We start from the raw sequence: 105,552 nt of genomic DNA on the forward strand, positions 1-105,552 counted from the left end.
ACTCCGCTCGACTTGCATGTATTAGGCACGCCGCCAGCGTTCGTCCTGAGCCAGGATCAAACTCTCCATAAAAGTGGCCGAAGCCATTTTCAGGATGTGCTTGTTAGCTCATCGCTGACTTACATTTAAACCTGTTTGACAGGTCGCTCATTGTTCAGTTTTCAAGGAACAAGTTCTTTTCTCGTATCGCCCATGTCTCAGCGGCGACTTGATTAATATATCACATCCGGTCATTCAATTGCAAGCTTTTTTTTGAAATCTTTTTTCTTGCTTGCTTGCCAACCGTTAGGCTGTTTTCGTGTAACCCGGAGGCGGTAATAAAGAATTTATCACATGCCCAATATGTCCGTCAAGCATTTTTTTGAAATCAAAAAACGCATGCTTGACGCATGCGCGAAACGGTTAATGGTACCGGAGCTCCAGCATTTCCATGTCGCCTGCCGTTGGCATGTAGGCAACTTCGCGCACGTAGCCGCGCATGACGAGTTTTTGAAGCAGCAGCGATAAATCCATGTGCAGATCCGCGAGCATCGGATGAAGCTGCAGCTCCATTACGCTCCAAGGTTCCTCGCGGCTTTCCAATATGGTAAAAAGCAGCCCGCACGAGGATTTCATTTTGCTCATCACGGAAAATTCGCAGGCGAGCAAGACGAGCTGCACCCGTTTCTCCAAGGATTCCGGCGATATGGTCAGCTCTTCGTACAATTTATAAATCCCGGGATTGAAACGGCGCATTTGGCGCCAGACCGCAAGCTCGGGATGCACGCCTTCTTCTATAAAGGCGATATGCGCCCAATGATTGAGCGCTGCCAGCACGTTGCTGTACGCATCAAGCAAGTTGTTGTCTTGAAGGTCTTGCTTCGCCTGCAAGTAAGTCCTTATGAATCCGGCAAACTCGACCAATTCCTTCTGGCTGCGCAGCGCCGAAGGAAACGAAAGCAGGCTGTCACGCAAATTCGCTAAATAATCATCCCGGTCCAACAGGATTTCCCCCCGAGCAAGCCATTGTATAATGCTCCGGTTCTCGCCGCCGGTCGTCCATTGCTCCAAAGTATCTGGCGTGACCGTCCGAATTTGCACGCGTTCCCCGTCATAGCTGATATGTTCCGTTCCTTCGGCGGCATCCTCGCGTTCGGTCACGATGAGAATAAGCAGATCCAATCCGTCGATCAGCGGATTGTAGGCAAAAGGGTTATCGATTGCCGCTAGGCTGATGAGCCCTTCGCGTTGTCCATAGGCGTCTTTGAAATGCGATTTAATGTGCTCCACGTCTATCCCCCGTATAGCTTCATGCTTTCGTTTAAGCTATAATGATTTCGCAGTTATATAATTCCTTGTTCGACAATGTCCGCCCGTTTTCCTGCCTAAAGTCTTAGAAACAACTGGGAAGTGTCAGAAAGGATTGAAATCATGTTCGGAAAATCGAGTAAAATTAATGAGTTTCGGCTTTGGGGCTTACTCTTCACCCTGTTCGGAATGGGTCTAATGATATTGGGCACGGCCGGAATCGTATTTTGGGGACAAGCCGGCAAAGTATTCGCAGCCATCTTCATGGTCATCGGGATGATCGCCATGCTGCTCAGCGTCGGCGTCTATTTCTGGGCAGGCATGCTCTCGACCAGCGCCACGATCCTTGTATGCCCGGAGTGCAACCGGCACACGAAAATACTCGGCAAAACCGACCGCTGCATGTACTGCAAAACAAAATTGACGCTCGACCCCAATCAAGCGACCGATCTGGACGATACCGAACCGGCGACGGAAGAAGTCGGACAGCCTCAAACTTGACGAACCTCATCAAAAAACGCCTTGCGTGCGGAAGTTTCCGCATGCAAGGCGTTTTTTGCTATCCCTTTATGGAAGCTGGGTCAAGGATTGATGAATGATGCCCCAAATGTCGTCGGATTGGAACTGGCGCTGCCAGGTAGCCGCTCCGGCCAGGTGGTACTTTTTCACTAATGCGATTCTTGCTTTGACCGACAAGGAGTCTTCGATCCAGATGCGCTGCAATGCGCCGTCCTGCGTATACTCCACGTACCGCTGTCCGGAGTTCGCGTCGTACACGGGTTTCAACCCGCGCTGCTTGATAAGGTTCTGCACGGCTTCCATGCCAAGCGTCTTGGACGTCACCACGATCTTGCCGTCCTTGTCCTTCTTCTCCGTCCACTGCCTGGTGTAGAGCGGCATCCCAAGCACGAGCTTGCCCGGAGGAACGTTATCCTCGATCAATATCTTCTTGACCGATTGCTCGGTCCAGGGCAGGGATGCGACGGAGCCCGATACCGGGCTGGCGGCCCAATGTTCGTCGTACGCCATGACCATCATGTAGTCGACGACTTTCCCTAGCGCCTCGCGATCGAAGTACAAAGACCACATCTCGCTGTTGGACTTCGGCGTTACGTCGATCGACACGACCACGCCCATCTCATGCATGTACGGCGTTAATTCCCGGACGAACTGCACGAGATTCGCTTTATCTGCCGTGTAGATGTTTTCAAAATCAAGGTTGATGCCCTGGAGCTTGTACATTTGGGCAAACGCGGCCATTTGCTGAATCATCTTTAATCGGGTCGCCGCGCTTGCGAGCGCCTTGGTGGTCCGGTCGGGTTCGAAGCCGTTGCTGAACGATGCCCATACCTGCATATTCTGTTGATGCGCCCAATTAACATAAGCCATGTCGGCCTTGCTTTTGACGTTGCCGCTGCCGTCCAGAAGCTCGAACCAGGTTGGCGATACGACGTTCACGCCGGCCAGGTCGCCGATGGAAGCCGGGTTCGGCGTCTTGGTATAAACGGCCTCCCACGTCAGGTTGATTTTGGAGCCGACCGCTTTCCAAGCGGGGTATACGGGCTCGTCCTTTAACGGCTTGATTTGTTCGACTTGCGTCAGGGCAATAGACGATTTATCGGCGTAGCCCACGATGCCGTCCGAGCTTTGCACCAAATACCAGTCGTCCTTCTCGCCCCAGATCCTGACTTCTTTCGTCCCCGCCACGCGCTCGTATATCGGTTCTTTAATCGACGGACCGCGCCGAACCGTCATCTCCCCTTTCGGCTTGGCGCCGAGCTGGACCGCATCGCCGGCAGCCAGAACCGTGACGATATTCTGCGCCGCATCGTACTCGACATGAATGCCGAATAGCGTTTCGAGCGGTTCCACGGGTATATACGCCACTTTGTTGACCACCTCGGCCGCGATTCGCAGCTCGTATGGTTGTTTGTTCAGCTTGGCCGTCAACGTATTCGTCTGCATCCGCAATACCTTGTTCGCCGTCGTCAATACGATGGAGCCCGTCTTGCTTTCATAATAAACTTCTTCCTTCAAGCCAAGCCGGTCCTGCACGAACGAAATCGGAATCCGAACCTGCTCTCCGTCGATCAATGCGCCATTCGGAATGACTTCTCCATGGTAAAGCAGCGGATGCTCTTCTCCGTAATCGGGCTTAATGACCGTGTTGTTAGGCGTCAACCGCTGCCAGCCAAGCCATATGACGATGATCATGGCCGCCAGCCCGCTTGCAACGACAAGCCATTTCAGCCCGCCGCCGTTCCGGCGTCTGGACCGATACCGTACCGTTTCCACGTTGCAAAACGACTCCTTTCAAATATAAACGAAGGTTTCCCGCAAATAAAAAACGCGCATGATGACGTACTTGCTCATCCCTTGCGCGTTCGTTCGATTCATGAATCGGCCTTCTGCTGCCGGTTAGTTCGCCTTGTGTCGCGACGAACAGCCCGCGCATTGCCCGTAGATCTCCATGCGATGGCCTTCCACCGTAAATCCCGTTTCCTGGGAAGCCGCGATTTCCACTTCCGTCAACGGCGGGTAGTCGAAATCGACGATCGTGCCGCAGGTTCGGCAAATCGCATGGTAATGCTCGGACATATCGGCATCGAATCGGCTGGAATCGTCCCCGTAGGTCAATTCCTTGATCAATCCCGCTTCAACGAAAAGCCGCAAATTATTGTATATGGTCGCCACGCTCATGCTCGGGAACGAAGGAGAGAGCGATTTGTAAATTTCGTCTGCAGTCGGATGAGTCAAGGAATGCATGAGAAAACTTAGAATAGCATGACGCTGCGGGGTCATACGGACGCCGGTACTTTTCAATTGTTCCAAAGCCTGTTCCACGGTCGCACCCATGCCCAACACGTCCTTTCCGCGATAGTTTAGAACCATTGTACGTGGATCGTTTTCAATTTGTCAATGAAAGCGGAAATCCTTTTATGGCTTGTAACGATTTACCTCGATGCTGCTGTTGGCGTCAATGTTGATGCGATACGTACCGTCGCCGATGCTCCCGCGAATCGTTTTCTTATTGACGTTGAGCGGCAAATCGCTGGTTATATCGCCGAATGTCACGGAACCGTTAACGGAATAGTTGCCGAATTCGGGTATCCGGACATGAATTTCGCCGATGGAGCTGTCAATGTCCCAGTCTCCGCCCACGACGCTGCAGGTCACGTTAATGTCGCCGTTCAACGTATCCGCCCTTATTGCACCCAGGGCTTCCTTAATGCCGATTTGGCCGTTCTTGGTATCCGTGTCGACGTCGCCCGAGACTCGTTGCAGATCTATGCTGCCGCTCAACGTCGATCCATCGAAGCTGCCGGTAATGTCCGAAGCTTTCATATCGCCGTTATACGCGTTCAGCTTCGCGTCTCCGTCCAATGATGTCGCGGTAATGCTGCCGTTCTTGGTCTCGGCATCCACGCGACCCTGAATCCGGTTAACGGTGATCTCGCCCGACGTCACCTTGATGGTCAAGCCTCCGTGAAGCATCAAATCCGCGACATCGACGGAGCCGTTGACGGTCCCGACGTAAAGCTCGCCAGCAGGAGGTTTTACATTAGTATACGAATTATTCGCCCCCGAAGTTTCAGGCTCCCCTGTCTCCCCGCCGCTCGTCGTATTCGTGGATGAATCGATTGCGTCGACGGATTGATTCTCGGAAAGGTCGTCATTGGGAACCGGAGGATGAAACTTCGTCCCGAACGAGGAATCGGCCGGAATCGTGACTATCATATTCATACGCGGCTTTCGTTCCCCGTTAGTACCGTACGGGCGGCCGACCGCTTTAATTTCGACTTTGGCGCCGCCGTTCACTTCCACCGTCGACTTCTCGGCCGTATTGTCCGCCTCGGCTTTATCCGCCGAGTCCACCCACATCACGGTCTCGACGACGATCTCGTCCACATCGCCCTGCTTCACGCTTACGCTGCCGTTCGCGTTGTCGATCGCAATGCTCGTCGTTTCCGGCAGCAAGGGCTGATGTATCGCGTCTTTGTCGTAACGAAAGCCTTTCTCTTCGCCGAACCCGCTCGTTCCCGTCAGATTTACCTTGAATTCGTCCAGCCACTTGAATGGCATGGCGGCGTACTGCGTAACGGCGAATGCCGTAATCGCGACGATGGCTGCCAGGAAAGCGCCGCCGACGTCAAAGGAAGGCCGTCCGGAGGTTCTTCGGTAGACGAGGCTGACCACGACGATTTCGATGCCGAGCAGCACGAATGCGGCCGGCCACCATTGACCCAGCAGGCCGATGTCGTTCCGGCCCCGAATCTGATCCCACAGCAGCAGACCGCCTACCGCGATCAACACGGCTGCCGCCGTAAAACGCCCCATTTTGAACATGGCCTTCTTCCTCCTTAACGACAGAATCATGAGCCCCAGAGCAAGCAGCAGCAAGCTTGGCGCATAAGTCCCGAACGATGCGATGGGCAGGGAGAAGTCCAAGGACTTCTGCACGAGAATCATGAGCATGCAAGCCAACGCGATCGCGGAGATTCCCTGCAACACGACCGCCAGTCCCGTTCCGTTCGCTTCCGCCGGCGTCTCCCCGTCCAGCATGTCTCTACGGATCTTCGATGCCAGCTGCAGCGCGCCAAAGACGCTGTAAAACCAAAAGCAAGGCACGCCTAAGCCCAGGAAAATGATAAACAAGGCGAATCGCCCGCCGCCTTCATCCGCCAAGCGGATCATCGCCGCGATATCGGTCAGCGTCCCGAGCAGCAGGAGCAGCCCCGCCGCAGGCTTGCCCAGGAGCATATGCCCGCCTCCGGGAACCAGAAAAGCAAGCAGAGGCGCCAGGGTCGTCTTGGTTTTCGAGTTATTGCGCATGGGCGGCCTCCTAACGGGAACAGTCATTTATCCATATTGTAACATATTCCGAAAGCAGCAAAGAGGCATGGCCGCTTGCGGGCGGACATGCCTCTTCTGCATGGAACGAAACTTATTGGTTGAGGCGCGCGAGCAGCAGCTTGTTGACCAGCGCCGGGTTCGCTTTGCCTTTCGTTTCTTTCATGACTTGGCCGACCAGGAAGCCGATGGCCTTCTCTTTGCCGGCTTTGAAATCCTCGACGGATTGCGGGTTCGCGCTTACGATCCGATCGACGACTTCGGCGATCGCGCCTTCGTCGCTGATCTGGACGAGCCCCTGTTCTTCGACGATTTGCTGCGGACGCTTGCCGGTCTCCAGCATTTCCTTGAAGACGGTCTTGGCGATCTTGCTGCTGATCGTGCCTTTCTCCATGAGACCGATCATCTCGCCGAGGCCTTGGCCCGTAAGCTTGATGCTTTCGAGATCCAGGCCGCCTGCGTTCAGATAGCCGAGCAGATCGCCCATGATCCAGTTCGACACCGACTTGGCGTCCTTCGTGTACTGCAGGCTTTCCTCGAAGAAATCCGCCAGCTTCTTGGACGCGGTAATGACTTCCGCATCGTAAGAAGGCAACCCGAAGTCGGCCGTGTACCGGGCTTTGCGCGCATCCGGAAGCTCCGGAATGGACGCGCGGACGCGGGCTTTCCACTCGTCGTCGATGTGGATCTGCACGAGGTCCGGGTCCGGGAAGTAGCGATAGTCATGCGCTTCTTCCTTGCTGCGCATCGTGAACGTCTTGCCCTGCGTCTCGTCCCAACGCCGCGTCTCCTGCACGACCTTGCCGCCGCCGTCGAGAATGTCGGCCTGCCGCATCTCTTCGTATTCCAAACCGCGCTGAACGCCGCGGAAGGAGTTCATGTTCTTCAGCTCCGCGCGTGTGCCGAACTGCTCTTGGCCGTAAGGACGAATGCTGATATTGGCGTCGCAGCGCAGCGAGCCTTCTTCCATCTTCACGTCCGACACTTCGCAGTACAGCATGATGGCTTTGAGCTTCTCCAAGTACGCCTTCGCTTCCTCGGGGGTACGGATATCCGGTTCGGACACGATCTCCACGAGCGGCGTTCCGACGCGGTTGAAATCGACCAGGGAGCCGAAGCCGCCGTCGATATGCGTGAGCTTGCCGGCATCTTCCTCCAAGTGAAGACGCGTGATCCCGATGCGCTTCGTCTGACCGTTCACCTCGATGTCGATCCAGCCATGCTCGCCGACGGGCTTGTCGAATTGGGAGATTTGATAGGCCTTGGGCGAATCGGGGTAGAAATAGTTTTTCCGGTCGAACTTGCTGATGTCCGCGATCTGGCAGTTGAGCGCCATCGCCGCTTTCATCGCGTATTCGAGCGCTTGGCGGTTCAAAACCGGCAGCACGCCGGGATGTCCGAGACAGACCGGACATGTATGGGAGTTCGGCGGCGCGCCGAAGGACGTGGAGCATCCGCAGAAGATCTTGCTCTTCGTGTGGAGCTCGACGTGCACTTCCAGCCCGACGACCGTTTCGTATTTATTCGGTTCAAACATGGTTTCGCCCTCCTGCTTCTAGCCGTCCGCTACAGCTGCGGACGCTGTTTATGATGCTCGGTATGCTGCTCGTACGCATGCGCGGCGCGCAGCACCGTTCGCTCGTCGAACGCCTTGCCGATGATTTGCAGGCCGATCGGAAGACCGTCCGCGAAACCGCACGGCACGCTGATCGCGGGCACTCCCGCCAAGCTTACCGGAATCGTGCAAATATCGTTCAAATACATCGTCAGCGGGTCGCCGACCTGCTCGCCGATCGGGAATGCCGTCGTCGGCGCCGTCGGTCCGACGATCAGATCGAAGTCCTTGAACACGTTGTCGAAATCCTGCTTGATCAGCGTGCGCACTTTCTGAGCCTTCAAATAATAAGCGTCGTAATAGCCAGAGCTGAGCGCGTAGGTGCCGAGCATGATGCGGCGCTTCACTTCTTGGCCGAAGCCTTGGCTGCGCGACTTGCGGTACAAGTCGAGCAGGTTGTCCGGATTGTCCGCGCGCACGCCGTAACGGACGCCGTCGAATCGGGCCAGGTTCGAAGAGGCTTCCGACGAAGCCAGCAGGTAATACGTCGCAACCGCGTATTCCGTATGCGGCAGGGACACTTCTTCCCAGGTCGCGCCGAGGCTCTCGAATTGCTTGAGGGCGGCGACAACCGCCTCTTTCACTTTCGGGTCGATGCCTTGTCCCAAGTATTCCTTCGGCACGCCGATGCGCAGCCCTTTCACGTCGCCGCTGAGCGCGCTGACATAATCGGGAATCTCCACGTTCGCCGACGTGGAGTCGTTGCCGTCGTATCCGGCGATCGCCTGCAGCACGTAAGCCGAGTCTTCCACGTTCTTCGTCAGCGGACCGATCTGGTCGAGCGAAGAGGCAAATGCCACGAGGCCGTAGCGGGATACGAGGCCGTAAGTCGGCTTGAGGCCGACGATGCCGCAGTATGCCGCCGGTTGGCGGATGGAGCCGCCGGTATCGGAGCCCAGTGCGAAATAGACTTGTCCCGCCGCGACGGAAGCCGCAGAACCGCCGCTCGAGCCGCCTGGCACGTAATCCGTGTTCCACGGGTTGCGCGTCGGATGGAAGCTGGAGTTCTCGTTGGAACCGCCCATCGCGAACTCGTCCATGTTCAGCTTGCCGATGGTGACCGACTGCGCGGCCTTCAGCTTCTTCGTAACCGTCGCGTCGTAGATCGGGTCGTAGTTGCGCAGGAATTGGCTGGCGCAGGTCGTGAGCAAGCCTTCCGTCACGATATTATCCTTGATCCCGGCCGGCAGGCCGAACAGGATGCCCTGTTCCCCGCCCCCGGCGATCGCCCGGTCCAGCTCGGCAGCCGCGGCGCGGGCGCCCTCCTCGTTCAAGGTCAAGAACGCTTGAATGGATGCATCCGTGGCGGCAATGCGCGAATAGGAAGCGTCCACCAGATCGGCGACCGACAGTTCTTTCGTTCTCAATTGATTATGTATTTCCTGCAGGCGTAAATCGAAAAGTGCCAACAGCCGTTCCTCCCTTCGTATCCTTGCAAATCGAATTTATTCCAGTACGGCCGGCACCTTGAACTGGCCGTCTTCATCGTCGGGCGCATTGCGCAGCGCGGTCTCGTTGGCAACCGACTCGCGGATCGCGTCTTCGCGCATGACGTTGCGCACCGGCAGCACGTGGGTAGTCGGTTCAACGTCGTCGGTTTGCAGCTCGTTCAGCTTCTCCGCGTATTTCAAGATCGCGTTCAGTTGTCCGGCGAATTGCTCCTTCTCCTGCTCGGAGAGCTCCAGCCGGGCCAGGTTGGCCACATGCTCAACATCCTTGATCGAAATGCTCATCTCTCGTGTCCCGTCCTTTCCAACCAAATTGCACACATTCTACCTATTATAACGCAAGGCTTGAATCAAACTCAATGCAAATGCGCAGGGGCGCGCCCGGACCGCTGACGCGAGATTCGACCGCCGCTTATGCCTATCGCCGTTCGATAAGAAAGAAATAACCTGCCGGAACATCCGGCAGGTTACCGATAAAACGTCATTCGGCTGCAAAACGATCGTTCATCGAAGGCGCTGCGGCTGCGCGATTATCAAGGAAATTCCGGACCTCCCAGATAGCCGGGGAATCCCGGGCCGCCCGGAAATCCCGAGCCTTCATCTGCCGCAATGTCGATCGAGACGACCTCGGAGCGTTGATCGCCGTCTACGATGACGCCATACACGCGCGTGGTCGCGACCGGGCTCAAACCATAAAGCGCCGCGTCCGGAGAAGCGGGCGACAGGTCGACTCTCATCCCGCGGTTAACGACATCGTCCGGCAGCGGAACGTTCGCGCCCGAACCGGCATCCGTCGACGTCAGATAGTAGAACGCATAACCGTTCAGGCCTCCGGTATAAATCGGCGTCAATTTGCCGTTATGAAAGCCGCCCTCATAGCCGGTAAAGGCGGTCAAGGTCGCATCGGTCCGATAGAACGAGTAGACGATGAACTCGCCGTCGCCCGTCTCGTTCGATCCGATCGCATAAAGAAGATACGTCGTATCCGCGGACAATCCGTCGACCGTGAACTCGGCGGTAACATCGACGACGGAAACATGGCCGTATTTGAACGCCTGCCCGTTATCGCCGTCCGTATGCGCCTTGATTTGACTTGGCAAATAAGGACGCGCGTCCGTCGATCTCACCAGCACGTAATCGAGGGAATCCGCGTGCTCGGGCCGTGAAGCGGACCGCGATGGAACCGCCGTTCAATTGCCTGAAAGTCCCATCCGATTGAATCGTCAGCGTCGGCTGCCGCGAGACCGGCGCCCCCTCCACGGTCGTGAAGGTGCGGCTTGCGACTTGAGAAAGAACGCTGCCGTCGCTGCCGACCAGGTAAATCGTGTATTTCGTGCTTGCTTGCAGCCCATTGACATGGAAATCCGTCACCGTATCCGATCCGGAATCGGGAAGCGTAATCGTAGCGCTGCCCGATTGGACGGAATCGGAGAGCGAGACGGGCAGCATAATGTCCTCGGGCGCTTACCGTCCGAGCTTCGCCCGGAACGACGGCATAGTAGATGCTGTTCGTGATCTCGGCAAGGTTGGAATGGACGGTAAAATCGATGCCGTCGGACGTAACGCTCGCATCGGCGATTTCGATCCATACCGAGGCCGCGGGCGGGTTCGGGTTCGACGTCGAGTTCGGATTCGACGGCGGATTCGATGCCGGCTGCTGCGGAGTCGGCTGCACCGGCAGCCGGTCACGGTAACCGGAATCGGCTTGCCGGCCTCGTTCTTGATCTCGTTGCCGTACAAGGACTTCAGACCGGTAACTTCGATCGCAGGCGCCTTGGACTTATCCAGGTCGAAGCCTTCATGGATGGTAATGACGATCGTGCGGCTTGGCGATTTCGAGCGTATGGGGCGGTTTCGTAAGATCCGGTCAGCAGCAGGTCGCGCGTCGCGTTCGTTTTGCCTCCGAACGTGCCGTTATCGCCGTTGGAGAGCAGTTTCAACTGCAGCGCGGCCGCGACATACCCTTTCGCCCAATCCGATACGGAATTGTCTTGGAACGACGTACTCGGCTTGACGTCGGCTTCTTTCCCCAATACCCGGATCAGAAACGTCGCCAGCTGCTCCTTCGTGACTTTGCCGGCCGGGTTAAACGTCCCCCTCCATAACCGTCTGTAATACCGGCGTTCTTGAGCGCCTCGATATACGGGAGCGCATAACCGTTCGCGGGGTCGCTTGCCTTCACGTCGACAAAGCTTGACGCTTTCAAATCCTCGTTCACGTTCAGTCCGGTAATCAAAGCCGGGACTTTGGCGAATTGAGCCCGATTCATCTCTTCTTTCAATCCGAACGTGCTGTCCGATACGCCGTCGAAGATGCCCGCGTTGATCAGCGCGTCGAATTTGGCTATCGTGGCCGCGTCCAGGTCCTCCAAATCGGCAAATTCGGCGGAGGTTTTCGGATCCGCGTTCGCCCCGGTGGCAAGCGACGTGCCGGAAGTCAATCCCAGCAACAGCGCCACCGTCCATTTCACTGTTCTCATCTACAATCCCCCCTCTTTAGTGGATGGCATCATGATGCAGTCGAAAAGCTGTCATTTCTAAATATCTGTTCCAAGCAAACGCGACTAAAGACCCAAAACCAAATTCCAGCCCGAATCGTCTGCCAATATGAAGAAAAATTTCATGCGAAGCTAAGGGAAGGCTTACGCAAAATTAAGCTTGCTTTAAGGTTGGCTGTCCATACTTGGGCATGTAGGCAGATTCACCCATTAAATGACGGAGGTAACGAGCATGAAAATGAACAAAACGATGAAAGCTTTGACCGTCGCGGCGGCGCTCGCGGTCATGATCCCTCTCAGCGCATATGCGGCAGCGAACACGACGACCCCGGCGGCGACGGACGGCGCGAACGCTTCGAGCGGCACGGTCACGATTCATAAAGGCAAGGCGCTCGCGCCGAAAGACGGGCAGGCAGGCTTCCGCGGCGGAATCATCGGCCAAGAGGTGCTCGATCTGCTGAAGCTCGACGCTAAAACGCTGAAGGGAAAACTGGCCGCGGGCAAAACGCTCGCGCAAGTCGCCGAGGAGCAAGGCGTGTCCCGGGACGACCTGAAGAAAGCGATGACGGCGGCCTTCGACAAACGGCAAGCGGAGCAAAAGCAACAGTTCGCCGACAACCTCGATAAAACGCTCGACGGGCAACTGCCGCTCGACCGTCCCAAAGGCATGGCCGGCGGCAAAGGGTTCGGGGTCGGCATCGGGAAGCTCGATTTGACGGCATCCGCAAAACTGCTCGGTCTGAGCGAAGCGGATCTGAAGAAAGAGCTGGAATCGGGCAAATCGCTCGCCGACGTCGCCAAAGAAAAAGGCGTGGACGCCCAGACGCTGATCGACGCGCAGAAAAAATCCATCGTGGACGGACTGACCGCCGCGGTGAAAGCCGGCAAATTGACGCAGGAACAAGCGGATAAAGCGATTGCGAACGCCGGTGTCATCGCGGAGAAATTCGTGAACGGCACGCATCCGAAGGACGGTCGCTTCCCGCGGATGCATAAGGGCGGGAAACACGCGGCAGACGGCCAAGCGGCCGGAGATGCTGCAGACACCGAAGCCTCTTCGGAAGCTGGACAATCTACCGGCGCTTAGTCGACTCCGCTTCATCACGGCACGGCAATAAGCCGTTCTATTGCGGAGCGAAATCCGCAATGGTCGACATGCACCTCTGCGGCGTTTAAGCCGATAGACGCTGCCGGTCAAACCAAAAAGCCTCCCGCTCGATTGCCGAGCGGGAGGCTTCTTGAAGCGTGCATAAATGAATCGTATGCAGACCATGAAAACGCAAATTAAATCATAAGGGGAACGCCTAACCGTTCCGCGAGCGACGCCGAATCAAATCCACGCTTTCAATCGCACTTGGCGCATGAAATCTTCGCGCGTCTGCGGCTCGCCCCCGCCGTTGTCCGCTTCCTCGGTTTCCTGCTCCCCGTTCATCACCCGGTGGAACAGCTCCGCATTATGCGTGGCAAGCGCAAAATCGATCAGCGCTTCCCGTTCCAGCTTGTCGACCTCCAGCTTGATCAGCACTTCTTCCAGCTCGATGTCCTCTGCCGGCACGTAGAAATTCCGGTTCGCTTTCGGTACACGGATCACGTAATCGAACGCATTGTCCGCATTCCGGTCGTACGCGATAATATAGCCATACTCCCCGACGGGGAGGCTTTGTTCGAAGGTATCCGACATAATCACGATGCGTTGCCCTAATTTATACACAATTGTCAACTCCTGTCATCCATTAGCCGTTTTCTATTACTCTATCCTACTAAAAAACAGGATGGAAGTCCAATAGAGAGAAAGGCAGCGATGCTTCGGATTCAGGACGGCGCCGCAGCGCGAACACGGCGGCTTCCGGCGCCCGCGGCCATTCCTGCCGCTTCAAGGCGGCATGCGCTTGTGGTCATTGCCTAAAAAAGAAAAAAACGGCCGTTTCCTCCGGAAGAAGGAAACGAACCGTCGCTTGCGGGAAATCGCTTAGATCGTCGTGGCGCCGAACCCGCCGTCCACCCGGATCAGCGAACCTGTTACGTAACCGGAAGCGGCTTCCGAAGCCAGCCACACGACCGCGCCCTGAAGCTCCTTCGGGTCGCCGAAGCGTCCCATCGGCGTATGGCCCATGATGCTGGCCACCCGCTCCGGGGAGAGGATCGCGCGGTTCTGCTCCGCCGGGAAAAAACCCGGTACGATGCCGTTCACCCGGATGCCGTGCGGCGCGAATTCTTTGGCCAAGTACTGCGTCATGCTGTTGACGGCGTGCTTGGACGCCGAATACGCGAACACGCGCGAAAGCGGCGGACCCGAGGACACGGAGCTGATCGTGATGATGCTGCCGCCCCGTCCGGCGTCGATCATCGCCTGGCCGAACACTTGGCACGCCAGCATGACGCTCTTCGCGTTGACGTCCATGATCGTGTCCCATTCCGCTTCCGTGATGTCGAAGAACGGCGTGGCGCTGTTCGTGCCCGCCGTATGCAGCAGAATATCGCTCCGGCCGTTGGGCGCCCACGCGTTGATCTCGCCGGCGACCCGGAGAAGATCCGTTTTGGATACGGCATCCGCTTGAAAAACCGCCGCTCGGCCCGACGCGAGCAGATGCGCGAGCTTCGCTTCGGCTTTCTCCGGATTGCGCACGACGAGCGCCGCATGGGCGCCATGGTCGATCAGCGCCTCCGCCATGACGCTGCCGAGCGTGCTGCCCGCGCCGATGACGACCGCGGTGCGGCCCGTTAAATCGAATAAATTGCTGCCCATAGTTAGAATGTCGCCTCCACGCTGCGAAATGGGATGAACCGGCATCGCCCTTGACGGCGCGCCGTACGCCGAATGCGGCTGGCCGAACGTTTCAAACCGGGCTTCTGCCTTCGGCCGTCAGCCGCAGCATCCGCTTCCGGTACGCTTCCGGGCTTTCGCCGACGGTCATCTTGAACAACCGGCTGAAATGCGGCAGCTGATGAAAGCCCACGGCGCGGCACACGTCGGATACCGATTGGCGCGGCTCCAGCCGGAACATCATTTTGGCTTGATTGATTCGCCGGTTGTATAAATATTTGAACACGGTCGTGCCGGTGACGTCTTTGAACAAATTCGAGAGATACGGCTTCGTCAGGTGCAGCGCGCCGGCAATGTCGTCCAGCGTGATCTCCTCGACGTAGTGGTCTTCGAGGTAAGTGATGACGCTTTGCACATGCTGCTCCTTCAAGGAACGGTGAGCCCGCTCGTTCACGGGCGCGCTGCACCAATCGCGGATCAGATGCAGCAGTTCGATCACCCGAAGGACGAAACGGTCGTAGGCCGTACGGATGCCCGCTTCGTTGGTTCGCATGTACAGCCGGTTCATCTCGGCGAGCAGCGTTTCCAATTCGTCCTGATCCGCCGGACTGAGCGACAGGCGGATGTTGCGCAAATCCTCGAACGGCTTCAGCAGCATCGCCGCCGCGTCGTTCTGGAGAATGCGGTGCACGTAAGCCGGATCCATGTGGATAATCGTGCGGACGTACGGCTTCTCCGGAGACGGGTTGGGGCAATGCAGCGTCATGCCATGCATCAGGATCAAATCGCCCGGCTGCAGCGTCATCAGCTTGTCGCCGATGAGGTAATTGCACTCGCCCTCCTGAAAATAATACATTTCATAGAAAGCGTGCGAGTGGAATTGCGCCCCGGGCATGGGCAAGTCGTTGCGGTACATGAGTTCGATCGGCTGCTGCCATTGCATCGTGAGCGGCATTTCCGAGCCCTCCAATTGGATTCCCGAATCGTCGGGGTAAGCTGCTCCGCTCATTGTACCATGCCGCTCCCTTCCCGGCCCATATCCGCTTACAGCCGGACCGCCATATGTTGCGCCGCGATGCACAATTCCGCCGCCTTGAAGGCATGCGCCTGCGTCATCGCGATTTCCGTGCGGTTCAGGCAATCCAGAATCAGCTCGCCGAAGAACGGGAAGCCGACCTGCCCGCCGACGGACAGATGATGCTCGCCCTCGTGGTTGACCAAGTAGACGTGGTCGCCGCCTTTGTCGCGGGCGATGTCGATGTATTTGCGCAGCTCGATGAACCCGTCCGTGCCGAGAATGATCGTCCGGCCGTCGCCCCAAGTGCCGAGCCCGTTCGGCGTCAGCCAGTCGACGCGGAAATAATTGGTCGCGCCGTTATCCCCGATCAGCGTCGCATCGCCGAAATCCTCGAGCTCCGGCACGTCCGGGTTGTTGTAATTCGCTACTTTACTGCTTGCGACCGCGGCGTCCTTGCAGCCGGCAAAAAACAGAAACTGCTCGATCTGATGGCTGCCGATATCCGTGAGGATGCCGCCGTACTGCGCCTTCCGAAAAAACCAATCCGGACGGGACGGCTTGTTCAAGCGATGCGGCCCGGTGCCGATCAGCTGCACGACGCGGCCGATGGCGCCTTCTTGGATGAGTCGTCCGGCGTAGATCGCGCTCTCCACGTGCAGCCGCTCGCTGTAATAGACCATATACTTGCGTCCCGTCGCCTCCGTCACGGACCGCGCTTCCTCCAGCTGTTCCAACGTCGTGAACGGCGTTTTGTCGGTGAAATAATCTTTGCCGTGCTTCATGACGGTCACGCCGAGCGGCCCTCTGTCGGAGGGGATCGCCGCCGCCGCGACCAGCTTGACCTCGGGATCTTCCAGAATCGCTTCCGGCGAAGCCGCGGCGGTCGCCTGCGGGTAGGTCTTGAGGAATTGTTCGACCTTCGCGGGATCGGGATCGTACACCCATTTCAGCGTCGCGCCCGCTTCGATCAATCCGTTCGCCATCCCGTAGATGTGACCATGATCCAGCGCCATCGCCGCGAAGACGAAGTCGCCCGGGCCAACTACGGCAGCCGGCTTCACGAGGGATACCGGCGCGTAGTTCATGCCGTCGTTTCGATTGACCGCCGCCATCAGCGCTTCGCCTCGACCGGCTGGGCCCGCTTGAATTTGGACGTCGCGATCCGCTTGTTCAGCTCGGCTTCGTGCAGCGCCTCGTCCAGCGGCAGGTCGACCCAATCGTCCAACCAGGTGGACAGGTGCATCGCGTTGGAGAGCGTCAGGCCGTGAATGCCCTCTTCGCCCGGCGCGGCCAGCGGCGTGCCGAGCAGCACGGCGTCCGTGAAGTTCTGGAGAATGCCCGCATGCTCCGGGCTCGGGCCGGAAGCCGGCAGCTCGATCTTCCATACCTCCGGAGAGGCGAACGATTCTTTGTTGCGCGCGTTGAATTCGGCTTCGTCCTCGCGGAGGCGGTACAGCGTCATGCGTTCTTCTTCGATGACGATTTTGCCGCGGCTGCCGGACACCTCCAGGCGGTTCGTGCCGGGCGCGTCGGACGTCGACGTGATGAAGACCGCCGTCGCTCCGTTCGCGTATTCCGCATAGGCCGTTACGTCGTTCTCGACCTCGATGTCGCGGTGCTTGCCGAACTGGCAGAAGGCGCGCATGCGCGTCGGCATCATGCCCGTCGTCCACTGCCACAGGTCCAGCTGATGCGGGCATTGGTTGATCAGGACGCCGCCGCCTTCGCCCGCCCAGGTCGCGCGCCATGTGCCGGAATCATAGTACGCCTGCGTCCGGTACCAATTCGTGATGATCCAGTTGATGCGCCGCACTTCGCCGATTTCGCCCGACGCGATCAGCTCGCGCAGCTTCTTGTAGAGCGGGTTCATGCGCTGGTTGTACACGATTCCGAACTTGCGCCCGCTGGCCGCCGCCGCGTCGTTCATTTCGCGTACCTGCTTGGCGTAGACGCCCGCCGGTTTCTCGATCAGCACATGCATGCCTTTGGCGAACGCCGCGATGGCTTCCGACGGATGGCCGTAATGCGGCGTCGCCACGATAACGGCATCCACCAGTCCGGAATCGATCATCGCGTCCGCGTTCTCGAACACGGCGACGCTGCCGCCGAAATGCTCCTTCGCCCAATCGCGCTTGCTCTCGAATTCGTCGCAAACCGCGGTTAAAACCGCGCCATTGATCTTGCCGGAGGTTAGGATCGAAGCGTGACCCGAACCCATGTTGCCAATCCCGATAATCCCGTATCTCACCTGGCTCATTGCATTTCCTCCATCCATCGGTTCATTTGTTCGGCGTAGGTTCGGAGAATGGCGCGCGTGTCGAACGTGCCGCTGAAGTCCTCAACGCCGAACCAGCCGTCGTAGCCCACCGCTTTCAAGTCGCGAAGCACCTGCTTCCACGGAACGACGCCGTTCGCGATCGGCGCCCAAGCGCTCTTCCATTCCACCGGCTCCAGGTGATTCGCCGTCCCGTCCGGGGAAACGGACCGCCAGCCGGCATTCTTCACGTGGACGTGGGCCAAATACGGACCCAGCAGCTCCATGCCCATCCGGTAATTCTCGAAGCCTTCGTGCACCATATTGCCCGGATCGTAGAGCACCCCGACCGCGTCCGGATGGAACGGGGACACGAGACGGTGCGCCAGCGACGCGCTCGGCGCGATCGTGGCGTGGTGCGTCTCGACCAATGCTTTCAGGCCGTATTCGATCGCCAGCCGCTCCACTTCTTGCAGATAGCGGGTCGCTTGCGCGAACAGCTCGTTGTACGGCGTGCTTCTGTCATAGCCGGGAACGCCGACGCGGACCATCGAGGCGCCGAGACGTTTCGCCAGCCGCATGACTTGTTCGGTTCCCTCGACGTCGCCGCAGCTCAAGTAAGGCGTGACCGCGATGGTCCTGCGATCATGTTCGCGGGCCGCCCGGCTAAAGCGGCCGATCTCCGCTTCGCCGGCATTCGGCGAAATCGTGCAGCGGTTATGGCCCCAAAACGAAGGCTGCTCGGCGAGAAGCTCGGCCGGCGTGTCCTTGCAGCGCCACTCCAATCCCGCTATGCCCGCGTCCGCCGCGGCTTGGCAAAGCTCTTCCGGCGTCAGATCCGGCGCGGCCACGGTAAATATCGATAATTTCGGCATGGTCTCCCCGTTCAGCTCCTTGTCTTGGATAATGCTTCCCAAATCCCGTTCAAATACGCGGCGCCGAGCGCCCGGTCGAACAGCCCGTAGCCCGGTCGGCCTTGCTCGCCCCAGATCATTCTGCCGTGATCCGGGCGAAGCGGACCTTCGAATCCGGTCGCGTGCAGCGCTTCGAGCACGCGCGTCATATCGATGGAGCCGTCCGAGGACAGATGCGCCGATTCCTGGAACGAACGCGGCCCCGTCCGCAATATGTTCCGCGTATGCGCGAAATGCAGCTTGCCGAGCGAGCCGAAGTGGCGAATGATCGCCATCAGGTCGTTCGCCTCGTTCGCGCCGAGCGAACCGGAGCAGAACGTGATGCCGTTCGCGGGACTCTCGACTTGCTCCGTGAGGCGGCGCAGCTGCGCCATGCTGCTGACGATGCGCGGCAATCCGAAGATCGGCCATGGCGGATCGTCGGGATGAATCGCCATGACGACGCCGGCTTCCTCCGCGACGGGAATAATGCGCTCCAGGAAGTAAGCGAGATTATCGAACAGCACGTCTTCCGTCACGTCCGCATAGGCCGCGATCAGCTGCCCCATCTCGTCCTTCGTGTAGCTGGCATCCCAGCCCGGAAGGGACAAATCGCCGTTTACCGGATCCATGCGGGAAATCGTCTCGTTCTCGAAGGTAAGCGCCGTCGAGCCGTCGGGCAGCACATGCGCCAAATTCGAGCGCGTCCAATCGAAGACCGGCATGAAGTTGTAGCATATGACGGGAACGCCGGCCGCGCCCAACCTGCGAATGGTTTGACTGTAATTATCAATCAAACGGTCGCGCGATGGACGTCCCAGCTTGATGTCCTCGTGCACGGGAACGCTCTCGACCACGGCGAGGCGAAGCCCTGCCGATTCGATCGTTTCTTTCAGCGCCAGAATGGACGGCATCGGCCAAGCTTCGCCGACGGGCACGTCGTACAGGGCGGTGACGATACCGTAAATCCCAGGTATTTGGCGGATATTTTGCAGCGTGACGGGATCGTCTTGACCGAACCACCGGAACGTCATTTTCATGCGGGCAGCACCTCTTATATCGATATTGTGAAGGCTTTCATTTCCAGGCAACAACCAAGGTCAGACTCATTGTAGCATAGCCTTGCCGGAATGCATTCGACTCCCGCCATGAGATTAACCACAGTTAAATGAATAGAAAGATTCGGTTGTTTGAATCAAGACGGCCCGCTCTGACGACGAAGAGCCGTCCTCGAATCGTTGCGATTCGGCGGACGGCCTGTTTGCTGCGGCAGCAGCGCGCTTGCAGATATAACGCAGCTCCGGCGCCGGGCATTGGCACATAAAGCCCCGGTTTCGTGCCTAGAGGACGATGAGCCCTTCCGGCGACTTCGTTAATGCGCGGCAGCCGTCGTCCGTGATCAGATAGCTGTTCTCGATGCCGACGACGCCGCGGCCCGGGAACGTAAACTTCGGTTCGACGGCGAGCACCATGCCCGGTTCCAGCGGATTGCCGAATCCGCGGGCTAAAACGGGCCATTCGTCGACCTCGAGTCCGATGCCGTGCCCGAGGAATTTGACCTGATCGCTGCCGAAGCCCATAAAGTGGTCGGCCAAGCCGGCATGCGCGGCGTCTTTCAGCGAAGCCGCGTAGATCGCGTCGCATGCCGTGCCGGGCCGCATCAACCGTTCGGCATGCCGGACGATGCGCTCCGAATGGGCATAGGCGTCCGCCAGGTCGTTCGCGAGGCTGCCGATAACGGCCGTCCGCGTCTGGTCGATGACGTAGCCGTCGATGCAGCAGCCGATGTCGATCAAGATCGGTTCGTCGCGCCGAATCGTCCGCCGGCTGGTGCTCTGCGGAGCTGCCGGGCCGAGGCCTAGCCCGCCGGCCGGTCCGTCGAATGCGCTCGGCACGGCAGCTGCTGCGCCCGATCCCAGCATGCCGGTCATGATTTCCATATTATAGCTACGGGTCCGCATGAGACCGATATGTCCGCGGATACGCATCTCGTATTCGAGACGGGCCATCAGCTCCAGCTCGGATACGCCTTCCTTCAGCACGGGAAGCGACGCCTCCAGAGCTTCCGCCACGACCTGCGCGGCCGCTTCGATCCGGCCGACCTCCCAAGGCGACTTGATCGTCCGCATGCCGCGCACCAACGAAGATCCGTCGGTTAACGCGGTTCCTGCAACGCCGCCCGAGACCGCTTCGGCCAATCTTGCGTACGTCGTGGCCGGCAGGACGTCCATCTCCGTGGCGATGTTCACCGCGCTGACGGTGCCGCTGCCTCCGCCGAATACGGCCGGATGATCGCTTGCCAGCTGCGCGCGGAAACCGCGCAACGACGTCAGCGCGGTTACCGCGATCGCCGACTCCCGTCTCGCCCGCTCCAGGCTGCGTCTTACATAGAATACAGGTTCGCCGGCAGCGGGAACGAACGCGTATCCCGCCTGCATCGAGCCCGTGAAATAATAAAGGTCCACATGCTGCGTCACGAGAAAGGCGTCGATGCCCGCCTCCAGCATTCGAGCTTGCAGCCTGCCTATCCGCGCCGATACTTCTTCGCTCGCAATCGTTCCGATTTCCATGTCCCGCACCGCTATCGCTCCTCGCTTCTGGTTCTGCTTCCCCATTACAACAAATGGCGGCGGGCCCGTCAACCAAGACGGCCGATACTTCCCGTTCCGTCCAAACGCGTTCCGAACACCTTGGAAGAAGCCGAGCTCCGAAGCTCCATTGAGAAAGTCCTTGTCAACCCGCACGAGACTATGTATTATCGATAAAGTTGCGCAATTACGGTTAATTGGAGGCTACCAGCACGATGATGAAACAACGGGAAATCGACATTCGCGAAAGGCCGCCCCTCGGTCAGAGCTTGATGCTCAGCATCCAGCATTTGTTCGCCATGTTCGGCTCGACGGTGCTCGTGCCGAACCTGCTCGGCGTCGATCCGGCGATCTGCCTGCTGATGAACGGGATCGGCACGCTGCTCTATTTAGGGATCGTCAAAGGAAAAATACCCGCTTATCTCGGTTCAAGCTTCGCCTTTATCGCTCCCGCCGGCGCCGTGATCGGCAATCACGCCGCGCATGCCGACGGCTATGCCGCGGCGCTCGGCGGCTTTATCGCAGCTGGCGTCGTATTCACCGTGATCGCCTTGATCATCCAGGCGGCAGGGACCGGTTGGATCCATGTTCTGTTCCCGCCGGCCGCGATGGGCGCGATCGTAGCCGTCATCGGGCTCGAGCTCATTCCCGTCGCCGCCGGCATGGCCGGCTGGATCAAGTCTCCAAGCGCGGCGGCCGCGGACGCGTGGACGCCCGATTCGTCCGCGATCACGATCTCGATCGTTACCCTGCTCGTTACCGTGCTCGGTTCCGTGCTGTTTCGCGGCTTCATGCGCATCATTCCTATCCTGGTCGGCATCGTCTGCGGCTACCTGCTCGCTTATTTCATGGGCTATACCTCGTTTGATGCCGTAGCGGACAGCGGATGGTTCGCAGCGCCGACCTTCACGCTGCCGACCTTCGAATGGGCGGCGATTCTGACGATCGTGCCCGCGTCGCTCGTCGTCATCGCCGAGCACATCGGCCACCTGATCGTAACCGGCAATATCGTGCAGAAGGATCTGTCCAAAGACCCCGGGCTGCATCGTTCCCTGCTGGGCAACGGCGTATCCACCATCATCTCGGGCTTTCTCGGCTCCACGCCGAACACGACGTACGGCGAAAACATCGGCGTGCTCGCCATCACCCGCGTCTACTCGACCTTCGTGATCGGCGGCGCCGCGGTCTTCGCCGTGCTGCTGTCGTTTCTCGGCAAATTCTCGGCGTTAATCTCCGGGATTCCGCAGCCGGTCATGGGCGGCGTCTCGCTGCTCTTGTTCGGCGTCATCGCCGCCTCCGGTCTTCGCATGCTCGTGGAATCGAAGATCGATTACGGCAAACCGACGAATCTGTACCTGACGACCGTCGTGCTCGTAACCGGCTTGAGCGGCGCCAAGATCACGATCGGCGACTTCTCCTTGTCGGGAATGGCACTCGCGACGGTGACCGCGATCGTGCTCAGCTTGCTGTTCAAATTGTTCGAAATCACGCGAATGTCCAACGATACGGAAGCTTCCGGACATTGATGCATTCCTCATCCTCCCGCAACAGATCGAAAGGCCGAGCGGTTCATCCGCCGGCCTTTTTCCATGCGCTTCGATGACGGCGGTCAATTCGACGTCAATTCCGCCGTCCCTTTGATCGTCCACTCGATCGGTTCGATGACGGCGAACGCGCGCGGGTACACCATTCTGGCGATGAGCACGACGCCAGGACGATGCAGCGTCACCTCATAATCGTACGCGTCGTTCCGGTACGTGTACGGAAAAGCACGGTCATCATTTATGACCTGAAAATCGACGATTTCCACCCGTTCCTTCCAATACGTCCCCGGCAGCGGTCGCCCGTCCTCGTCGAGCTGCAAATTGCGCTGCAAATACAAGCCCGCCTCCGCGCGGGCGGCCGATGCGTCGATATGCAGCCTTCCGTCTCCCAACGCGGCAGCATCGACCTGCTGGGCGGCGGCATGGGCAGCCCGGTTGACGGCATGCTTGCCTTGAAACAAAGCCGCCACGGCCATCTCCTCGTCCGTTTGCAGCGCATGCAGCAGCATCCAAACGACGGCCATCAGCATCACGAGCACAAGCTTGTACATGGTCGCGAGTTCCTTTCATGTGGCGCAATAAAACACCTGATCCTGCCGACTCGGCTAATCCGGCACGAATTCGCTCATCTTCGTGCCTGCCGCCTGCAATCTATCCTCGGCCGATGGCGGCTCCACGCCGATCAACCGGTCGATGTTGAAAAGTCCTTCGACGGGATAACTCGCCGTTACGGACAGCGGCGCTCCCCGCGGCAGCGGCTGGGCCGGATTCATCGCGTCCGCCCCGTTATCCGAGGTGACCTCGAACTCGATCGACTCGGGCTTCAGGCCGAAGGAGGCCAATCGCCGCTTCGCTTCCTGCAGCATCGCGGCGTCGATGTAGCCGTAATCGCCGCTCGCCCCCACTTCCAGCAGATAGTCCACTTCTTGCTGAAGAACGGCTTGCCGCACGATGAGCACATGTTTGTAAATCGGACTGAACAAGAACCAGCACATCATCGCGGCAAGCAGCACGAACACGAGCAGGCTCTTCACGGGCTCATCCTCCGAATGCCGTCGCTCATATGGCCGCCGGACCGCTCCAGCTGCCGGTTCATCCCGTCGTCGCCGCCCGTCACTTCGCTATACACCATGATGGCGACGATAATGAGCAGCAGCGTCATGAGCAGGGAACGCATCGCGTCGCCTCCTTTGTAAAATGCGGTTAGGCTTAAGGGGTAAGCAGCGTGCTGATCCTCGTGTTGGCGGAATCTCCTTGCGATTGGATTTGCGCCTTCGTTCCCGTCGTATCCTTGGCGACGATGGCATTGAACAGCAGAATGACGACGACCAGCATCATCACGGTAATCAAAATGTTGCGCATGCGCGATCACCTCCTTAATTGAGTGATTGAAACAGTTTTTGTCCTTCCCGAACCCAAGGAAAGATAAAAATCTGAAACGTGTACAGAATGGGAATGCCGGCCAGCACGAACAAAAAATACGACGTCGATTCCTTCCGGCTGTCCTTGGCGAGCTCCAGCTTCTCTTTGTAGTCCTGGATGCGCTCGCGAAGCAGCTCGTAATACTGTTCGCTCTCATGCAGGCGAAGCGAATCGACGGTCTCGACGAAGCTCAGCCCTTCTTCCGTGCCGAGCCGCAGCTTGAGCCGCCGCAGCGCTCCCTCCGCATCGTGATACCATTCGCCGAGCAACGTCTGCATATCGTTCCGCATGGTGCGGGTAAACGGCAGGCAGCGCATCAGCTTCGTATGAATGTGAAGCGACGAGCCCGCCAAATAGAGCAACTGATTGCTGACGGTATAAATCTCCTTGGTCATCCGTTCCGCGCGCGCCCTGCGAATCGCTTCCAGCCATGGCTGATCCCAGAGCAGCAGCAGAACAAGCACGGCAAGGACCAGCGGCGGCGCGAAAGCCGGCAAAGCGGCGAGATGAAGCTTCATGATTCCGTAGGCCACCGCGGTCCAAACCGGCGTTCCCGCGAGGATGATTCTGCGGAGCAGCAGGTAGACCGCCGCGTCGCCCGTGAAGCCGCAGCCGGCCAGCAGCCGCTCGCGCTCCTTGAAGACGGCGGAGCTCCGGTTCAGCCTCGCCGCGCGAAGCCAGCGCTCGCTTACCGAATGCGTCCGCCATTTCAATAACGCCAAATGGGCAAATCGCGGACGCTTGAACGAAACGGCTTTAAGCAGCGAGACGACAAGCACGATGCCGAGCGCATACTGAACGGCGAGCGCCGCCCACATCAGGGCGATGCCGAGTTCGTTGTTCATCGGAGGCAGGCTCCTTTCACATTTTTTTACGGGAAAGCCAGAGTCCCATGACGAACGATAAGAAGATCATGACCGCGGCGTTCAGCAGCATGTTCCGCCCCCCGGGATCAAGCACGTAATACTTGTAGGCATTTTCAGGATTGTAGTGGAAATTAATGCCCACGAACAGCAGCAGAAACAGGATCGGCGAGAAATTGGCCAGACGGATCTCCAGCAGCTTGTTGCGATCCTGCTGATTGGTTCTGCGCGCCTTGCGCATATCCGTGATCAGATCCTTCAAGTTCGCGGCGATCGGATGCCCCTCCGCCAAGCCCGCCCGCACGATATTGATAAAATAATCGGCCCATACGTGGCCGAGCGAAGCCGCGAATATGCGCAGGCTCGCCTCGTCGTCCCCGCGCACGGAGATGTTCCGGTATAATTGTTCGAATACCGCCTGCATGGGGCCGAGCATCCGCTTCTCCTCGACCGTGCGCTGCAGCGCCGTGCGAATCTGCCTGCCGCCGCTGACGAGGCAGCATTGGTAGAACAGTTCGATGGCCGGAAGGAAATCGATGCGCGTCTTCATCTGGCGATGCACCTGCATCGTTCGGAGCAGCAAATACGGAAGCGCCCCGAGAACGCCGCCCAGCAGCAGCAGCCCCTTCGCGCTCCGGAAAAACATCGCGCCGAACGCCGCGCCTACCAGAAACAGCATCAGGCTGAGCACGACGACCGAGCCCGGCCGCAGGCTAAATTGGAGCGACTCCAGCAGCTCCGACAAATGGCGGTACGCCCGGTCGAACCGCTGCAGGTACCTGGACAGCCGCTCCTCGAACCGCTGCTCCTTGCGGTAGCTGAGCCTGCCGATTACCTGCTGGCGCTGCAGCCATAAATCCAGCAGGCTGCGCACGGCGACGAACAGCGTGCAGAACAAGGCCGCGGCGAACGTATACAAACCAAGCTGCATCATGTAGCGCTCCACGCTCCGTTCTCCCGTGAGCCGGAGGCGGCAGCTCCGCCGGTGCTTAACCGGCCTTCAAGGCCAAGCTCCGGCCAGGCAGCCATCCCTTCCGGCCGCGCGCCGCCGTCGAGCCTGGCTAATGCCGCCGCGGAAGGCAGGCAGGGATACCGCCAATCCCCTGCTTCTTCATCGAATGTCGCCCATTCCTTCACGGCCGGCCCCCCGTTCTCCCAGCTGATCTCCGCCAGACGGACCAAGCGGCGCCTGCCTCCGATAAAGCGCATCTCGATGCCGATTTCCGTGACGTATTCGGCGATCCGCTTCGTCAACCGCTCCGGATTCAACCCTCGGCCATCCTGCATGCACATGTCCGCGATGGCCTCCGGCACGTCCTCCAGCGTATTGGCATGCAGCGTCGTCATGCTCCCCGCATGTCCGCGGGTACAGGCACGGACGTAGATATTCGCATCCTCGTCCCTTATCTCGGCATGAATAATTCGCTGCGGGGACTGCCGGAGCGCCAGCTTGAACGCCTGTACCGAACGATGCAGCGGGTCTTCCTCGTCCACCTCGTACTCGATGACGTTCTTCGCCGGAAAATCCCGCTGCAGCATCAGCTCGTGCCGGCTTTCGATCGTGACCAGGCGCTCCTCGTCCGGCATTTCGCCGATCAGCGCCTTGATCAGGTTCGTCTTCCCGGAGTTGGTCGGACCGATGATGACGACATTGAACCGGGCATGCAGTACCGCCAGCAGCATCATTCGGAGTCTGTCGCTGATCGTGCCGTAAGCGGACTCGCTCAGCTGCGCCAGCCGGAACCGGCGCACCGTGTAGAAGCGCAGCGTAAGCGTCGGCTTCGCCGTAAAGCCGAACCCCGTCATCGTGACCCGCGTCCCGTCGCGGAGCATGACCTCCGCCCACCGTTTGCGCGGATTGATGCGATCGTTGTTGTACAGCACGAGATTCTGCTGAATCCGCTCCACCTCGCGGAGGGATTCGAACGCATAGGCGGACGGAAGCGCGACGCCGTCCCTTACCTCGAATACCGCCGTCCCCACGACTTGGATCTCCTCCAGCCCCTCGCGCTTGCGCAGCACGAGCTCGAGCACGTTCATCCCGATAACCTCGGCAAACAACGCTTCCGCCAACGTCGCGTAAGGATGGCGGTAGTCCGGAAGCTCGTGGATGCGCTGACGCAGCAGCCGGTCGGCGATCACCGCCAGAATCCGCTCCCGGTCGCCGGCATAACCCAATACGGCGCGATTCAAGCATTCGTTGTATTCCCGCCGTTCTTCCTCCGTCTCGCCCCGCGGCTGGGCCAGATAGGTCCTGACGTCCTCCGCCAGATGGCGGAAATCCCTCAGCGGATCCGCGCTCATCGCGGACAGCGGCGCGTCATGCCGCTCTTCCTCCGCCCACAGCTTGGCCGAATAGGCCGCCGGCGAGAAACGTCCTTCTTTCTTCATTACGAGCTCACCCCGCCGCGATGCGTCAGCAGCTTCTTGTACCAGGGCTGCATGACGAGATTCCGCTGACGCTTCAGACCGTAGGCTTCCGCGATCGCCTTGGCCGGCCCCCGCATCGCTTTCTTCCCGCGCTCGTCGTCCGCCAGCCATTCGTCCAGCGTTCCGCTGTCCAGCTGGTTCAACAACGGCTCGGTCAAAGCGAGCTCGCCCAAAAGCGGCACGCCGAGCTCATTGCAAATGTCTTTCACGTGAAATCCTCCCTTGCCCCAAGGCGGTTGAATGACAAGTCCTTGAAACGATGCCGCCGGTATGCCGTAGAGCGGCGAAAGCTGCTTTACCCAGCGCTGCCCGTCCTCCTGAAAGTGGGACAACGCGCCGGTCGTGACGACGATGCGCATGTCGGCCCGCCGCAAGGCGCACAGCGTCGCGGCATTATCCCAGTAAGCGCCGACGTCGGCCACGACGATGTCGAAGGTCTGCGACGCGACCGCGAACAGGTGATCGATTTCCTCCGTGGCGTAAAATTCCGCTTGATCGCGCAGCATGTTGCCGAACAGCACGTGCACGCCGGGCAGCCTGCGGGAACGGTGCACCGAGCGAAGCAGCTTCTCCGGATACAGCGACTGCGTGGCCAGCTCCGGCCGCAGCGAATCCAGCGTCGCGGCCGGCTCGTCGACGCCGAGGTACCGGTGCGTCTTCGCGCTCTTCAGATTGAGGCAAAGAAAGCCGACGGAGCCTCCGCTCTCCTCCGCGATCCGGCAGGCGGCGGCGAAAGCGGCCGCCGACGTTCCGATATTCGGCGTCGTGCCGACGAACGCGATCATCGGCGCTCCCTCCGCGGCGGACTCGTCGGTCCGGCTCATGGCGTTCCCTCCTCCGGCGAAGCGCCGACGTCAAGCGATTCCGGGGAGTACGCGATCACGACCTTGCTTTTGCCGCCCTTGCAGAGCGAATCCAGCTGCAGCCACTGCTCCTCCGTCAGGTTCAGGTTGATGTAGTCGATCATGCCGTTGGCATCGCGCCTGGACGCGTACATCGCTTCTTTATCTCCGTTCGCCATCGACTTCAAGCTGGAATCGTTCATATCGTCGATCTCCACGTTGCCCGCCGTCTTGACGGAAGCGACGGTGACGGGTTCCCGGAATAGCCGCTCCGATTGAACGGAATCCCCGGACGCGTACACCGTCACTTTATCGCCGGCCCGAATGCCGTTCGACACCGAGAGGACATAATCGCGCGGAATGCCGAACGTCGATTGGCTGTCGGTCGGCAGCAAGCGGAACTTATCGACCTTCCACCGAAGCAGCGGTTCGTCCGCGCCTAGCGGCACGACGACCTCCATGCCGTTCAGCTCGTCACGGCTTACCGCCATGCTCTCGGAATACGACGCTTTGGCGATCGGCTTCATGCCCAGCATATCCGGCGTCAACCGTTCGCCCGCGGAGACGAATCGCACGGGAACGACCACGTCGACCGTCTCCTGGAACTTCACCTGCCGCAGCTGCAGCACGTAGACGCCGTATACGAGCAGGGCCGAGAGCAGCGCGGCCGTCACGGAAATCAGGATATTTCGTTTTCTGTTCATGCCATCCCTCCGCTGCAATCATTCACATGAGACAAAAAAAAGAACGCACGCCGGGCAATGTGCCCAAGCTTGCGTTCTTCGCATAGCGGTTGCTATTGATCTGCTCATATAATGTTGACCTCATGATAGCAGACATTATTTTAGCTGTCTACAAGAAAATGTCATTTTCTGTCGTCAGATTCTGACCTCCGCCCGAATCTGCGCGTCCCCGGCGCGCCTCAGCTGCTTGCTGTATTCGACGAGGCCGATCCGGCAGCCGGCGCCGATCGTCACATGCGCGCCCCGCACCACGTCGGCCGTCGTATTCTCCAAGTAGACGTGCTCCCCTTCGATCAGCTCGGCCGTCAGCGTCACATCCCCCGGTCCGGAAAACAGCTGCTTCAGCCCGCCCCACTTGCTCTGCCTGACCCGGATTCGTCTGCCGCCGATTTCCTTTGCCCTGCAGGGACCCCATGTCCGGATATCCACTTCGGCGGCATGCAGCAGCCCGTGAATATGAAAACCGCCGCTGGAATCGAAGCGCTCGGCCTCGCATTCGCCATGCGCGTCGAGCTGTCCCCTGACCCGAATCGTACGGGCGCGTAGGCTGCCCGAAATATTCAACTGGCCTAAAATATCGACTTGGTTGCCCGTCAAATCGCCATGAACGACGGCTTCCCCGATTTGCCGGTAATGCCCGATTTTCAGGGCGCCCGTAACGTCGATCGTGCCCATGCTGCGCATGGAATCGCTCTCCAGCGGTCCGAAGATCTGCGCCTCGCCCATGATCCGCACGTGATGAAAGCTGCCGCCATGCGTGGAACCGCTCCCGGTGATTCTGATGTTGCGTTTCATCGTCGCATGCATGCCGATTCCTCCTTACATTTGGATTTGGTAGCTCGAGCGTACCTGCGCCTGCGGATGCACGACCAATTCCGCGCCGTATTCCACGCGGTCGATCTCGCAGCCGGGTCCGATGACGACGGTCCTCCCGCGGACGGTTTCCGCCGACGTCTCCTCGAGGTCGACGATATCCGCTTCGATGACGCGGGCGCGCGCATGCGCCTGCCAGCCGTCCGGGAGCAGCGACTCGATCAGGCGTCTTACCCCGCCTTTGCCCGCATGCTTCACCGTAATGCGTTCCGCTTTGATGCCCTCCGCCTGAAGCGGCCCTTCCAGCATCATCTCGATTTGCTCGCCCGTCAGCCAACCGTCGACGATGAGGGCGCCTCTTGCCTTGCTCTGCTTGATCTCGCAATGCCCTTTCACCCTCACGTAGCCGTTCATCGCGAAGCGATCGACCCGCAGCGGCCCGTTGACGGTGACCTGTCCTTCCAGGTAGGCGTCCCTTGCCTGCACGCCGCCGTGACAGGTCAGCTTGCCGTTGACGTCCAGCCGTTCCTCCGCGCGGATGCCGCCCGCCGTCGTCATGCCGCTCGCTTCGAAGCCGAAGCAGTCGATCGGACCGTTGATTTTGCAGACGCCTTCCATTTTCACATTGTAATATTCTCCGCCGGCAGCATTGCCGATGCCCGCGATTTGCAGATCGGGCCGACTTGTCGTTCTCATGGCGCATTCCTCCGATATTGGCGTTCTTATGACTCCATTATGCGCTTCGTGCGCAGGGGAGGACAGCGGCGGGAGAAGGAACTTGCGCTCCTCCCCCAGACGGATGGAACCGCGCGCCAGTGCCGGCAATCGGCAAATGAACACAAAAAAGAGCCCCCGCAAGGGCTCGAGTGCCGTTCATTTCGCAGTAGGAGCTTAAAAATCGATAAGACCGACGCTGATCTGGAGCGCTTCGTCCACCTTGCGCATCGTTTCGTCGTCGAGGTGCGTGATTTTGTCGGTGAGCCGCTGCTTATCGATCGTCCGGATTTGCTCGAGCAGCAGCACGGAATCCCGGTCGAACCCGTGGGACGCCGCATCGATCTCGACATGCGTCGGCAGCTTCGCCTTCTGGATCTGGGCCGTGATGGCCGCCACGATGACGGTCGGGCTGAAACGGTTGCCGATATCATTTTGAATAACCAAAACAGGACGCACGCCGCCCTGCTCGGAACCTACGACAGGTGACAAATCCGCAAAAAACACATCGCCGCGTTTAACGATCAAGCTTACACCCCGCTTACGAGTCGGCCGAGCGTGTCGCCGGCATCTTCCTCCGCTTGAAAAGCTTCCGAAGCCATTACCAGGTTAATCTTGGCCATCTCCAGATAGCCCCGCTGCATTGAATCCCGAATCTGACGCTTCTTCCGTTCAATCAAGTACAGTTTCATAGCCTGACGAATAAATTCGCTTCGGTTCGAGTTTTCTTTGGCGACGATTCCGTCGACTTCCTCCAGCAAATGATCCGGTAAACTGATCATAATCCTTTTGGTATTTTGCAAATTGGCCACCGAACTCGCACCTCCAAAACATTTCCAGCAAGGTGAAACGGCCGTCACCGTCCTTAAGAAGGCGAAACGCGTTTCATCCCGGAGAAACATAAGCCTGCTGCATATAGGTAAAAAAGGCTTATATTTCAAAAAACAGTAACAGTATGTCATTGTTTGGTCCGTATTATACACCCTCATATGTATGCAACCCGTATATCAAGTATGCTGCATCCACGTGTAACCTACGAAGGCCCCAAACCGTATTGGCTAACTTACATTATTCGCGCTTAGACGATAAAATCCTCTTGCGCCAATCAAATCTTGCGCATGAAATTTATTCCTTCGCGCGCAGCAGCGGATTCGACTCCGCCGCGATCTCCCCGCCGCGCTTATAGACGCGCGGCACCCGGGCCGCGATCATGCAGGTCACTTCGTAGTTGAGCGTGTCGAGCTTCGCCGCCACCTCTTCCGCCGTCACCACGTCATCGCCTTGCGCGCCGATCAGCACGACTTCCTCGCCGTTCGCGACCGGAACTCCGTCCGATACCGGATCGAGCGCGATCATGCACTGGTCCATGCAAATCGTGCCGAGCACGGGCACGCGCCGCCCGCGAATCAGCACTTCCGCTTTGCCCGTCAGCATGCGGCTGTACCCGTCGGCATACCCGACCGGCAGCGTCCCGATCGACTCCTTGCCCGCGGTGACATACCGCGAGCCGTAGCTGATGCCCCAGCCCGGCGGAGCTTCCTTCACCATCACGACCTCCGTCTTCAGCGTCATGACCGGCTTCAGCGCGATCCGGCTGTTGTTCACTTCCGTGGACGGATACAAGCCGTACATGCTGATGCCGAGTCGCAGCATGCCGCCGCCCATCTCCGGCGTATCGATGCCCGCCGCGCTGTTCGCCGCGTGAATGATCGGGATTATTAACCCCTCGGCCTTCAACCGTTCGACAACGTTCCCGAACCGTTCGTGCTGCAGCCGCGTATAGCTCTTGTCCGCTTCGTCGGCCCGCGCGTAATGCGTGAACAAGCCTTCCACGTGCAGATTCGGAACCTGCATCGCCGAGCGGATGAACGGAATCGCGTCGTCCGGCAACCGGCCGAGGCGCCCCATGCCCGTGTCGATCTTCACGTGAACGGCAAGCTTCTTGCCGTTAACGGGCAGCGCCGCAGCCGCTTCGAGGACATCGTCGCGGAACAGCGCGATCGCGATATCCGCGTCGCGCGCGATATCCAACCCTTCCGGCGGCACGTAGCCCAGCACCAGAATTTTCGCTTTCACGCCGGCCTGCCTGAGTTGAAGCGCTTCATCCAGGAAGGCGACGCCGAGGAAATCGACGCCGCAGCGTTCCGCTTCCCGCGCCACTTCGACGGCGCCATGGCCGTACGCGTTGGCCTTCACGGATGCCATGAGCAGCATGCCCTCCGGAATGGCCGCGCGAAAAGCCAACAAATTATGCTGCAATGCATCCAGCGATATCTCGGCCCGAGTCGGGCGATAATAACCAGCCGTTGTCAACTTGCCCCACCTTCATTTCCAAAAAAGTAAACGCCCCCCAGCGAAGATGGGCAGGCGTTTATCTCAAAATCCAAGCATGCATCAGTTTCACCTTATCGGACGCGCTTGCATTTCTCCGGAATGAAACGGGCCGCGCCGCCAAAATCGGGCAGTGCGGACCGATTCACCTTGTTTACCCCATAAATTCTATGTTAACCGTTCGCGCAAGGGGTTGTCAATGAATTGACGTTCGATCGCGGCGGGCAAGTGTTGGAAATCCGGCGTTCCAGCCGTTATTTGGACATCTCGCCCTGGACGGACTGCGCGACCTTGATCATCTCCGGTTCGGGCATATTGCCGCTCGTGATCCGGAACTCGGTACCCTCGTAGGTCCACGTGAGCGTCTTCTGCTCGTCGCCGCTGAGCAACCCGTACGTGAAGCCTAAGTCTTTCAGTTCGCCCTTCACCGCGGATACGGCGACGTCCTTCGGCTGCGTCTCGATCAACGTATAGTCGTAGGTGCCGGAGTAGCGGATCATGATGCCCGGGTTGCCGCCGAAGACGATGTTTTGGTTATCCACCTCCGACACGCCGTCCGGGAAATATGTCGGATCCATGCCCGTGAAGGTGCCTTCGGCATGGTCGGCAGGCGCCATCGCGCCGTCCGAATCCTCGTTTGCCGCGTTCTCGTTCGAGGCATCGTTGCCGCCGTTATTCGCGTTCGTAGCAGCATTTTTGTCCGGATTGTCGGCATTCGCGTTGGTGTCGTCCGAATTTCCGCTCGTGGCTTCGTAATCCGGATTATTGGCGTTGGCTCCGTTGTCCGGCGACGCGGATGCGTTGTCGCTGCCGGCGTTCGCGTTGTCGTTCGCGGCGTTCGCATTGCCGTTGTCCGGATCCGCCATCGTCGGCTGATCGCCGCCAGCGGCCGGGGTTCCCATGTTCTTCTGCGTATCGAAGACGCTCTTCTCGAGCTTGGAGCCGAATTTGAAGGAATCGAACTTGACGGATACCATGACCGCGTTGTTGGCGTCGCTGACCTCCACTTTGTTCGGCGCGTAGTCGGATTTGTTCAACCAAATTTTTTGCCGGGCCAAGGAGCCGTTCTGGTAATTCGCCATGACGTCGAACACGTATGCGTCGTTGTCGACCGCGAACTGGCGGGAGTTGTCCAGCAGGATGCTTTGCACGAGCGTCTGGTACAGATACACTTGGCCTTGGTTGGCCGGCCAGTCGCTTTGGAAGCGGAACACCTTGTTCAACCGCGGCGTGAGCACGAACACCCCTTCGTCGTTGCGGAGCACGATCTGGGTGATGTCCTTCTTGGCGTTCGTGAGCGCGATGCGGTAGTACGACGGCTTCTGGTAGGAAACTTCCACTTGGTACTCGAGCGGCTGCTGGCCCGTAAACAACGTCATGGTGCCTTTGCCCGTATAGCTGTCCAGACCGCTTAACGTTTTGTCCAAATCCTTGACAACCGATTCCGCGTCCTTAGTCCCGCAGCCTGCGAGCACCGCCGTGAGGCATAGCAAGATCGCTGCAATGAAACTGAATCGACGACGCATGAGATCAACCCCTCATCACAATTTTTAAACGTATCCGGAGGTGTACGGAGCCGGGTGCGGATATCGCGCACGGGCCGCGTACGGGGACAAGAGCCGTTTACGCTTGACTTGTACAATGTTTATGAGGGGACTTGGCCGAATATGCAGACAAGTTGCGGCTTGGACGATTTAGCTTCGGATACGGGCGTTCCACGCTCGGGCATGGCCTGTTATGCTAAGAGGAGCAGTCACACTACCAGAAGGAGCGTGTCGTTCCCGATGTACGACTTCATTGAAACGTTCAGATCCGATTTAGAGACTTATTCGCCGGACAGGCTGAAGCGCATCGCCAAACCGGGCAGCTGGTCGCTCGGGCAGCTGATGGACCATATCGTCGCCGTCGCGGACGAGTATTTGGGCCACGTCGCGACTTGCGCCAGGACGACGGAGCCGCAGACTTCCGGCAAAACGGAAGCCGGGGAAGACGTGTTTCGGCGCCGCGCGTTTCCGCCTATTCGCATCGCACTGCCGGATACGCCGGAATTTACGCCGAGCAACGACCGCAGCAAGGAAGAGCTGCTGGCCGAATTGGATCGCATCGAGCGCGAGATGGCGGCTTGGGAACCGCGGCTTGACGCGATCGATCCGGAGATGAAAGTGCGGCATGGCGGCTTCGGGTGGCTGAACGCCCGCGAATGGTTCGACATGATCGGGTTCCATACGCGGCATCATTTCAGGCAGAAAGCCGAACTGGAAGCATGGACCGCACCGCCGGGCGCCTAGAAAAAAAGCCTCCTTGCCCGCGCGCGCCGCGTGGTCAAGGAGGCTTTTTTCAAACTTCGTGGCCGCGCGGCCGTTCCGCGCGAAGTCCGGCCCTTCAGGTACCGGCTTCCACGGAAGAGGCGGACGCGGGCAGATGCGTCACGACGACCTGATAGGTCGTGACTTTGCTGCTGATGATCGGTCCTTTCCCGGCTGCGCCCGGACCGGGAGCAGGTCCGCCATGGCCGCCGCCGTGAGCGGGCTCCGCGGCTGCCGCATGCGTGCTTGCCCCATGCGCCGCCTGTTCTCCCCTGCCTTCCGCCCCTTCGCCCCGGCGGGAATGCGCGTGGCGGAAGGAATCGCTGTTCGTCCACGCTTGGAACGCTTCTTCGCTCTCCCAAGCCGTGCACACCCGCACTTCTTCCGTCTCTTCCGTCAATGAGGCGTGCAGCACGTCCATGCGAACGAAGCCCGGGAACGTATGCACGCTCTTCGGCGAGCGGAATCTGTCCAAGATCGCCTCCGCGGCGCCGGCCCTGATTTCAAAACGGTTCTCTACAATAATCATCGTCGATAGCCTCCTTTGGTGCTTACCTGCTAAGCGCTCTCCGCCGCGCTTCCGCGTTTGGCGATGCCGCACGGCAAATAAACCGGTACGCCGTCATCGTAATATACTTTCGCCTCAATGCCAAATACGTCGCGGAAGAAGTCGGCGCGAAACAGTTCGGAAGGACTGCCCTCCCGCACGATCGCGCCCTGCTTCATCGCCACGATGCGGTCGCAGTAGCGCGCGGCCTGATTCAAGTCGTGGAGCACCATCACGACCGTAATGCCTTGATCGCGGTTCAGGCCGCGGATGAGCTCCATCAATTCCAGCTGATGCGCGATATCGAGATACGTCGTCGGCTCGTCGAGCAGCAGCAGCTTGGGCGTCTGCGCCATGCACATGGCGAGCCACGCGCGCTGCCGCTCGCCGCCGGAGAGCTCCTGGAGGAGACGATGCTGAAGCGGATCCATGCTTGTGACCCGCAGCGCCCAATCGACCACGTCCTCATGCTTGCCCCGGCATTCCTCGTACCATTTCAGATGGGGATTGCGCCCTCTGCGAACGAGCTCGCGCACCGTGATATCCGTTACCGGCTCCTGCGTCTGCGTCAGCATGGTCATCTGCCGGGCGATCGCCTTGCCGTCCAAGCCGGCCATGTCCCGGCCGTCCATCTCGACGGCTCCGCCATGCGGCGCCGCCAACCTGGACAACATCCGGAGCACGGTCGATTTGCCCGATCCGTTAGGTCCGACGATGCCCAGCCATTCGCCGGCGGCCACCTCGAGGTTGAAACCGTTCACGATGGAGGCTTCACGTCCGTAGCCGTACTTGAGATCCGAAGCCGTCAATGCCGGAATCGCCGTCATCGCTTGATCCCCCTTCGCAGCAAGTAGAGAAAGAACGGCGCGCCTAGCAGCGCCAGCAGAATGCCGACGGGGAACTCGATCGGGTCGAACCAGCTGCGCGCGGCCGTGTCCGCCGCAATGACGAGCGCCCCGCCGCCGATCGCGGAGACCGGCAGGAAAATCCGATAGTCGTTGCCGACGAGCAGCCTTACGATGTGCGGCACCACCAAGCCGACGAAGCCGACCATCCCGACGATGCTGATCGCGGCGCCCGCAAGGAACGTCGACAGCAGAATGATCAGCAGCCTCCCGGCCTCGACCCGCCCGCCAAGCAGCTTCGCGGCATCGTCGCCCAGCACGAGCAGATTCGCCGTCTTGATCAGAAACGCGGAAGCGAGCAGTCCGACGACCGTATACGGAAGCAGCGTGTCGAAATGCGGCCAGCTTCTGCCGTTCAAGCTTCCGGACATCCACGGCAGCACGGACTGCACCTTCTCGCTGTTCAGAATCATGAGCGCGGTCATCCCCGCGCCGAGCAGCGAGTTGACGGCGACGCCGGCCAGTATGAGCCGAAGCGGCGAAGCGCCGTCCTTCCAAGCGAGCGCGTAAACGACCGCGGCAGCCGCCAATGCGCCGAGAAACGCGGAGATCGGCAGGTACGCGATATGCTCCGGAAACAAAATCATGATGACGACCGCCGCAAGGCCGCCGCCGGAAGAAACGCCGATAATGCCGGGATCGGCAAGCGGGTTGCGAAACACGCCCTGCAGGAACGCGCCGGCGACCGCCAGGCAGATGCCCGCCAAGAGGCCGGTCAAGACGCGAGGTAGCCGCAAATTCCAGACGATCTGCCTCGCTTCCGAATCGGAAGCATGCAGCAGCGACGTCCATACTTCCCGCGCCGGAATGGAGATTGCGCCGGACATCAAGCCTACGAGCATCGCGGCCAGCAGCAGGGCGACCATGCCGATCAGCACCGCGACCCTGCGGGCATGGCGAGAGAGCGCGGCTTGCTGCGCTCTCCCTTTGCCAGTAACGAGTGTCGCCATCGATTTACTTGACCTGCAGCAGCAGGCTGTTGATCGTCCGGATCGCCTGCGGTGCCCGGATGCCCGGGTTCGCCGCGAACAGATCGGAAGGCAGCACCTCGAAACGGTCGTTCTTCACGGCGGACAAGCTCTTCCAAGCCGGGTTGCTCTCGAACTGTTTCTTGAAGCTTTCTTTCACTTCCGCGGCATCGCCGTGGGTGATGAACAGGATCAGATCCGGGTTGGCCGCGACGATGCGCTCCAAGCTAAGATCCGCGTATTGCGGCATGGTGTCGATGCCCTTGAAGCCCGACGCGACGTTCTTGCCGCCGGCCAGCTCCAGGAAGTTGCCCGGGTAGCTCGTAGGCAGCGCGACGACGAAGCTGCCGGGAGCGCCGTATACGATCAGCGTCTTCGGCTGCGCGCTCGGCTTCTTGAGCGACGCGACGTCGGCGTTCATCTTGGCGATCAGCTGCTCGGCTTTCGTCTCTTGGCCGAGAATGCGGCCGTACAAGCGAACGGAGGCTTGAATTTCGGTAAACGTATTATGCGAATTGAACATGACCTGAGGACCGAGCTTCTCGATCGTCGCTTGCTGGGTTTTGAGCGCCGGGCTCGCGATGACGAGGTCCGCTTTCAACGTCGCCAGCTTCTCGAATTCGATGCCGTGGGTGCTCCCGACCTCGGGCACGGATGCGGCGGCCGGCGGATAGACCGCGCCGAGCGCGGTCGAACGGCCGACGACCTTGCTGCCGAGCGCGTAGATGATTTCCGTGTCGGACGAGGAAAGCGTCACGATCCGTTTCGGTTTTTTCTTGAGCGCGAACGGACCCGTGCTCGTGTTCACCGTCAGCGTGCTGCTGATAGCCACCGTCGCGGATGGCTTGCTGTAAGACACCCATTTGCCGAAGGCTTCGGAAACGAGCCGCAGCGGCACGTAGGTTTTGCCGTTCACGATGACCGGAGCGGCCTCGAGCGTTTGGGCGTCCCCGTCTATGTAGGCCGTGCGCGAGCCGACCGTCAGCTTGACGGACACGCCGCCTTGCGTCGCGGATACCGCTTTGCTCGCGGCATCCCAGCTTGCTTTGCCCCCGAGCGCGGCGACGATGCCGCCGTAGGGAACGAGCGTGCGCCCGCTCACGATCGTCGGAGCGGCGTCCAGCGACACGCTTTTGCCGTCCAGCGTTACTTTGATCGGCGCGCTCGCCGCGCTTGCCGTATAACCCAAGCTGGCAGCCGGCGCCGCTAGCACCGCGGCCGCCAACAGCCCTTTAGATAAACCTTTCCACAACACAATACCAGCCCCCTGAACGATAATGAGAATCAATATCAATTAGTACATGCACAATCTTAATCGATAATGATTCTCATTGTCAATAATGAAATTGGTAAAAAGATCCGCAGCCTTTTTCGTCCTCGTCGGTCCAAGGAAATCCGTCGCCAGCGAACGTGCCTGCGCTGTAGATCATCCTTCATATAAATGCATAATTATAAATTGACTTCTGCATATTCGGCGTATATCATGAATATTAATATCACTATTACGAATAATTATTCATATCTGCGAGGTGCTCGATTTGAACCATTTTCTATCGCTGCAAGAACTGAACCGAGACGAACTGACGACGATTATCCAGACCGGCATCGCCATCAAACAACATCCCGAGCGCTACGCGAACGCTTGCGACCGCAAGGGCGTCTTGATGCTTTTCCAGAAGACGTCGACCCGGACGAATCTCTCGTTCCAATCCGGCATCAACCAGATGGGCGGCTATGCAGTGCCGATGGATTGGAATGCCAGCAACTTCAGCATTTCGCCGATTCGGTACGAAGCCCGTTACGTGTCGCGCAACATCGATTTCATCGTCGCCCGCCTGAAGAAGCATTCCGACCTGCAGGAACTGGCCGCATACGCGACCGTTCCGGTCATTAACGGCTGCTGCGAACGCTACCATCCTTGCCAGGCGCTGGCGGACCTCATGACGATCTACGAGGTGTCCGGCACCTTCGCGAACATCACGGTCACCTATGTCGGCATTCTGAACAACGTGGCAAACTCCTTGATCGCGGGCTGCCTGACGCTCGGCATTCGCCTGCTGCTCGTCGCCCCGATCGTGAACGAAGCGTCGTGGGACGGCGAGCTGATGGACCGCGCCATCGGAAGCGGCTTCGTCGAGCGCATGGATTCGCTGCCCGAAGCGGTCGCCCAATCGGACTACGTCTATACGGACACGTGGATCGACATGGAGCATTTCCATAGCGCGGACTATCAAGCGGTCAAAGACTTCCGCATGAAAACGATGCTCCCGTACCAACTGAGCAGACGCGCGCTGAACGGCAGCGCGCCTTACATCATGCACGACATGCCCATTCATCCCGGCTTCGAGATCGAGGAAGAATTGATCGAATCCGCGAGCTCGGTCATCTACCAGCAGGCGGAGAACCGGATGCACGCGCAGAAGGCGCTGCTGCTCCATTTATTGGCGCAATAACGGGCGGGCGGCGGTTCGGAAGAACGCCATTTGTTCGTCGCCCGCTTCATGCCGGAGATCGTCGGCGGCAGCCTCCTCGCGAATGATCGAGCGCGCGCGAACCGCCCTTGACGCGCCCTCGGTTTGCCGCTATAGTATTCCTAACCATTACCAATAAACGATATTTCCAAGGCAATGAACGGAAAGAGTAATTGCAAGCTTCGATGGTCCAAGCGAGCCGGCGGTCGGTGAGAGGTCCGGTACGATCGAACGCAATGAATGGCTCCGTTCGCTTCGATCCGAACGCCGGTCCGCGGACCGGCCAGTAGGCGTCGACGGCAAGTCCCTCCGTTATCCAGGGGACGCATGTTAGTCGTTTTGACATGTGCGAGTCGCGACCTTAGCTGTCGAATTCGGGTGGTACCGCGGAGTCCAACACTTCGTCCCTTTTGGGGATGGAGTGTTTTTTGTTCGGTCTGCAGCCCACCATTCGAGGAGGTTAGACGTATGAAAAGAGTCCTATCGGGCATCAAACCTAGCGGGGAACTCAACATCGGAGGCTACGGCGGCGCGCTGCATCGATTCGCGAGCATGCAGGAGGACTACGAGTGTTATTTCTTCGTGCCGGATCTGCACGCGATCACCGTGCCGCAGGATCCGCGCCGATTGTTTCAACGGTCCAAGGAAATCGCCGCGTACTACGTCGCCGCCGGCGTCGATCCCGCGAAGGCGACGATCTTCGTCCAATCGCATGTCGCCGCGCATGCCGAGCTGAACTGGCTGCTCGAGACGCAGGCGCATTTCGGCGAACTCGCCCGCATGACGCAGTTCAAGGACAAGTCGCACGGGAAGGACGCCGTCAGCTCGGCGCTGTTCACCTATCCGGTGCTGATGGCCGCCGACATCCTGCTCTATCGGGCGACGCACGTGCCGGTCGGCGACGATCAGAAGCAGCATCTGGAGCTGACGCGGGACCTCGCCGAACGGTTCAACCACCGGTTCGCGCCGGTGTTCGCGCTGCCCGAGCCGATCATCCCGGAGATCGGCTCCCGCATCATGGGTCTCGACGATCCGTCCAAGAAGATGAGCAAGAGCAATCCGAACCGGAACAGCTGCGTGCTGCTGCAGGACGATCCGGACGTCGTCCGGAGGAAACTCGCCAAAGCGGTCACCGACTCCGAAGGCGTCGTTCGGTACGACTGGGAGCGGAAGCCGGAGGTCAGCAACCTGATCGAAATCTATGCGGTCTTCTCCGGGGACGACGTCGCGGCGATCGAGCGGCGCTTCGAGGGCGTCGGCTACGGCCAGTTCAAGCGCGAGCTCGCCGAAGCGGTCATCGCCAAATTAGAGCCGATCCAACGCCGGTTCCGCGAGCTGGTCGATTCGGAAGAGCTTGTCGGGATCTTGAAGGACGGCGCGGCGAAGGCGGCGGAAACCGCGAACGATACGCTCTTGAAAGCCAAACGGGCGTTGGGGCTGTTCACGATCGGCTAAACCTCCTCGCGCAGCTCGCAGCTTGGCCGGAACGTCCGCCTCCGGCATCCGCGCCGCTTGCCCGAAGCGATCCGCGCGGCGTACGGCGGACACCATCCTGGGTGCAATCCTTTCGTTTCGCTGACTATAATTGTCAGTCGAACTTTGATAGGATGAAAGAAATCCATGAAGACAGGATGTGTGCAGATGAGCAATTTCGGCCTTTCCGGCAAAATGATCGCGCAGCCCGGCAAACGGGACGAACTGGCGGCGATTCTGATGGAGGCGGCGTCCGGCATGGATGCCGTCGCGGACTGCCAGATCTATATCGTCGGCGTGCTGCCCGAGGAACCGGACGCGATCTGGATTACCGAGGTTTGGGACAATGCCGAGGCGCACCAAGCCTCGCTCGCGCTGGAAGTGACGCAGGCGATGATCCGCCGCGCCAAGCCGCTCATCGCCGGCTTCGAGCAGCAGGTAAAGCATGTGCCGCTCGGCGGCAAAGGGATGACCGCGCGCTAACCGCGATCGGCGTCCGTCCTCCCCCTGTCCACCCGCCGGCTTAGAAGACGAAGAACCGCCCTGCTTCCGAATTCGGAGGCAGGGCGGTTTGAATTTAAGCGCCGCTAATCTTGAAGTGCCGCTAGCCGTTTACCTCCCACGGCCGGTTAAACATTGATCTGCGTTCGCCGCAGAACAAGCGGAATTTGGTCAGCAGCTTGGACATCCATTCCGGGGCGGACGATTCGTCCATCCCCTCCATGCTGCGCAGGATTCGCGCGAAAGAGTAAAGTCGGTCGAAGCGCCGAAACTTCGCAAACGCCGATTCCGCGTCCGCATCGACCGGCCGAACCGACTCGTAGCCGGCGAGGAAGGCGCGCATGATCCGCTTTGACTCGGGCGCCGAGAAATCCTCGAGGTCGCCCAGCGCCGAGCCGCCGCGTACCAATGCATCATCGCATCGTCGAAGTCGATGGCGCTGAACCCGGCCTCCCCGCCCCGGTCGAATACGTTGTCCGGCTGAAAGTCGAAATGAATCAAGCCGGCCAGCCGCCCGTCCTGCGGCAGCGTCTCCAGCCAAGCCTGCACCCGGTCGCATTCGAGAAGCGCCGCTTCCTCCTCCGGATGCCGCTCCAACACGCCGCGCGTCCAGTCCAGCACGTCTCGCCAGCTCCAGCGGACCGGCGAGTCCGCATCCGGCACGTAGCGCGCCGAAAGCTCGTGCAGCCTGGCAAGCGATCGGCCCCAGCTGGCGCAATGCGCGTCCGTCATCCGGTCCAGCGGCACATGAACGCCTTCCGCTTCTTCGAACGCGACGCCGTAATAGTTGCCGCCCGTATCGTCCTCGATCGTTTCGATCCATTGCCCGTCCGCGGACATCACCGGCGCCGCGACGGGATACCCGTTCGCCGCCAAGTATCGGACGTAGTCAAGCTCGGCTTCGATCTGCGGCTTCGAATGGTCGCTCGCATGAATAAACCGCAAAAACCGACTTCGGCCCTCGCAAGCGAATGCATATACAAAATTGCTGCTTGCCCGCCAGTAACGGAGCGAGCCCTCGTCATGCTCCCATCTCGTCATAAGCTTCCGCGCAGGGCGATCGTCTTGCAGCCCCCGCAGCATATTGGTCAACTTCATCATGCGATGCTTAACCTCCCGCGGCTTGTCCGGCGAGAGGTCCGTCCCGTTATCGGATCGTCCGACCTCTCACCGGCATCTGGATTTGCGTGTACTTAGACAAACATCATCACTCCTTCGCGTGGAATTGGTCGTCACGGACATCGGCGCTTGTCGCGCGGACGCTTGCGGCGCCAGGACAAAGTATACCGGCATTTAGAAGCTGCGGCCAATGAAAAAACGCAGCCCCGACGAATCGACGCCCATCGGCGGCTGCGCATTCTACTTGCTGCCCGCAGCCGGAAGCAGCCTGCGCAGCGCCGCGGTGATGTCCTCGCTCCTCCCGGGCTCCATATGAAACTGCGCCGGCGTATTCTGGAACAAGACGATGGACCATGCCTCGTCCCGCTTCACCGCCGTCAGCGCGTGCTGCGCGTTCAGCTTCGGATCGATGTCCTCCGCCCCGTCCGGAACGAGGCCGGAATAAGCGCGCAGGATTGCCGCATCCGGCGCGACCAGCTTGACGGACTTGACGATTGCATAATAGGCGGGCGTCTTGTGATGGGCGAATATCGGCGCCAGGTGCGCGGCCACGCCATGCCGCCCGGAAGCCTCGCTCCCGTCGAAGCCGATCAGCTCGCAATCCTCCGCGAACGGCGCCGCCATTCCTTCCGCGCTGCGCTCGTTCCAGCCGGCCAGCATCGTTTGATACAGGCCGATAACCCCGATTTCATCCGGCTGCAGCAAATCGTCATGCGCGCCGCGCAGTTCCGCATAATGTTGTAAGATGTAAGTTAATTTCGAGGACGACATTCGCATTCACTCCCGTACGTTGGATTTTGTGTTACGCTGTCAGTACTGATTCTAGCAAGGGGAGCCGATTATGCCAAATGATGCTTTACCTCGTCCGCGGGGCGAGAAGCCGCGCCGGATCCTGTTTACCGGCGGCGGATCGGCGGGTCACGTCACCGTCAATCTGGCGCTGATTCCCATGCTGCAGTCCCAAGGCTGGAACGCCGTCTACATGGGCTCCGGCGGCGGCATCGAGAAACAGCTGATCGCCAGGCTGGACGACGTCGACTATTACCCCATCTCGACGGGCAAGCTTCGCCGCTACCTCGATCTGCAGAACGTGAAGGATCCGTTCCGCGTCGCGAAAGGCGTCTTCCAGGCGTTCCGGTTGATCCGGAAGCTGCGTCCGGACGTCGTATTCTCCAAAGGCGGGTTCGTCTCCGTGCCGGTCGTGCTCGGCGCTTGGCTGAACCGCGTGCCCGTCATTATCCACGAATCCGATCTGACGCCCGGGCTGGCGAACCGCATCGCGAATCCGTTCGCGCGCAAGGTCTGCGTGACCTTCGGCGAGACCGTCGAGCATATCAAAGGGGGCAAAGCGGTCCACGTCGGGCCGATCGTCCGCCGCGAATTGCTTCGCGGCAGCGCCCTCAAGGGATTGCAGTGGAGCAAGCTGCTGCCGGGCAAGCCCGTGGTGCTCGTCATGGGGGGCAGCTTGGGGTCGCGGCGCATCAATGAGGCGGTGCGGCGCAACCTGCCGGAGCTGACCAAGGCGTACCAGCTCATCCATCTCTGCGGCAAAGGCGAGCTGGACGCGACATGCGACGGCGTTCGGGGCTACCGGCAATACGAGTACGTGCACGAGGAGCTGCCCGATCTCCTCGCCTGTTCGGAGCTCGTGATCTCGCGCGCGGGCTCCAACTCGATCTTCGAGTTTCTGACCCTGCGCAAGCCGATGCTGCTCGTTCCGCTGTCGAAAGGAGCCAGCCGCGGGGATCAGATCCTGAATGCGGAATCGTTCCGCAAAGCCGGCTACTGCGAGGTGCTGCAGGAAGAGGAATTGACGGACGAAGCTTTCCTCGGCGCGCTTGCCCGCCTGTACGCGGACCGGGAAATCATTCGAAGCCGCATGCGGCAGAATGAATTCAAAGATCCCGCTGGCAGCATCGCCGCGCTGATTCAAGAAGCCAGCCGGAAATAAGGCGCCGCTTACGGATAACGCCGAATCCGCCGCATGCGAACGGCGAGGACGGCGTTATTCGCGCGCGGATTCCCGGTCGACTGCCGCTTGATCCAACGTAAACGAACCGGGATGCTGCGGCCTTTCCGGCGGACAAGCACTGGTTGTTCATGATGAACTTCGCCTGTCCGGACGAGCTCCGCACAAGCGTAAGTCGGATGAATCGCGCTCGGCAGCCCGTATCCTTCGCGAGACCGAAGGCTATCGCCGCCGGCGCATCCCTTCCATTTGCCCCGTTGACTGGAAATAGAACCCGTTTACACCATCGCGCATAATGTGGTAATGTGATAGCAAGAGGCGCTTTATTGCGTAGAAGCGTTTAAGTGCGAAATTCATGCGGGGAGTGTTTCACATGGCAGACTTGGCCGAATTGAGAGCGAACATCGACGAGATCGACCGGCAAATGATCACGCTGCTGGCCGAGCGGTTCAAATACACCGAAGAGGTCGGCATCTATAAAGACCAGCACGGGCTAAGCGCCCAGGATCCGTCCCGCGAAGCGCAGCAGTTCCAGAAGCTCGCGCTGTATGCCGAGCAAAGCGGACTGAATCCGAGGTACGCCGAGCAAATCTACCGGCATATCATGGACCTTGTCATCTCCCGGCATCAGGAGCTGAAGACGGTTCAGAAGTAATTGCGATTCATACTTGGGATTCATGCTTTCATGCTCGCAATACGTAATCTTCACCATCATCTCGCTGTCCGAACAGGGCAAAAAGGGCCGTTTTCGAAGCTTGTCGGCTGCGGAAACGGCCTTTGTGCGTCCAAACGGCCGCGCGGAATTGTTGAAACCGCTGTCATGTAGTATCCTATTCGCGAGTCCGATCATTCGGGAACACGCTCCGTTCCCCGCAAGGAGCATGAGCCAAGCATGAAAATGACCATCACCTACGAGCATGACGTGCCGATCAACGCCTTTCAATGGACGCCCAAAACGTACCGGCAGCCGCTCCATGCCCATGCCAGCCTGGAGATGGGTCTTTGCTTGTCGGGCACGGGGACGTTCTATTTCGGCCGCAAGCAGTACCAGGTGCGGCAGGGAGACCTGTTCCTGGTCAACAACGAGGAGCTCCATATCGCCCAGTCGGATCCGGGCGATCCGAGCCGCTACCTCTTCCTGAATTTCGACAGCTCGCTGCTGATGGCGGAGGATCCCGCCCTGCTGCTGCCGTTCTCTTACCGTTCGGCGAATTTCGATAATCTGATACCCGCGGATTCGCCGCTTGCCGCCGCCGCCGCCGAATGGATGCAGACGGTCGAACGGGAGCTGATTGGCGGCGAGCCTGGCTATAAAGCGATGGCCAAAAGCGCCCTCATCCAGCTGTGCGGCCTGCTGCTGCGGCATTATCACGGCAGACTCAGCGCCTCGCGGCAGCTCTCGATGAAGCAGTCGGCGAACCAGACCAAAGCGCTGGCGCAGCTGGTGGAGCAGCGCTACCGCGACCCGATCAGCCTGCGGGATGTCGCGGACGAGCTCGGAATCAGCGTATCCCGCGCAAGCCGCGTGTTCCACGAGACGACGGGACGGCGCTTCGCCGATTACGTCGCGATGCTGCGGGTGCAGGAAGCGATGCGGCTGCTCGCCGGCAGCGACAAGCAGGTGGCGCACATCGGCTTCGAGTGCGGCTTTCAGAGCCTGGCGACGTTTTACCGCGTGTTCAAGGAATCGACGGGCATCTCGCCGGTGCATTACCGCCAGACGCTCGGGCTCGAAGCGCCCGATTCCGGCCGCGGCCCCGATCCCGCAAATAGTGAGAACTCCGCGGCGCGTTCCTGAGAAGATCGCCGCCTCGTTGTCCTTTACAATGAAAGCATCATGTACAGGAGAGGACTGTTGCGGGGATGGCAGGCTGGGATTCGTTGTTTCAATTGATCAAGGAAGAAGTCAAGCAGCGCGGCGAAGAAGGCTGCGAAGTGGCCGGGTACGCGGAGCGCGTGGAAGCGGCGGGAAACGACGAGGCGGAATTGATGCGGCTGTACGGGGAGTTGACGGCGCTTCCGATCGCCGCGAATTATCCGTACGCCGAACCCTCCGAGCTGGACGAGATCCGGGCGCAGCGGCCGCCGGCGGTCGCCGTCGCCTCGCCGGACCTGACGGACGCCGAATGGCTGGATAAGTTCAACGGCGCTTGGCTCGGAAGATCCGCGGGCTGCGCGCTCGGCAAGCCGCTGGAGTCTTCGCCGTTCATGGGCGGCTCGGGCGGCAGATCGGGCTGCGCGAACGTAAAGCTGTGGTTCGAAGGCGCGAAGGCCTGGCCGATCCAGGGCTACACGCCGCTGGAATCGGACAGCGTCCGGGCGCATCCGGATCTGCATATCGCCGAATGGTGCAGAGCGAGCACGCGCGAACATATTCGGTTCATGGAGACCGACGACGATATCCGGTATACCGTCCTCGGACTGATCATGCTGGAAGAGAAAGGCGCCGCCTTCGACTCCTGGGACGTCGGCAGGCTGTGGCATGAGCGGCTCAGCTACAATCAGGTATGCACCGCGGAAACCCAAGCCTATCTGAATTTCGCGCAGATCACGGCGCATATGCGGCGCCATGAGACGGATGGACTGACGCCCGAGGCCAAAGATTGGGTACGCACCTACCTCAACCCGTACCGCGAATGGATCGGCGCGCAGATCCGCGTCGACGGCTACGCCTACGGCGCGGCCGGGAACCCGGAGCTGGCCGCGGAGCTGGCTTGGAAGGACGCGTCCTTCTCCCATGTCAAGAACGGCATCTACGGCGCCATGTTCTGCGCGGCCATGGTCGCCGCGGCGTTCGCGGAAACCGATGTCCGCCGCATCGTCGAGATCGGGCTCGGCGCGATTCCGGCGAACAGCCGGCTGGCCCATGACATCAAGCTCGCGATCGACATCGCCGACTCGGCGGACGATCAGGTCGAGCTCGTGGAGCGCATCTGGGATGCTTTCTGCCATTACCATCCCGTGCATACGAACAACAACGCGGCTTTGTGCGCGGCCGCGCTCATCCATTCCGGCGGCGATTTCGAGAAAGGCATCACGACCGCCGTGCTCGGCGGCTGGGACACGGATTGCAACGGCGCGACCGTCGGCTCCGTGCTCGGCGCGATGCTCGGCGGCAGCGCCCTGCCCGCCTCTTGGACGGCGCCGTTGAACGACCGGCTGTACGCCGCCGTGAACGGCTTCCATCCGATCTCGATCTCGGAATGCGCGCGCCGCAGCTACGAGACGTTCCGCAAGCTGCAGGCCGTGACGGTCTAAATCCTCCGAAGCGAAAGCGCATCCGAAATAAATCCGGCGTCAACCGATGGCATTCGGGCCGCGTCCGGACTCCCGCGACACGAAAAAAAGCAGCATTCGGGCATCAGGCTTTAGGTCGCCGAATGCTCGCTGCTGCTTTTTGTCTCCGTTCGCGAAGCTCGCCCGTCAGGATTGGGATTTCGCGTCCGCGGACGGCTTCGCGCCTTTTTCCTTGATCATGCGGTTCTTGCACATCTCGCGGATTTCCTCGTGCAGCTGTCTCGCGGATTTGCCTTCCGTCGAGATGCCCAGCCGCTTGGCCGTGTCTTGCAGGCGCGCCATGCGCTGAGCCTTCTTCGCCGCCATGAATTTGTCCCATTTGGCCGGATTCGCTTCTTTCGCGGCCTTCAGTTCCTTATGCAGCTGTTCGGCGGATTTGCCTTCCGTGGCGATGCCGAAATACTGCGCCGCTTCCTGCATGAACTCCAGCCTGCGGGCCTTGCGTTCCTCGCCCTTATGGCCGTGGCCGCTGCCGAAACGCCAGTGATCGCGCTCTTGCTCATGCTGCGCCTGCAGCTGTTCCGACGAAGGCGTGGACGCCTGGGCATATACGGGCATCGCGGTCAGCAGAAGCGCCGCGGCGGTGCCGAGCGCTGCCAATTGCTTGCGCCATGATGGTTTGTTCATCTTCTGTCAGCTCCCTTCGAGGGCCGTGGTTCGACCCATTCTGAGGTAGCTTGTCCATCCTTGCGCGCTTTTATCCAACAAAACCCAATTATTTATCGTTCCAGCCGGACGAGCTTGGCCAGCAGGGCATCCTTGTCGAAATGCTCGCCGATGAACACCGCCACGTCGTGCACGTTCCCCTGCGGCGTGATCCGGATAAACTCCGTTTCGCGGTAGGCGAATTGGAACAGGAACCGGCTGTTCGTATCGGTGAACGTCACGATGCCCTTGGCGCGGTATACGTCCTGCGGAAGCCCGTTCAGCAATTCCTCGAAGTCGTGGCTGTCGATCGGACCGGCGAAATAATGCGTCAGCGTCATAACATGCGCATGCGAATCGTGGGCAGCGTGATGGTGACCATGGCCGTGCTCATGCTCGGCGTGGTCGCCGGCATGATCGTGGACTTCGTGGTCATGTTCATGATCATGCGCGTGTCCGTGGTCATGGCCTTCGTGGTCATGCTCGCGATGGCGGCAATTGGCGCCGCACACATGGCTGCCTTGAGCGGCCGCCGAGGCCGGACTCGATTCGTGCGCCCGCTTCGCTTCGCCGTCTCCCGGATCGAAAATCGCAAGATCGATCACGCTGCGAACCGTCACCGTCAGCGGCGCGAAGGCGTTCAGCTCCCGCACGAGCTGCTGCACCTCGACGAGCTCGTCGGGCGACAGCTTGTCCGCCTTGTTCACGACCAGATCGGTCGCGCAGCGAATCTGATCCTGCATCAGCTTGTACGTCCGTCCGCCGCGCTTGCTGCGCGCCAGCAGCTCCGGACCGTCGACGACGGTCGCGATCGTGCGCAGATCGATGCGCATGATCAGCGCCGCTTCCGTCACGGCGTCGATGATTTCCATCGGATTCGCCGCGCCCGTCGATTCGATCAGGACCACGTCCGGCGCATGCTCGTCGATCAGCTCCTTCAGCTCCAGGCCGAGATCGCCGCGGATCGTGCAGCAGATGCAGCCGCCCAGCATCTCGGCCATCGGCACGTCGCCGTCGATGAACTGCCCGTCCAGGTTGACGTCGCCGAGCTCGTTCATGACGACCGCGACCTTGACGTCCTGCGCTTTATAATAATCGACGACCTGATTCAGGAGCGTCGTTTTGCCGCTTCCAAGAAAGCCGGACAGCAGGTGCACGGTAACCGCGCGTTCGTTTGCCAATGTCATGTCGATCCATCCTTCCTCGTTATGCAATGCGCTCAAGAAACGACCGAAGGCGCGAGTGAAGCCCCCTCCCGACCGGAGGTCATATGTTTCGGCGCAAGTTAAACTTGCCCCATTATACCGTCCTCGCCGCGATTTTAACAGATGCGCCGAAAAGGGTGTTATTTCCCGGCCGGGCCGCATATTGTTCATGGAATGTGAACCTTGGGGGGAGGGCGTGGCCAACATGGAGCAACGTGCAATACCGGTGGTGGTCTTGAGCGGCTTTCTGGGCAGCGGCAAAACCACGCTGCTGCTAAGGCTGCTGCGGCAGGCCAAATCAAGCGGACTGCGCGCGTCCGTGCTGATGAACGAGATCGGCGCGGTCGACGTCGACGGCAAGCAGGTGAGCGGGGAGGCCGCCTATCAGCTGATGGAGCGCATCACGGAAGGCTGCCTCTGCTGCACCAAGAAGAGCGAGCTCGCGGAGTGCCTGGAGCGGCTCGCGCTGATGCGGCCCGACGTCATCGTCATGGAGCTGACGGGCGTCGCGAATCCCGAAGAAATCGTGGACGCCATGACCGAGCCGGCCATTATCGACAAAGTCGCGCTGCACCGCATCGTCACGGTGCTGGATGCGGAGCATGCGCTCGATTACAATAGCATCTTCTCCTCGGACCGCGAGTTGATCCGCACGCTGCGGCGGCAAATCGAGGTCGCCGATATCATCGTTGCCAACAAATTCGACTTGATCTCGAACCGTACCGCCGACAAGATCCGCGGGCTCGCGCAGAGCCGCAACGCCTCCGCCCGATTCGTCAGCGCCGTGCGGTGCGAGCTGGACGCCGCCGTCATCCTGGACGGCATCGCCGCCGCGGGCGAGCGCCGCCAGCCCGTGATCTCCGGCATGCGGGCTTCGGCCGCCGGCATGCGCGTCCCGGCCGGCACGGCGAGGGCGGCAACCCCTTCGCCGCAAGCGACGAGCGGGCCGGCGGGCGCCCGGCCGCGCACGGAGCCGGTTGCCCCGCCGACCGGCAGCGGGCAAGGAGCCGCGCCGCTGGCCGCGCGCGTATCCGTCAAGTCCGCGAACGGCGGCTTGACGGAGGCCAAGAGCGATACGCCGGCAGCAGCGGGCAACGCCGAAGACGTCTCGGCCGCCGCCATCGCGAACAAACCCGCCGCTGGCCCGTCGTTCTCCCGCATCCGGACGGCGGCGATCTATCCGGACACGGACGGCGGCGCCGTCACCCGCCGCCAGTTCGAAGCCTTCATCGGCGGACGCGGCAACGGCTGCCTGCGCGCCAAAGGCTACATGCCGTACGGCAAGGACGGAGCCCTGATGCTGTTCCAGCTGGCTGGCAAGCGGATCGAATGGTCGCCGAGCGCGTACGGCGGCGCGCCGTACTTCGTGATGATCGGAATCGATCTCGACGAGGCGAAGATCAAGCAGGAGTGGGAGCGGCTTGCGAGCAAATAGGGGCAGGCCGAAACGATTTTACGGCTAAGCGCCGTTCATGCCCATGGCACAAAAGCGAGGTCGACCGCCGGTCGGCCTCTTTGGTTCGCGTCGATCGGCAGCGCCCTCAGACCCCGAAATCCCGTGCCCGATGGATCTGCGCCGCGGCCCGAGCCCCTATTATTTCAAGCCTAGCCGCCTCCGACTCGCGCCGCCTGCTCCCGCCTGGCCGGAGACAATGCGGAATTTCATGGAGGATTTGACCGAGCCGCATGGAACTACTTATAGAACGACAACAGCCACGAGCTGCACGAAGGAAGGTTCATATGCCGGTCAAACTCGTTTATTTCCTGTTCTTCTACGTGTTCTTCTACATGGGCAACGCCGTCTACGGCACATTCATTCCGCTCTACTTTCAACATGTCGGCTTCACCCAATCGCAGATCGGAACCTTGCTCGGGCTCGGACCGCTGATCGCGATCCTGGCTCAGCCGCTCTGGGGCTTGTACAGCGATCGCGCCAAAACGAAAAACAGCGTCCTGCTGCTCCTGCTCGCCTGCACGGGACTTTCGGTGCTGCTGTATCCGCTGACCAATCAGTTCGTGCTCCTGCTCGTGTTCATCTGCATCTTCACGTTCTTCCAGTCTTCCATCTTCGCGCTGAGCGACGCGGTCACGCTGGAGGCGCTGGACAAGCGCGGCAGGGGGAATTTCAGCCTCATCCGGCTCGGCGGAACGGTCGGCTTCGCGATCATGTCGATCGTGTTCGGCGTCATTGCCGAGAAGCGCATCGATCTGCTGTTCGCCGTCTATGCCGCCATTCTGGCGGTCTGCTTCCTGCTTGCCCTCCGCTTTCCCGCCATCGAAGGCCATCAGGCAAGCAGCCGCAAAATGTCGGTCTGGGTGCTGTTCAAGAACCGGCGGTTGATGCTGTACATCGGGGCGAACTTCGTTTTTCAGGTCACGCTGGGCTATTATTACGCCTTCTTCCCGCTCTACTTCAAGGAGCTCGGAGGAGACAGCGCCTGGCTCGGCTGGTCGATGGTCATCTCGTCCATCAGCGAGGTGCCGTTCCTGCTCCTGTCGAGCCGGATCTTCAAGCGCGTGCAGACCTGGCATATTCTGCTCGGCGCCGGAGCGGCCGCGGCGCTTCGCTGGTACCTGTTCTCGGCGATCCACAGCGCGGCCTGGCTGCTCCCCGCCCAAGCGCTGCACGGGCTGATCTTCATCGTGCTGTCGGTGACGATGGCGAACGTCATCAACAAGGAAGTTCCGAACGAGCTGAAGGCAAGCGGACAAACGTTGAACGGCCTGCTGACCTTGGGCGTCGCCCGCATCATCGGGAGCTTGGCCGGCGGCGTGGCCAGCGAAGCTTTCGGCATGCGCAGCATGTTCTTGTACAATTCGATACTCGCGTTGGTATGCATTCTCGTGTTCGGGATCGTCTTTCAATTGCAGCAGGGCAAAGACGCGGCGATCTTGCGCGGCTGAGCCGACATTGAAGCAAAAAGCGATGCGGCGGCCGAGTTCGCCGAAGCGACCATGACCAACCAAAGAGCCTCCACCTCCGCGCTGCGGAAATGAAGGCTCTTCGTCTGCGCTCGCGATTGTACGAATGCTCGCCGGCTATCCTTTGCATGCTTTTCATTCTTTCAGGCGGGCAAACAATACATAAGAGTAAACGACCGGAATGAGCGACGCGACGACAATGGCCGAGAGGAACACGACGATCGGGACGGTGCCGTCGAAGAATGCCGCGATCAGCGATATGAAGCCGCCGAGCATCATGAGCGGACCGGCGATCCGGTGGGTTCTCCGCCACACTTCCTCGTTGGCCAGCGTCCACGGCGTGCGTATGCCGAACATATAATTTTGCCGCACCTGCGTGATGTAGTTGCCCATGACGGCGAACAGCAGGCCGAGCGCGATCATGACGATTTTCCGCATGTCGACGTGGTAGCCGAGGTTGTAGGCCACCATGGCCCAGCCAGCCGCTCCCAGGAGCAGCGTCACGCCAAGGCGGGTCACTTCGAAAGCCCTCCCGAAGTTTCGATAGTTCGCCCGCTTCGGATCCAGGCTCCGGCTGACGCGCAGCAGAAGCGGCACAAGACCGAGCAGCGCCAATACGAGGATCGCCCAGCCTTTATCCATCGTGCCGTTTACCTCGTTGCCCGGCCCGAAATGCGTCGCCATCGTGTCCGGCAGCCGGTTATATAGAATCAAGGCGCCGATCGCCGGAGAAAGACCGATCAACAGGTACAACGCTTCCCGTTTATTGCTCATCGTCATGCTCCTTCCCTTCTTTCCCGAGAATGTGAAACATCCAGCCGATGACGTCCTCGACGACCGTCGTATGCAGCGAGTACATGATGCTCTGGCCCTGCCGTTCGTCCAGCACCAGCCCCGCCTGCTTCAGGATGTTGAGGTGGTGGGAGATGCTCGGCTTGCTGATATTGAATTGGTCGGCGACCTCGCCGGCGCTCATGCTTCGGTCCCGAAGCAGACGCAGAATCTGGCGCCGGGTCGGGTCGGCCAACGCTTTGAAGGCATCGTTCAAATCCTCTTCACCCCTTTATTAGAGATTTAGAATATTATCTAAATATCTAATAAGAGCATACGATTATCCCGCTGCCGTTGTCAACGGCAGGCGCACGTTCCGCGCGCTTCATCGGCAAAAAGGACCGCCGGGCCACCTTGCGATGGCTCCGGCAGTCCTTGCGCCCCAATCAAAACAATCAAAACCTGAAGTACGCCTTCGCGTTCTCGTAGCAGACGCCCTGTACGATCTCGCGCAGCAAGGCTTCGTCGTCCGGCGCCTCGCCCTGTTCGACCCATTCGCCGAGCAGGTTGCAGAAGACGCGGCGGAAGTATTCGTGCCGCGTGTACGACAGGAAGCTGCGGGAATCCGTCAGCATCCCGACGAAGCGAGGCAGCAGTCCCATGTTGCCGAGCGATTTCAGCTGCTCCAGCATGCCGTCCTTCGTGTCGTTGAACCACCAGGCGGAGCCGAGCTGGATTTTGCCCGGCACGCCTCCGCCCTGGAAGCTGCCGATGAGCGCCGCCAGCACGTCGTTGTCCGTCGGATTGATCGAATAGACGATCGTGCGGGGCAGCCGGTCCGTCTCGTCCATCCGGTCCAGCAGGCGGACGAGCGGTCCCGCGACGGGGCTGTCGCCGATGGAATCGAAGCCGGTGTCCGGACCGAGCGAAGCGAACTGGCGGGCGTTGTTGTTGCGCTGCGCGTTGATATGGTACTGCATCGACCATCCCAGCTCCGCGTAGAGCCGGCCCAGGAACAGCAGCGTATGCGTCTTGTATATGCGCTCTTCTTCGAGCGACACGCCTTCCCCGAGCAGCGCCTTTTCGTAAATGGAGGCCGCTTCCTCGCGCGTCGTCTCCGCCCACGGCACGTAATCCAGCGCATGGTCGGACACGCGTCCGCCGACGGCGTGAAAATGCCTCGCCCGCGATTCCAGCGCTTGCAGCAGATCGTCGTAAGAAGCCAGCTTCCGCTGCGCCGATTCGCCGAGCTTCTGCAGATAACCGAGATACGCCGGACGGTTGATTTCGAGCGCCTTGTCCGGACGGAAGGAAGGCAGCACGCGGAAGCCGAGCTCGGACGCCTGCGACGCGAGCAGCACGTGATGCTCCAGCGAATCCGCCGGATCGTCCGTCGTGCAGACGACCTCTACACCCGCGCCGCGAATGAAGTCCTGCACGGCGAAGCCGCCGCCCCGCAGCTTGGCATTGGCCTTCTCCCAGATCGCGGGCGCGTTCCGCTCGTTGATCAGCTCCTCGATGCCGAACAGCCGCCGCAGCTCCAGATGCGACCAATGGTAGAGCGGGTTGCCGACCGTCATCGGCACGGTGCGGGCATACGCCAGGAAGCGGTCGTAATCGCTGACGCCTTCGCCGCCGGTAATGTATTTCTCCTCGACGCCGTTCGCCCGCATCGCCCGCCATTTGTAATGATCGCCGTACAGCCATACTTCGGTCAGGTTGGCATACGTGCGGTTCTCGTAAATCTCCTGCTGGCTCAAATGGCAGTGATAATCGATGATGGGCATGGCGGCCGCATAATCGTGGTATAACCGTTTGGCCGTCTCGTTGCGCAGCATGAAATCGCGATCCATAAACGCTTTCATAATCGGGCAGACACCGTCCTTTTTCCGGAATATTCACTCTCAGCATACCGCAACATTTGCGTGCATTCGCGGCTTTTCTTGCCGAATGCCATTTATAATTCACCTATTTTGCGCTACACTCGACCTATCGGGAAACGGAGGCGCAGCCATGAAGCTCAGACCGGACCAGCCCGTCACCTTCGGCGACGAGGACCGCGATTTCTATATCCAGCAGGTTCACCGGACCAAGCCGTTCGGGCGAACCAACCATTATCACCCGACCTACGAAATCTATTATTTGGCGTCGGGAGAGCGGGTTCACTTCATCGATCAGCGGACCGTGCGCCTGACCGCGGGGAATCTCGTGCTCGTCAGCAAGCATGTCGTCCACAACTCGTCGGACATCGGCCCGCCGGAGCACGAGCGCGTCGTCATTAATTTCAGCGACGCCTTTCTAGGCGCCGGCCATCCGCTTCACGATCCGCTGTTGTTCGGGGCGTTCGCGCGACGTTCGGTCCTGCTCAAGCTGAATTCGCAGGAACGCTTCTTCGTGGAGCAGCTGCTGGCCAAAATGGTCGCGGAAGCCGCCCAAGAACGGCCCGGCCGCGAGCTCTACCTGCGCGTGCTGCTCACGGAGCTGCTGCTCTTCGCCGCGCGGCATCCGGTCGACGAGCGGCCGGAGACGCCGGACCAGCAGAGCCCGCTCCATCAGAAAATCACCGAGATCGCCGCGTATATCAACGGGCATTTCACGGCGAAGCTGATGCTGCCGGATCTCGCCAGGCGGTTCTTCGTCAGTCCGTATTATCTGAGCCGCTCCTTCAAAGCCGTCACCGGGTTCACGCTGATCGAATACGTCAACCTGACCCGCATCCGCGAGGCGCAGCGGCTGCTCCGGGAGACGGAGCTGAAGATCATCGCCGTGGCCGAGCGGACGGGCTTCGAGAGCGCCGGGCACTTCGACCGGATGTTCAAGAAGCTGACGGGCACGACGCCGCTGCAGTACCGGAAGCTGAGCCGGCTGTAACCGGGCTTCGAAGCTGCCAGCTTCATGTCATTTAAATTAACATTGGAAACGCTATTCATCTAGCCAAGGCAGCGCGATTGCGCTATACTTTTCGAATACGGGCGATCGGGTGCGCCGAACGGGCAAGGTCGGGATATTGGCTTTCTTCGTTCCGCGTTAGGCTTTCTGCATTCTGCTTGCTGCTTCGCCGCCGTCGCAGGCATTCGACCTGCCAATGAAAAACACTCCCGCCGATGAATCGAGGTGCATCCTAGCATGAGTCCGCGTTTGATGGTAATCGTCAGCATCTTCTTTATCGGATACGGAATCGTCGATATTTTGTTCGTGAATGTGATCCTCGGCGTCGTCCTGCTTCTTGTCGGCGTCTGGATGAACTACGGCGCCTACAAGAAACGCAAGGCCGCGCGCCAAACGAAGGAATAGCGCCGGCTTGGCCGGCCTCCTTCCTGCAACAACAAACAAGCAGTCTCCCTCGGGAGACTGCTTGTTTGTTGTTAATTATTGCTGCCGCGCGCCTGTGCCGGCTCCCGCGCTGCGTTCATAGCCTCGCCGCCGGTACCTGTCCGGCTGTCCGGCTGGCTCAGTGCAACAGCCGGAGCATTTGCACGACCGGACGTCCGTCGCCGCTCAGCCTGATCTCGCGGCTGCGAAGCTGGGATGAGCCGTCCCCGTCAAGGAATATGCCGTTCGCGAGCTTGCCCGCGCCGATCCGTTCCACGATCGCGGACCGGAAATCGGCCAGCGTCCCTTTCGTCGCGCTGACGATCAAGTACAGGCTGCCGGCGGTGTCGTATACGGCCGCCGAGCGAAGCCGCTCATCCTCGATGTTCGGCGCCCGCTCGTCCTGGACCCGCTGCCGCCATGCATCGTCCCGGTCCAGGCTCATGCTGATGCCGCCCTGCGCCCAGTACCGGGAACGGTCCGTCACCTGCAGCTCCGCCTCCCGGCTGGCCGTCTGCACGCTCAGCCGATCGGTCGCGCCGTCCCAGACAAGCGTGCCGCGCGCATACTTGGCATTGACGTCCCCAGCTCCGTAATACCCGGGCGCCGCATTGACGGGCATGCCGTCCGCGACCGCGATGCTGAGCAGCGCGTCCTCGTAGAAGAACCCGCCGTTCACGCCGTAATACGGCCCCGTCGTTACATTGGCATGAACCGCGGCCGGGCGGACATTGCCAGGCCGCGTGATCATGTAATGCAGCTCCATCCCGTTCGCGGCCGTCGCTTGGCCGTACGCATAGTCGTGCGGCATGTTCAGCTCCTCGTCCCGAGGCTGGCCGCCGAACGGACGGACGAGCAGGAAAGCCGCCGCGCCGAGGAGGAACGCGAATGCCAAGCTGCCGCAGATCATGGGCAGGAGGAGCGATTTTTTCGGTTTTGCCTCCGTGAGGGTCGGTTCGTTCGTCATGCCGTCGCAACCTCTTCGCGCTAGCGCGTGGAATGTCGTTCCTTTCCTCCATTGTAAAGGAATCGCGCGCGTAAAGGAATTGCGTTCCGGTCACGAACGGCCGGCGATTCTTCGAGGCGCTTGCTTCTTCACGGCTGCGCGTGCAGCAGGCGATAGAGAATCATGCCGGCCTCCGCGCGGTTCAAGGCGGCGCCGGGGTCGAACGAGCCGTCGGCTCTGCCGTCCGCCAGCCCCGCTTGCGCGATCGCAGCGACGGATCCTTTGGCCCATGCCGGAATCGCCGCGTCATCCGAGAAAGCAGCGCTTCCGCCGGTGCTGCCTGTCGCCTTCGTCGCTTTCGCCAGCATGACGGCCATTTCGGCACGGGTAATCGGCCGGTCCGGACGGAAGCTGCCGTCCGCATAGCCGGTAACGATGCCCGCTTGAACGGCTTTCGCCACCGCGTCCGCCGCCCACGCGCCGATCTCGTCCTTGTCGGAGAAGTCGACCGCGGCAGCATCCGGCTCCCGATCGTTCCACAGGAGGTTAGCCAGCATCACCGCAAACTCCGCTCTCGTCACGGCTTTCGCCGGCTCGAACAGCCCTTCCCCCGTGCCCTGCACCAGCTGCTTCGCCGCAAGCTCGGCAATCGCCGCGGCCGCCCAATGCCCGGTCGGCAAGTCCTTGAAGGCAGTCTTGATCTCGAGCGCCGCGTACGCGCTGAAATGCGGCAGGTTCGCCGTAAAGACGCCGTTCGCATAGCGTCCGCCCGCGTATTGAAGACGGCCGTCTTCGCCGATGGCATAGACGCCCGCAAGGCTGTCGTCCGTCGGCGTCTTCGCCGTTATCGCGATGCGGACCGGCTTCGCGAACGCCTGCAGCGCGGTCAACGTGCCGTCGGCTTTCTTCACGCCGAGGCTGAACGCGTATATTCCGCTGAGCGCCGTCATGTCCGCCGGACCGCCGGACTGCTTCGCTTTGCCGAGCAAGGCCTTCGCCTGCTCGGCCGTCAACGCCTCGGCCTTGAGGACGATCGTCCCCTGCTTCAGTTCATCCGCCGTCACCAATGCCGCCAGCTGCTTCAGCACCGCGGACGGAATCGTCACGCCGAGCGCGTCCAGCTGCACCGTGAGCTCCGCGCCGTCGGGAAGCCCCGCCGCTTGCGGCGGAAGCTGAATCTCGCTTACGTCGCCTTTGGCCGCAATCTTGACGCTGCCGTCGGCCGCGCCACCCGTTAGGTCGAACGGCGAGACGACATAGACGCCGTTATTCGGATTCGGCGTTACCGGAGGCACGTAACCGCCGGCCGGCGGATTCACCGGCGGCTCCTCCGCCTTCTTCACGACGATCGTCCGCTCCTTCAAGCTTGCCCGGCCGCCTTCGTTCCAGACGACAAGCGTCACCCGGTACGTGCCTTCGTTCTCGTACGTATGCGTCGGGCTGACCTCCGTGGACGGAACGTCCTCGCCGAAATCCCACAGGTTCTCGACGATCGTCCCGTTGCCTTGCGACGCGTTCTCGAATGCAACCGCGGTACCCGGCTCCACGGTCTCCGGCGCTTCGAAATCCGCCACCGGCTTCGCATCCGCGAAACCGCGGGATTCCAGCTGCGTGTCCGTGCCGTTGCCGCTGACCGTATTGCCGCTCCACTCCAGGTTCTGCGCGCTGTCCGGATACGTCTCGATCGTCGGTCCGGCGTTGCCCGTGATGACGTTATCGACGAAGCTGATCCGGTCGACGCCCGGCGCGCCCGTCACGTCGATCGCTTTGCCCTCGTTGTTCACGATCCGATTGCTGTCGAACGTCAGGTTTTGCGAGTTGCCGTGAATCCGTACCCCGTAGCCGTCGTAATCCGTATACGCCGCGCGATCGTCGTCCGCCTGGGTATTTTCGAAGCTGTTCTTATAGAAGTATTGGAACTGCTCGGTCTCGCTCGCCCCGTCTCCCTGCAGCTGCATGCCCCACATGATCATGTTGCGGACCGTGTTGTAGCCCCAATACTGATAACCGGGTCCAGGCGATTGCTGCAAGCCGACCTGCTGCCCGCCGTCGACGGTATTGTCGCTCGTCACCGTATGGTCGGACATGATCTCGAGCCCGATGCCGGCCACGGAATCATCCGTCGCGTGGACGGTGTTGCGGCGGATGGCGTCGTAGCTGGAGCGGACCACGCTCAGCCAATGATCCACCTGGTTGTCCTCCACGAGCGCATGGTTGACGTCCGTATGAAGCTCGATGCTGAGTCCGTAGTTGAACTTGCCGGAGCCCGTGACCGCGTTATGCCGCACGACCGCGCCTTCGACGCCGTCATTGAGGAAAATCCCGCCGCGTCCCGTATCCGCGATCGTGTTGCGCTCGATGACGGGATAGTTCGCGTTCCAGCCGTTGCGGATTGCCGCGCCCCATTCGGAGCCCGTTCCGATGTTGCTGAAATCGTTGTCCGCGATCTTGACGCGGTCGGTGTGGGCGATCAGGATGCCGAAGGGACCGAAGCCGGTCGTCGCGCCTAGATTCTTGATGCGGTTGTCGTGAATGTAATGCCCGCTGTTCTGCACGACTTCCGGCGTCGGATCGGAGGTAATGCCACCTGCAACGTTGGCGTTGCCGTTGCCGTCGAGCGTCAGGCCCGCCACCTCGACGTTGTCCGTCCCGTTCAGGGACAGCATATACCCCGCGGTCGAGCTGTCCGCGGCGTATTGGACGATCGTCGCGTCGCGGCCGTCGCCGATCAGCTTGATGCCGGACTTGGCTTTAACCGGCGCGGAGATGATATAGGTCCCTGCCGGAACCTGCACCGTGTCACCCTCCGCCGCGGCGTCGATGGCCGCCTGGATGCCTGCCGTGTCATCCAGCGCATCCGTGCCGTCCGCGCCATAGTTGGTAACGCTTACAACTTGCGGGTCGGCAGCAGCCGGAACTGCCGGCCATGCGGGAAGCAGCAGCGCCGCGGCGCTCAGCATGCCGACCAGCTTGGCGCTCCGCTTGCGCGCGTGCTTGCTTGTCGTCTTCTTCATAAGTTCCTCCTTGATTGGCGATTGAAATTGGCCTCATGCCTAATGATGCGGAATGCACCGGAGGAAAAACACTGTGTTTAACGCGCATTTGTCCGCTTCGAAACTGTAAAATCCGCGATTTCCTATGAATGCGCCTGTGAATTGGCGTTCTTCGTGACGATTCGTAGCATGGAGATTCTTATCGCCGCGACACCGCCGCTAGCCGCCAATAATAAAACAGCCCGGAAACGCGAGCGCGTTCGTCCGGACTGTCCTTCGCATGCCTATAAGTCAACTCGTCAGATCGGCTCCGAGAAATGCCAGCATACTCCCGCCGGATCGATCAGATGCACCTCGCGCTTGCCCCATGGGTAGACCGTCGGTTCCTTCGCCCGCATGTCGGCGTATGCCCCGCTTCGCTGCATCGTTTGCATGCGGACCCACCAGCCGTCCAGATCTTCTACGGCCAGCTCCAGCATGAATTGATCCTGGAACGATTGATCGTGGAAATTCTGCAGGAAGAACTCTTGCTCGCCGATGCGGAACAGGCAGAGCGAGCCGTCGGCGTACGTCTTGCGGAAACCTAGCTCCTCGAAGAACCGCTGCGCCAGCTCGTAATCCGCGCCCGACGGAACGAACGGTCTCAGCTTAAGCGCGTTCATCCTCCGCCTCCCTGGATGGCCAGATCCCGCCGAACCAATCGAAAGCGAGCCTGCCCGAGATCTCGTGATCGCCCTCGAAGCGATCGTAAGCCAATTGCGGCTCCGCGGCCAGCAGCGCATAGATCGCCTTGAGCTTGTCGTACGCCTCGTCGACGGCGTGCAGCGGGAAGATCGGATCCCGCGTGCCCGCTTCGATCAGCAGCGGCCGAGGCGCGATCAAGCCGAGCAGATCGGGCATTTCCGCAAGCCGCGACAGGCCGGGAACGAAATTGTCGATGCAGTGCGGAACCGCGAGGATGCTCGCCTGAAAGGTATTCGCGAAGCCGCTCACGACGGCGGCCTTGATCCGCTCGTCGACCGCCGCCGCGAACGAAGCGACCAAGCCGCCGCCGGATATGCCCATGCAGCCGATCCGGTTCGCGTCCACGTCCCCGCGCGCGAGCAGGTAATCCACGCATCGGAGCGCCTCGAATACGCGGTGGCCGGCCATCGTCTGCCCCATCGCCAGCAAATTCGTCGACAGCCGGTAGCAAGAGTCCCCGCGCTCGGCGTCCTCGGCAAGCTTGCGGTCGCCGAACCCGAGCAGCTCGGGCGCGACAACGAGATGCCCGCGAAGCGCCAGCTCGACGGCAAAATTTTTCTGGTAGCCGCTATCGCCGGTTTTGTCCGTGCCGTCCGGATTCAACCCGACGAGATCGCGGCTGCCGTACCCGTGTCCGTGCAGGGCGATGACCGCCCCGCGTTCCCGGTCATGAGCTTTCGGCACGAGGACGTACACGGGCATCGTCAGCGTGCCGAACGTTGCGATGCTCACCCGCTGCCGCGTATAGCCGCCGCAATCCACGGATTCCAGCAGGACGGGAGACAGCTCGCGGCGATCGGCCGGCACGGCGAGCAGCGCGATGAAACTTTGCCGCAGCCGCTCCTGCCAAGATTTCCACTCTTCCCGGGTTTCGGCTTCGAAGCGTTCGGCCGGCGGAACGCTTTCATGGAGATGTTTCAAGTAATCGTCGGGATGCCACATCGCGTGATTCCTCCTTGGACGCGCAAATGCGCGTTTGCGTTATGTAGCTTGTTCGCGGCCGGCGGCCGAACTCCTTCCCCATGACGGGAATAAAAAGAGCCTTCCCCGGCCGTTGCGCCGGGGAAGGCCTCTCGCGGACCGCTCGTTATTGAACGGTCTTGTTATAGGTCGCGATTTTCTCCGTGATCGCTTTGGCCGCGTCGTCGAGCGCCGCCTTCGGATCCTTCTGTCCGCCGAACGCTTCCTCGATGGCGCCTTCCACGATTTGCCGCGCTTCCGGGAACACGCCCATGACGGCGCCCTGCGTCGCCGGGCTCAGCTTCGTCGCGTGCAGCTGGTCGACGGCCGTCTTGAACTGCGGATAGGCCGCCATGTTGTCCTTGACGATCTGCTCGTCGTAGGCTTTCTTCGTGATCGGGAAGTAACCCGTGTTGATATGCCACTTGGCCTGCGTGTCCGGCTGCGCCAAGTACTTGATGAATTCCCAAGCTGCCTTCTGCTCGTCGGCCGGCTTGTTGTTCATGATCCACAGGCTCGCGCCGCCGACGACGACGCCGCCGTCCCCTGCGCCTTCCGGCTTCGGCAGGAACGCCGTGCCGACTTCGAACTTGCCCTTCGCGCCGTCGACGATGCCGCGCAGCGATGCCGTGGAATCCAGCGTCATGCCGATTTGGCCGGCCAGGAACGCTTTTTTGGTGTCATCGGTTTTGCGGCCCAGGTTAAGCGCGACTTTGCTGTCGACCAGGTCCTTCCACCACGTCAGGGTCTTCACGCCCGCATCGGCGTTCACGAGCGATTCGGTCGCCGTATCCGTCCGGCCGTTGCCGTTATTGTCGTACTCCGCCCCTTGATTGGCGAAGAACTGCTCCATAAACCAGCCGTAGATCGCGAACGAAGCGCCCGTCTTGCCGTCCTTCGTCAGCGCCTTGGCGGCGTTCTTCACTTCCTCGTACGTCGCGGGCGGTTTCTCCGGATCGAGGCCTGCCGCCTTGAACATGTCCTTGTTGTAATAGAGGATCGGATTGGACGTATTGAACGGCATGGAATACAGCTTGTTGTCGAACGTATAATAGCCGAGGATGTTTTCTTCCAGATTCGAGACGTCGTAGTTCTCCGAATCGATGAAATCCTGTACCGGCGTGATCGCCTTGGAGTCGACCATGAACTTGGAGCCGATTTCGTAGACTTGAATGAGCGACGGCCCCGATTTCGAATCCAGGGAAGCTTTCATCTTATTCAAGCTGTCGTCGTAGGTGCCTTGGTAGACTTCCTCCACTTGAATGTCGGGGTGCGACGCGTTGAAGTCCGCCACGAGCTGGGTTACCGCTTTGCCGAGCTCGCCGCTCATGGAATGCCACCATACGACCTTGACCGGCTCCTTTTGCGGATTCGCGGCCGCGTTCGCTTGCTCGTTCGCTGCTGCCGATTCGTCGCCGCCCGCCTGCGCCGTGTCGGCCGCTTCCGTATTGGCCGGCTTGTTCGCGTTGTTCCCGCCGTTCGCCGCGTTCGTGCTGCCGCAAGCAGCCAGCGCTACCATCAAACCCGCCATTGCCACAGGCAACCCCGCTTGTTTCCATGCTTTCATTCTCGTTTCTCACTCCCGTTGTTTCGTATTTTTATATGGATGCACGTCCGAAGACGATTCCCCCTAGCCCAGTTCGAACCCGCCGGTTCGTTCGGCCTTCGATCAGCCTTTGACGGCGCCCGCGGTCAAGCCGCGCACGAGCTGTTTCAAGCCCAGCGCAAGCAGGAGCAGCGACGGAAGCAGGACCAGCGTCACGCCCGCCAGGACGAGATTCCACACGGTCACTTCCTGGAACTGCAGCATGCTGATGCCGATTTGAACCGTGCGTTTGGCATCGCTGTTGGTGATCAGGAGCGGCCACAGGTACATATTCCATGCGCCGAGAAACGCATACACCGCCAAGGACGCCAGCGCCGGACGGGAGAGCGGCAGCACGACGATCGTAAAATGCCGGAAATGGCCGCAGCCGTCGATCCGCGCCGCCTCGAACAGCTCGCGGGGAAGCTGGAGGAAAAACTGCCGCAGCAGGAATACCCCGAAGCCGGAAGCGAGGAAGGGCACGGTCAACCCTTGGTACGTATCGAGCCATCCCCAGGATTTGACGGTCAAGTAATTCGGGATGATCGTCACTTCCCAAGGAATCATCATCGTCGAGATGAACGCCGCGAACCAGAAGGCTTTCCCCCGGAAAGCCACGTAGACGAACGCGTAAGCGGCCATGCCCGCGGTCAGCACTTGTCCGATCATGACCGCCGCCGAGATGAGGAAGCTGTTCCATAGAAAGGTCTGGAGCGGCACAAGGTCGAGCACCGTCCGGAAGCTGCCGAGATACGGATGCGACGGGAACAGCTTCGGCGGGTATTGCGCCGATTCGTCCGGCGTCATGAAAGAAGCGAGAATCGTATACGCGATCGGATAGACGACCGCGATCGCGGCAACCAGCAGCACGAGATATTGCACGAGCCTTCGCGTCATTCGGGGAGCTCGCCCGGAGGTCAGGGACGTCAATGGTAGTGCACCTTCCTCTCGAATCGGAATTGCAGCAGCGTCAGCAGCATGATCATGGCGAACAGCACCAGCGACAGCGCGCTGCCCGTGCCGAATTGATAGTTGACGAACGCTTCCTTGTAGATGGAATAGACGAACACTTCCGTGGAGCCCGCCGGCCCGCCTTTGGTCAAAATGTTCATTTGCCCGAAAGACTGAAAAGCGTTCATGACGGATACGACGGACAGGAAGAAGACGGTGGGGGACACGAGCGGGACGATGATTTGGAAAAAGGTGCGGAACGGGCCCGAGCCGTCGATGCGCGCGCTGTCGAAGATGTCGTCGGCAATGCCCTGCAGGCCGCTCAGCAGCACGATATATTGAAAGCCGGAGTTCATCCATACGGTCATGATCGAGATGGAGACGAGCGCCCATGCCGGGTCCGTGAGCCATTGTACGGGCGTCAGGCCCAGCTTGGTCAGAAAATAGTTGAGCGTGCCGGTCGTCGGATGGTACAGCATCATCCAGATGACGGAAGCCGTGCTGACGGACAACGCGACCGGCAGCGAGAATACGAATCGGAACGCGCGCATGCCGCGAAGCTTGCCGTAGGTCAATGCCGCGAGCAGCAGGGACGCGAGCAGGCCGGTCGGCACGGTAAGCGCCGTGAATTTGAGCGTGACGAGCAGGCTGTTCCAAAATGCCTCCGAGCGGAACAGCGCGGTGAAATTATCAAGCCCGACGAATTCGGCCACGCGGCCCCGGGGATCCGTGAGGTAGAAGCTCAAGTAAACCGATTTCAGCAGCGGATAGAACAAAAACGCCGCGAACAGCAGCAGCGAAGGAGCGATGAACAAGTACCCGACTGCCGTTTCCTTCCACAAGGACGGCAGCATGCGTCTTGCCCGTCGCGTCTGGCTGTCCGTCCGCCGTACGGCGAGGCCCGCCTCCGTCGAATTCATTGCAGCCACCCTCTCCCTTTGGTTTCTCTAGTAGAATAAACATGGCATGTTCGGGAGGTGTTTTCATATCGTGAAGAAATTGTTATATATATCCAACTTTAGTAGTATTAAGGTTTAACGAATTGAAAACACCCATGAAAATGACGCGCCGTATTCATCGTTCGACATTGCCGGAAAAATGGCGGGTTGGGTGGTTCGTGCCTGCAGTTACTTTAAGTCGATGTCGAGGCAAGGATTCGTCGCGGTACCGGGGTTGGGGTTGGGGTTGGGGTTGGGGTTGGGGTTGGGGTTGGGGTTGGGGTTGGGGTTTGCAGCGGAGCTCCGGGGTGAGGTTGGCGTCCGTGCATCTATATCTGCCATTTTTTCAACTCTCCATTTGGTATCTACTGCGTCGCGTTATAGTATTTTCATAAGCTGTTTAATAAGCTTGCTTGCGGGCCGTTTCTCTGCTCGCCAAACGAAGAACAGCCGGCAAGATCGCCGGCTGTTCTCCTATAGCATGATAGTTACGCTTCCACTTGATAAGCGGTTTTGAGGTCGGCGATCCCTTTCGCCGCAACGTCCTCCGCCGTCATGCTGCCGAAATCGGCGATGAATAGCTCCAAGGAAAGGAAGCCTCTGTAACCCGAGTCGTACAGCTGCCTTGCCAGCGCTGCCGACGGGGCGACGCCTTCGCCGGGGAAGACGCGGTCCGCATCGGTAATCGTCTCCCGCGGCAGGACGGCCGGATAATCGTTCACGTGGAAGATCCCGATGCCGCTGCCCGCCACCCGCCTCAGATCCTCGATGCTGCTGCCCCCGGTATACATGTGGAACGGATCGACGAGCAGCTTCGCTCCGGCGACGCCGCTTTCCCGCTGCACGGTTATGGCCTCGTCCAGCCGCGAAAGCGTGCTCGCGCGACCCCAGAATTCCAGGTACACGTCGATGCCGATCTCGCGTCCGAGCGCCGACAACCGGGCAAAGTGACGTGCCATCTCGCTCAGCGGAACGTTCGCGACCTCTCCGAAGGGAGGCGCGGCCACGGCCTGGCAGCCGATCTCCGCCAGCATGCGCATCTCGCGCTCCGCTTGGGCAAAGCCCTCTTCGCGAACCGCTTCGTCGCGATCCGCCCATTTGAAGAACGCGATGGCGTTCGCGAGGACGATGCCGGATTCCGCCAACGCCTCGCGCAGCCCGCCGGTCGTGCCGCCTTCCCGCAGATACGCCTCGATGTCTCTCACCCATAGCTCGATGCCTTCGTAACCGGCCTTGGCCGCTGCGCGCACCTGTTCCAGCACGTTCAATTCGAACGGGAACAAGGTCGACGCGTTTAATGCCGCTTTAAATGGAAACAAGCTTCTCGCTCCTTCTTATACGAGTGGCGCCGCTACGGCGAACGGTACGGGCATCGCCCGTCCTTCCTCGCTGCTCTGCAGCGCCAGCTCGATCAATTGAATGGCCAGCCGCGCTTCCTCCGGCTTCACTTCCAGCTCCGCTTGGCCCTGGATATGCGCCATGACGTTCCGGTAATAATCGACGTAGGAGCCGGCGACCGTCTCGATGACGCCCTCCACGTGCAGTCCGCCGACGGAGGTATTGATCTTGCCCCACCGCTCCCGCGGCTCCTTGCCCCAATTGCGCACGGCCGACGGCTGCGCGCCGGCGATCAGCGCCGCTTCCTGCGGGTCGATGCCATGCTTGACGAAAGATCCGTTCGAGCCGTACAACGCATAGCGCGGGGATGCCTCCCGAACGAACTTGGACGACTTCAAGCGCACCTTCAGCCCGCTCTCGTACAGCAGCGCGACATCGAAATAATCATGCGCCTCCGCTCCTTCGCGCTGCATGCGAACATCGCCGGCAATGGAAGACGGCAGCCCGAACAGCGTAAGCGCCTGATCCATGAGATGCACGCCCAGGTCGTAAAACACGCCCGTTCCCGGCAGATTGCCCTCGCGCCAGTTGGTCGAGCGGAGTACCGGGTCGAAGCCGTCCCAGCGAAATTCGGCTTCCATGACCTCGCCCAGCAGGCCTTGGCGAAGCAGCTCCCGCAGCGTCAGGAAATCGCCGTCGAAGCGCCGGTTATGGAAGACGGAAAGCACCTTGCCCTTCTCCTTCGCGTGCGCGATCAGTTCGTCCGCTTCCTTGGCGGTCGGCGTGAACGGCTTCTCCACGACGACATGCTTGCCGGCCAGCAGCGCGTTCTTGACGAACGCATAATGGTCCGTGCTCGGCGTCGTCACGACCACGAGATCGATCGTTTCATCCGCGTAAAGTTCTTCCACGCCGTGCACGACCTCTACCTCGGGGTAACGCGCCTTCGACTTGGCGCTTCGGCGTTCGACGACCTTGGTCAGCTCCAGGCCGGGAACCGATGTAATGACCGGGGCATGAAACACGCTGCCGGCAAAGCCGTATCCGATCAAGCCGACTCGGATCGTCCCGTTCATTTTGCGACGACCCCCATTCGGCTCAGGTTGTCGTAGCTGATGGCGATGCTTTCGAAGGCCGGGCGACGGCACGCATCCTGCTCGACTACGAGCCACTCCGTGCCGATTTCCTCCGCGGCCGCGAGGATCTCGCCGAAGTCCAGCACGCCTTCCCCGACCTCCGCGAAGAACCGCTCCTCGCCCGGCTCCATGTCCTTCACGTGCAGCACCGGACAGCGTCCGTTCAGCTTGCGCAGGTAGTGGGCCGGATCCTCGCCGCCCTTCTTCGCCCAGTACACGTCGAGCTCCAGCTTAACCAGCTCGGGATCGGTCGCGCCGAGCAAGATATCGAGCGCGGATTCGCCCTCGAACTGCTTGAACTCCCAGTCATGGTTATGATAGAGAAACTGAACGCCTCGCTCGCGGCAGGCGGCGCCGATGGCGTTGAACGTCTTCGCCGCTTCCAGCACGGCTTCGCGGGACTCGAACTTGTACGACATGGCCACGTATCGGGCGCCGAACAGGTCCAGAAAATCGATCAGCGCATCCAGGTCGTTCGTCAGCTGCTCCAGGCCGGCATGGCAGCCCATCACCCGCAAACCCAGGCGGTCGAAGTGCGCCTTCATTTCCTCCGCCGTCACGCCTTCCGGCGGCGGTCCCGCTTCCACGGCTTCATAGCCGATCTCGGCAACCTTCGTAAAGCTGCCCAGAAAATCGTTTTTCAATTCCTCGCGAATGGTGTAAGGCTGTAGCGCTATCGGAAATTTCATCGTTCTCGCAACCTTTCTGATTGGAAAGTGGGCGTTGCTGGGGGAATCACGCAACCTACGGTCGATAGGGGTCTCCGGTTGCATGATTCACCTGAAATGTACTCACCTCAATGAAGCACGGTATCTTATTTCCGGCGAATGCTGCATTTCCTTCTCCCGAAGGAAACGCAGACCCATCGCTTAGCCTATGCGCTCTCGTAGCCGGCGAATGCTGCATTTCCTTCTCGCGAAGGAAACGCAAACCCATCGCTGAGCCTATGCTCCCGTAGCCGGCGAATGCTGCATTTCCTTCTTGCGAAGGAAACGCACACCAATCGCCTTTAATCGCCTTAATCCAACAGGCCGTACATCAGGCCAAGCGGCAGCGCGGCCGGTTGTTCGCTGCGGGGCTCGATGAGGATATGGCGGCCTTCCTTCGACGAGGCCAGGATGGCCAACTGCAGATCCAACACGTCGCTCGCCAATGCGCCGCTAGCGCGATGCTTGCGGCCGGTGCGGATGGCGTACGCCATGTCGGCGATGCCGATGCCTCTGCTGTTCTCCGCGAAGCCGTGCGAGTACGGGAACGAATGCGTTTCGCCGTTCCGCTGCTGAATCGTAATGGCGCCGTGGAACATATTCGGATCCGGTACGTGGAGAATCCCCTCCGTTCCGTAAATCTCCAATCGCGGCGTGTAGCCGAAGCTTTCTTTGGCCGCCTGCAGGGTCGCCGTGGCGCCGTTCTCGAAATCGAGCATCGCCGACACGTGCATCGGCGCTCCGACCGGAACCGTTTCGCCGTGGCGCGGAGACTTCGGATTGGTGACCGTATGCTCGCGCTTCACTTGGCCGGCCGATCCGCTTACGCTTCTAACGGGTCCGAGCAGGTGAATGAAAGCGGTTAAATAATAAGGCGCCATATCGAACAACGGATCCCAACCGAACTGCAGATAGTTATGAAAATTCGGATGCATGCCGTCGTAAGCGTTTCCCATAATGATCAAGCCGCTCGCCGCGTACGGCATGCCGATCCAACCGTCCTCGATGATCTTCCGGCTCGTTTGCAGTCCGGCGCCCAGGAACGTGTCCGGGGCGCAGCCGACCCGAAGTCCCTTCTCCTCGGCCAGCGCAAGCACGCGGTCCGCGTCTTCGCGATTCAGCGCAAAAGGCTTCTCCGTGTAAACGTGCTTGCCGGCGTTCAAGATCTGCAGGTTCACTTCCGCATGCACCTGGGGCGCGGTCAAATTCACGACGATTTCGATCTCGGGGTCATCCAGCAATTCCTGAACGGTGCAAGCCTTCGGAATCCCGTATTCCTCCGCCCGCTTGCGGGCCATCTCCGGCATCAAATCCGCGACGGCGGCAACTTCAAGGATACCGAATGTTTTCGTGCAGTTTTCCAGATAAATCCCGCTGATGACGCCGCAACCGATTATGCCGATTTTCGTCTTCTGCATCACACTCACCTTTCATCTGCGTATTCGTATAAACAATTCCGCTTTCGGACGCTTATTTCCTTCCCCCAAGCGGAAAGTCTTTCCTTCCAAAGGCGAGAAACCGCGTCGGCGCTACGAAATTCAGTGAATTTTTTTCTGTGATTAAAGGTTGGTTCGAAAGCAAACAGCCGGCGTCCGAACTGCAGTTCCGGCGGCCATCTGACGGAGGACGCGAAAACACCGCCATGGCGCTGGCCCTGACGGTGCGTGCGGTTGAGCGGTACTCGGCACGGTCCTAGAAGTTATCATTGCCGGCCGGCACAGGCTCTCGAGTAAGGAATGGGTGGCATGAGTTTTATAGGCGGCATGGGCGGCATGAGTTTTATAGGCGGCATGGGCGGCATGAGGTAAGAATGAACGATAAATCCATCCGTATCATCGGCCAACGAAGGCTCGCCTGCCTCTATTCCACATCGCCTCCTTCAGCTCCGGACAAGGTCGACGGGATCAAGTTAAGGTCACGAAGGCTGGACGGTTGGCCGAATAATCATTTCGTTGATACTCGTATCGTCGGGTTCGTTGATCGCAAAGGCAATCGCTCTGGCTATGCTGTTCGGCGATATTGCGACTTGATTCATTTCGCTCACCCAGTCCTTGACTTCCGGACTCGTAATGGAATCGGTTAATTCCGTTGCCGTGATTCCGGGCGAAATGATCGTCGTCCGAATATTGGAGGCCGGCGATTCTTCCTGACGCAACCCTTCCGAGATCGCTCTGACGGCAAATTTAGTGGCACTGTACACGGCGGCGGTAGGGTCAACCCGGTAGCCGGAGACCGAGGAAACGGTAATGATATGTCCCGACTTCTGTTCTCTCATCGTCGGCAGCACCGCCGCGATTCCGTATAACGCGCCCTTTATGTTCACGTCGATCATGCTGTCCCATTCTTCAATTTTCAATTCGCGCAGATAGGATAACGGCATAATGCCGGCGTTATTGATCAAGACATCGATTTTTCCGAATCGCGCTATCGCGTGTTGGGCGAGATGTTGCATCTCCGTCGCCGATGCGACATCCGTTTTGACGTATACGGCACTGCCCCCGGCTTGATTGATTTGCTCCGCAATCATCCGTATCCGCTCTTCTCTCCTCGCCGCCAACACGACGTTTGCGCCGTATTTCCCAAGCAGCAGCGCCGTTGCTTGTCCGATGCCGCTCGACGCCCCGGTAATAATCACGACTTTCGATTTTACGTTCTCCATCCTGCCTCACTCCTAGGTTTTCGATTATTGCCTCTCTATTCGATCCGCAATCTCGAATTCATTGTACCCCTAGTAATTTGACAACAGGCTGTCATATTATGAATCGGGCCGTGAGCTTTACGGGTTCCAATTTGTTCCTTTTCCCGTCTCGGCTAAATAGCAAATTAAAAAGCCCCGGCTCAAATCCCAAGCGATCGGAATTTGTACGGAGCTTAGTTCAGTAGTAGAAATAGATCGTTCATTTGGCCGTTAAGGGAACGGTCCAGGCTTATTCCCATGAAATACGCGAATGTCCCCTGCTATGCGCCTTGTCCAACGAAACGAATGTCTCGGATCATATTCATAATGGCGAATTCAATATGAAAGGGAGTGCATGCCGGAGATGGCGGTCCGTGCCGTAAAGCATAGCAAGAATAGATTGCACCATAGGGCCGCGAGAAAGTGTCCGAGTCCCGGCACTAGCAATCAGCTCACCATTCTGCAAACGATTCAGCAAGCTCAGGCACAGTTACGGGCGCAACTGCAAGCCCAGCTGCAATTCCAAGCACAACTTGGGATACAGCCCAAAACCACCGGGCAAAGAAATCGATACAGATGCAAAGGCGGTTGCCGCCCTTCTTATTGGCACAACAGTTATTGTCCAGTAGAAGGATGAAGCAATCGCGGATGACGGAGGTGTAATCGAAGAGGTAAATGAATCTGCCATAAAGATTAATGGTATGTATTATACAAAAGCCGCCTGCCGGTTCTATGTCCGTTAAGGCGGCTTCGAAAAGAGGAGCGGAAACATCCATGGCTATGGGGTCTCCCTGTTGGGGAACCAAGGGAGAAGTTTCGTCCTTTACTTTTTTAGACGAATAATAGGACATATATACATTGATTAAGGAGCCGAAAGCGAACCATTCGGGTCCTTTTGACTTAAGCGAGGCATGACCCGCGCGAAATACTCCCCGAACTTAATCGTTAGCTGCGTCTTAGCTACGTCACGTGTCATCCCGAAAGTGTCTTCATACCCGCGGCACGCGTACCGATATCAGGATGAAATTTTCCTCACTCATCCCATGCTCCCACCACTTGATTTTCGCAAACCTGAACTGCTTCTTAATCGTAATGATTTCGGCGTTAATCAGGTCAATAAGCCGGTCCGTCGCCATCAGAAATAGCGGCTTGAGGGTGTTGAACGAGCCCATTTGGTTTTGACAAAATGAAAAAAGTCATGATTTTCCTGGCCTTTAACGAGATAATGTTCTTATCACCCGACAACCTGCTATATGTCACGTGTCCAAGCGTTTACCCATATACTGATCATCACAAAGAGCGCTTACCGCACAAGTAACTTGCATATTGGATCGGGCGCTGATAAACGACGGAACGGTTAGGAATGCCTCGGTACAGATCCTTCTGGGGCTTGCCGTTCAGCTCGATAATCCAAGGATGCGCTTCGCTGTCCAACGCGATGTCGACGCTGAATTCGCCCAGATGGTAATCGGTCTCCATGTCGAGGATCTCCGCCGTTCTGAGGCTGACATCATATATGGAAGTCATGATGGCTTGAACCTTGACTGGCGGGTATAACTTCTTAAGGATATCCTGAGACAAACAAGTTTTTATGAAAAAGCTCGTATTAAAGCTGCCTTTATGGGCGATTCGACTCACGAGATTCGTGACGGACCACAGCCCCTGCTCATTCTTCTGAACAAGGGATCGAATATCGAAGACCTGCCCGTCAATTTGGCGAATTGGGATTCCCTTTTGCACGATGTACTGAGTGGAGCCAATCAAGTTCTTCATATGATCCTGAAAAAATGCAAGATCGCTCGTCGCCGTCTTGGGGGCGAAATAGTGCTGACCCACGCGGGCATTTCCCCATGAATTCATTTCCGCTCGGTACACCCCTTTGCCCATGCATCCGAATAGCGGTTTAAAATAAATCTCCTTATGGCGCTCCAGCATGCTCATCACGTCCGCTTTTTCATAAGGAACCGTCTCCGGCAGATTTGACGTGAGCCACCTATTTAGCTTGTTGAAAATATCCAGCTTGTTTAGCTGATTAATATGGTTAAAGCAATGATCTTCTCCGATCGCAGCTCCCAGTCTATCGACTAGCTGAGGATCCAAGCCGTAACAGCAGTTATACACGACTTGGGGAAAAGGAAATCGGCCGAAAGACCATCTTCCTTTAACGCGTTGCAATCCGAGCACCGTCCGGCCTTTCCAATCGATAGAAGTAGGAGTGAAGGAGATCAGTTTCACACCTGCCGCGTTGTGCGATAAATATTGGCTAAGTAAGTATTTCCTTTGCGTTCGATTCGCGACAAGAATTCCTACGAACCCGTTTTTGATAGTCATAGCCGGCCTCCGTCTAGAAATCGCAAGATTCATATGATCATGGTATGTAAGCCACCCCTTACCCGCATGGACAACAATACAACGCAGCTCAAAAAAATCGGTACGCAACGATTCAATGTGGAATATGGTATGTGTGGGTAACCTCACCGGATTTAAACCCAGTCCGATTACATTAAACGAGGAGTGTGTAAACAGTCAATGGGTAGATTACCAGGTATTCCCGGACCTCCCGGACCAATAGGTCCTCAAGGATTAACAGGATCCACGGGCGCACAAGGACCCGCTGGTCCAACAGGCATACAAGGTCCTCCCGGACCAACAGGCATACAAGGTCCTCCCGGACCAACTGGTCCCGCCGCTCCTGATATGTTCGCCTTCTTGTGCAGTACGGTCGACCAGGTGGTCGCAGCCGCGGCTGCTCCCGGCGCCCAAGGTGGAGCCGTTACGTTCAACAACTTCTTAATCAACTCTACGGACGTATCCTTTACTGCACCTTCCACCGTTAACATCCTGTCGACAGGATTTTATCGAATTACTTGGGAAGTGTTTCCGACTCCTGGCAACTCCGCCTTCGGCTTGTTCTTCGACCCGGACGGTGCTGGTCCAACTCCGCCGGCACTCGTACCTTGCAGCAACTACGGATCAAGCGCGGGTAACCAACCGTATCCAGGCCAAGTCGTTACCCAGTTGACCGCTGGCGGAACGCTCACACTCAACCGGATCGATAACATGGGTGCCTTGACTTTGCAAGCAAGCATCGGTGGCGGAACGCCTGTCACGAGTGCATCGCTTGTCATTGAGAGATTAACCTAATAAATTAATCATCAGCGCAGCTTCCCTTTGGATCGGCCAGGATCCTTGGGGAAGCCTATTTTGTTTATTTGCATTTCATGAACGGAGTTTGTATTGGACTCTCGTGATTGGCTTCCGGATAAACCACGTTTCGTTGTAAAAAGTTGCTCTTTGCCACGTTATCCTCCTTCTGCCGGTCCAGCAGACGGCAAGGTTCGACCACCGGTGACAGAGCTCAATAGGATTGTGATTGCATACGGAGAATGGCCTGCTAACCGGACGGCGGACCTCCCTTCTTTCGTGAGAATGATAAAAGCCCTGGCGATCAATCGCCGGGGCTTTTATTTTGTTTGCTGTTCTGTCTCTAAATTATCTACGTTCTGGTTCGCGATTATGACTACGACCTCTCAAGCCAATCAGACCAAGCAATCCCAACCAGCCAAGCCAATCCCAATCCATTCCATTGTCATCATTCACAGCATTAGCGCGATAGTTGCCACCAGCAGTCGATGTAGCATTGTAGCTGTTTGTATTCATTCCTTGGCTGTTATAAGATTGGTTGTTCATGCCACCGTCGTTACTTTGGTTCGAAACTGTTCCGTGAGCGCTTAGTACGCCAGCGCTTAACATTAAGGTTAAGCAGCCTATCAGCAACAATGTAAGAAGAAATTTCTTTCTCAAGGTAATTCACTCCTCGATGGGTTGTTTGAATTTCTTAGTTGGTTTTCCCGTAATGGATTTTGATTATTCTGTTCACTTGCCCCACGTGTTCGGAATAGATATCAATCTGCGGGAGAGGCAGACTAGAAGATTTTACATTGAAAAAGTTATTCAACAACTTCATCCAAACAAAAAAGCCCCTGTTGTACAAGGGCTTTTTTCCAATTTAGGTACGGGCACGGTCATTATCACGAGAGCGACTTCTCATGCCAGCTAAACCGATTAGACCTAGAAGGCCTAACCAGCCCCAATCGAAATCATTGTCATCGTTAACTGCATTAGCCCGATAGTTCCCTCCTGTAATTGAGGTCGCGTTGTAGCTATTCATCGAACGGTTGTCGTAAGACTGGTTGCTTGGGGTAGAAGGTGAGGTCATGCTATTTACAGGATTTGAGCCCGCAGCGCTTAAAATTCCGGCGCCGAGCATTAGCGTGAAGCAACTCAGCAGTGAAAACGTCAAGAGATATTTCATTTTCCTCATGGAAAGTCAACTCCTCAACTGATTTTGAAATCAACTTTGGTTTGCCCGCTAAGGAATTGAAATATGCAATTTATCTTATTCGTTATTTTCTTTTATACATAAAAGGAAGAAAAACAAAAGGAACAAAAAGGAGAAACGGGAAATTAAACATCTTGCCAATAAGCCAAAACAAGCCGCTGACTAAGATGGTTATAACCAAACTATACAAACATCCCTTACCGGACATATTACTAAAAAAGAACACTTTGTCCCTCCTACCTTAAGCGATTATTAACAACATTCCTAACGATGGAGCAAATGTAACAATTATATTTTGACCCTTTGATTTGTTTAAAATTTTCACAATAGACACATCTCATACTGTTAGTCACCTCCGCCAATATTATGCCCGGTGGTAAATAATACGTATTCGTGTCCCTTAGTTGGAGGAACCCTTAAAATTGAAGTTGTCTTATAAGCCAAACACAAAAAAACCGCAGGTGAATGCCCGCGGGGTTTCGTTCACTTGTATAAATAGACCTTTTTTTCTTTTAATCCCATGATAGCCTTCCCATGGACAAACGGAATGCTGACGAGAAGGTGAATATTCATTTCAAAGATATTCTTCCGGCAACTCGTTTGCAAGCAACGTGACTTTTTCGTGACTTAAAACAAAAAACGGGGCCATAATGGCCCCGTTTCCTTTGGTATTACTGGCTTTTGCAAGGCAGCTTACATCATGCCGCCCATGCCGCCCATTCCACCCATGCCGCCCATGTCAGGCATGCCTGGTTTGTCTTTTTCCGGTTTGTCGGCAACAACCGCTTCGGTCGTCAGGAACATCGCCGCTACGGAAGCCGCGTTTTGCAGTGCGGAACGCGTTACTTTCGCAGGGTCAACGATACCTGCTTCGAACATGTTTACCCACTCGCCGGAAGCTGCATTGTAACCTACGCCGATTGCTTCGCCTTTAAGACGCTCAACGATAACCGAGCCTTCTTGACCGGCATTAGCCGCGATCGTGCGAACAGGCTCTTCCAGTGCGCGAAGCACGATGTTAACGCCCGTTTTCTCGTCGCCCGTTGCATTTACGGCCGCTACGGCTTTGTATACGTTCACGAGTGCAGTACCGCCGCCGGAAACGACGCCTTCTTCAACCGCTGCGCGAGTCGAGTTCAGGGCATCTTCAATGCGGAGCTTGCGCTCTTTCAATTCGGTTTCCGTCGCTGCGCCGACTTTGATAACCGCTACGCCGCCGGAAAGCTTAGCCAGACGCTCTTGCAGTTTCTCGCGGTCGAAGTCGGAAGTCGTTTCTTCCAGCTGCGCGCGGATTTGGTTGATGCGGACATCGATGTCCTTTTTGTCGCCGGAGCCGTCGACAACGATCGTGTTTTCTTTCGTGACGCGGATTTGACGCGCGGAGCCGAGTTGATCCACGGTCGTGGCTTTCAGCTCAAGACCCAGCTCTTCCGTGATCACTTGGCCGCCGGTCAGGGCAGCGATATCGCCCAGCATCGCTTTGCGGCGGTCGCCGAAGCCTGGAGCTTTGACAGCCACGCAAGTGAACGTGCCGCGCAGACGGTTAACGAGCAAGGTTGCCAATGCTTCGCCTTCAACGTCTTCTGCGATGATCAGCAATTGTTTGCCGGATTGCACGACTTTCTCCAGAACCGGCAGGATCTCTTGGATGTTGGAGATCTTCTTGTCCGTGATCAGGATGTACGGATTGTCGAGGACAGCTTCCATTTTATCCGTGTCGGTGATCATATACGGGGAGAGGTAGCCGCGGTCGAACTGCATGCCTTCAACCACTTCAAGCTCCGTTACGAAGCCTTTGGATTCTTCGACCGTGATAACGCCGTCGTTGCCGACTTTGTCCATGGCTTCCGCGATCAGTTGGCCCACTTCTTCGTCGCCGGAGGAGATGGAAGCTACTTGCGCGATCGATTCCGTGCCGGCAATCGGCTTCGCGATCACTTTCAGCTCTTCGACAGCCGCGCGAACGGCTTTCTCGATGCCTTTGCGAATAACCATCGGGTTAGCGCCTGCCGTTACGTTTTTCAAACCTTCGCGGATCATCGCTTGCGCCAGAACCGTTGCGGTCGTTGTTCCGTCGCCGGCAACGTCGTTCGTTTTCGTAGCGACTTCTTTAACCAGCTGCGCGCCCATGTTTTCGAACGCGTCTTCCAGTTCGATTTCTTTCGCGATGGACACGCCGTCGTTCGTGATCAGCGGGCTGCCGAATTTCTTCTCGAGTACCACGTTGCGGCCTTTAGGACCAAGGGTAACTTTAACTGCGTTCGCCAGGGCGTCTACACCGCGCAGCATTGCGCGACGAGCGTCTTCGCCGAATTTAATGTCTTTCGCCATCGTTGATAACCTCCTGAATAATGATTAGTTTAGGTACGCAAGCTTAACCATGTATGTGGAGCCAAAGCGCTGCGGCTTAGCCCAAAATCGCGTGGATGTCGCTTTCTTTCATAATCAAAAGCTCTTTGCCTTCGTACTTTACTTCGGTACCGGCATATTTGGAGAACAAAACGCGGTCGCCTTCCTTGACTTCAAGCGCAATGCGCACGCCGTCCTTAACCGCACCGCTGCCTACAGCGATAACTTTGCCTTCTTGCGGCTTTTCTTTGGCCGTGTCTGGCAGCAAAATGCCGCTTGCAGTCGTTTCTTCTTTCGCGATTGGTTCGATCAATACGCGTTCACCCAAAGGTCTGATCATGAAAATAGCCTCCTTTAAATAGTTGTGCAACTTTTGTTAGCACTCGCAATCGTTAAGTGCTAATAACCATTTCTAATAATACCGATTTCGCGGATGGATTTCAAGTCTTTCGCCGTCGATTTCATAGGAATTTTACAACAAGCTCCCCCTAAACGGATAAAGGCGGCGGACAAAAGAAAAAGCCGGCGCGCGGCCGGCCTTACGTTCCGTATTCTTCTTCCCACGCCTGATCGGCCTGCAGCTGTTTCTTGTAGACGACGCTCGAGAGCATCACGCTGATCTCGTAGAGGAGGATGAGCGGGGCGGCCACCAAGGCGTCCGAGATGAAATCCGGCGGCGTCACGACGACCCCGACGATGATGAGAATGAAGTAAGCGAGCTTGCGCATTTTCTTCAACCGCTTCGGATTCAGGATCCGCAGCTTCGTCAGGAACATGATCACGATCGGCAGCTCGAACAGCAAGGATATCGGAATCAGGATATTGAACAAAAACGAGAAATATTGAATGACCCCGTACGTCTCGACGAGATTCAAATGCTTGGCGACGTCCGTCGTGAAATTAAACGCCATCGGAAACACCACATAATACGAGAACGACAATCCGACCAGAAACATGACGAGCACGAACGGCACGAACATGAGCGTGGCGCGCTGCTCTTTCTTCCCGAGCGCCGGCTTGACGAAAGCCCACAGTTGATAAGCAGCGGCCGGCAACGCAAAGACGAGCGCGATGACGAGCGCGAACTTCATGTACAGGCCGATTCCGTCCCACAGCGAGAAGGCGTTCAGCTTCATGCCCTTCACCGGATCTTGGGTCACCATGTAGTTGTACACCGGATCCGCCAAAAACAGCCCGATGATCATCCCGACCACCAGGAAAACGAGGGTGAAAATGATTCTTCGCCGCAGCTCGCCGATATGGTCGAACAGCGTCATCATTTTATCGCCGCGCTGGGTTTCCGTCGTATCGGCCGAATCTAGGTTGGCCACCTGCAGTGTCACCTCTCTTTACGCGCATAAACGGCATGCGCCGTCCGCGAAATGCGGACAAGCGTGAACGCGCTTACGCAAGCTAATGTCCGCTTCAAGAAAAAAAGCGGGCCCCACTACTCTGGGAGCCGCTTGTCTTCGCCGCGATCTTCCGAACGGTTCACTTCCACTCGCTTCGACGGTTTGCGATCGTCGTGGTCGTCCTCCATGATATCCTTCGCGCCCGCTTTGAATTCCTTCAACGTCCGGCCGAACGCCCGGCCAAGCTCAGGCAGCTTATTCGGTCCGAACAGCAGCAGCGCCACCAATGCGATAAGCAGAAAACCCGTTACGCCTATTCCGCCCATGGTACATACCTCCTTCATATTAGGCTTGCCATAGAATAAATCCGCTTCAAAAGCGGAGGTTCATCAAGGTTGTCGCTTGCCGATGCCCGTCTCCCACGTTTGCGCCGTAAGGAGGCCGCCATAGCCCATCGTGACGATGTCGCGCCTGTCGATGACGTCGCCGGCGAGTATTCGCGGCAACAGCGCGTTGAACGACGTATACGGATCGTGCATGACGCATCCGGGAAGGCCCATGATCGGAATCCCGTCCAAATAGCCCATGAGCAGCATCGAGCCGGGAAGCATCGGCGTCCCGTAATTGACGATGCGCGCGCCCGCTTCCGCGATCGCCGCAGGGGTACGGTCGTCGGGGTCTACCGACATTCCGCCAGTTACGACTATCATATCATAGGACTGCTGCCGCAAGTAGTGTATTTCCTTGACAATTGTTTGACGGTCGTCCGGGGAAAACCGCTGTTCGGCGATCTCGGAGCCGAGCGACTCGACGATCCTGCGCACGGCCGGGCCGAAACGGTCCTCGATGCGCCCGGAGAATACTTCGCCGCCGGTCGTCAGCATGCCGATTCGGAACTTCCGCAGCGGCTTCAGCCCGATCGGGCCGCGTCCTCCGTGCAGCTCGCGATACTCGGCGACAAGCTCCTCGACCGCGGCGACCTTGGCCTCGGGCACGACGAGCGGAATGACGCGCGTGGCCGCAAGCTGCCCGCCCGGCATGACGACGGCATGCGTCCGCAGCGTCGCCAGGGCGATCTCCCCGAGCTCGTTAATGGCATGAACGACATCCGGTTCGATGACGGCGAGCGCCGGCACGTCCAGCGCCGACTTGACCGCGACTTTGCCCTCGTGCGGCTCGGTCAGCAGCAGCCCGTCGTCCTTCAGCGCCAGCGCCATCCTGCCCGCGGCGTCATCCTCGTGAAGCTCGCCATCGCCAAGCTCCAGGATGTAGATATGCTCTTTGCCGATATCGAGCAGCTTCGGGATGTCCGACTCGGCGACGACATGCCCTTTCTTGAAAAGCCGCCCTTTGAACTGCCCCGGGATGATCTGCGTCAAATCATGCGCGAGCACGAGTCCGACCGCTTCTCGCACCGGCACTTCCTTCAGCAGCGTTCCTTGCTTCCCTTCGCTCATTCCGCATGATCCCCCGTCCGTCCGGAGAGGATGTTCAGCGCATGCGGCAGCTGATCCATGATCGCCATCAGGTTCTCGTGCACGCCCTTCGGACTGCCCGGCAGATTGATGATCAGCGAGCGTCCGCGAATGCCGCAGACGCCGCGCGAGAGCATCGCGCGGCGCGTGCGCTGCATGGCGCCGAGTCGCATCGCTTCGGCAAGCCCCGGCACGATGCGGTCGATGACCTTCAGCGTCGCCTCCGGCGTCAGGTCCCTCGGGGCAAGCCCCGTGCCGCCCGTCGTGATGACCAGATCCGCTTGAAAATAATCCGTCATTTCAATTAATGCCGCCATGATCTCGTCCTGCTCGTCGGGCACGATCCGGTAATCGACGATTTCTCCGCTAAGCTCTTCCTCGACCAGCTCGCGAATGACCTGCGCGCTGGTATCCTCGCGCTCGCCGCGCGAGCCTTTGTCGCTTGCCGTAAGCAGCGCCACTTTCCACCGCATTCGCTTCTCCCCCAATCAGTAGGTTTATAAAAAAATGCCGGTTGCGGCATGAAATTTAAACGCCGTTAACGGAATAATCGCCGTTCTTGCCGCCGCTCTTGGAAGCCAGGTAAGTCGGGCCGATCACCATGTCCTTCTGGAGCGCCTTGCACATGTCGTACACCGTCAGCGCCGCCGCGGATACCGCCGTCAGGGCTTCCATTTCGACGCCGGTCTTGCCGGTCGTCTTCACCGTTCCTTCTATATAAAGCTCGTTCGCGCCGTTATCCGCGAACGCCAGATTGACGCCGGTGAGCGGAAGCGGATGGCACATCGGAATCCAGTCCGACGTCTTCTTCGCCGCCATGATGCCCGCGACCTGCGCCACGGCGAGCACGTCGCCCTTGCCGACCGTGCCGGCCTTGATGCGCCGCAGCGTCTCTTCCGCCATCGTGACGGTCGTCCGCGCGACGGCGACGCGGGTCGTCACCTCTTTGTCCGATACGTCGACCATTCGCGCCCGGCCCTGATCGTTAAAATGGGTCAAATCCATGACATGCCCCTCCCGTTGAATCCGACTTCGGTAATGACGCCGTCGACGCGGACGTCATGCTGGTCCATCGGCACGGCCTTCAGCCGCTGCGTTTCGTAAGCCAAACCGATCCATTTCGGCATCTCGCCCCCGGCATCCCGTACCGTCAAAGCCAGCCGCTCATGGAAGCGGTCGTAGTACCCGCCACCGTATCCGAGCCGGCCGCCTTCGTTATCGAAGGCCAGTCCCGGAACGAACACGACATCGGGCACGTAAGACGCGTCGCAGCGGCTTGCCGTCGCCGGATCGGGCTCCCGGATGCCGTAGGCGCCCGGCGCGAGCTCGTCCCATGCCTGGACGACGTACAATTCCATCGACCGATCGCCGGTCAAGGAACGCGGGACGACGACCGTGAGCCCGGTGCGCCAGCACCATTCGATGAGCAGCGTCGTATCGAGCTCGGAACGGAACGGGACGTAAGCCATGACGCTACGCATCGGCGTTCCCCGTTCATTCCGCAGGCGAAGCCATTCCACGGCCCGCTGGCACACCGTATCCGACCAAGCCATCCGGCTTTCCTCGGGCAGCCCGTCCCGCCGGAGCTTCGCCGCCAGCCGGGCCTCCCGCTTTTCCTCCGACCGATTCATCCCATTCCCCGCTTTGCTTCAAGGTTTGCCGTTCCTGCTGTTTTCTGACCATAGTTGTTATTTAGTTTACCACTGTTGCCCATATTTCGCCAACCGAGCCCAAGCGAGAAAACGGCGTTTCCGGGCAGGAAGACGGTCGCGCGATGCCTGGTTTTCATGTAAACTGGTACAAAGGCAATTTCTTCAGGTTGGAGGTAACGGGAACCATGCTTCTTCAAGTTTCGGATGTATCCAAAAACTACGGCGTCAGCAGCGTGCTCACGTCCGTGACCTTCCAGGTGCTGCCCCGCGAACGGGTAGGCCTCGTAGGCGTGAACGGCGCGGGCAAATCGACGCTGCTGCGGATTATCGCGGGCGAAATCTCGGCGGATTCCGGCACTGTTTATAAATCGAAAGAAACGACGATCGGCTATTTGGCGCAATCCAGCGGGCTGCAGTCGGACAAGACGATCGAGGCGGAGATGCGCGCCGTGTTCGCCCATCTTACCGATGCCGAGCGCGAGCTCCGCGCGATGGAGCAGCAAATCGCCGATCCGGCGCTGCACGGCGACGAGAAGCAGTACGAAGCGGTGCTGAACCGCTACGCCCAGCTCTCGGACTGGTTCAAGGCCAAGGGCGGCTTCGAGATGGAAACCCGGATCCGCAGCGTGCTGCACGGGATGGGCTTCGGCCATTTCCCGCCGGAGACGGTCATCTCCACGCTCAGCGGCGGGCAGAAAACCCGCCTCGCGCTGGCACGGATCCTGCTGCAGGCGCCCGATCTGCTCATGCTCGACGAACCGACGAACTATCTCGACATCGAAACGCTGACCTGGCTGGAAGATTACCTGCGCGGCTACGAAGGCGGCATTCTCGTCGTTTCCCATGACCGCTATTTCCTGGACGCCGTCGTCGGCACGATCGTGGAGATCGAGCGTCGCAACGCCAGGCGGTACACGGGCAATTACAGCCGTTTCATCGAGATCAAAGCCTCCGAATTCGAAGCGCAGATGAAGCAGTACGACAAGCAGCAGGACGAGATCGCGAAGCTGGAAGACTTCGTGCAGCGCAACATCGTCCGCGCGTCTACTACGAAACGCGCGCAGAGCCGGCGCAAGGCGCTCGAGAAGATGGACCGTCTCGACAAACCGCTCGGCGATTTGAAGAAGGCGCATTTTTCCTTCGAAATCGAGCGGCAAAGCGGCAACGACGTGCTGGATGTCCGCGATTTGTCGATCAAGTTTCCCGAGAAAAGCGACCCGCTCTTCCGCAACGTGACGTTTCGGCTCGAACGCGGGGAGAACGTCGCGCTCGTCGGTCCGAACGGGATCGGCAAATCGACGCTGCTCAAGGCGCTTGTCGATCAGCAGCCGTACGAGCAGGGCTCGATTCGCTGGGGCACCAACGTCAAGATCGGCTATTACGATCAGGAACATACCGGGCTGAACCATGCCAATACGGTGCTGGAGGAGCTGTGGAGCAGCTATCCGCATATCGAAGAGGCGCGGATCCGGACCGTGCTCGGTAATTTCCTGTTCAGCGGCGACGACGTGAAGAAGAAGATCAGCACGCTGAGCGGCGGCGAACGCGCGCGCGTCTCGTTGTCGAAGCTGATGCTGGCGCACGCCAACATGCTCATTTTGGACGAACCGACCAACCATTTGGATCTGTACAGCAAAGAAGTGCTGGAAGGCGCGCTGATGGATTACGACGGAACGCTCCTGTTCATTTCCCATGATCGTTACTTCTTGAACAAGATGGCGGAGCGCATTGTCGAACTGCATCCGCAGGGGACGGAACATTTCCTGGGAAATTATGACGAAATGATCCAGAAAAAGCGGGAAATCGAAGAGCTGCAGCAGGAAACGCTGTCAGCTTCGCAAGGAAAACAGGGCAAATCCGCTCCGATCGCGGAAGCCGCGCCCATAACCTCCTATGAAGCCGACAAACAAGCGAAGCGTGACGAACGAAACCGGCTTCGCAAGCAGGAACAGTTGGAATCCGACATCGCTCGCTTGGAGGACGAAATATCGGCGCTCGAAGCACAGCTGACCGATCCCGAGGTGTACAACGATTATGTAAGGGTCGGCACGATCCAGAGCGATATCGATACGCGAAAGGCGCAGCTGAAAGAGGTCTACGAGATGTGGGAGGAGCTTCTGGCCTAACGCCGGTTCCGCCGCCGCATCGCCTACGGCGATTGCGGTCGATTTGGTCGCCGACATGATTTTACGGCGCTTTTAGCGCGTGCAGCAGCAAAATAGCAGCACCGATCCTGAATCCGGACAGCACCTCAGCTGTCCGGATTATTGTCGTCCAATCCCAGACCGATAGTAGCTGGCGCAGCCCGTCGATTGCGCGTGTTATCCGCAGGTAGACAACTGAACCGGAAGAACCCGATTCCAAACTTGATGGAGGTGCTCCGGCTACATCGCCGTGCTCAGATTCGACAAGCCTATCGCCGAATCCTTAACGGCTTTAAGTCCATTCGACAGCAACGAAAATTCGCTCCGCAAACTATTAATGGAAGCAAGCAGCCCCGATCGTGCAGCGCTCAATGGCTGAACCGCGTTCTTCGCCGGCGAATCCGAGGCGGGCCGGAGGCCGTTCAAATCCCGCAGTCCAGCCGCCGCGAGTCCCGCCAATGCATTCAGAATCACGATTCCGTTGTCCGGCTCGTTCGCCTGCCAGCAAAAGAAGCAAGTCCGCCGGACGTCGTCTCCAAGGCCGCTTGCCCCCAAGCCGTCCGCCAATCGAACGGCGCCTTGGCGCGCCTTCTCCGACGCGTCCGTCAACTCCGCCGATTGCCCGTTCCTTATTCGTCCTTCATAGCAAGTAGGTTTTCCCGATGATTCGAAAAGGAAACCGTCTTGCGGCGGCGCTTCGTAAAGGAGCGTTTGTCAATCTATCCCCTCTTTCCACAGATCTATCCACAGCAGAGGACAAATTGCGCGGCAATTCTGGCACCTATTTTGTCGAATAACCCGAACAAATTTACCGTTTCTTTAAGAAGCCTTCACATAGCCTCGGGTTAGCTCAAAATATATTCCCATTATCCACATTATCCACAGGTGAGCTGTGAAAAACTTATCCAACTTTTATTCACATTGTAAACGCCCAATTTTCGCGGCTTTTACATGTTTATGCACATTTTACCTGTCGACTGTGGATAACGCTGTGGAAAACGAAAAAGCAGGGGATATCCCCTGCTTTCGCCGTTTAGCATCTGTCATTCATCAGGTTCGTTCGTATAGCTGCTTCATTGGTGCGTTTAACTCCACGGGCCGATCAGGCTGGCGTAACGTTAACTGCTCTTCGCTGCCTTGGCCGAATCGCCTTGGTTCGCCTGCCCGCTCATGAGCAGCTGGTTGCACGCCGCCACGTAAGCCTGGGCCGATGCCAAAATGATATCGTTATGCACCGCCGTGCCGCTGTAACGCTTGCCGCCGCGCACCACGCTGACGACCGCTTCGCCGCGGGCGTCTTCCCCCGTGGACAACGAGTGCAGCTCCAGGTCCTCGAATTCCGCTCCCGCCGGAATCGCCTGCTGCAGGCAGCGGATGACCGCTTCGAGCGGACCGGTGCCCGTTCCCGCATACGTGCTTTCTTCCTGCGAATCCCGCTCGCGTATCGTGACCGACGCTATGCGCGAACGCTGCGAGCCCGCCAGCACCTGAAGGTCGACGAGCACGTACGGATCATGCTGCACGTCCGTCGTCTCGCTCGCGAGCCGCACCAGCACGTCGTCCGGCACGATTTTGAGCTCGTCGGCTTTCGCCTTGAAACGATCGTACACGTCCTGCATCTGCGCCTCGTTCAGCTCGATCCCGAACTCCGCCAGACGATGCTTGATGGCATGGCGCCCGGAGTGCTTGCCGAGCACGATCATGCTACGCGGGATGCCCATCGCTTCGGGGTCCATAATCTCGTACGTATTGCGGTTCTTGAGCAAACCGTCCTGATGGATGCCCGATTCGTGCTGGAACGCGTTCCGCCCGACGATCGGCTTGTTGTAGGCGATCGGAAAATTCATCTGCCGGCTCACCATGCGCGACGTCTCGTAAATCTCCCCCATGACGATGCCCGTCTCCGCGCCGATGGCGGATTTGCGCGTCTCGATCGCCATGACCAGCTCTTCCAGCGAGCAGTTGCCGGCGCGTTCGCCGATGCCGTTGACCGTGACTTCGATCTGGGTCGCGCCGCCGGCGATGGCCGCGAGGCTGTTCGCGACCGCCAGGCCGAGGTCGTTGTGGCAGTGCGCGCTGAACTGCACGTTATCCGCTCCGCGCGCTCCCGCTCTGACGTCGCGGAACATGGCGCCGTACTCTTCCGGAAGCGCGAATCCGAGCGTATCCGGCAAGTTGATGATCGTCGCGCCTTCGGCGATGACCGCTTCGACCATCTCGATCACGAACTCCCGGCCGGTGCGGCTGGAGTCCATCGCGGAGAACTCGATCTCGTCGACGAACTGCTTGCCGTAAGCGACCATCTCGCGGGCGATGTTCACGACCTGCTCCCGGGATTTCTTCAGCTGGAAATCCAAATGGATATCCGACGAGGAGATAAACAGGTGCAGGCGTCTGCGCGCCGCGTCCGCCGTCGCGCGGACGGCCGCGTCGATGTCGCCGCGAATGGCGCGGGCAAAGCCGGCGATCTCGACATTATGGAGCTCGCGGGAAATTTGCTGCACGGCGGCAAACTCGCCCGGGCTCGATATCGGGAAGCCGGGCTCGATGACGTCGATGCCGAGCTTCGCCAGCTGGCGGGCGATGACGATCTTCTGTTCCGGACGCAGCGTCGCGCCCGGCGACTGTTCGCCGTCGCGAAGCGTCGTATCGAAGATGCGGATCATTTTGTTGGCGGAATTGGCGGTTCTATCGGCACTGACATTGGCATTGGATTGGGTCATGGTTGGTTCCTCCTGATATTTTGGGTTTGGGTGCTTCGTCCCGACGGCCGGACAACAGAAAAAGCCCGTCGTCTCTTCTGAATCAAGAGACGACAGGCTTCATAGGCATGCCGCGGTACCACTCTCGTTGCCCGGACGCATGGCCGGACCCGCTTAAGCAGCGGCAATCGGCCGGAAGGCCGGCGCCCGCTGCACCCGATGACGGGGGTTAGCCGTAACGAAGTAGCGACGGCAGCCGGGCGTCCTCCGGACGGCGCCTTCCGCGTTCCCTCGTTCCGCTCCCAGGCGAGTTCGGATGTCCTTCGTCTGCGTCGCACCTCCCCGCAGCTCTCTGCTTCCCGGACCTTCTTCCTACTGCTCCTGTTCAACGCGTTGTTTCGCTGTATGTGTTCGTTCGCTGCTGATTTGATGCACGTTTCGCCTGCTTGCTGCTCATCCGCCACTTCGCTGCCCGAAACCGCCGGACGCCCGCTGTCCCGAAAATCAAAAAAGTCCGCCGTCTCTTTATTCAAGAGACGACGGACTGTAAAGTCCGGCGCGGTACCACCCTTGTTGACGATTCCCTCGCGGGGCAACCGTCCACCTTAAGCATGACGACCGACTCTAGAAATCGAAGGTCATGCACCCGATCACGGAGGTTAACCGTAATGGCGTACGCGAGCTCCCTTCAGCCTTGGCCTTCGGCCGATACTGAAACCCGTTCCGCCGCTCCGCTCCCAGGCGAGGTTCAAGCTGCCATCGACTGCGTTGCACCAACCCGCAGTTCTCTGTACCCGGCGTTCGCTTTACTGCTCCTGTTCGTCGCGTTTCGTTGATTGAAGTGTTGTTGCTTATTATAGGCCTAACTTAAATCGTCTGTCAATTCAGAATGACAAAAAGTTGAAAAATCGCAATAGGATCCCGATGCCGCCGTTCGCGCGGCGGCTAAACCGACCATTCCTCCAGCGACAGTCCGGGCTCGGCCTTCATGTCGAGCGGCGTGAATTCGCCGCGCGTCCATTTGAGATGCGCCGCCGCGCCGATCATGGCCGCGTTGTCGGTGCAAAGCTTGAGCGGCGGGATCAGCAGCGGAATGCCCGCTTCGCCGCAGCGCGCGGTCAGCTCGGCGCGCAAACCGCCGTTCGCGGCGACGCCGCCGCAAAGCAGCAGCTGCTTCGCGCCGAATTCGCGGGCCGCCCGGAGCGCCTTGGTCGTCAGCACGTCGATGACCGAGGCTTGGAAGCCCCGGGCCAGCGCGGCTTCGCGGATCGTCTCGCCCTTCATGGCGGCGGTGTTGATGCTCGCGAGCACGGCGGATTTCAACCCGCTGAAGCTGAAATCATAGGAATCCGCCTCTAGCCAAGCGCGGGGCAGCGGAACTTCTTCCTCCGCCGCCTGCGCGAGGCGGTCGATATGCGGTCCGCCGGGATACGGGAATTTCAGCGTCCGCGCCACCTTGTCGTACGCTTCGCCGACGGCGTCGTCGCGGGTGCGCCCGACGATGCGGAACTTGCCTTCGCGCTCGAGCAGCACGAGCTCCGTGTGCCCGCCGGAAGCGACGAGCGCGAGGCATGGATATTCGATCTCATGCACGAGTTCGTTGGCATAGATATGGCCAGCGATGTGATGCGTGCCGATAAGCGGCAGACCGAGCGCCATCGCCAGGCCTTTTGCGGCGACGATGCCGACGAGCAAGGCGCCGACGAGTCCCGGCCCCTGCGTCACCGCGATCGCGGACAGGTCGCGGAACGTCACGCCGGCTTCCGCAAGCGCCTCCTCCATGATGAGCGTGATGGACTCCACGTGCTTGCGCGAGGCGATCTCGGGCACGACGCCGCCGAACCGGCGATGCGTTTCGATTTGGCTCGATACAATGTTGGATAAGATCGTTTTGCCGCCGCGGACGACGGCCACGGACGTTTCGTCGCAGCTCGTCTCGACGGCGAGGATCAGTTCATTAGGTGCGTTCTTCGTCATACCATTGCTCCAGTCCAGAGGACTCCGGCAAATCCGCCCACATGATCAGGGCATCCTCCATATTGTCCGAATAATAGCCGGGGCGAATGCCCGACGGCTCGAAGCCCAGCTTGGCATAGAGCCGCTGGGCGATGTCGTTGCTCACGCGCACTTCCAGCGTCATGCGGCGCGCGCCGAACAAGACGGCCGTCCGCTGCAGCTCCGTCATCAGACGCTCGCCGAGCCCCTGGCCGCGGTAGGCTTCGCGCACGGCGACGTTCGTGACATGCGCTTCGTCCATGATCGTCCACATCCCGGCATAGCCGATCACGTCGTTCTCGTAATCCATGACCATGTAGCGAGCGAAATGATTGTTCGTCAGCTCGTTCACGAACGCTTCCTGCGTCCATGGCGTCGCGAAGCTCTCCAGCTCGATGGCGACGATCGTCGGCACGTCTTCCAGCGTCATCGAGCGAAAAACGAGGCGGTTCCGGTCAATTGGCGTCATCGCGAACAGCTCCTTCCGCGGCGGTTTCCTTGGTCTGCTTCTCCTGCAGCTTGACTTCCGCTTCCGTCAGCTGCGTGTAATTCGGGGCAAACGCATGCACGTCGTCGCGCTCTCCCGCGGCAAGCCGCTTCGCGCCGAGCGCGGCGACGGCCCGCCCTTCCATCCATGCGGGCAGCTTGCGCACCTGCACGCCCGGACAGAGCGCCTGCAAGCGATCGGCTTCCGCCTCGTGCAAGGCCAGCTCGCCGACGATCCAGATCGCCGCCGGACGCGCCGCGTCGTCGGCCGCGGCAACCGCCTCGGCCAGCTCGTCCACCCAGTCGCGCATGAGGCGGATCGCGTCGCTCGCAAGCCGCTCCCAGCCTCCGGGGACGTTCTCTTCTCCAGCGGAGAAGGAAGCCGTATACACCTGGCCGCGTCTGGCGTCCATGATGGGCACGATCCATGCGTGCCCAGGTGTACGCATCCCCAAGGGCGCTTGCTCTACCGGCACCGGCATGGCCGATCCTGTTACGACGGCAGCCGATGGGGATATTAAGCCGCCGCCGGATGCAATTGCGCCTTCAGACGGCACAACGTCCGCGGAGGACGCATCGCCGCGTCCTTCGCGCTCCGCCAGCCAACGTCCGAAACCAAGCGCCTCCAGGCTGGAAATGCCGACAAGCGGCTTGTCCCACACCCAAGCAAGCGTCTTGCCGAGCGACACCGCGATGCGCATGCCCGTATAGGAGCCCGGCCCCCGGCCGATGGCGATGCCGTCCAGCTCCTCCGGCTGCACGCCGCATTCCGCCAGCATCGCGTGCACGGTCGTCACCGTGTGCACGGAGTGATTGCGCTCCGCGAGCGACTGCACCTCGCGCAGCACCTCGCCGCCGCGCACGAGCGCGGCCGCCAGCGCGGCGGTCGACGTATCGACCGCCAGCACGAGCGGCCCGTCCGGGCCGCCCAGCGTTCTATGTTCATCCATGACTTACTTAGCTCCCATTCCCTGTAATTGCCCGCACCATGCCGCATAGCGCGGACCGATGCCGGTGATCGCGATCCGCCGGGCTTCTCCGCCCAGATGCGCGATATAGATTTGGAGCCTCTCCGGCGGTAGCAAGGCTTCGATCAAGCTCGCCCACTCCACGATCGTCACGCCGTCGCCGAAGAAATAATCGTCGAGGCCGAGCTCGTCCGCCTCCGGCTCCGACAGCCGGTAGACATCCATATGATAAAGGGGCAGCCGCTCGCCCTTGTATTCCTTGATGATCGTGAACGTCGGGCTGTTGACGATGCCCGGCACGCCGATTCCCTTGGCGTATGCCTGCGAGAACCGCGTCTTGCCCGCGCCGAGGTCGCCGTCCAGCGCCAGCACCGTGCCCGGCATCGCCCAGCCCGCCAGCGTCTCCGCGAGCAGGACCGTGCCGGACTCGTCCTCGACCGTCCATACGACTTCCATCTTTTCGCTCATGCTAACCTTCCACCTGCCTACCCGCCAAAATGATTATAACCCCGCTTCGCGAGCGGCTCGCGCCGCGGCGACGAGAACCTGCCGCGCCTACTGCCCGGTCCGCGCTCGCCGTAATCGCGGACCAGTTCGACCCCGGCGGGGCCTTGCTCCGCCTCGCCGATGAGGTACATCGGCAGGCCGGCCGCTTCCAGCTCGGCCTTGGCCGCGTCCGCGTCCTCGGCTGCGATGGTCCCCAGCAGCGCGTAATCTTCGCCGCCGTAGAGGATCCAATCCAGCGGATCCACGCCGGCGCGATGCGCGTAAGCGGTCAGGCTGCCGCTCCTCGGCAGCCGCGACTCGCGGAGCGCGAGCTTGACGCCCGAAGCCTCGGCGATCTCCCAGGCTTCGCTGGCCAATCCGTCGCTGACGTCGTTCAGCGACGTGACCGTGCCGCGCGCGGCCAGCAGCGCCGCCGCGCGCACGGAAGGCGCCGGCCGGCGGTGCGCCTGCACCAGCGCCGCCGTGCCTGCCGCTTCGGCCGCGGCCGGCGGCACGGGCCGCGGCGAATCGCCCCCGCCCGCCGCAGCGCTGCCCGCGGCGAGCAAAAAATGCAGACCGGCCGCGGCCATCCCCGCGGCGCCGGTCACGAACACGGCATCGCCGGGCCGCGCGCCCGCCCGGCGGATGGCCTTCCCGGCCGCCACGGTGCCCGTAACCGTCACGGCCACGACCAAATGCAGCGGCGACGACGTCGTGTCGCCGCCGACCACCGCGACGCCGTAATGCCCGGCGCACGCGTACAGCCCGTCATAGAGCCGGCGCACGCGCTCCGGCCCCCACGCCTTCGGCGCGCTGACCGAGACCAGCGCGTGCCGGGGCGTGCCGCCCATGGCCGCGATGTCGCTGACGTTCGCGGCCAGCGCTTTCCAGCCGACGTCTTCCTCCGCCATCGTCGCGTCGTTGAAGTGGACCGTCTCCACCATCGTGTCGACCGCCAGCAGCCATTCCGCCGGGCTTTGCTCGTCCGGCGGCAGCGCCACGACCGCGGCATCGTCCCCGATGCCGGTTACGACGCCCTGCGACGCGAGCAGCGCAGCGCTTTGCCGATGCTCCGTCCAATGACGGATGCGTGCGAATTCGTCCACTTTCCACCCTCCAATGGCACCGCTCACGATTCCGTCTAATTGACCTTATTATATCGGTCAGCCCGCGGACCCGCAACAAAAGCGGGCAAGGCCGCGCGTCTTGCGCGCGGCCTTGCCCGTATTTTCGCGATTATCGGCTGCCGGCCGCACGGTCGTCAGTGAATATCCCGCTTCTTGAAGCGTCCGCCCTTGACGTCGTGAATGTTCCCGACCGCGAGGAAGGCCGAAGGGTCCAGCTCCTGGACGATCGACTTCATCTTCGCCTCCTCCAGACGCGTGATGACGCAGAAGATGACCCGCTTCATGCCGCCCGAGAAGGCGCCTTCGCCCTGCAGGTACGTGACGCCCCGCCCGAGGCGGTTCATGATGGCGTCGCCGATTTCCTTCGCTTCTTCGCTGATGATCCAGACGGACTTCGATTGATCGAAGCCCTCAAGCGTCACGTCGATCATTTTGAAGGCGATATAGTACGCGATCAGGGAATACATCGCGCTGTCCCACGTGAAGACGAAGCCCGCGCTGCCGAGAATGAAGAGATTGAAGAACATCACGATCTCGCCGACGGAGAACGCCGTTTTCTTCGTGAACAGGATCGCGACGATCTCCGTGCCGTCGAGCGAGCCGCCGAACCGGATGACGAGTCCGACCCCGATGCCGAGGATGACCCCGCCGATGACCGGCGCCAGGAACGGGCTGTAGGTCAACGCCTTCACGGGATGGAGCAGCGTCGTGCCGATGGACATGACCGTAACGCCGTAGAGCGTCGAAAGCGCGAACGTTTTGCCGATCTGCTTATAACCGATAATGAGGAAAGGGACGTTGAGCAAAAAGAGAAAGATGCCTAGGGTCACGCCTGTAATATGGGACAAAATGATGGAAATGCCCACGATGCCGCCGTCGATGATGTTGTTCGGCACGAGAAATATTTCCAGAGCTACCGATACGAGCGCCGCACCAATCGTAATAAATACGATCCGCCGCAGCAATTCAAGCTTTGAAATCTTATAATGCTGTTTCGCCATATCTTCTCCCCCTAACGCATGGATGGCTAAAATTCCATCTTCTGCATCCATTATACCTTGTTTTCGACCAAATTCAAAATGAAAAGCCGATTTATCTTGTCGTATGTATCGTTTAAATCTATCTACCTTCGAATTACGCTGATTTGATGTTACATTTCACCACGATAAAGCAACGTAACCCGCTTGGGATTGTTTGCGGACAAACGAAAAAAGCCCGAGCCGCCAAGGGCCCAAGCTTTACAATTGACGATTCATCGTCCGTCGATCAGAATTTCGTCAAGACGTAATGCGCGAGAAAATACAGCACGCCGAAGAAAATAATCAGGTATGCCGCATACTTGATGAAGGTGGACGCGACCAGGCTGGAATCCGATTTGCGCTCGATATGACGCTCTTCGACATCGATATCGCGATGTGCCATTCGTAACCACTCCCTTCTGCTCGGTTCGCGGCTAGAACCGCCGTCAGGAAGGTTTTACCCGTCTTCGCGGGACGTTAATCAGGCGAATCAGCGCGCTCGGCACGAGGGAGGCATTGCGGCTTTCTTTCAACAGCCGCCGGGAAACGCAGACGAACCCCGAGCGCGCGATTCGCGCCGGGGTCGTCTCTCTTCCGTTCTCGCGGGTTCGTTCTTTTCGGTGCGCGTCTTGCCTCGCAACTTTTGGTTTCGCTTGCCTACGGCCGGCGTTCTTCGCTTGCGGCTATTCGCCTTCTTGCTCCGTCAACCGGTCGCAGGAAACGGTCTGCGTATTGAGCGGGTCCGAGCCGACCTGCACCGTCGCCATGCCGTTCGCCTCGTCCACGTTCTCGATCCAGACGGACTTGTCGCCCAACTGAACGGCGAAGGTGTCCTTCGAATTGTATATTTCCATTGCGCGTTTCGTATCCATGCTATTCCCTCGCTTCGATCTCCATCGTGTCGGTGGTGGTTTCGTCAATCAGGCCGTTATGCTGCGTCACTTGGCCCCCGCCCAACCCTTCATTCACCATCCGGTCGATGTCCATGAAAAAGTCTTCGCGGCCTTCGTGCTTCTTGTCGTTGCTCGACCCCGTCGGGGAATTTCCGGCTTCGGTCATTCCGCTTCGCCCCCTTCTGCTGAAATGATGGTTGTGCTAACGAAAATATGCCCGAACCGGCTTAGCTTCATGCATTCGGGGGAACACTGAAGCTAGAGGAATCTTCATGCAAACGCACGCAATGCCAAATCGAAAAGGAGGAATGCATTCATGCATACCGTTTGGAAAGGAGCCATCAGCTTCGGCCTCGTGCACGTTCCCGTCAAAATGTTCTCCGCGACCGAGGACAAGGACATCTCCATGAAGCTGATCCACCGGGTTTGCGGCAGCAACGTCTCCTACATTCGCAAATGCCCGACCTGCGAGGTCGAGGTCGAGTGGGACGACATCGTCAAAGGCTACGAATACGAGAAAGGCCGGTACGTGCTGTTCGAGAAGGACGAGCTGGAACAGCTGTCCGGCGAAGCCACGAAGACGATCAACATTTTGGACTTCGTCGCCTTGGAGGAAATCGACCCGATTTATTTTCAGAAAACCTATTACCTCTCGCCGGATCAGGCAGGCGGCAACGCGTATAATTTGCTGCTGGAAGCGATGCGGCAGTCCGGCCGGATCGGGATCGCCAAAGTATCGATCCGCTCCAAAAGCTCGCTCGCGGCCATCCGGATCATCGACGACTGCCTGGCGATGGAGACGATTTTCTACCCGGACGAGATTCGCTCCGTGAGCCAAGTGCCGGGTCTGCCGGACTCCGTCAACGTCAACGAGAAGGAATTGATGATGGCGCGCATGCTGATCGAACAGCTGTCCACGCCGTTCGAGCCGGCGAAATACAAGGACGACTACCGCGACCGGCTCATGGATCTCATCCAGCACAAAATCGCCGGCGAGGACGTATCCGTCGCGCCGGAAGCGCAGAAGACGAACGTGCTCGACCTGATGGCCGCGCTGCAGGCCAGCCTCGAGGCCGTGAAACTTCCGCCGAACGCGCCCGGCGGCTTGGACACGAACGCGGCAGGCGGCGCCGCGCCCGGCGATGCGGCCCAGCCTGCGGCCGATGCGGCCGGAGGCAGCGAGGTCGTCGCGAAAGTGAAGACGTCGCGGCCCCGCAAATCCAAGAAGGAAGACACGGTGTCGTAGATGGAGCAGCCATGGCCGCAGCATTTGTCCGATGATCCATCCTCGTATCCGGCTTCGGACGGCGATTCGCCCGTCATCCCGCTTCCCTCCGAGCCGATGGCGCCGCTGTCGTCGGGCGAGCTGCCTTCCGGCAGCGACTGGGGCTATCAGCTGAAATGGGACGGCGTCCGCATGCTGGCCCGGCTGAACGGGCACGGGCAAGTGGAGTTGTTCTCGCGAAAGCTGTACTTGAAGAACGCCGTCTACCCCGAAATCGTCGCGTTGCTGGAAGCCAAAGCCGCCGAGCTCGGTCCCTGTCTGCTCGACGGCGAGGTGGTCTGGTGGGACGGCATACGGCCGAACTTCCAGCAGGTGCTGAAACGGGAGCGGTCGCGCGTGCTCGCGCGGCATGCGCTGCCCGAAGCAGGCGCGCGCCCGACAATGCCTGGCGTGCCGGGCGGCGGGGCTATAATCGGCGAGACTTCCGCTCGAAGGAATGCCGTTGTCGGGGGTTCCGCTGGCAGGACTTCCGTCGGCGAGACCGGCGAGACTTCCGTTAATAGCGAAGCCTTAACAGGCGAACAAGACATCCCCGGATCGCATGCATCCGCCGCTTCTGCGGACAAGCCAGGCAGCCCAGCTTCCCCGTCGGCCGCAGCCGAATCCCTTGCCAACGCCAAATCGTACGGCGGACTCGTGTACGTGCTGTTCGACCTGCTGGCCGACGGCGGCGGCGACCTAAGCCGGCTGCCTTACGAGGAGCGGCACGGTCGGCTGACCGCCTTGATCGGAACCGGCGATCCGCGTCTGTTCGCGACGGATCTGTTCCAAGACGGCGAAGCGCTCTGGTCCTGGGTGGAAGCGAACCGGTGGGAAGGCGTCGTCAGCAAACGGCTGTCCAGCCCGTACCGCGAAGGCAAGAAGCACCGCGATTGGCTGAAAAAGAAGATCGAGCTCATCCTCGACGTCGACATCGTCGGGCTTAAGTGGCGAAACGGCATCGTGGCAAGCCTCGTGATGGAGCTGGAGGGCGGCTATTTGGGCAGCGTCTCGCTCGGCTTGAACGACGCGCTGCGCAGGGTCTTGGCTTCCACCTTCCGTCCGCAGCGTTCCCATCTGGCCGTGGTGGCCTGTCCGTTCCCCGGCATGCCCGAGGATCTGAAGAACGAAGACGTGCAGTGGCTGTCCTTGCCCTTCCGCTGCCGGGTGACCGGACTCGAGCTGACTTCCGCCGGCCAGCTGCGCCATCCCAAGCTGGTCACGTTCCTGCCGAAGGAGCCGCTGTCATGAGCCGCGCGGTCAAAGGCACGATTCTCGTGGCCGGGCAGGAGCTGACCATCAGCAATCCGGATAAGCTGCTGTGGCCGGAGATGGGCATCACGAAAGCCGTGTTTCTCCAGCGCCTGGCAGGGCTCGCGCCTTGGCTTCTGAAGCACTGCCAGGACCGCCTGCTGACGACGATCCGCTTCCCCGACGGGGTGAACGGCAAATCCTTTTATCAGAAGAACTGTCCGACGCCCGCGCCGGACTTCGTGGAAACGGAGCCGCAGGGCGGCATCGATTACGTCAAGCTGACCTCATTGCCGGTGCTGTTATGGCTCGGCAATTTGGCCTGCCTGGAGTACCATGCATCCTTCGACCGCGTCAGCGATCCTGCCCATCCGACGGAATGGGTGCTCGACCTCGATCCCTCGCTAGAAGAGGAGCCGCGCATCATGGAGGCGGCGCTGCTGGCCGGCGACCTGCTCCGGTCGCTCGGCATCGCATCCACGGCGAAAACCTCCGGCGCGACGGGCGTCCAGATCATCGTGCCGGTGATCCGGGACCTGACGTTCGACGAGCTGCGGCGCATCGGCGAATTCGTCGGCACCTACCTGTCGGACAAGCATCCCAAGCTGTTCACGGTGGAGCGGCTCAAGAAGCACCGGGGCGACCTGATCTATGTCGATTATTTGCAGCATTATCAAGGCAAAACGATCATCGCGCCCTATTCCCCGCGCGCTCGCGCCGCCGCCAGCGTCTCGACGCCGCTGCATTGGGACGAGGTGCGCCGGGACGCGGCCATCGCGGACTATCATCTGCTGAACATCGAGAAGCGGCTGCAGCGCGAAGGCGATCTGCTCGACCGCATTCCCGCCCAGTCGCTGCGGCCGATCCTGTCGTTCATCGGCAAGAGGTAGGCCTTCGGCCGTATCGACGCAGCAAGGCCGCCATCCTTCGCGGATGGCGGCCTTGTTTTTTATCGCGCCGTGCTCAATCGACACGGATTCTCGTTCGACACGGATTTCGGCGCATTTCCGATCAATGTGCAGTCACTAGTGCCGTACTTTGCGTCGATTCCCGCTTTTCAGGAGATGTACGGCACCAGGTGCCGTTCTTTCGGCGATGGCGCTGCATTTCCAGTCATGTACGGTACCTGGCGCCGTTCCTACGGCGATGTCGTCGCATTTCCGCCAATGTACCGTTCCGGGTATCTTCAAATCGGCGATAGCGCCGCTCCCCGTACCCAGACGGCTCTATTTCAAGATCTCTTCCACCCGCGCGAGCACGTCCTCGCTCAGCTGAATGCCGGACGCGTTCACGTTCTCGACGACTTGCTCCGGACGGCTGGCGCCGACGAGCGCGCTCGCGACGTTCGGCTGGCGGAGAATCCATGCCAAGGCCAACTGGCCCGTGGAAATCTCCAGCTCCGAGGCGATCTCGGACAATGCCCGCACTTTGGCCAGCTTCTCTTCCGTGATGCCTTTGCGCATCCACTCGAGCTTGTTCGCGCGGCTGTCCGCCGGGATATCCGCCACGGACGCGTATTTGCCCGTCAGCAAGCCCTGCGCGAGCGGGGAGAAGACGACTTGTCCGATGCCGTTTTTCTCGCCGTACGGGATGACTTCCTTCTCGATGTAGCGTTCGAACATATTGTAGATCGGCTGGCTGACCACGATACGGTCCAGCAAGTACCGGTCGGCCGTCGCCAAGGCATCGGCCATCTGGGAAGCCGTCCATTCGCTCACGCCGGCGTACAGCACCTTGCCGGAGCGGATCAGGTCGTCGATCGCGCGCAGCGTCTCCGTCAGCGGCGTCGCCGGATCGTAGCGGTGGCAATAGAAAATGTCCACGTAGTCCGCGCCGAGCCGCTTCAGGCTCGCGTTGGCCTGCTCGATCACGTGCTTGCGGGACAAGCCGCGGTCGTTCGGTCCTTCGCCCATCGGCCAGAACGCTTTCGTCGCCAGGACGTACGATTCCCGTTTATAGGCTTTCAGCGTCTCGCCAAGCAGCACTTCGGCCGCGCCTTGCTCGTACACGTTTGCCGTATCGAAGAAATTGATGCCCAGGTCGTATGCTTTCTCGATCGCCTGCACCGCGTTCTGCTTCTCCACGTAACCGCCGTAGGTCAGCCAGCTTCCGAGACTGATCTCGCTTACCTTCACGCCGCTTCCGCCAAGTCTTCTGTATTGCATCGCAATCCCTCCAAGCTCGATTTTGTCGGTCTTTCCGGCTTGCTTCCAAACCCACAATCTATTCTAAAGCTGTTAATTTCAAATAGATAGTAGTGAAATAAATCTCATTATATTATACCGATTATATCTGCTATACTTAAAGTAACTATGATTTGGGGAGGCTTGAACACCATGACCTTGAACAATTACGTTCCGAAAGAACCTGCCGTTATCGAGTGCAATATCGAGAAAACGCTGGATGTCATCGGCGGAAAATGGGCCTTTCTGGTACTCCGCGAGCTGTTTTGCGAGAAACGCCGCTTCGGCGAGCTTCAGCGTCAGATCCCCGACGTGAGCCCGCGGGCGCTGACGAGCACGCTGCGCCACTTGGAGAACCAAGGGGTGCTGGAACGGCACGTCTTCCCGACCGTTCCCGTGACGGTCGAATACTCCCTCACGCCGAAAGGCGTGGACCTGCACTGCATTTTGCACGAGATGAAGCTATGGGCCGCCAAATGGACCTGAACCTACAGACTTAAAGAAAAAGAGCAGGCCGGACGCCGATCGTCCTTGCCTGCTCTTTTTGTTCGCGCTAAGGCAGTGATGCGCCCTCGCTAAATGCCGATGATGCGCTTGATCTGCAGCTTGCGCTCGCAGGATAGGTCGACGAACTCCTCGCCGACTTTGACGAGCGGCGCTTCGCCGTCATGCGGGTTGATGTAGACGATCTCGCCGACCCGCTCGTCCGTCAAGAGACATCGCTGCCCGACGAGCTTCGTCGTGATGTTCTCGAGGAAGACCGATACGATCGTCGGATCCAACTGCCCGAAATACCCTTCGCGCAGCTGGCGCACGACCTCGTAGAACGGCAGCGCTTTATGATAGGGGCGATCGGATGACATGGCATGGAAGATGTCCGCCACCGCCACGATTTTACTGAACGGGTCGATGTTGTCCGAAGTCAGCCCAAGCGGATAGCCGCCTCCGTCCTCGCGCTCGTGATGCTGGAGCGCGACCAGCGCAGCGCGGTAGCTGACGCCCTCGGTTTTCTTCAAAATCTCGTAGCCGTAGATCGCATGCTTCTTGACGAGCTCGAACTCGTCCTCCGTCAGCTTGCCGGGCTTATTGATGATCGCCTCCGGGATTTTCACCTTGCCGACGTCGTGCAGGGTCGCGGCGATCGTAAGCGCTGTCAATTCCTCTTCGCCGAAATTAAGCCATCTGCCGATCATCGTGGAGAGGACGCCGACGCCGATGTTATGCTCGTACGTATAGTCGCCCTGCGCTTTCACCGCTTCGAACAGCTCGAATATATTCGGATGGTTCGCCACGTTTTGGACGGCCGGCACGACTTCCGCCTCAAGCTCCTTCAGCGGGACCTGTCCCGTTTCCTGAATGGCCGCGTACAACGCTTTGGCGCGTTCCACGATGCCGCCCACCGCTTCGCGCGGCGACTTGGCCGGGGCCGGTTCGGACCGCGCGGCTTCGAAGAACATGGACAGATTGTCTATGCCGTGCTTTTCCAGTAGAATCAAATGCTCTTCGCGCAGGAGGGTGCCTGCCGGAAGAACGGTAACGCCGAAGGCATTCACCATATCATGTTTTGCGATTTTGCCCAAGTAATGTCGCATCGTGCCTCCACCGAATTCAGACTTGTCGAATATTCCCAAGGTAAATCTTAACTGCTAGTTATACAATACCACGACACCGCGCCTATTGTCCTATGGAATTGATTTACATATTTCGAGAGTAGGCTTAAAGTCCTTCTGTTGACGGATGATGCCCGCGCAAAAAGCCCCTTTCGGAAAAGGGGCTCCTGTCATGCGGCCTATGTCCGGCCTATAGTTCGCCCGTCATCAGCGCGGACGTCCAGCGCTCGAGCTTATACGGCAGCGGAGCGCTCTTGCGCCTAGCCGGCTTGCTCCGCGCGGGTCCGCCGGCGAGCTCGGGTCGCCCTCGCTTGCGCAGCGCGTTCTTGGAACGATGCAGCACCATTTTGACGGCGGGCACGGTGCAGTGCAGCACGTCGGCGATGTCTTGATAGGAGTAATCGAATACCTCCGCCATCAGCAGCATTTCCGTCTCGCGTTCGGACAAATGCTCCGTCAACCACTCCAATATTCCCTGTACGGACGCATAATCGGGATCGTGATGCGGCTGCAGCAGCGCTTCCTCGATCGGCACGGTCACGCCGCGGCGCTTGCGGTGCGCGTCGATCTGCAGATTACGGGCGATTTTATAGAGCAACGAACGCGGATGGCGCAGCTTGCCCGTATCCCGATACTGTTTGAATGCCCGAAGAAGCGCCTCCTGCAGCAAATCCTCCGCCTCCCACTTCGAAGACGTCAAATAGGCGCAATACGCCCGCACATGCTTGAGATGCGGCTTCACGGATTCCTCGAACTCAGTCCACGGTTTCATGCTTTCGCCCCCTTGCCGATTGTCAGGTCCGGTATGATCGACTCTAGTCTAGCAGGCCATTATGAACCTCGTGTGAAAAAGCGCGGAACCGGCCTTGCTGGTCTGCGGCGCTGCAAGCGGGACGCGACTGAACGACCTCTTAGTCGCCGGAAAGACGGCAACGCAAAACAAACCCCGCTTCGTCCCGAGGGACAAAGCAGGGTTTGGACTGTGAACTATTCTTCGATCAGCTCGCTGATCAGCTCGTTCGCGTTGGAGCCGGGCAGAACCAGCCATTTGCCGTCCTTCTTCTCCATCTCGTAGACCGCGACGGAGCGGAACGCGACATTGTCCTCTTCCGTGCCGTCTTTGGCATTGAGATCGTAGCGGAATTCCGCCAGCACGGTCGCGCTGTCCCCGTCCAATTCGACGACGGCCGTGCGGACAAGCGCCGCTTTGAGGGTCATATCCTTGTTATCGACCCAATCCTTCGTATCGCTGACATCGTCGTCGTAGCCGTCGGCATCCGGCACGAGCGTTGCTTTGTACGCCTCGATATCTTGTGCGTTCAGGGCCGCTGCCTGCGCGCTCACGAGCGCGTTCAAGGCCGTCTTGTCCGCGTCGGGAGCCTGGATTTCCTGCGCCCATACGCTGTCCTCGTCAAGCACGGCATCGGTGTCTACCTCTTGGAGATAGATAGCCCATTTGCCGTTGGCTTCCCTGTGCAGGGTGTAATAGATCTCGTACTCCTTGTCCGGGAAGAATCCGGTGCCGCTGACGCGGGTCGTATCCTCCACCGTATACACGACCGCTTCCGATGACGAGTAGGAATCCAAGGTCATCTCCACGTAGTCGGTTTTGGTGTGGAATTTGGCAAATTGATCGTGAACGATCTCGCTTACGGAATCCTTCATCGGGGACTGGGAGTGGAACAGCGCCACGTAGGCGTCCGCATCCTGCTTGTCCTCGGCGGCCGCCAGGCTGTTCAGCACGGCGAACACTTCCGCTTGCTGCGCGGGCGTAGCGCCCTTGTCGTCGATCGAGACGATCTTCTTGGCGCCGTCCCATGCGACGTTCTTATCGGACAGCGTCGCGATGAAACGAACGCCGACCATCGTGCGGCCGTTCAACAGCTTCATCTCGCCGTTGACCGGAACCTTCGTTCCGTCCACGAGCGCGGTCGTGCCCGTCGGCGTCATCTGGATGCTGCGGCTATCCGATTTTGCCTTGATCGTCTTGGTCGCGGCGTCGTAATCGATCGCGTACCCGAGCTTCGCGAAGAGCGTGCGGAATTCGACGTACGTCTTGCCGTTCAGCAGCACGGGCGGCGCCGGGAAGATGACCCATTCCCCGTTGAGCTTCACTTTGATGTCCGCGGCCGCGTTCGTGCTCGCCGCGGAAGCCGTGCCCGCGAACGACGCCAACACGACCATCAGCGTCAATGCCAATCCTATCCAACGTTTCATGTTAAACCTCTCTCTCGTCTAATAAAAAATAATAGCTTGCCATCTACATGGTATCCGATTGGTAGGATATTCTCAATACTCCAATAGATTCAAGTCCCCTACCTGCGGGCTCGCGCCCATTGTCGAAACAACCGGACGCACAGCGTCACCCAGCAGGCGCTGACCCAGTAGCCCGCGAGAACGTCGGACGGATAATGCACGCCCAGGTAAACGCGGCTGAGGCCGATGCTTACGATCATGACCGCGCTGAACGCCAGCAGCGCCGTTCGCCATCCCCGGTTCGGCAGATGCCGCCACAGCAAGTAGGTAACCAGGAAGTAGAAGGAGAACGCCGCCATGGAATGGCCGCTCGGGAAGCCGTAGCCCTGCTCCTCGACGATCCGGTGGATGTCCGGACGGGCGCGCTTATAGATCGGCTTTAGCGCGTCGTTAAGGAGCGTCGATCCCAGCATGCCGCCAATGAGCAGCACGAGTTCCTTGCGGTGCCGAAGCACGACGAACAAGATCAGCGCGATGACGAGCAGCGCGGGAATGACGACGGACGACGAGCCGATCTTGCCCAACGCTTTGGCAATCGCGGTCAGCGTGTCGTTCTCCCGGCCCTGCACGGCATGGATGATGGACGCATCGAACCGCTCCAGCTTATTCCGCGACACGAGCATCGCTAAGCCCTGAAAGCCGGCTACCGCGAGAATTAACAAGATGATCCACATGAAACGGATACCCCCGATGATAGAATGATCCTTATAGTATAGCGGTTTGAGGCGGGATTCGGCCACGATTTTTTCCCTTAAACTTGGGCGAAAAGCAAAATGCCGGAAAGTCCCGTGGACTTTCCGGCATTCCGAAGACGGGCAAGGCCGATAAGCCACTGCCCGGCCGATCTGCGCTTCAAGCCAATCGGATCGGCTTAAAGACTGCCGTTCTTCTGCAATAGCAGATAGAGACGGTAAATCATTTGCGCGGTTTCCGCTCTCGTCGCCTGACCCGTCGGGTTCAGCGCCGAGCCGCTGCCTTGGACAACGCCCGCTTTCACCATTTCCGCCGCGGCATCGACCGCGTACGGAGCCAGCTTCGCCGTATCCTTGAAGCCGTTCAGATCCGCCGGCGCGCCGGTCAGATCCAGCTTGCCGGTCACGTCCATTGCCCGGCTCATGAGCACCATCATGTCCTGACGCGAGATGAAGTCGCGCGGATTGAACTTGTTGTCGCCCGTGCCGTTCGCGATGCCGAGCGCTTTAACGATCCCAAGCGCCTTATAGTAGTAGTCGTTCGCGCTCACGTCGCTGAAGTTGGACTTCGCGTCCGCCTTCAGGTCCAGCATGCGGACGAGCATCTCCATGAAATCGGCGCGCGTAATCCGCTTGCTCGGCTCGAAGGTCGCGGACGACGTGCCGTTGATGATGCCCTTGTCGGCCAGCACCGCGATCGCATCCTTCGCCCAATCGTAATGGGCGTCTACGTCCTTGAACGGATTAGCCGGAATGACCGGGGTGCCCGGGTCTGTCGGCTTGCCGCCATTGCCGTTATTGCCGTTATTTCCGTTATTTCCGTTATTTCCGTTATTTCCGTTATTTCCGTTATTTCCGTTATTTCCGTTGTTGCCGTTGTTGCCGTTATTGCCTCCACCAGTGTCCGCAGACGTTTTCTCCGTTGTCGAAGGTCCGCTCGTGCTCCAATTGCCGGACGCATCTCCCGCTTCGACCTTGAACGTGTACGACGTGTTCGCCGTCA

Annotated in this window: 108 protein-coding genes, 1 rRNA gene and 1 pseudogene; 21 read left to right on the top strand and 89 right to left on the bottom strand. The window is 59.4% G+C overall.

What is annotated here, in order from left to right:
* Positions 1-72, bottom strand: a 16S ribosomal RNA gene (locus GT019_RS10735); the annotation flags it as partial.
* Positions 73-402: 330 nt separating this feature from the next.
* Positions 403-1,269: a nucleotidyltransferase-like protein gene (locus GT019_RS32460; protein ID WP_161743151.1), complete on the bottom strand. Its 867-nt coding sequence runs from the start codon at positions 1,267-1,269 to the stop codon at positions 403-405.
* 141 nt (positions 1,270-1,410) lie between these two features.
* Between GT019_RS32460 and GT019_RS10745 the strand changes: the two genes are divergently transcribed.
* Positions 1,411-1,788: a YgzB family protein gene (locus GT019_RS10745; RefSeq protein WP_161743152.1), complete on the top strand. Its 378-nt coding sequence runs from the start codon at positions 1,411-1,413 to the stop codon at positions 1,786-1,788.
* Between the two features lie 66 nt (positions 1,789-1,854).
* Here the strand turns inward: GT019_RS10745 and GT019_RS10750 are convergent, their stop codons facing one another.
* From GT019_RS10750 to GT019_RS10785, 8 genes are all read right to left on the bottom strand, one after another.
* Positions 1,855-3,582: a glycosyl hydrolase family 18 protein gene (locus GT019_RS10750; RefSeq protein WP_161743153.1), complete on the bottom strand. Its 1,728-nt coding sequence runs from the start codon at positions 3,580-3,582 to the stop codon at positions 1,855-1,857.
* A 123-nt stretch (positions 3,583-3,705) separates the two neighbouring features.
* Positions 3,706-4,143 (bottom strand): Fur family transcriptional regulator, encoded by a 438-nt coding sequence (locus GT019_RS10755; RefSeq protein WP_161743154.1) that lies wholly within the window; start codon positions 4,141-4,143, stop codon positions 3,706-3,708.
* An 81-nt stretch (positions 4,144-4,224) separates the two neighbouring features.
* Positions 4,225-6,120, bottom strand: coding sequence for a DUF4097 family beta strand repeat-containing protein (locus GT019_RS10760; RefSeq protein ID WP_161743155.1), 1,896 nt, complete (start codon positions 6,118-6,120; stop codon positions 4,225-4,227).
* 112 nt (positions 6,121-6,232) lie between these two features.
* Positions 6,233-7,675, bottom strand: coding sequence for an Asp-tRNA(Asn)/Glu-tRNA(Gln) amidotransferase subunit GatB (gene gatB, locus GT019_RS10765; protein ID WP_161743156.1), 1,443 nt, complete (start codon positions 7,673-7,675; stop codon positions 6,233-6,235).
* Positions 7,676-7,704: 29 nt separating this feature from the next.
* On the bottom strand, positions 7,705-9,162 hold the full coding sequence (gene gatA, locus GT019_RS10770; protein WP_161743157.1) for an Asp-tRNA(Asn)/Glu-tRNA(Gln) amidotransferase subunit GatA: 1,458 nt from the start codon (positions 9,160-9,162) through the stop codon (positions 7,705-7,707).
* Positions 9,163-9,198: 36 nt separating this feature from the next.
* The gene (gatC, locus tag GT019_RS10775) at positions 9,199-9,486 is read right to left on the bottom strand and encodes an Asp-tRNA(Asn)/Glu-tRNA(Gln) amidotransferase subunit GatC (RefSeq protein WP_161743158.1); all 288 of its coding nucleotides are present in this window, start codon (positions 9,484-9,486) and stop codon (positions 9,199-9,201) included.
* Between the two features lie 248 nt (positions 9,487-9,734).
* Positions 9,735-10,334 (bottom strand): hypothetical protein, encoded by a 600-nt coding sequence (locus tag GT019_RS10780; RefSeq protein WP_161743159.1) that lies wholly within the window; start codon positions 10,332-10,334, stop codon positions 9,735-9,737.
* Complete coding sequence (locus tag GT019_RS10785; protein WP_161743160.1) at positions 10,264-10,650, bottom strand: hypothetical protein; 387 nt, start codon at positions 10,648-10,650, stop codon at positions 10,264-10,266. The genes GT019_RS10780 and GT019_RS10785 overlap by 71 nt, the downstream gene beginning before the upstream one ends.
* A gap of 53 nt (positions 10,651-10,703) precedes the next feature.
* On the opposite strand from GT019_RS10785, the gene GT019_RS10790 reads away from it, so the two are divergent.
* Positions 10,704-10,895, top strand: a complete 192-nt coding sequence (locus tag GT019_RS10790) for a hypothetical protein (protein WP_161743161.1) — start codon at positions 10,704-10,706, stop codon at positions 10,893-10,895.
* 51 nt (positions 10,896-10,946) lie between these two features.
* On the opposite strand, the gene GT019_RS31920 is transcribed toward GT019_RS10790, so the two are convergent.
* Together GT019_RS31920 and GT019_RS31925 are read right to left on the bottom strand one after the other, a co-directional pair.
* Positions 10,947-11,234, bottom strand: a complete 288-nt coding sequence (locus tag GT019_RS31920) for an S-layer homology domain-containing protein (RefSeq protein WP_235947700.1) — start codon at positions 11,232-11,234, stop codon at positions 10,947-10,949.
* Positions 11,235-11,242: 8 nt separating this feature from the next.
* Positions 11,243-11,680, bottom strand: coding sequence for an S-layer homology domain-containing protein (locus tag GT019_RS31925; RefSeq protein WP_235947702.1), 438 nt, complete (start codon positions 11,678-11,680; stop codon positions 11,243-11,245).
* Between the two features lie 250 nt (positions 11,681-11,930).
* On the opposite strand from GT019_RS31925, the gene GT019_RS10800 reads away from it, so the two are divergent.
* Positions 11,931-12,785, top strand: a complete 855-nt coding sequence (locus tag GT019_RS10800; RefSeq protein WP_161743162.1) for a hypothetical protein — start codon at positions 11,931-11,933, stop codon at positions 12,783-12,785.
* A gap of 243 nt (positions 12,786-13,028) precedes the next feature.
* Here GT019_RS10800 and GT019_RS10805 read toward each other — a convergent pair whose 3' ends face one another.
* The 8 genes from GT019_RS10805 to GT019_RS10840 form a co-directional block, all read right to left on the bottom strand.
* The gene (locus GT019_RS10805) at positions 13,029-13,409 is read right to left on the bottom strand and encodes an ATPase (RefSeq protein ID WP_161743163.1); all 381 of its coding nucleotides are present in this window, start codon (positions 13,407-13,409) and stop codon (positions 13,029-13,031) included.
* A 258-nt stretch (positions 13,410-13,667) separates the two neighbouring features.
* Positions 13,668-14,444 (bottom strand): SDR family oxidoreductase, encoded by a 777-nt coding sequence (locus GT019_RS10810; RefSeq protein ID WP_161743164.1) that lies wholly within the window; start codon positions 14,442-14,444, stop codon positions 13,668-13,670.
* 91 nt (positions 14,445-14,535) lie between these two features.
* On the bottom strand, positions 14,536-15,471 hold the full coding sequence (locus GT019_RS10815; protein WP_235947704.1) for an AraC family transcriptional regulator: 936 nt from the start codon (positions 15,469-15,471) through the stop codon (positions 14,536-14,538).
* A 35-nt stretch (positions 15,472-15,506) separates the two neighbouring features.
* Positions 15,507-16,592, bottom strand: coding sequence for a Gfo/Idh/MocA family protein (locus GT019_RS10820; RefSeq protein ID WP_161743165.1), 1,086 nt, complete (start codon positions 16,590-16,592; stop codon positions 15,507-15,509).
* Entirely contained in the window at positions 16,592-17,737 is a 1,146-nt protein-coding gene (locus tag GT019_RS10825) for a Gfo/Idh/MocA family protein (RefSeq protein ID WP_161743166.1), read from the bottom strand. Before GT019_RS10825 ends, GT019_RS10820 begins: the two co-directional genes overlap by 1 nt.
* On the bottom strand, positions 17,734-18,609 hold the full coding sequence (locus tag GT019_RS10830; RefSeq protein ID WP_161743167.1) for a sugar phosphate isomerase/epimerase family protein: 876 nt from the start codon (positions 18,607-18,609) through the stop codon (positions 17,734-17,736). The genes GT019_RS10825 and GT019_RS10830 overlap by 4 nt, the downstream gene beginning before the upstream one ends.
* Before the next feature lie 11 nt (positions 18,610-18,620).
* A complete protein-coding gene (gene uxuA, locus GT019_RS10835) occupies positions 18,621-19,667 on the bottom strand; it encodes a mannonate dehydratase (protein WP_161743168.1) in 1,047 nt (348 codons plus the stop codon).
* Positions 19,668-19,967: 300 nt separating this feature from the next.
* Positions 19,968-21,197, bottom strand: a complete 1,230-nt coding sequence (locus tag GT019_RS10840; RefSeq protein ID WP_161743245.1) for a M24 family metallopeptidase — start codon at positions 21,195-21,197, stop codon at positions 19,968-19,970.
* Positions 21,198-21,433: 236 nt separating this feature from the next.
* On the opposite strand from GT019_RS10840, the gene uraA reads away from it, so the two are divergent.
* Positions 21,434-22,741: a uracil permease gene (gene uraA, locus GT019_RS10845; RefSeq protein WP_161743246.1), complete on the top strand. Its 1,308-nt coding sequence runs from the start codon at positions 21,434-21,436 to the stop codon at positions 22,739-22,741.
* 83 nt (positions 22,742-22,824) lie between these two features.
* Here the strand turns inward: uraA and GT019_RS10850 are convergent, their stop codons facing one another.
* The 15 genes from GT019_RS10850 to GT019_RS10915 form a co-directional block, all read right to left on the bottom strand.
* Positions 22,825-23,310: a hypothetical protein gene (locus GT019_RS10850; protein ID WP_161743169.1), complete on the bottom strand. Its 486-nt coding sequence runs from the start codon at positions 23,308-23,310 to the stop codon at positions 22,825-22,827.
* Positions 23,311-23,364: 54 nt separating this feature from the next.
* Entirely contained in the window at positions 23,365-23,793 is a 429-nt protein-coding gene (locus GT019_RS10855) for a hypothetical protein (RefSeq protein WP_161743170.1), read from the bottom strand.
* A complete protein-coding gene (locus GT019_RS10860) occupies positions 23,790-23,936 on the bottom strand; it encodes a hypothetical protein (RefSeq protein WP_161743171.1) in 147 nt (48 codons plus the stop codon). The genes GT019_RS10855 and GT019_RS10860 overlap by 4 nt, the downstream gene beginning before the upstream one ends.
* Before the next feature lie 32 nt (positions 23,937-23,968).
* Positions 23,969-24,121 (bottom strand): hypothetical protein, encoded by a 153-nt coding sequence (locus tag GT019_RS31575; protein WP_201755340.1) that lies wholly within the window; start codon positions 24,119-24,121, stop codon positions 23,969-23,971.
* A gap of 14 nt (positions 24,122-24,135) precedes the next feature.
* Positions 24,136-25,026, bottom strand: coding sequence for a hypothetical protein (locus GT019_RS10865; RefSeq protein ID WP_161743172.1), 891 nt, complete (start codon positions 25,024-25,026; stop codon positions 24,136-24,138).
* Between the two features lie 16 nt (positions 25,027-25,042).
* The gene (locus GT019_RS10870; protein WP_328803946.1) at positions 25,043-25,990 is read right to left on the bottom strand and encodes a type II secretion system F family protein; all 948 of its coding nucleotides are present in this window, start codon (positions 25,988-25,990) and stop codon (positions 25,043-25,045) included.
* Entirely contained in the window at positions 25,975-27,435 is a 1,461-nt protein-coding gene (locus tag GT019_RS10875) for an ATPase, T2SS/T4P/T4SS family (protein ID WP_161743173.1), read from the bottom strand. Before GT019_RS10875 ends, GT019_RS10870 begins: the two co-directional genes overlap by 16 nt.
* Positions 27,435-28,298 (bottom strand): P-loop NTPase family protein, encoded by an 864-nt coding sequence (locus GT019_RS10880; RefSeq protein WP_161743174.1) that lies wholly within the window; start codon positions 28,296-28,298, stop codon positions 27,435-27,437. Before GT019_RS10880 ends, GT019_RS10875 begins: the two co-directional genes overlap by 1 nt.
* On the bottom strand, positions 28,295-29,020 hold the full coding sequence (locus GT019_RS10885) for an SAF domain-containing protein (RefSeq protein ID WP_161743175.1): 726 nt from the start codon (positions 29,018-29,020) through the stop codon (positions 28,295-28,297). The genes GT019_RS10880 and GT019_RS10885 overlap by 4 nt, the downstream gene beginning before the upstream one ends.
* A 174-nt stretch (positions 29,021-29,194) precedes the next feature.
* Positions 29,195-29,866: a hypothetical protein gene (locus GT019_RS10890; protein ID WP_161743176.1), complete on the bottom strand. Its 672-nt coding sequence runs from the start codon at positions 29,864-29,866 to the stop codon at positions 29,195-29,197.
* A gap of 12 nt (positions 29,867-29,878) precedes the next feature.
* Positions 29,879-30,568: a hypothetical protein gene (locus tag GT019_RS10895; RefSeq protein ID WP_161743177.1), complete on the bottom strand. Its 690-nt coding sequence runs from the start codon at positions 30,566-30,568 to the stop codon at positions 29,879-29,881.
* 195 nt (positions 30,569-30,763) lie between these two features.
* Positions 30,764-31,114, bottom strand: coding sequence for a type II toxin-antitoxin system PemK/MazF family toxin (locus tag GT019_RS10900; RefSeq protein ID WP_125664969.1), 351 nt, complete (start codon positions 31,112-31,114; stop codon positions 30,764-30,766).
* A 2-nt stretch (positions 31,115-31,116) separates the two neighbouring features.
* Entirely contained in the window at positions 31,117-31,398 is a 282-nt protein-coding gene (locus GT019_RS10905) for a CopG family ribbon-helix-helix protein (protein WP_090644307.1), read from the bottom strand.
* A gap of 313 nt (positions 31,399-31,711) precedes the next feature.
* On the bottom strand, positions 31,712-32,899 hold the full coding sequence (gene alr / locus GT019_RS10910) for an alanine racemase (protein ID WP_161743178.1): 1,188 nt from the start codon (positions 32,897-32,899) through the stop codon (positions 31,712-31,714).
* Positions 32,900-33,171: 272 nt separating this feature from the next.
* Positions 33,172-34,443, bottom strand: coding sequence for an outer membrane lipoprotein-sorting protein (locus GT019_RS10915; RefSeq protein WP_161743179.1), 1,272 nt, complete (start codon positions 34,441-34,443; stop codon positions 33,172-33,174).
* Positions 34,444-34,701: 258 nt separating this feature from the next.
* Here GT019_RS10915 and GT019_RS10920 point away from each other — a divergent pair, with 258 nt between their 5' ends.
* Positions 34,702-35,205 carry a DinB family protein gene (locus GT019_RS10920; RefSeq protein ID WP_161743180.1) on the top strand — a complete coding sequence of 168 codons (504 nt, stop codon included), beginning with the start codon at positions 34,702-34,704 and terminating at the stop codon, positions 35,203-35,205.
* A 94-nt stretch (positions 35,206-35,299) separates the two neighbouring features.
* Here the strand turns inward: GT019_RS10920 and GT019_RS10925 are convergent, their stop codons facing one another.
* From GT019_RS10925 to GT019_RS10940, 4 genes are read right to left on the bottom strand one after another with little or no spacing between them, the layout of a single operon-like run.
* A complete protein-coding gene (locus GT019_RS10925; RefSeq protein ID WP_161743181.1) occupies positions 35,300-35,752 on the bottom strand; it encodes an antibiotic biosynthesis monooxygenase in 453 nt (150 codons plus the stop codon).
* Positions 35,753-35,781: 29 nt separating this feature from the next.
* Positions 35,782-36,597: an ABC transporter ATP-binding protein gene (locus tag GT019_RS10930; protein ID WP_161743182.1), complete on the bottom strand. Its 816-nt coding sequence runs from the start codon at positions 36,595-36,597 to the stop codon at positions 35,782-35,784.
* Positions 36,594-37,625, bottom strand: coding sequence for a FecCD family ABC transporter permease (locus tag GT019_RS10935; protein ID WP_407945076.1), 1,032 nt, complete (start codon positions 37,623-37,625; stop codon positions 36,594-36,596). The genes GT019_RS10930 and GT019_RS10935 overlap by 4 nt, the downstream gene beginning before the upstream one ends.
* 4 nt (positions 37,626-37,629) lie before the next feature.
* Complete coding sequence (locus GT019_RS10940) at positions 37,630-38,898, bottom strand: ABC transporter substrate-binding protein (RefSeq protein ID WP_161743183.1); 1,269 nt, start codon at positions 38,896-38,898, stop codon at positions 37,630-37,632.
* A 283-nt stretch (positions 38,899-39,181) separates the two neighbouring features.
* Here GT019_RS10940 and GT019_RS10945 point away from each other — a divergent pair, with 283 nt between their 5' ends.
* From GT019_RS10945 to GT019_RS10955, 3 genes are all read left to right on the top strand, one after another.
* On the top strand, positions 39,182-40,096 hold the full coding sequence (locus GT019_RS10945) for an ornithine carbamoyltransferase (RefSeq protein WP_161743184.1): 915 nt from the start codon (positions 39,182-39,184) through the stop codon (positions 40,094-40,096).
* 486 nt (positions 40,097-40,582) lie between these two features.
* Positions 40,583-41,569, top strand: coding sequence for a tryptophan--tRNA ligase (gene trpS / locus GT019_RS10950; RefSeq protein WP_161743185.1), 987 nt, complete (start codon positions 40,583-40,585; stop codon positions 41,567-41,569).
* A gap of 165 nt (positions 41,570-41,734) precedes the next feature.
* Complete coding sequence (locus GT019_RS10955; RefSeq protein WP_235947707.1) at positions 41,735-42,070, top strand: putative quinol monooxygenase; 336 nt, start codon at positions 41,735-41,737, stop codon at positions 42,068-42,070.
* A gap of 189 nt (positions 42,071-42,259) precedes the next feature.
* Here the strand turns inward: GT019_RS10955 and GT019_RS10960 are convergent, their stop codons facing one another.
* Entirely contained in the window at positions 42,260-43,189 is a 930-nt protein-coding gene (locus tag GT019_RS10960; RefSeq protein WP_161743186.1) for a phosphotransferase enzyme family protein, read from the bottom strand.
* Positions 43,190-43,447: 258 nt separating this feature from the next.
* Positions 43,448-43,978, bottom strand: a complete 531-nt coding sequence (locus GT019_RS10965; protein ID WP_161743187.1) for an SgcJ/EcaC family oxidoreductase — start codon at positions 43,976-43,978, stop codon at positions 43,448-43,450.
* A gap of 70 nt (positions 43,979-44,048) precedes the next feature.
* Between GT019_RS10965 and GT019_RS10970 the strand changes: the two genes are divergently transcribed.
* The 4 genes from GT019_RS10970 (at position 44,049) to GT019_RS10985 (ending at position 48,434) form a co-directional block, all read left to right on the top strand.
* The gene (locus GT019_RS10970) at positions 44,049-45,158 is read left to right on the top strand and encodes an undecaprenyldiphospho-muramoylpentapeptide beta-N-acetylglucosaminyltransferase (RefSeq protein WP_161743188.1); all 1,110 of its coding nucleotides are present in this window, start codon (positions 44,049-44,051) and stop codon (positions 45,156-45,158) included.
* 391 nt (positions 45,159-45,549) lie between these two features.
* A complete protein-coding gene (locus GT019_RS10975; RefSeq protein WP_161743189.1) occupies positions 45,550-45,831 on the top strand; it encodes a chorismate mutase in 282 nt (93 codons plus the stop codon).
* A gap of 237 nt (positions 45,832-46,068) precedes the next feature.
* Positions 46,069-46,974, top strand: a complete 906-nt coding sequence (locus GT019_RS10980; protein ID WP_161743190.1) for an AraC family transcriptional regulator — start codon at positions 46,069-46,071, stop codon at positions 46,972-46,974.
* Positions 46,975-47,039: 65 nt separating this feature from the next.
* Positions 47,040-48,434 (top strand): ADP-ribosylglycohydrolase family protein, encoded by a 1,395-nt coding sequence (locus tag GT019_RS10985; RefSeq protein WP_161743191.1) that lies wholly within the window; start codon positions 47,040-47,042, stop codon positions 48,432-48,434.
* A gap of 165 nt (positions 48,435-48,599) precedes the next feature.
* Here the strand turns inward: GT019_RS10985 and GT019_RS10990 are convergent, their stop codons facing one another.
* Positions 48,600-49,100: a hypothetical protein gene (locus tag GT019_RS10990; RefSeq protein WP_161743192.1), complete on the bottom strand. Its 501-nt coding sequence runs from the start codon at positions 49,098-49,100 to the stop codon at positions 48,600-48,602.
* Between the two features lie 92 nt (positions 49,101-49,192).
* Positions 49,193-50,305, bottom strand: coding sequence for a CobW family GTP-binding protein (locus GT019_RS10995; protein ID WP_201755341.1), 1,113 nt, complete (start codon positions 50,303-50,305; stop codon positions 49,193-49,195).
* A 223-nt stretch (positions 50,306-50,528) separates the two neighbouring features.
* Here GT019_RS10995 and GT019_RS11000 point away from each other — a divergent pair, with 223 nt between their 5' ends.
* Positions 50,529-51,758, top strand: a complete 1,230-nt coding sequence (locus GT019_RS11000) for a CobW family GTP-binding protein (RefSeq protein ID WP_161743193.1) — start codon at positions 50,529-50,531, stop codon at positions 51,756-51,758.
* A gap of 305 nt (positions 51,759-52,063) precedes the next feature.
* Positions 52,064-53,227, top strand: a complete 1,164-nt coding sequence (locus GT019_RS11005) for an MFS transporter (RefSeq protein ID WP_161743194.1) — start codon at positions 52,064-52,066, stop codon at positions 53,225-53,227.
* A gap of 153 nt (positions 53,228-53,380) precedes the next feature.
* Here GT019_RS11005 and GT019_RS11010 read toward each other — a convergent pair whose 3' ends face one another.
* The 3 genes from GT019_RS11010 to uxaC all read right to left on the bottom strand — a co-directional run bounded on the left by GT019_RS11010 (position 53,381) and on the right by uxaC (position 55,881).
* On the bottom strand, positions 53,381-54,019 hold the full coding sequence (locus GT019_RS11010) for an SdpI family protein (RefSeq protein ID WP_235947710.1): 639 nt from the start codon (positions 54,017-54,019) through the stop codon (positions 53,381-53,383).
* On the bottom strand, positions 54,009-54,293 hold the full coding sequence (locus GT019_RS11015; RefSeq protein WP_161743196.1) for an autorepressor SdpR family transcription factor: 285 nt from the start codon (positions 54,291-54,293) through the stop codon (positions 54,009-54,011). Before GT019_RS11015 ends, GT019_RS11010 begins: the two co-directional genes overlap by 11 nt.
* A gap of 178 nt (positions 54,294-54,471) precedes the next feature.
* Positions 54,472-55,881 (bottom strand): glucuronate isomerase, encoded by a 1,410-nt coding sequence (uxaC, locus tag GT019_RS11020; RefSeq protein WP_161743197.1) that lies wholly within the window; start codon positions 55,879-55,881, stop codon positions 54,472-54,474.
* A gap of 148 nt (positions 55,882-56,029) precedes the next feature.
* Between uxaC and GT019_RS11025 the strand changes: the two genes are divergently transcribed.
* Together GT019_RS11025 and GT019_RS11030 are read left to right on the top strand one after the other, a co-directional pair.
* Positions 56,030-56,887 (top strand): helix-turn-helix transcriptional regulator, encoded by an 858-nt coding sequence (locus GT019_RS11025; protein ID WP_161743198.1) that lies wholly within the window; start codon positions 56,030-56,032, stop codon positions 56,885-56,887.
* Positions 56,888-57,142: 255 nt separating this feature from the next.
* Positions 57,143-57,310 (top strand): hypothetical protein, encoded by a 168-nt coding sequence (locus tag GT019_RS11030; RefSeq protein ID WP_161743199.1) that lies wholly within the window; start codon positions 57,143-57,145, stop codon positions 57,308-57,310.
* A 157-nt stretch (positions 57,311-57,467) separates the two neighbouring features.
* Here GT019_RS11030 and GT019_RS11035 read toward each other — a convergent pair whose 3' ends face one another.
* The 26 genes and pseudogenes from GT019_RS11035 to GT019_RS11160 all read right to left on the bottom strand — a co-directional run bounded on the left by GT019_RS11035 (position 57,468) and on the right by GT019_RS11160 (position 83,670).
* A complete protein-coding gene (locus GT019_RS11035) occupies positions 57,468-58,295 on the bottom strand; it encodes a hypothetical protein (RefSeq protein ID WP_161743200.1) in 828 nt (275 codons plus the stop codon).
* A gap of 128 nt (positions 58,296-58,423) precedes the next feature.
* Entirely contained in the window at positions 58,424-58,954 is a 531-nt protein-coding gene (locus tag GT019_RS32660) for an S-layer homology domain-containing protein (RefSeq protein ID WP_407945078.1), read from the bottom strand.
* A 687-nt stretch (positions 58,955-59,641) separates the two neighbouring features.
* Positions 59,642-61,288 (bottom strand): annotated as a pseudogene (locus GT019_RS32665) (right-handed parallel beta-helix repeat-containing protein); the annotation flags it as partial.
* Between the two features lie 278 nt (positions 61,289-61,566).
* A complete protein-coding gene (locus GT019_RS11045; protein ID WP_161743202.1) occupies positions 61,567-61,929 on the bottom strand; it encodes a VOC family protein in 363 nt (120 codons plus the stop codon).
* Positions 61,916-62,953: a dienelactone hydrolase family protein gene (locus GT019_RS11050; RefSeq protein ID WP_161743203.1), complete on the bottom strand. Its 1,038-nt coding sequence runs from the start codon at positions 62,951-62,953 to the stop codon at positions 61,916-61,918. The genes GT019_RS11045 and GT019_RS11050 overlap by 14 nt, the downstream gene beginning before the upstream one ends.
* A 145-nt stretch (positions 62,954-63,098) precedes the next feature.
* Positions 63,099-64,538 carry an ABC transporter substrate-binding protein gene (locus GT019_RS11055; RefSeq protein ID WP_161743204.1) on the bottom strand — a complete coding sequence of 480 codons (1,440 nt, stop codon included), beginning with the start codon at positions 64,536-64,538 and terminating at the stop codon, positions 63,099-63,101.
* Between the two features lie 102 nt (positions 64,539-64,640).
* Positions 64,641-65,453 carry a carbohydrate ABC transporter permease gene (locus GT019_RS11060; RefSeq protein ID WP_161743205.1) on the bottom strand — a complete coding sequence of 271 codons (813 nt, stop codon included), beginning with the start codon at positions 65,451-65,453 and terminating at the stop codon, positions 64,641-64,643.
* A gap of 29 nt (positions 65,454-65,482) precedes the next feature.
* Positions 65,483-66,427 (bottom strand): carbohydrate ABC transporter permease, encoded by a 945-nt coding sequence (locus GT019_RS11065; protein ID WP_161743206.1) that lies wholly within the window; start codon positions 66,425-66,427, stop codon positions 65,483-65,485.
* 506 nt (positions 66,428-66,933) lie between these two features.
* A complete protein-coding gene (locus tag GT019_RS11070; RefSeq protein ID WP_161743207.1) occupies positions 66,934-67,764 on the bottom strand; it encodes a sugar phosphate isomerase/epimerase family protein in 831 nt (276 codons plus the stop codon).
* A 15-nt stretch (positions 67,765-67,779) separates the two neighbouring features.
* Entirely contained in the window at positions 67,780-68,859 is a 1,080-nt protein-coding gene (locus GT019_RS11075) for an oxidoreductase (RefSeq protein ID WP_161743208.1), read from the bottom strand.
* Complete coding sequence (locus GT019_RS11080) at positions 68,856-69,608, bottom strand: sugar phosphate isomerase/epimerase family protein (RefSeq protein ID WP_161743209.1); 753 nt, start codon at positions 69,606-69,608, stop codon at positions 68,856-68,858. The genes GT019_RS11075 and GT019_RS11080 overlap by 4 nt, the downstream gene beginning before the upstream one ends.
* A 329-nt stretch (positions 69,609-69,937) precedes the next feature.
* The gene (locus GT019_RS11085; RefSeq protein ID WP_201755342.1) at positions 69,938-71,044 is read right to left on the bottom strand and encodes a Gfo/Idh/MocA family protein; all 1,107 of its coding nucleotides are present in this window, start codon (positions 71,042-71,044) and stop codon (positions 69,938-69,940) included.
* Between the two features lie 497 nt (positions 71,045-71,541).
* Positions 71,542-72,285, bottom strand: a complete 744-nt coding sequence (locus tag GT019_RS11090) for an SDR family oxidoreductase (protein ID WP_161743210.1) — start codon at positions 72,283-72,285, stop codon at positions 71,542-71,544.
* A gap of 470 nt (positions 72,286-72,755) precedes the next feature.
* Positions 72,756-73,079, bottom strand: a complete 324-nt coding sequence (locus GT019_RS11095) for a hypothetical protein (RefSeq protein ID WP_161743211.1) — start codon at positions 73,077-73,079, stop codon at positions 72,756-72,758.
* 514 nt (positions 73,080-73,593) lie between these two features.
* Positions 73,594-74,634, bottom strand: a complete 1,041-nt coding sequence (locus GT019_RS11100) for a YheC/YheD family endospore coat-associated protein (protein ID WP_161743212.1) — start codon at positions 74,632-74,634, stop codon at positions 73,594-73,596.
* A gap of 1,161 nt (positions 74,635-75,795) precedes the next feature.
* Complete coding sequence (locus GT019_RS11110) at positions 75,796-76,107, bottom strand: WGxxGxxG family protein (RefSeq protein ID WP_161743214.1); 312 nt, start codon at positions 76,105-76,107, stop codon at positions 75,796-75,798.
* A gap of 205 nt (positions 76,108-76,312) precedes the next feature.
* Complete coding sequence (locus tag GT019_RS11115; RefSeq protein WP_161743215.1) at positions 76,313-76,627, bottom strand: WGxxGxxG family protein; 315 nt, start codon at positions 76,625-76,627, stop codon at positions 76,313-76,315.
* 711 nt (positions 76,628-77,338) lie between these two features.
* Positions 77,339-78,976 carry a chaperonin GroEL gene (gene groL / locus GT019_RS11120; RefSeq protein ID WP_161743216.1) on the bottom strand — a complete coding sequence of 546 codons (1,638 nt, stop codon included), beginning with the start codon at positions 78,974-78,976 and terminating at the stop codon, positions 77,339-77,341.
* A gap of 76 nt (positions 78,977-79,052) precedes the next feature.
* Positions 79,053-79,334 carry a co-chaperone GroES gene (gene groES, locus GT019_RS11125; protein ID WP_161743217.1) on the bottom strand — a complete coding sequence of 94 codons (282 nt, stop codon included), beginning with the start codon at positions 79,332-79,334 and terminating at the stop codon, positions 79,053-79,055.
* A 199-nt stretch (positions 79,335-79,533) separates the two neighbouring features.
* Positions 79,534-80,274: a twin-arginine translocase subunit TatC gene (gene tatC, locus GT019_RS11130; RefSeq protein WP_161743252.1), complete on the bottom strand. Its 741-nt coding sequence runs from the start codon at positions 80,272-80,274 to the stop codon at positions 79,534-79,536.
* A 167-nt stretch (positions 80,275-80,441) separates the two neighbouring features.
* Positions 80,442-80,672 (bottom strand): twin-arginine translocase TatA/TatE family subunit, encoded by a 231-nt coding sequence (locus GT019_RS11135; RefSeq protein ID WP_161743218.1) that lies wholly within the window; start codon positions 80,670-80,672, stop codon positions 80,442-80,444.
* Positions 80,673-80,735: 63 nt separating this feature from the next.
* Positions 80,736-81,803 carry a molybdopterin-binding protein gene (locus GT019_RS11140; protein ID WP_161743219.1) on the bottom strand — a complete coding sequence of 356 codons (1,068 nt, stop codon included), beginning with the start codon at positions 81,801-81,803 and terminating at the stop codon, positions 80,736-80,738.
* Positions 81,800-82,294 carry a MogA/MoaB family molybdenum cofactor biosynthesis protein gene (locus GT019_RS11145; protein WP_161743220.1) on the bottom strand — a complete coding sequence of 165 codons (495 nt, stop codon included), beginning with the start codon at positions 82,292-82,294 and terminating at the stop codon, positions 81,800-81,802. Before GT019_RS11145 ends, GT019_RS11140 begins: the two co-directional genes overlap by 4 nt.
* Before the next feature lie 55 nt (positions 82,295-82,349).
* Entirely contained in the window at positions 82,350-82,826 is a 477-nt protein-coding gene (gene moaC / locus GT019_RS11150) for a cyclic pyranopterin monophosphate synthase MoaC (RefSeq protein ID WP_161743221.1), read from the bottom strand.
* The gene (locus GT019_RS11155; RefSeq protein ID WP_161743222.1) at positions 82,817-83,452 is read right to left on the bottom strand and encodes a 5-formyltetrahydrofolate cyclo-ligase; all 636 of its coding nucleotides are present in this window, start codon (positions 83,450-83,452) and stop codon (positions 82,817-82,819) included. The genes moaC and GT019_RS11155 overlap by 10 nt, the downstream gene beginning before the upstream one ends.
* Entirely contained in the window at positions 83,449-83,670 is a 222-nt protein-coding gene (locus tag GT019_RS11160; protein ID WP_161743223.1) for a hypothetical protein, read from the bottom strand. The genes GT019_RS11155 and GT019_RS11160 overlap by 4 nt, the downstream gene beginning before the upstream one ends.
* Between GT019_RS11160 and GT019_RS11165 the strand changes: the two genes are divergently transcribed.
* The gene (locus tag GT019_RS11165; protein WP_161743224.1) at positions 83,659-85,599 is read left to right on the top strand and encodes an ABC-F family ATP-binding cassette domain-containing protein; all 1,941 of its coding nucleotides are present in this window, start codon (positions 83,659-83,661) and stop codon (positions 85,597-85,599) included. The genes GT019_RS11160 and GT019_RS11165 overlap by 12 nt on opposite strands.
* 258 nt (positions 85,600-85,857) lie before the next feature.
* Here GT019_RS11165 and GT019_RS11170 read toward each other — a convergent pair whose 3' ends face one another.
* From GT019_RS11170 to GT019_RS11215, 11 genes are all read right to left on the bottom strand, one after another.
* Entirely contained in the window at positions 85,858-86,226 is a 369-nt protein-coding gene (locus GT019_RS11170; protein WP_161743225.1) for a hypothetical protein, read from the bottom strand.
* 509 nt (positions 86,227-86,735) lie between these two features.
* A complete protein-coding gene (locus GT019_RS11175) occupies positions 86,736-88,340 on the bottom strand; it encodes a 2-isopropylmalate synthase (RefSeq protein WP_407945077.1) in 1,605 nt (534 codons plus the stop codon).
* A gap of 924 nt (positions 88,341-89,264) precedes the next feature.
* On the bottom strand, positions 89,265-90,296 hold the full coding sequence (gene tsaD / locus GT019_RS11180) for a tRNA (adenosine(37)-N6)-threonylcarbamoyltransferase complex transferase subunit TsaD (protein WP_161743226.1): 1,032 nt from the start codon (positions 90,294-90,296) through the stop codon (positions 89,265-89,267).
* On the bottom strand, positions 90,277-90,783 hold the full coding sequence (rimI, locus tag GT019_RS11185; protein ID WP_161743227.1) for a ribosomal protein S18-alanine N-acetyltransferase: 507 nt from the start codon (positions 90,781-90,783) through the stop codon (positions 90,277-90,279). Before rimI ends, tsaD begins: the two co-directional genes overlap by 20 nt.
* On the bottom strand, positions 90,770-91,750 hold the full coding sequence (gene tsaB, locus GT019_RS11190) for a tRNA (adenosine(37)-N6)-threonylcarbamoyltransferase complex dimerization subunit type 1 TsaB (RefSeq protein ID WP_161743228.1): 981 nt from the start codon (positions 91,748-91,750) through the stop codon (positions 90,770-90,772). The genes rimI and tsaB overlap by 14 nt, the downstream gene beginning before the upstream one ends.
* 3 nt (positions 91,751-91,753) lie before the next feature.
* Entirely contained in the window at positions 91,754-92,236 is a 483-nt protein-coding gene (gene tsaE / locus GT019_RS11195) for a tRNA (adenosine(37)-N6)-threonylcarbamoyltransferase complex ATPase subunit type 1 TsaE (RefSeq protein ID WP_161743229.1), read from the bottom strand.
* 17 nt (positions 92,237-92,253) lie between these two features.
* Positions 92,254-93,360: a thiamine-phosphate kinase gene (gene thiL / locus GT019_RS11200; RefSeq protein ID WP_161743230.1), complete on the bottom strand. Its 1,107-nt coding sequence runs from the start codon at positions 93,358-93,360 to the stop codon at positions 92,254-92,256.
* A gap of 155 nt (positions 93,361-93,515) precedes the next feature.
* Positions 93,516-94,382, bottom strand: coding sequence for a YitT family protein (locus tag GT019_RS11205; protein WP_161743231.1), 867 nt, complete (start codon positions 94,380-94,382; stop codon positions 93,516-93,518).
* Positions 94,383-94,647: 265 nt separating this feature from the next.
* Positions 94,648-94,803, bottom strand: a complete 156-nt coding sequence (locus GT019_RS31580) for a hypothetical protein (RefSeq protein ID WP_201755343.1) — start codon at positions 94,801-94,803, stop codon at positions 94,648-94,650.
* Positions 94,804-95,083: 280 nt separating this feature from the next.
* Positions 95,084-95,272 (bottom strand): H-type small acid-soluble spore protein, encoded by a 189-nt coding sequence (locus GT019_RS11210; protein WP_161743232.1) that lies wholly within the window; start codon positions 95,270-95,272, stop codon positions 95,084-95,086.
* Between the two features lies 1 nt (position 95,273).
* Positions 95,274-95,459 (bottom strand): hypothetical protein, encoded by a 186-nt coding sequence (locus GT019_RS11215; RefSeq protein WP_161743233.1) that lies wholly within the window; start codon positions 95,457-95,459, stop codon positions 95,274-95,276.
* Positions 95,460-95,609: 150 nt separating this feature from the next.
* Between GT019_RS11215 and ku the strand changes: the two genes are divergently transcribed.
* From ku to ligD, 3 genes are read left to right on the top strand one after another with little or no spacing between them, the layout of a single operon-like run.
* The gene (gene ku / locus GT019_RS11220; RefSeq protein ID WP_161743234.1) at positions 95,610-96,539 is read left to right on the top strand and encodes a non-homologous end joining protein Ku; all 930 of its coding nucleotides are present in this window, start codon (positions 95,610-95,612) and stop codon (positions 96,537-96,539) included.
* Entirely contained in the window at positions 96,540-97,808 is a 1,269-nt protein-coding gene (locus tag GT019_RS11225; protein ID WP_161743235.1) for an ATP-dependent DNA ligase, read from the top strand.
* A complete protein-coding gene (gene ligD / locus GT019_RS11230; protein WP_161743236.1) occupies positions 97,805-98,698 on the top strand; it encodes a non-homologous end-joining DNA ligase in 894 nt (297 codons plus the stop codon). The genes GT019_RS11225 and ligD overlap by 4 nt, the downstream gene beginning before the upstream one ends.
* Positions 98,699-99,034: 336 nt before the next feature.
* On the opposite strand, the gene GT019_RS11235 is transcribed toward ligD, so the two are convergent.
* Positions 99,035-99,973: an aldo/keto reductase family protein gene (locus GT019_RS11235; protein WP_161743237.1), complete on the bottom strand. Its 939-nt coding sequence runs from the start codon at positions 99,971-99,973 to the stop codon at positions 99,035-99,037.
* A 171-nt stretch (positions 99,974-100,144) separates the two neighbouring features.
* Between GT019_RS11235 and GT019_RS11240 the strand changes: the two genes are divergently transcribed.
* The gene (locus GT019_RS11240) at positions 100,145-100,477 is read left to right on the top strand and encodes a winged helix-turn-helix transcriptional regulator (protein WP_161743238.1); all 333 of its coding nucleotides are present in this window, start codon (positions 100,145-100,147) and stop codon (positions 100,475-100,477) included.
* A gap of 89 nt (positions 100,478-100,566) precedes the next feature.
* Here GT019_RS11240 and GT019_RS11245 read toward each other — a convergent pair whose 3' ends face one another.
* The 5 genes from GT019_RS11245 to GT019_RS11265 form a co-directional block, all read right to left on the bottom strand.
* On the bottom strand, positions 100,567-101,583 hold the full coding sequence (locus GT019_RS11245) for an HD-GYP domain-containing protein (RefSeq protein ID WP_161743239.1): 1,017 nt from the start codon (positions 101,581-101,583) through the stop codon (positions 100,567-100,569).
* Between the two features lie 208 nt (positions 101,584-101,791).
* Positions 101,792-102,373, bottom strand: a complete 582-nt coding sequence (locus GT019_RS11250; RefSeq protein ID WP_161743240.1) for an RNA polymerase sigma factor — start codon at positions 102,371-102,373, stop codon at positions 101,792-101,794.
* 215 nt (positions 102,374-102,588) lie between these two features.
* Positions 102,589-103,818, bottom strand: coding sequence for a stalk domain-containing protein (locus GT019_RS11255; RefSeq protein ID WP_161743241.1), 1,230 nt, complete (start codon positions 103,816-103,818; stop codon positions 102,589-102,591).
* Between the two features lie 98 nt (positions 103,819-103,916).
* Positions 103,917-104,531, bottom strand: a complete 615-nt coding sequence (locus tag GT019_RS11260) for a phosphatase PAP2 family protein (protein ID WP_161743242.1) — start codon at positions 104,529-104,531, stop codon at positions 103,917-103,919.
* Positions 104,532-104,728: 197 nt separating this feature from the next.
* The coding region (locus GT019_RS11265) for an S-layer homology domain-containing protein (RefSeq protein ID WP_161743243.1) at positions 104,729-105,552 on the bottom strand (824 nt) is incomplete at its 5' end.

The organism is Paenibacillus glycinis, assembly GCF_009909185.1.
Taxonomy (GTDB): domain Bacteria; phylum Bacillota; class Bacilli; order Paenibacillales; family Paenibacillaceae; genus Paenibacillus_Z; species Paenibacillus_Z glycinis.

Coding starts and splice junctions, on each gene's coding strand:
- GT019_RS10745 (WP_161743152.1), top strand. CDS start 1,411: ATGTTCGGAAAATCGAGTAAAATTAATGAGTTTCGGCTTTGGGGCTTA.
- GT019_RS11255 (WP_161743241.1), bottom strand. CDS start 103,818: ATGAAACGTTGGATAGGATTGGCATTGACGCTGATGGTCGTGTTGGCG.
- GT019_RS10875 (WP_161743173.1), bottom strand. CDS start 27,435: ATGAAGAAAGAAGGACGTTTCTCGCCGGCGGCCTATTCGGCCAAGCTG.
- GT019_RS10930 (WP_161743182.1), bottom strand. CDS start 36,597: ATGACGGCGATTCCGGCATTGACGGCTTCGGATCTCAAGTACGGCTAC.
- GT019_RS11065 (WP_161743206.1), bottom strand. CDS start 66,427: ATGAATTCGACGGAGGCGGGCCTCGCCGTACGGCGGACGGACAGCCAG.
- GT019_RS10965 (WP_161743187.1), bottom strand. CDS start 43,978: ATGTCGTCCTCGAAATTAACTTACATCTTACAACATTATGCGGAACTG.
- GT019_RS10935 (WP_407945076.1), bottom strand. CDS start 37,625: ATGGCGACACTCGTTACTGGCAAAGGGAGAGCGCAGCAAGCCGCGCTC.
- GT019_RS11005 (WP_161743194.1), top strand. CDS start 52,064: ATGCCGGTCAAACTCGTTTATTTCCTGTTCTTCTACGTGTTCTTCTAC.
- trpS (WP_161743185.1), top strand. CDS start 40,583: ATGAAAAGAGTCCTATCGGGCATCAAACCTAGCGGGGAACTCAACATC.
- uxuA (WP_161743168.1), bottom strand. CDS start 19,667: ATGAAAATGACGTTCCGGTGGTTCGGTCAAGACGATCCCGTCACGCTG.
- GT019_RS10865 (WP_161743172.1), bottom strand. CDS start 25,026: ATGAACAACGAACTCGGCATCGCCCTGATGTGGGCGGCGCTCGCCGTT.
- GT019_RS10880 (WP_161743174.1), bottom strand. CDS start 28,298: ATGAGCCGGACCGACGAGTCCGCCGCGGAGGGAGCGCCGATGATCGCG.
- GT019_RS10850 (WP_161743169.1), bottom strand. CDS start 23,310: ATGTACAAGCTTGTGCTCGTGATGCTGATGGCCGTCGTTTGGATGCTG.
- GT019_RS11250 (WP_161743240.1), bottom strand. CDS start 102,373: ATGAAACCGTGGACTGAGTTCGAGGAATCCGTGAAGCCGCATCTCAAG.
- GT019_RS31575 (WP_201755340.1), bottom strand. CDS start 24,121: ATGCGCAACATTTTGATTACCGTGATGATGCTGGTCGTCGTCATTCTG.
- GT019_RS11060 (WP_161743205.1), bottom strand. CDS start 65,453: ATGACGCGAAGGCTCGTGCAATATCTCGTGCTGCTGGTTGCCGCGATC.
- rimI (WP_161743227.1), bottom strand. CDS start 90,783: ATGACGCCAATTGACCGGAACCGCCTCGTTTTTCGCTCGATGACGCTG.
- GT019_RS10995 (WP_201755341.1), bottom strand. CDS start 50,305: ATGACATTGGCAAACGAACGCGCGGTTACCGTGCACCTGCTGTCCGGC.
- GT019_RS11155 (WP_161743222.1), bottom strand. CDS start 83,452: ATGAATCGGTCGGAGGAAAAGCGGGAGGCCCGGCTGGCGGCGAAGCTC.
- uraA (WP_161743246.1), top strand. CDS start 21,434: ATGAAACAACGGGAAATCGACATTCGCGAAAGGCCGCCCCTCGGTCAG.
- uxaC (WP_161743197.1), bottom strand. CDS start 55,881: ATGAAAGCGTTTATGGATCGCGATTTCATGCTGCGCAACGAGACGGCC.
- GT019_RS10760 (WP_161743155.1), bottom strand. CDS start 6,120: ATGCGCAATAACTCGAAAACCAAGACGACCCTGGCGCCTCTGCTTGCT.
- GT019_RS11010 (WP_235947710.1), bottom strand. CDS start 54,019: ATGAGCAATAAACGGGAAGCGTTGTACCTGTTGATCGGTCTTTCTCCG.
- tatC (WP_161743252.1), bottom strand. CDS start 80,274: ATGATGACGCTGTTCGACCATATCGGCGAGCTGCGGCGAAGAATCATT.
- GT019_RS11135 (WP_161743218.1), bottom strand. CDS start 80,672: ATGGGCGGAATAGGCGTAACGGGTTTTCTGCTTATCGCATTGGTGGCG.
- GT019_RS31925 (WP_235947702.1), bottom strand. CDS start 11,680: ATGAGAACAGTGAAATGGACGGTGGCGCTGTTGCTGGGATTGACTTCC.
- moaC (WP_161743221.1), bottom strand. CDS start 82,826: ATGGATTTGACCCATTTTAACGATCAGGGCCGGGCGCGAATGGTCGAC.
- GT019_RS11165 (WP_161743224.1), top strand. CDS start 83,659: ATGCTTCTTCAAGTTTCGGATGTATCCAAAAACTACGGCGTCAGCAGC.
- GT019_RS11000 (WP_161743193.1), top strand. CDS start 50,529: ATGGAGCAACGTGCAATACCGGTGGTGGTCTTGAGCGGCTTTCTGGGC.
- GT019_RS10970 (WP_161743188.1), top strand. CDS start 44,049: ATGCCAAATGATGCTTTACCTCGTCCGCGGGGCGAGAAGCCGCGCCGG.
- GT019_RS11115 (WP_161743215.1), bottom strand. CDS start 76,627: ATGAGGAAAATGAAATATCTCTTGACGTTTTCACTGCTGAGTTGCTTC.
- tsaE (WP_161743229.1), bottom strand. CDS start 92,236: ATGAGCGAAAAGATGGAAGTCGTATGGACGGTCGAGGACGAGTCCGGC.
- gatB (WP_161743156.1), bottom strand. CDS start 7,675: ATGTTTGAACCGAATAAATACGAAACGGTCGTCGGGCTGGAAGTGCAC.
- GT019_RS10890 (WP_161743176.1), bottom strand. CDS start 29,866: ATGCATGCGACGATGAAACGCAACATCAGAATCACCGGGAGCGGTTCC.
- ku (WP_161743234.1), top strand. CDS start 95,610: ATGCATACCGTTTGGAAAGGAGCCATCAGCTTCGGCCTCGTGCACGTT.
- GT019_RS11095 (WP_161743211.1), bottom strand. CDS start 73,079: ATGGATGTTTCCGCTCCTCTTTTCGAAGCCGCCTTAACGGACATAGAA.
- GT019_RS10975 (WP_161743189.1), top strand. CDS start 45,550: ATGGCAGACTTGGCCGAATTGAGAGCGAACATCGACGAGATCGACCGG.
- GT019_RS11055 (WP_161743204.1), bottom strand. CDS start 64,538: ATGAAAGCATGGAAACAAGCGGGGTTGCCTGTGGCAATGGCGGGTTTG.
- GT019_RS11260 (WP_161743242.1), bottom strand. CDS start 104,531: ATGTGGATCATCTTGTTAATTCTCGCGGTAGCCGGCTTTCAGGGCTTA.
- GT019_RS10755 (WP_161743154.1), bottom strand. CDS start 4,143: ATGGGTGCGACCGTGGAACAGGCTTTGGAACAATTGAAAAGTACCGGC.
- groL (WP_161743216.1), bottom strand. CDS start 78,976: ATGGCGAAAGACATTAAATTCGGCGAAGACGCTCGTCGCGCAATGCTG.
- GT019_RS10980 (WP_161743190.1), top strand. CDS start 46,069: ATGAAAATGACCATCACCTACGAGCATGACGTGCCGATCAACGCCTTT.
- GT019_RS10860 (WP_161743171.1), bottom strand. CDS start 23,936: ATGCGTTCCCTGCTCATGACGCTGCTGCTCATTATCGTCGCCATCATG.
- ligD (WP_161743236.1), top strand. CDS start 97,805: ATGAGCCGCGCGGTCAAAGGCACGATTCTCGTGGCCGGGCAGGAGCTG.
- GT019_RS11035 (WP_161743200.1), bottom strand. CDS start 58,295: ATGACGAACGAACCGACCCTCACGGAGGCAAAACCGAAAAAATCGCTC.
- GT019_RS10825 (WP_161743166.1), bottom strand. CDS start 17,737: ATGAGCCAGGTGAGATACGGGATTATCGGGATTGGCAACATGGGTTCG.
- tsaD (WP_161743226.1), bottom strand. CDS start 90,296: ATGACGAAGAACGCACCTAATGAACTGATCCTCGCCGTCGAGACGAGC.
- GT019_RS10925 (WP_161743181.1), bottom strand. CDS start 35,752: ATGATTATTGTAGAGAACCGTTTTGAAATCAGGGCCGGCGCCGCGGAG.
- GT019_RS11045 (WP_161743202.1), bottom strand. CDS start 61,929: ATGAACGCGCTTAAGCTGAGACCGTTCGTTCCGTCGGGCGCGGATTAC.
- GT019_RS11030 (WP_161743199.1), top strand. CDS start 57,143: ATGAGTCCGCGTTTGATGGTAATCGTCAGCATCTTCTTTATCGGATAC.
- groES (WP_161743217.1), bottom strand. CDS start 79,334: ATGATCAGACCTTTGGGTGAACGCGTATTGATCGAACCAATCGCGAAA.
- GT019_RS10830 (WP_161743167.1), bottom strand. CDS start 18,609: ATGCCGAAATTATCGATATTTACCGTGGCCGCGCCGGATCTGACGCCG.
- GT019_RS11085 (WP_201755342.1), bottom strand. CDS start 71,044: ATGCAGAAGACGAAAATCGGCATAATCGGTTGCGGCGTCATCAGCGGG.
- GT019_RS11090 (WP_161743210.1), bottom strand. CDS start 72,285: ATGGAGAACGTAAAATCGAAAGTCGTGATTATTACCGGGGCGTCGAGC.
- GT019_RS11145 (WP_161743220.1), bottom strand. CDS start 82,294: ATGCGGTGGAAAGTGGCGCTGCTTACGGCAAGCGACAAAGGCTCGCGC.
- gatC (WP_161743158.1), bottom strand. CDS start 9,486: ATGAGCATTTCGATCAAGGATGTTGAGCATGTGGCCAACCTGGCCCGG.
- GT019_RS11210 (WP_161743232.1), bottom strand. CDS start 95,272: ATGGATACGAAACGCGCAATGGAAATATACAATTCGAAGGACACCTTC.
- GT019_RS11235 (WP_161743237.1), bottom strand. CDS start 99,973: ATGCAATACAGAAGACTTGGCGGAAGCGGCGTGAAGGTAAGCGAGATC.
- GT019_RS11205 (WP_161743231.1), bottom strand. CDS start 94,382: ATGGCGAAACAGCATTATAAGATTTCAAAGCTTGAATTGCTGCGGCGG.
- GT019_RS11175 (WP_407945077.1), bottom strand. CDS start 88,340: ATGACCCAATCCAATGCCAATGTCAGTGCCGATAGAACCGCCAATTCC.
- GT019_RS10960 (WP_161743186.1), bottom strand. CDS start 43,189: ATGATGAAGTTGACCAATATGCTGCGGGGGCTGCAAGACGATCGCCCT.
- GT019_RS10785 (WP_161743160.1), bottom strand. CDS start 10,650: ATGCTGCCCGTCTCGCTCTCCGATTCCGTCCAATCGGGCAGCGCTACG.
- GT019_RS11140 (WP_161743219.1), bottom strand. CDS start 81,803: ATGAGCGAAGGGAAGCAAGGAACGCTGCTGAAGGAAGTGCCGGTGCGA.
- GT019_RS31580 (WP_201755343.1), bottom strand. CDS start 94,803: ATGGCACATCGCGATATCGATGTCGAAGAGCGTCATATCGAGCGCAAA.
- GT019_RS10800 (WP_161743162.1), top strand. CDS start 11,931: ATGAAAATGAACAAAACGATGAAAGCTTTGACCGTCGCGGCGGCGCTC.
- GT019_RS10895 (WP_161743177.1), bottom strand. CDS start 30,568: ATGAGAACGACAAGTCGGCCCGATCTGCAAATCGCGGGCATCGGCAAT.
- GT019_RS11240 (WP_161743238.1), top strand. CDS start 100,145: ATGACCTTGAACAATTACGTTCCGAAAGAACCTGCCGTTATCGAGTGC.
- GT019_RS11025 (WP_161743198.1), top strand. CDS start 56,030: ATGAAGCTCAGACCGGACCAGCCCGTCACCTTCGGCGACGAGGACCGC.
- tsaB (WP_161743228.1), bottom strand. CDS start 91,750: ATGGATGAACATAGAACGCTGGGCGGCCCGGACGGGCCGCTCGTGCTG.
- GT019_RS10810 (WP_161743164.1), bottom strand. CDS start 14,444: ATGGGCAGCAATTTATTCGATTTAACGGGCCGCACCGCGGTCGTCATC.
- GT019_RS10990 (WP_161743192.1), bottom strand. CDS start 49,100: ATGAACAAACCATCATGGCGCAAGCAATTGGCAGCGCTCGGCACCGCC.
- GT019_RS11075 (WP_161743208.1), bottom strand. CDS start 68,859: ATGAACGGGACGATCCGAGTCGGCTTGATCGGATACGGCTTTGCCGGC.
- GT019_RS10820 (WP_161743165.1), bottom strand. CDS start 16,592: ATGGCGGCGGTCAATCGAAACGACGGCATGAACTACGCGCCGGTATCC.
- GT019_RS10915 (WP_161743179.1), bottom strand. CDS start 34,443: ATGCGTCGTCGATTCAGTTTCATTGCAGCGATCTTGCTATGCCTCACG.
- GT019_RS11080 (WP_161743209.1), bottom strand. CDS start 69,608: ATGAAATTTCCGATAGCGCTACAGCCTTACACCATTCGCGAGGAATTG.
- GT019_RS10920 (WP_161743180.1), top strand. CDS start 34,702: ATGTACGACTTCATTGAAACGTTCAGATCCGATTTAGAGACTTATTCG.
- GT019_RS10815 (WP_235947704.1), bottom strand. CDS start 15,471: ATGAGCGGAGCAGCTTACCCCGACGATTCGGGAATCCAATTGGAGGGC.
- GT019_RS10790 (WP_161743161.1), top strand. CDS start 10,704: ATGCTGTTCGTGATCTCGGCAAGGTTGGAATGGACGGTAAAATCGATG.
- GT019_RS11215 (WP_161743233.1), bottom strand. CDS start 95,459: ATGACCGAAGCCGGAAATTCCCCGACGGGGTCGAGCAACGACAAGAAG.
- GT019_RS10885 (WP_161743175.1), bottom strand. CDS start 29,020: ATGAACAGAAAACGAAATATCCTGATTTCCGTGACGGCCGCGCTGCTC.
- GT019_RS11225 (WP_161743235.1), top strand. CDS start 96,540: ATGGAGCAGCCATGGCCGCAGCATTTGTCCGATGATCCATCCTCGTAT.
- GT019_RS10955 (WP_235947707.1), top strand. CDS start 41,735: ATGAAGACAGGATGTGTGCAGATGAGCAATTTCGGCCTTTCCGGCAAA.
- GT019_RS11100 (WP_161743212.1), bottom strand. CDS start 74,634: ATGACTATCAAAAACGGGTTCGTAGGAATTCTTGTCGCGAATCGAACG.
- GT019_RS11050 (WP_161743203.1), bottom strand. CDS start 62,953: ATGTGGCATCCCGACGATTACTTGAAACATCTCCATGAAAGCGTTCCG.
- GT019_RS10840 (WP_161743245.1), bottom strand. CDS start 21,197: ATGGAAATCGGAACGATTGCGAGCGAAGAAGTATCGGCGCGGATAGGC.
- GT019_RS11245 (WP_161743239.1), bottom strand. CDS start 101,583: ATGCGACATTACTTGGGCAAAATCGCAAAACATGATATGGTGAATGCC.
- GT019_RS10985 (WP_161743191.1), top strand. CDS start 47,040: ATGGCAGGCTGGGATTCGTTGTTTCAATTGATCAAGGAAGAAGTCAAG.